Origin of the sequence: Microbispora amethystogenes, from assembly GCF_016863015.1 — a bacterium.
GTDB classification, from domain to species: domain Bacteria; phylum Actinomycetota; class Actinomycetes; order Streptosporangiales; family Streptosporangiaceae; genus Microbispora; species Microbispora amethystogenes.
Map to the genome: position 1 here is coordinate 55002 of NZ_BOOB01000026.1, position 92673 is coordinate 147674.

Annotated in this window: 87 protein-coding genes and 1 pseudogene; 44 read left to right on the forward strand and 44 right to left on the reverse strand. The window is 71.8% G+C overall.

The features are described from left to right. Nucleotides 1-23: 23 nt before the first annotated feature. On the reverse strand, nucleotides 24-887 hold the full coding sequence (locus Mam01_RS18235; protein ID WP_204286497.1) for an SURF1 family cytochrome oxidase biogenesis protein: 864 nt from the start codon (nucleotides 885-887) through the stop codon (nucleotides 24-26). Nucleotides 888-965: 78 nt separating this feature from the next. Beyond that, complete coding sequence (locus tag Mam01_RS18240; RefSeq protein ID WP_204286498.1) at nucleotides 966-1433, reverse strand: winged helix-turn-helix transcriptional regulator; 468 nt, start codon at nucleotides 1431-1433, stop codon at nucleotides 966-968. 102 nt (nucleotides 1434-1535) lie between these two features. On the opposite strand from Mam01_RS18240, the gene Mam01_RS18245 reads away from it, so the two are divergent. Next, a complete protein-coding gene (locus Mam01_RS18245; protein ID WP_204286499.1) occupies nucleotides 1536-2126 on the forward strand; it encodes a TetR/AcrR family transcriptional regulator in 591 nt (196 codons plus the stop codon). Here the strand turns inward: Mam01_RS18245 and Mam01_RS18250 are convergent. Next, nucleotides 2113-2436, reverse strand: a complete 324-nt coding sequence (locus Mam01_RS18250; protein ID WP_150933470.1) for a hypothetical protein — start codon at nucleotides 2434-2436, stop codon at nucleotides 2113-2115. The two genes, Mam01_RS18245 and Mam01_RS18250, sit on opposite strands and share 14 nt — an antisense overlap. Nucleotides 2437-2546: 110 nt before the next feature. On the opposite strand from Mam01_RS18250, the gene Mam01_RS18255 reads away from it, so the two are divergent. Beyond that, nucleotides 2547-4019 (forward strand): DUF7059 domain-containing protein, encoded by a 1473-nt coding sequence (locus Mam01_RS18255; protein ID WP_373868703.1) that lies wholly within the window; start codon nucleotides 2547-2549, stop codon nucleotides 4017-4019. A 299-nt stretch (nucleotides 4020-4318) separates the two neighbouring features. Here the strand turns inward: Mam01_RS18255 and Mam01_RS18260 are convergent, their stop codons facing one another. Beyond that, nucleotides 4319-7339, reverse strand: coding sequence for an AfsR/SARP family transcriptional regulator (locus Mam01_RS18260; protein WP_204286500.1), 3021 nt, complete (start codon nucleotides 7337-7339; stop codon nucleotides 4319-4321). A 236-nt stretch (nucleotides 7340-7575) separates the two neighbouring features. Between Mam01_RS18260 and Mam01_RS18265 the strand changes: the two genes are divergently transcribed. Continuing rightward, nucleotides 7576-8109 carry a hypothetical protein gene (locus tag Mam01_RS18265; RefSeq protein WP_204286501.1) on the forward strand — a complete coding sequence of 178 codons (534 nt, stop codon included), beginning with the start codon at nucleotides 7576-7578 and terminating at the stop codon, nucleotides 8107-8109. 77 nt (nucleotides 8110-8186) lie between these two features. Here the strand turns inward: Mam01_RS18265 and Mam01_RS18270 are convergent, their stop codons facing one another. Beyond that, nucleotides 8187-8843, reverse strand: a complete 657-nt coding sequence (locus Mam01_RS18270; RefSeq protein ID WP_204286502.1) for a GNAT family N-acetyltransferase — start codon at nucleotides 8841-8843, stop codon at nucleotides 8187-8189. A 1241-nt stretch (nucleotides 8844-10084) separates the two neighbouring features. On the opposite strand from Mam01_RS18270, the gene Mam01_RS18275 reads away from it, so the two are divergent. Then, a complete protein-coding gene (locus tag Mam01_RS18275) occupies nucleotides 10085-11656 on the forward strand; it encodes an HNH endonuclease signature motif containing protein (protein ID WP_204286503.1) in 1572 nt (523 codons plus the stop codon). A gap of 159 nt (nucleotides 11657-11815) precedes the next feature. Here the strand turns inward: Mam01_RS18275 and Mam01_RS18280 are convergent, their stop codons facing one another. Continuing rightward, on the reverse strand, nucleotides 11816-13201 hold the full coding sequence (locus Mam01_RS18280; RefSeq protein WP_204286504.1) for a hypothetical protein: 1386 nt from the start codon (nucleotides 13199-13201) through the stop codon (nucleotides 11816-11818). A gap of 23 nt (nucleotides 13202-13224) precedes the next feature. Further along, complete coding sequence (locus Mam01_RS18285) at nucleotides 13225-13431, reverse strand: hypothetical protein (protein WP_204286505.1); 207 nt, start codon at nucleotides 13429-13431, stop codon at nucleotides 13225-13227. Nucleotides 13432-13758: 327 nt separating this feature from the next. On the opposite strand from Mam01_RS18285, the gene Mam01_RS18290 reads away from it, so the two are divergent. After that, the gene (locus Mam01_RS18290; protein WP_204286506.1) at nucleotides 13759-14517 is read left to right on the forward strand and encodes a beta-ketoacyl-ACP reductase; all 759 of its coding nucleotides are present in this window, start codon (nucleotides 13759-13761) and stop codon (nucleotides 14515-14517) included. A 7-nt stretch (nucleotides 14518-14524) separates the two neighbouring features. Here Mam01_RS18290 and Mam01_RS18295 read toward each other — a convergent pair whose 3' ends face one another. From Mam01_RS18295 to Mam01_RS18330, 8 genes are all read right to left on the reverse strand, one after another. Next, nucleotides 14525-14911, reverse strand: a complete 387-nt coding sequence (locus Mam01_RS18295; protein ID WP_204286507.1) for an SCO5389 family protein — start codon at nucleotides 14909-14911, stop codon at nucleotides 14525-14527. Between the two features lie 31 nt (nucleotides 14912-14942). Then, a complete protein-coding gene (locus tag Mam01_RS18300) occupies nucleotides 14943-15875 on the reverse strand; it encodes an ATP-binding protein (RefSeq protein WP_204286508.1) in 933 nt (310 codons plus the stop codon). Between the two features lie 98 nt (nucleotides 15876-15973). Then, nucleotides 15974-17524 (reverse strand): serine/threonine-protein kinase, encoded by a 1551-nt coding sequence (locus Mam01_RS18305; protein WP_204286509.1) that lies wholly within the window; start codon nucleotides 17522-17524, stop codon nucleotides 15974-15976. Nucleotides 17525-17612: 88 nt separating this feature from the next. Then, entirely contained in the window at nucleotides 17613-18005 is a 393-nt protein-coding gene (locus Mam01_RS18310; RefSeq protein ID WP_150933460.1) for an RrF2 family transcriptional regulator, read from the reverse strand. Nucleotides 18006-18008: 3 nt separating this feature from the next. After that, nucleotides 18009-18974, reverse strand: a complete 966-nt coding sequence (locus Mam01_RS18315) for a sulfate/molybdate ABC transporter ATP-binding protein (RefSeq protein ID WP_150933459.1) — start codon at nucleotides 18972-18974, stop codon at nucleotides 18009-18011. Beyond that, nucleotides 18964-19761, reverse strand: a complete 798-nt coding sequence (locus Mam01_RS18320) for a sulfate ABC transporter permease (protein ID WP_204286510.1) — start codon at nucleotides 19759-19761, stop codon at nucleotides 18964-18966. The genes Mam01_RS18315 and Mam01_RS18320 overlap by 11 nt, the downstream gene beginning before the upstream one ends. Further along, nucleotides 19754-20575 carry a sulfate ABC transporter permease subunit CysT gene (gene cysT / locus Mam01_RS18325; RefSeq protein WP_204286511.1) on the reverse strand — a complete coding sequence of 274 codons (822 nt, stop codon included), beginning with the start codon at nucleotides 20573-20575 and terminating at the stop codon, nucleotides 19754-19756. Before cysT ends, Mam01_RS18320 begins: the two co-directional genes overlap by 8 nt. 10 nt (nucleotides 20576-20585) lie before the next feature. Continuing rightward, the gene (locus Mam01_RS18330; protein ID WP_150933456.1) at nucleotides 20586-21620 is read right to left on the reverse strand and encodes a sulfate ABC transporter substrate-binding protein; all 1035 of its coding nucleotides are present in this window, start codon (nucleotides 21618-21620) and stop codon (nucleotides 20586-20588) included. Between the two features lie 267 nt (nucleotides 21621-21887). On the opposite strand from Mam01_RS18330, the gene Mam01_RS18335 reads away from it, so the two are divergent. Continuing rightward, on the forward strand, nucleotides 21888-22793 hold the full coding sequence (locus Mam01_RS18335; protein ID WP_204286512.1) for a hypothetical protein: 906 nt from the start codon (nucleotides 21888-21890) through the stop codon (nucleotides 22791-22793). A 33-nt stretch (nucleotides 22794-22826) separates the two neighbouring features. Here Mam01_RS18335 and Mam01_RS18340 read toward each other — a convergent pair whose 3' ends face one another. Together Mam01_RS18340 and Mam01_RS18345 are read right to left on the reverse strand one after the other, a co-directional pair. Then, nucleotides 22827-24242: an LCP family protein gene (locus Mam01_RS18340; protein ID WP_239101410.1), complete on the reverse strand. Its 1416-nt coding sequence runs from the start codon at nucleotides 24240-24242 to the stop codon at nucleotides 22827-22829. 162 nt (nucleotides 24243-24404) lie between these two features. Then, a complete protein-coding gene (locus Mam01_RS18345) occupies nucleotides 24405-25418 on the reverse strand; it encodes a LacI family DNA-binding transcriptional regulator (RefSeq protein ID WP_150933454.1) in 1014 nt (337 codons plus the stop codon). 198 nt (nucleotides 25419-25616) lie between these two features. Here Mam01_RS18345 and Mam01_RS18350 point away from each other — a divergent pair, with 198 nt between their 5' ends. The 9 genes from Mam01_RS18350 (at nucleotide 25617) to Mam01_RS18390 (ending at nucleotide 36844) form a co-directional block, all read left to right on the forward strand. Further along, nucleotides 25617-27386, forward strand: coding sequence for an ABC transporter substrate-binding protein (locus tag Mam01_RS18350; RefSeq protein ID WP_204286513.1), 1770 nt, complete (start codon nucleotides 25617-25619; stop codon nucleotides 27384-27386). Between the two features lie 60 nt (nucleotides 27387-27446). Beyond that, entirely contained in the window at nucleotides 27447-28439 is a 993-nt protein-coding gene (locus tag Mam01_RS18355; protein ID WP_204286514.1) for an ABC transporter permease, read from the forward strand. Beyond that, nucleotides 28436-29278 carry an ABC transporter permease gene (locus tag Mam01_RS18360; RefSeq protein ID WP_204286515.1) on the forward strand — a complete coding sequence of 281 codons (843 nt, stop codon included), beginning with the start codon at nucleotides 28436-28438 and terminating at the stop codon, nucleotides 29276-29278. Before Mam01_RS18355 ends, Mam01_RS18360 begins: the two co-directional genes overlap by 4 nt. 1 nt (nucleotide 29279) lies before the next feature. Then, entirely contained in the window at nucleotides 29280-30224 is a 945-nt protein-coding gene (locus Mam01_RS18365) for an ABC transporter ATP-binding protein (RefSeq protein ID WP_150933450.1), read from the forward strand. Beyond that, nucleotides 30225-31202 (forward strand): ABC transporter ATP-binding protein, encoded by a 978-nt coding sequence (locus Mam01_RS18370; protein ID WP_204286516.1) that lies wholly within the window; start codon nucleotides 30225-30227, stop codon nucleotides 31200-31202. After that, nucleotides 31199-33631, forward strand: a complete 2433-nt coding sequence (locus Mam01_RS18375; protein WP_204286517.1) for a glycoside hydrolase family 2 protein — start codon at nucleotides 31199-31201, stop codon at nucleotides 33629-33631. Before Mam01_RS18370 ends, Mam01_RS18375 begins: the two co-directional genes overlap by 4 nt. Nucleotides 33632-33678: 47 nt before the next feature. Beyond that, nucleotides 33679-34806, forward strand: a complete 1128-nt coding sequence (manA, locus tag Mam01_RS18380; RefSeq protein ID WP_204286518.1) for a mannose-6-phosphate isomerase, class I — start codon at nucleotides 33679-33681, stop codon at nucleotides 34804-34806. A gap of 88 nt (nucleotides 34807-34894) precedes the next feature. After that, on the forward strand, nucleotides 34895-35965 hold the full coding sequence (locus Mam01_RS18385) for a polysaccharide deacetylase family protein (RefSeq protein WP_204286519.1): 1071 nt from the start codon (nucleotides 34895-34897) through the stop codon (nucleotides 35963-35965). A gap of 60 nt (nucleotides 35966-36025) precedes the next feature. Then, nucleotides 36026-36844, forward strand: coding sequence for a CPBP family intramembrane glutamic endopeptidase (locus tag Mam01_RS18390; RefSeq protein ID WP_204286520.1), 819 nt, complete (start codon nucleotides 36026-36028; stop codon nucleotides 36842-36844). 624 nt (nucleotides 36845-37468) lie between these two features. On the opposite strand, the gene Mam01_RS18395 is transcribed toward Mam01_RS18390, so the two are convergent. The 3 genes from Mam01_RS18395 to Mam01_RS18405 are packed head-to-tail and all read right to left on the reverse strand — an operon-like array spanning nucleotide 37469 to nucleotide 39934. Further along, nucleotides 37469-38185, reverse strand: a complete 717-nt coding sequence (locus tag Mam01_RS18395; protein WP_204286521.1) for a maleylpyruvate isomerase family mycothiol-dependent enzyme — start codon at nucleotides 38183-38185, stop codon at nucleotides 37469-37471. A gap of 43 nt (nucleotides 38186-38228) precedes the next feature. After that, the gene (locus Mam01_RS18400) at nucleotides 38229-39011 is read right to left on the reverse strand and encodes an ABC transporter permease (RefSeq protein ID WP_204286522.1); all 783 of its coding nucleotides are present in this window, start codon (nucleotides 39009-39011) and stop codon (nucleotides 38229-38231) included. Further along, entirely contained in the window at nucleotides 39008-39934 is a 927-nt protein-coding gene (locus tag Mam01_RS18405; protein ID WP_204286523.1) for an ABC transporter ATP-binding protein, read from the reverse strand. The genes Mam01_RS18400 and Mam01_RS18405 overlap by 4 nt, the downstream gene beginning before the upstream one ends. A gap of 132 nt (nucleotides 39935-40066) precedes the next feature. Between Mam01_RS18405 and Mam01_RS18410 the strand changes: the two genes are divergently transcribed. The 5 genes from Mam01_RS18410 (at nucleotide 40067) to Mam01_RS18430 (ending at nucleotide 45078) form a co-directional block, all read left to right on the forward strand. Then, the gene (locus tag Mam01_RS18410; protein ID WP_204286524.1) at nucleotides 40067-41251 is read left to right on the forward strand and encodes a sensor histidine kinase; all 1185 of its coding nucleotides are present in this window, start codon (nucleotides 40067-40069) and stop codon (nucleotides 41249-41251) included. Next, a complete protein-coding gene (locus Mam01_RS18415; RefSeq protein ID WP_239101411.1) occupies nucleotides 41248-41964 on the forward strand; it encodes a response regulator in 717 nt (238 codons plus the stop codon). The genes Mam01_RS18410 and Mam01_RS18415 overlap by 4 nt, the downstream gene beginning before the upstream one ends. Before the next feature lie 34 nt (nucleotides 41965-41998). Further along, the gene (locus Mam01_RS18420) at nucleotides 41999-43414 is read left to right on the forward strand and encodes a dihydrolipoyl dehydrogenase family protein (protein ID WP_204286525.1); all 1416 of its coding nucleotides are present in this window, start codon (nucleotides 41999-42001) and stop codon (nucleotides 43412-43414) included. 301 nt (nucleotides 43415-43715) lie between these two features. After that, nucleotides 43716-44057 (forward strand): hypothetical protein, encoded by a 342-nt coding sequence (locus Mam01_RS18425; RefSeq protein WP_204286526.1) that lies wholly within the window; start codon nucleotides 43716-43718, stop codon nucleotides 44055-44057. A gap of 220 nt (nucleotides 44058-44277) precedes the next feature. Then, nucleotides 44278-45078: a hypothetical protein gene (locus Mam01_RS18430; RefSeq protein WP_204286527.1), complete on the forward strand. Its 801-nt coding sequence runs from the start codon at nucleotides 44278-44280 to the stop codon at nucleotides 45076-45078. A gap of 52 nt (nucleotides 45079-45130) precedes the next feature. Here Mam01_RS18430 and Mam01_RS18435 read toward each other — a convergent pair whose 3' ends face one another. The 5 genes and pseudogenes from Mam01_RS18435 to mads6 all read right to left on the reverse strand — a co-directional run bounded on the left by Mam01_RS18435 (nucleotide 45131) and on the right by mads6 (nucleotide 48284). Further along, nucleotides 45131-45763 (reverse strand): nucleoside/nucleotide kinase family protein, encoded by a 633-nt coding sequence (locus tag Mam01_RS18435; RefSeq protein ID WP_204286528.1) that lies wholly within the window; start codon nucleotides 45761-45763, stop codon nucleotides 45131-45133. A gap of 7 nt (nucleotides 45764-45770) precedes the next feature. Next, nucleotides 45771-45902, reverse strand: a complete 132-nt coding sequence (locus Mam01_RS37370; protein WP_275409033.1) for a hypothetical protein — start codon at nucleotides 45900-45902, stop codon at nucleotides 45771-45773. A gap of 1 nt (nucleotide 45903) precedes the next feature. After that, nucleotides 45904-46266 (reverse strand): annotated as a pseudogene (locus tag Mam01_RS36760) (helix-turn-helix transcriptional regulator); the annotation flags it as partial. A gap of 100 nt (nucleotides 46267-46366) precedes the next feature. After that, the gene (locus tag Mam01_RS18445; RefSeq protein ID WP_204286530.1) at nucleotides 46367-46774 is read right to left on the reverse strand and encodes a pyridoxamine 5'-phosphate oxidase family protein; all 408 of its coding nucleotides are present in this window, start codon (nucleotides 46772-46774) and stop codon (nucleotides 46367-46369) included. A gap of 103 nt (nucleotides 46775-46877) precedes the next feature. Beyond that, nucleotides 46878-48284: a methylation-associated defense system protein kinase MAD6 gene (gene mads6 / locus Mam01_RS18450; protein ID WP_204286531.1), complete on the reverse strand. Its 1407-nt coding sequence runs from the start codon at nucleotides 48282-48284 to the stop codon at nucleotides 46878-46880. A 218-nt stretch (nucleotides 48285-48502) separates the two neighbouring features. Here mads6 and Mam01_RS18455 point away from each other — a divergent pair, with 218 nt between their 5' ends. The 3 genes from Mam01_RS18455 to Mam01_RS18465 all read left to right on the forward strand — a co-directional run bounded on the left by Mam01_RS18455 (nucleotide 48503) and on the right by Mam01_RS18465 (nucleotide 50425). After that, a complete protein-coding gene (locus Mam01_RS18455; protein ID WP_204286532.1) occupies nucleotides 48503-49549 on the forward strand; it encodes an NAD-dependent epimerase/dehydratase family protein in 1047 nt (348 codons plus the stop codon). Nucleotides 49550-49572: 23 nt separating this feature from the next. Continuing rightward, complete coding sequence (locus tag Mam01_RS18460; protein WP_150933432.1) at nucleotides 49573-49821, forward strand: hypothetical protein; 249 nt, start codon at nucleotides 49573-49575, stop codon at nucleotides 49819-49821. 415 nt (nucleotides 49822-50236) lie between these two features. Next, the gene (locus Mam01_RS18465) at nucleotides 50237-50425 is read left to right on the forward strand and encodes a hypothetical protein (RefSeq protein WP_150933431.1); all 189 of its coding nucleotides are present in this window, start codon (nucleotides 50237-50239) and stop codon (nucleotides 50423-50425) included. A gap of 133 nt (nucleotides 50426-50558) precedes the next feature. On the opposite strand, the gene Mam01_RS18470 is transcribed toward Mam01_RS18465, so the two are convergent. After that, nucleotides 50559-51017 carry an ATP-binding protein gene (locus tag Mam01_RS18470; RefSeq protein ID WP_204286533.1) on the reverse strand — a complete coding sequence of 153 codons (459 nt, stop codon included), beginning with the start codon at nucleotides 51015-51017 and terminating at the stop codon, nucleotides 50559-50561. Nucleotides 51018-51128: 111 nt separating this feature from the next. Continuing rightward, nucleotides 51129-51503 (reverse strand): STAS domain-containing protein, encoded by a 375-nt coding sequence (locus Mam01_RS18475; RefSeq protein ID WP_239101412.1) that lies wholly within the window; start codon nucleotides 51501-51503, stop codon nucleotides 51129-51131. Between the two features lie 257 nt (nucleotides 51504-51760). On the opposite strand from Mam01_RS18475, the gene Mam01_RS18480 reads away from it, so the two are divergent. Then, entirely contained in the window at nucleotides 51761-52942 is a 1182-nt protein-coding gene (locus Mam01_RS18480; protein WP_204286535.1) for a carboxylate-amine ligase, read from the forward strand. A gap of 15 nt (nucleotides 52943-52957) precedes the next feature. Here Mam01_RS18480 and Mam01_RS18485 read toward each other — a convergent pair whose 3' ends face one another. Together Mam01_RS18485 and Mam01_RS18490 are read right to left on the reverse strand one after the other, a co-directional pair. Further along, entirely contained in the window at nucleotides 52958-54406 is a 1449-nt protein-coding gene (locus tag Mam01_RS18485) for an aminotransferase class I/II-fold pyridoxal phosphate-dependent enzyme (RefSeq protein WP_204286536.1), read from the reverse strand. A 178-nt stretch (nucleotides 54407-54584) separates the two neighbouring features. Beyond that, nucleotides 54585-54965, reverse strand: a complete 381-nt coding sequence (locus tag Mam01_RS18490) for an STAS domain-containing protein (RefSeq protein ID WP_204286537.1) — start codon at nucleotides 54963-54965, stop codon at nucleotides 54585-54587. Nucleotides 54966-55521: 556 nt separating this feature from the next. Here Mam01_RS18490 and Mam01_RS18495 point away from each other — a divergent pair. From Mam01_RS18495 to Mam01_RS18540, 10 genes are all read left to right on the forward strand, one after another. Continuing rightward, entirely contained in the window at nucleotides 55522-55905 is a 384-nt protein-coding gene (locus Mam01_RS18495; RefSeq protein WP_204286538.1) for a hypothetical protein, read from the forward strand. Nucleotides 55906-56057: 152 nt separating this feature from the next. Further along, complete coding sequence (locus Mam01_RS18500) at nucleotides 56058-56903, forward strand: hypothetical protein (RefSeq protein WP_204286539.1); 846 nt, start codon at nucleotides 56058-56060, stop codon at nucleotides 56901-56903. Nucleotides 56904-57276: 373 nt separating this feature from the next. Further along, nucleotides 57277-57987 (forward strand): hypothetical protein, encoded by a 711-nt coding sequence (locus Mam01_RS18505; protein WP_239101413.1) that lies wholly within the window; start codon nucleotides 57277-57279, stop codon nucleotides 57985-57987. A gap of 51 nt (nucleotides 57988-58038) precedes the next feature. Further along, complete coding sequence (locus Mam01_RS18510; protein ID WP_239101414.1) at nucleotides 58039-58809, forward strand: glycosyltransferase family 2 protein; 771 nt, start codon at nucleotides 58039-58041, stop codon at nucleotides 58807-58809. Then, complete coding sequence (locus Mam01_RS18515) at nucleotides 58806-60020, forward strand: 2-phospho-L-lactate transferase CofD family protein (protein ID WP_204286540.1); 1215 nt, start codon at nucleotides 58806-58808, stop codon at nucleotides 60018-60020. Before Mam01_RS18510 ends, Mam01_RS18515 begins: the two co-directional genes overlap by 4 nt. After that, on the forward strand, nucleotides 60017-60709 hold the full coding sequence (locus tag Mam01_RS18520) for an HAD family hydrolase (RefSeq protein WP_239101415.1): 693 nt from the start codon (nucleotides 60017-60019) through the stop codon (nucleotides 60707-60709). The genes Mam01_RS18515 and Mam01_RS18520 overlap by 4 nt, the downstream gene beginning before the upstream one ends. Next, nucleotides 60699-61466, forward strand: a complete 768-nt coding sequence (locus tag Mam01_RS18525) for an NTP transferase domain-containing protein (protein ID WP_239101416.1) — start codon at nucleotides 60699-60701, stop codon at nucleotides 61464-61466. Before Mam01_RS18520 ends, Mam01_RS18525 begins: the two co-directional genes overlap by 11 nt. Continuing rightward, complete coding sequence (locus tag Mam01_RS18530; protein WP_204286541.1) at nucleotides 61454-62743, forward strand: lipopolysaccharide biosynthesis protein; 1290 nt, start codon at nucleotides 61454-61456, stop codon at nucleotides 62741-62743. The genes Mam01_RS18525 and Mam01_RS18530 overlap by 13 nt, the downstream gene beginning before the upstream one ends. Next, on the forward strand, nucleotides 62740-64005 hold the full coding sequence (locus Mam01_RS18535) for a glycosyltransferase family 4 protein (RefSeq protein ID WP_204286542.1): 1266 nt from the start codon (nucleotides 62740-62742) through the stop codon (nucleotides 64003-64005). Before Mam01_RS18530 ends, Mam01_RS18535 begins: the two co-directional genes overlap by 4 nt. Then, complete coding sequence (locus Mam01_RS18540) at nucleotides 64002-65045, forward strand: glycosyltransferase family 2 protein (RefSeq protein ID WP_239101417.1); 1044 nt, start codon at nucleotides 64002-64004, stop codon at nucleotides 65043-65045. The genes Mam01_RS18535 and Mam01_RS18540 overlap by 4 nt, the downstream gene beginning before the upstream one ends. Here Mam01_RS18540 and Mam01_RS18545 read toward each other — a convergent pair. Further along, nucleotides 65011-65811, reverse strand: coding sequence for a hypothetical protein (locus Mam01_RS18545; RefSeq protein WP_204286543.1), 801 nt, complete (start codon nucleotides 65809-65811; stop codon nucleotides 65011-65013). The genes Mam01_RS18540 and Mam01_RS18545 overlap by 35 nt on opposite strands. Before the next feature lie 115 nt (nucleotides 65812-65926). Here Mam01_RS18545 and Mam01_RS18550 point away from each other — a divergent pair, with 115 nt between their 5' ends. Then, the gene (locus Mam01_RS18550; RefSeq protein WP_204286544.1) at nucleotides 65927-68182 is read left to right on the forward strand and encodes a polysaccharide lyase 8 family protein; all 2256 of its coding nucleotides are present in this window, start codon (nucleotides 65927-65929) and stop codon (nucleotides 68180-68182) included. Nucleotides 68183-68219: 37 nt separating this feature from the next. Continuing rightward, nucleotides 68220-69227 carry a small ribosomal subunit Rsm22 family protein gene (locus Mam01_RS18555; RefSeq protein ID WP_204286545.1) on the forward strand — a complete coding sequence of 336 codons (1008 nt, stop codon included), beginning with the start codon at nucleotides 68220-68222 and terminating at the stop codon, nucleotides 69225-69227. On the opposite strand, the gene Mam01_RS18560 is transcribed toward Mam01_RS18555, so the two are convergent. Together Mam01_RS18560 and Mam01_RS18565 are read right to left on the reverse strand one after the other, a co-directional pair. Then, entirely contained in the window at nucleotides 69224-69538 is a 315-nt protein-coding gene (locus tag Mam01_RS18560) for an STAS domain-containing protein (RefSeq protein WP_204286546.1), read from the reverse strand. The genes Mam01_RS18555 and Mam01_RS18560 overlap by 4 nt on opposite strands. Continuing rightward, the gene (locus Mam01_RS18565; RefSeq protein ID WP_239101418.1) at nucleotides 69535-73791 is read right to left on the reverse strand and encodes a SpoIIE family protein phosphatase; all 4257 of its coding nucleotides are present in this window, start codon (nucleotides 73789-73791) and stop codon (nucleotides 69535-69537) included. Before Mam01_RS18565 ends, Mam01_RS18560 begins: the two co-directional genes overlap by 4 nt. Before the next feature lie 157 nt (nucleotides 73792-73948). Between Mam01_RS18565 and Mam01_RS18570 the strand changes: the two genes are divergently transcribed. Both Mam01_RS18570 and Mam01_RS18575 read left to right on the forward strand, forming a co-directional pair. Next, the gene (locus Mam01_RS18570; RefSeq protein ID WP_204286547.1) at nucleotides 73949-75361 is read left to right on the forward strand and encodes a PP2C family protein-serine/threonine phosphatase; all 1413 of its coding nucleotides are present in this window, start codon (nucleotides 73949-73951) and stop codon (nucleotides 75359-75361) included. A gap of 7 nt (nucleotides 75362-75368) precedes the next feature. Beyond that, nucleotides 75369-75728, forward strand: a complete 360-nt coding sequence (locus Mam01_RS18575; protein ID WP_239101419.1) for an STAS domain-containing protein — start codon at nucleotides 75369-75371, stop codon at nucleotides 75726-75728. A gap of 6 nt (nucleotides 75729-75734) precedes the next feature. Here the strand turns inward: Mam01_RS18575 and Mam01_RS18580 are convergent, their stop codons facing one another. From Mam01_RS18580 to Mam01_RS18595, 4 genes are all read right to left on the reverse strand, one after another. Beyond that, complete coding sequence (locus tag Mam01_RS18580; protein WP_204286548.1) at nucleotides 75735-76085, reverse strand: hypothetical protein; 351 nt, start codon at nucleotides 76083-76085, stop codon at nucleotides 75735-75737. A 175-nt stretch (nucleotides 76086-76260) separates the two neighbouring features. Then, a complete protein-coding gene (locus Mam01_RS18585) occupies nucleotides 76261-76653 on the reverse strand; it encodes a hypothetical protein (protein WP_204286549.1) in 393 nt (130 codons plus the stop codon). 92 nt (nucleotides 76654-76745) lie between these two features. Next, nucleotides 76746-77156 carry a hypothetical protein gene (locus Mam01_RS18590; protein WP_204286550.1) on the reverse strand — a complete coding sequence of 137 codons (411 nt, stop codon included), beginning with the start codon at nucleotides 77154-77156 and terminating at the stop codon, nucleotides 76746-76748. Beyond that, nucleotides 77149-77601, reverse strand: coding sequence for a hypothetical protein (locus tag Mam01_RS18595; protein WP_204286551.1), 453 nt, complete (start codon nucleotides 77599-77601; stop codon nucleotides 77149-77151). Before Mam01_RS18595 ends, Mam01_RS18590 begins: the two co-directional genes overlap by 8 nt. Nucleotides 77602-77674: 73 nt before the next feature. Here Mam01_RS18595 and Mam01_RS18600 point away from each other — a divergent pair, with 73 nt between their 5' ends. Then, the gene (locus Mam01_RS18600) at nucleotides 77675-77977 is read left to right on the forward strand and encodes a hypothetical protein (protein WP_204286552.1); all 303 of its coding nucleotides are present in this window, start codon (nucleotides 77675-77677) and stop codon (nucleotides 77975-77977) included. Between the two features lie 37 nt (nucleotides 77978-78014). Here Mam01_RS18600 and Mam01_RS18605 read toward each other — a convergent pair whose 3' ends face one another. From Mam01_RS18605 to Mam01_RS18615, 3 genes are read right to left on the reverse strand one after another with little or no spacing between them, the layout of a single operon-like run. Beyond that, nucleotides 78015-78917 (reverse strand): carbohydrate ABC transporter permease, encoded by a 903-nt coding sequence (locus Mam01_RS18605; protein ID WP_150933410.1) that lies wholly within the window; start codon nucleotides 78915-78917, stop codon nucleotides 78015-78017. A gap of 2 nt (nucleotides 78918-78919) precedes the next feature. Next, nucleotides 78920-79840: a carbohydrate ABC transporter permease gene (locus Mam01_RS18610; RefSeq protein ID WP_150933905.1), complete on the reverse strand. Its 921-nt coding sequence runs from the start codon at nucleotides 79838-79840 to the stop codon at nucleotides 78920-78922. A 2-nt stretch (nucleotides 79841-79842) separates the two neighbouring features. Then, complete coding sequence (locus tag Mam01_RS18615; protein WP_204286553.1) at nucleotides 79843-81159, reverse strand: extracellular solute-binding protein; 1317 nt, start codon at nucleotides 81157-81159, stop codon at nucleotides 79843-79845. Nucleotides 81160-81554: 395 nt separating this feature from the next. Here Mam01_RS18615 and Mam01_RS18620 point away from each other — a divergent pair, with 395 nt between their 5' ends. From Mam01_RS18620 to Mam01_RS18630, 3 genes are all read left to right on the forward strand, one after another. Continuing rightward, nucleotides 81555-84038: a glycoside hydrolase family 3 N-terminal domain-containing protein gene (locus tag Mam01_RS18620; RefSeq protein WP_204286554.1), complete on the forward strand. Its 2484-nt coding sequence runs from the start codon at nucleotides 81555-81557 to the stop codon at nucleotides 84036-84038. Next, nucleotides 84022-85110 carry a LacI family DNA-binding transcriptional regulator gene (locus Mam01_RS18625; protein WP_204286555.1) on the forward strand — a complete coding sequence of 363 codons (1089 nt, stop codon included), beginning with the start codon at nucleotides 84022-84024 and terminating at the stop codon, nucleotides 85108-85110. Before Mam01_RS18620 ends, Mam01_RS18625 begins: the two co-directional genes overlap by 17 nt. 106 nt (nucleotides 85111-85216) lie before the next feature. After that, nucleotides 85217-86197: an AraC family transcriptional regulator gene (locus Mam01_RS18630; RefSeq protein WP_204286556.1), complete on the forward strand. Its 981-nt coding sequence runs from the start codon at nucleotides 85217-85219 to the stop codon at nucleotides 86195-86197. 32 nt (nucleotides 86198-86229) lie between these two features. Here Mam01_RS18630 and Mam01_RS18635 read toward each other — a convergent pair whose 3' ends face one another. Next, nucleotides 86230-86634, reverse strand: a complete 405-nt coding sequence (locus tag Mam01_RS18635; protein WP_204286557.1) for an ATP-binding protein — start codon at nucleotides 86632-86634, stop codon at nucleotides 86230-86232. 305 nt (nucleotides 86635-86939) lie between these two features. Between Mam01_RS18635 and Mam01_RS18640 the strand changes: the two genes are divergently transcribed. Beyond that, nucleotides 86940-87977 carry an AraC family transcriptional regulator gene (locus Mam01_RS18640; protein ID WP_204286558.1) on the forward strand — a complete coding sequence of 346 codons (1038 nt, stop codon included), beginning with the start codon at nucleotides 86940-86942 and terminating at the stop codon, nucleotides 87975-87977. On the opposite strand, the gene Mam01_RS18645 is transcribed toward Mam01_RS18640, so the two are convergent. Next, nucleotides 87935-88438 (reverse strand): ATP-binding protein, encoded by a 504-nt coding sequence (locus tag Mam01_RS18645; protein ID WP_204286559.1) that lies wholly within the window; start codon nucleotides 88436-88438, stop codon nucleotides 87935-87937. The genes Mam01_RS18640 and Mam01_RS18645 overlap by 43 nt on opposite strands. 400 nt (nucleotides 88439-88838) lie before the next feature. On the opposite strand from Mam01_RS18645, the gene Mam01_RS18650 reads away from it, so the two are divergent. Next, nucleotides 88839-89477: a response regulator gene (locus Mam01_RS18650; RefSeq protein ID WP_150933404.1), complete on the forward strand. Its 639-nt coding sequence runs from the start codon at nucleotides 88839-88841 to the stop codon at nucleotides 89475-89477. Nucleotides 89478-89505: 28 nt separating this feature from the next. On the opposite strand, the gene Mam01_RS18655 is transcribed toward Mam01_RS18650, so the two are convergent. From Mam01_RS18655 to Mam01_RS18665, 3 genes are all read right to left on the reverse strand, one after another. Then, entirely contained in the window at nucleotides 89506-91272 is a 1767-nt protein-coding gene (locus Mam01_RS18655; protein WP_204286560.1) for a sensor histidine kinase, read from the reverse strand. A 77-nt stretch (nucleotides 91273-91349) separates the two neighbouring features. Continuing rightward, entirely contained in the window at nucleotides 91350-91868 is a 519-nt protein-coding gene (locus Mam01_RS18660) for a hypothetical protein (RefSeq protein ID WP_204286575.1), read from the reverse strand. A gap of 342 nt (nucleotides 91869-92210) precedes the next feature. Continuing rightward, nucleotides 92211-92673 (reverse strand): RICIN domain-containing protein (locus Mam01_RS18665; protein WP_204286561.1); only part of this gene is annotated, 463 nt, incomplete at its 5' end.

The following is a 92673-nucleotide window of genomic DNA, read 5'->3' on the forward strand; positions in this document are numbered from 1 at the left end:
GTCTCCGGTTGGTATCCGTTCGCTCACCTTGCGGTGTCCCGGTCACTGGGTGTGATCACTGGGCTGATCACGCTGCGTGGCGCGTCCTCGGGGACGGCGTCCTCCCCGGTGTCGTCCCCGGTGTCCTCCCCCGTGTCCCCGGCCTCCCGCAGATCGCGGGCCTCTCGCCGGACGAGCAGGACCCAGCCGCCCACCGCGATCCCGATGAACAACCACCACTGCACGGCGTACGCGAGGTTGAGCCCGCCGCCGGCGCCCACGTCCGGCGCCGGCAGGAGCTCGGGGGAGGCGCCGGCCGGCGGGCGCTGGTCGGTCAGCTCGACGAAGCCGCCGTAGACCGGGTACGGCAGGCCCTTGGCCACCGCGGACGTGTCGATCAGCAGGATCTGGCCGGCGGGCAGCCCGGCCCGGACCCTGATCCCGCTGTTCTCCCGCGTCTCGGCCGGGCGCAGCCGCCCGGTCACCGTCACCTCTCCGGCGGGCGGCGCGGGCACTCGCGGCGGCGCGTCCGCGGTCGCGCCGGCCGGGACCCAGCCCCGGTTCACCAGTACGGCGCCGCCGGGGGTGACGAGCGGGGTGACCACGTAGAACCCGACCCGGGCGTTGAGGGTGCGGCGGCGCACCACGAGCTCGTGCGCGGGGTCGTACCGCCCGGTCGCGGTGACGAGACGGTGCCCGTCCTTCTCCGGTACGGCCCCGCCGGGCCGGTCGAGCCGGTCGATCGGCACGGGCGCGGCGGCGAGGTTGGCGGTGATCCTGGTGCTTCTGGCCGAATTCTCCTCGAACCGCCCCCACTGCCACTTCCCCAGGAAGAAGAAGGCGGGGATCAGCGCGAGCACGAGCAGGTGCAGCCCGACCCAGCGGCGTGTGAGGAGGAACCGGTACACGTGACCAGCCTAGGCAGCCCCACGGGTGGTCCGTATGTCAGGCGTCGGTAAGTCAGGCTGCGTGGTCAGGCTGCGTGGCTAGGCTGAGGCGCCGAGCCGGGCGCCGGGACCGGGGCGGGGGGTCGCCTCCCGGGGCCCGCCGACCTCGTGGCCGTCCGCGCACAGCAGCCGCAGCGCGACCGGTGCGCCGCAGTCGCGGTGGGTCACCACGACCGGCGGCCCCGCGGAGTCGGCGAGGTAGCGGTCGCCCCAGTGCATCAGGGCGATCAGGATCGGGTAGAGGTCGAGCCCCTTCTGGGTGAGCCGGTACTCGTCGCGCTGGCGCTGGCCGGGCTCCTGGTAGGGCACCTTGCGCAGCAGTCCCTCGTCCACGAGGCGGGACAGCCGGGCGCTGAGCACCTGCCGGGGCGCCCCCGTACGCGCCTGGAGATCGGCGAACCGCCGGACGCCGTTGAACGCCTCGCGCAGCACCAGGAGCGTCCACTTCTCGCCGAGCACGGCGAGGGTTCGCTCGATGGAGCAGTTGTCCACCCGATAACGCCGCATGTCACGCATCGTATGCACAAACCCCTTCCGCTCTGCCACAATCGAATCCGAAGCCACTCCCGCATTTGCAGAACAAGGTTCTGTTGGTTCACCATTGACTTTGTGAACAATGTGAGAAGCGGGCGGGACGGCAGGGCGAGGATCATCGAGGGCGCCCTGCGCAGGTTCAGCCAGAGCGGGGTGTCCGCCACCACGCTCGCCAGCCTCCGCCAGGAGAGCGGCGTCAGCGTCGGGAGCTTCTATCACCACTTCACCAGCAAGGAGCACGTCTACGGGGTGCTCTACGCCGAGATCCTGGAGGCGTACCAGGACGCGTTCGTCGACGAGCTCCTCCGCCACGAGGACGCGTGCGGCGGGATCGAGGCCATCGTCGCCCTGCACATGGCGTGGTGCGGGGAGCACCCCGAACGCGCCCGTCTGCTCATCAGCGAGCGCCCGCCCCGCCGCAACGAGCCCGGCGGTCCGGAGGTCGCCGAGTCGCGGCGCGACTTCTTCCGCCAGGTCGCCGACTGGTGGCGGCCGCACGTGAAGAACGGCGAGCTCCGGCCGGTCCCCCCCACCATGTGCTACGTGCTGTGGCTCGGCCCGGCGCAGGAGATGTGCCGCCTGTGGTTCAGCGGCGCCCACCAGCCCACCGCGGAGGAGATCCGCGAGCTGGGGGAGGCCGCCTGGCACAGCCTCAAGACGCCGTAGCGCCCACGCCGGGGCCCGGCAGCTCCCGGCTCAGCACCCGCCACACCCGGCCGTCGAGACAGATCTCCAGCCGCAGTTCGTAGCGGTGGCGCCGCAGCCCCGGCACCGGCACGCGGTCCTGTACGTCGAACCGCCTGCCGCGGGCGTACCCGAAGCCCAGCTCTCCCGGGAAGACGCGGATCTCGTCCCGGTTGCCGCAACGGGGACAGGTCCACATGACGACGTCCCTGGCCCGGTTGTAGTCGTGGCAGGCGTCGAAATACTCGTCGGAGCGCAGGCGGCAGTCGCACGCCAGACAGGGCAGCAGCATCGAGGTCCTCGGTCGGGGGGTTCCCCATATGAATACGGCCTGCTGCTTGAGTTTCACTTATCAACGGCTTACCGCCGAAGTCCGCGTGCCGTCCGGCGGCGCCGCGATACATTCGATCCGTGGACGCCCCTTCTGACCTGGTCCGACGGCTTCGCGACAGATTCGTGGAGACCGGCTACTCGATCGACGGCGTACGTGAGCGACTGGGCGACATGGCGGCCTCGGCCCTGGCCCGCGAGGAGATCGTGCCCGCGCTGCGCGCCACCAGGGACGCCGACCCCCTCGCCGCGCTGATCCGCCTGTGGTGGCTCGGCGTCCCGGTCAGCATGGCCGCCGCCGACCTGCCCCTCCAGGACCTCATCGAGGCCGGCCTGCTGGTGCGGCTGGGCGACACCGTCCAGTCCACCGTGCATCTCCAGCCCTGGGACGCGGGGACGGCCGGTCCGGCGTACGTCGTCTCCGACCGCAAGGTGCGGCCCGGCGACCCCTCCCTGCGCCCCGACCACGTCGTCGGGGCGGGCGGGGCGTCGGCGAACCTCGCCCAGCTCGGCTGGGCCGCCCCGGTCGGCCGGGCGCTCGACCTCGGCACCGGCTGCGGGGTGCAGGTGCTGCACCTGGCTCCCCGGGCCGGCGAGGTCGTCGCGACCGACGTGAACCGCCGCGCGCTGCGGCTCGCCCGCCTCAGCTGGGAGCTGTCCGGCGTGCACGGCGTCGAGGCGCGCGAGGGGTCGATGTACGACCCGGTGGACGGCGAGAGGTTCGACCTCGTGGTGTCCAACCCGCCGTTCGTCATCGCGCCGGAGGCGAGGTACACCTACCGGGAGACCGGGCGGCACGGCGACGACTTCTGCCGCGAGCTCGTCCGGCGCACGCCCCGCCATCTCACCCAGGGCGGGCAGGCCCGCTTCCTCGCCAACTGGCTGCACGTCAAGGGCGAGGACTGGCAGGACAGGGTGGGCGGCTGGCTCACCGAGACCGGCTGCGACGGCTGGGCCGTGCAACGCGACGTGCAGGACCCCGCCGAGTACGTCGAACTGTGGCTGCGCGACTCCGCCGAGCACGGCACCTCGGCCTACCGGGAGCGCTACGACGAGTGGCTCGCGTGGTTCGAGTCGATGGACGTGACCGGCGTCGGCTTCGGCTGGATCGCCCTGCACGACTCCGGCTCGCTCAGCCCGCTGGTGCGGGTGGAGGAGCTGACGCACCCGGTGGAGCCGCCGGCCGGCGCGCTGGTCGAGGAGGTCCTGCGGGCGGCGCGCACGGCGTACGACCTCTCCGACGAGGACCTGCTCGACGCGCGCCTCCGGGTGGCCGAGGGCGTCGTGGAGGAGCGCGTGGGCCCGCCCGGCGCCGACGACCCCTCCCGCATCGTGCTCCGGCAGACCCGGGGCGCCCGCCGTACGGCCGCCGTGGGGACGGTGGAGGCGGCTCTGGCAGGAGTGTGCGACGGCGACCTGCCCACGCGGCCGCTGCTCGCCGCGATCGCGGAACTCACCGGGGAGGACCCGGACGCCGTGCTCGGCCGGGCGCCCGCGGCGCTCCGCCCACTGGTCGCCGAGGGCTTCCTCTCGATTGCCGGCTAGCTCGCGAGCACGGTTGCAACCCCGTGTTGATCGGAAGTTGAACGCCCCGGGCGACTCTGGTCATGTGCGGGCTCCGGGGGGGTTCGGGGCCCGCACCGAAGCCTGGCCGGTCGTTCATGTGAGGCGGCGAGCCGCCACGGGGCGCACCGGTAAGGACCGGGCCCCCTGCGCGCCCCAAGGCGGCGGGCGGCCGGCCGGGCCGATCTCTCCGGGGTACGGGTCCCCGGGACACGAGAAGGGGCGAGCGCGTGATCAACCACGTCCGGATGAGCCGGTTGGACGACGACCTGCGATACGACCTACGTGTCGGCCTGGGTCTGGGCCTGGCCGGCCAGGAGCGCGGTGATGTCGGCGGCCTCGGGCGAGCCGAGCCGGGTGAAGATCTCCAGGGCCTTCTCCAGGGCGTCCCCGGCCCGCGCGGCCTCTCCGACGCCCATGAGGGCCTTGCCGAGCGCGGCCAGTGACTGCGCCTCGCCGTACGGGTGGGTGATCTCGCGGCTGACCGTGAGGGCCTCCTCGGCGTGCCGGGCGGCCTCGGCGTACCGGCCGGCGGCGATGAAGGTCGCGGCGAGCCGGTAGCAGACCCGCTGCTCCCAGACCCGCTGGTTGCTCGCGCGGAAGAAGGCCAGGCACTCGGCGTGGTGGACGACGGCCTCGTTGAGCCGTCCGACGTGTGACAGCACGTTGCCGAGGTGATAGCGGGCCCGGGCCGTCCCGGCGCCGCTGCCGATCTCGGAGAAGACCGCGAGACCCCGCTCGGCGGCGGCGATGGCGTCGCCGGGACGGCCGAGGCCGAGGTGGTCGCGGGCCGAGTAGCACGACGCCAGCGCCTCGCCCGCGGTGTTGCCGACCTCGCGGAAGATCGTCGCCGCCCGGCCGAACCAGTCGAGCGCCTCGGTGTGGCGGCGCTGCCGCCCCGCGACCACCGCCAGCGCGTTGCACGTCTCGCCGAGCACGACGTGGTCGCCGGTCTCCTCACCCAGGGCCCGGGCGGAGAGGAAGTGCGACTCGGCCTCGGCCAGCCGGTTCGCGCCGAACAGCACCCGGCCGAGCACGTACCGGCAGCGCATCTCCGCGCGCCGCTCGCCCGCGTTCCGCGCGGCCGTAAGCAGCGCCGACACGCGCTGCTCGAACTCGCGCTGGTTGGTGCCCGACTCCAGCAGCGGCTCCAGCGCCAGCAGCAGGTCGGCCGCGGGGACCAGGTCCTCTCCCGACCCGTACGCCCGGGCCACCGCCGCGAACAGGTTCTCGGCCTCGGCCGAGAGCCACGCCACCGCCTCGTCGGCGGAGCCGAAGGAGTGGCCGCGCATGCCCAGGTCGACCAGGTTGTCGGCGATCGCGCTGCCCTCGTACGCGAGCCGGTGCGCCGCGCCCGCCGACGCCAGCGAGAAGCCCAGCAGGCGGCGCAGCGCGAGCGCCCGGGCCTCGGGCTCCTCGTCCGTCTCCGCCTGCCGCCGGGCGAACAGCTTGAGCAGGTCGTGGAAGCGGTAGCGGCCCTGCGCGGGCGCCTCCAGCAGGCTGGCGTCCACCAGAGACTCCAGCACGTCCTCGGTCTCCGTGAGGGTGAGGTCGAGCAGGGCCGCCGCGGCGGAGAGCGAGATGTCCGAGCCCTCCGGCAGCGACAGCAGCCGGAACGCCCGGGCCTGCCGGGCGTCCAGCTGGCCGTACCCGAGGGCGAACGTGGCCGAGACCGCCAGGTTCCCGATCTTCATGTCGTCCAGGCGGCGGCGTTCGTCGGCGAGCCGGGGGACGAGCGAGGCCACCGTCCACGACGGGCGGGAGGCGAGCCTGGCGGCGACGATCCGCACGGCCAGCGGCAGGAAGCCGCAGGCGGCCACCACGTCCATCGCGGCCGCCCGCTCGGCCGCCACCCGCTCCGGTCCCGCGACCGCGGCCAGCAGCGACAGCGCCTCGTCGGGCTCCAGCACGTCGAGGTCGACGAGCCGCGCCGCGGGCAGGTCGGCCAGCTTGCCCCGGCTGGTGATGATCGCGGCGCAGCCGGCCGAGCCGGGCAGCAGGTGCTCCACCTGGTCGGCGTCGCGGGCGTTGTCGAGCAGCACCAGCATCCTGCGGTCCGCGAGCAGCGACCGGAACAACGCCGAACGCTCGGCGAGGCCGTCGGGGATCACGTCCATCGGGATGCCGAGCGCCCGCAGGAACGCGACCAGCGCGGTCTCCGGCGCGGTGGGCTCGACTCCGTACCCGCGCAGGTCGGCGTAGAGCTGGCCGTCGGGGAACAGGTCCTCCGCGAGATGGGCCACGTGGACGGCCAGGGTCGTCTTGCCCACGCCGCCGATGCCCGACATCGCCGCGATCGGCACTCCCTCTCCCGTGCCGCCGGCCGGGCCCTCGCCGCGCAGCAGCGCGAGCAGCCGGTGCACCAGGCGGGTGCGGCCGGTGAAGTCGGTGATCGCCGCCGGAAGCTGCGCCGGTCGCGGCATCTCGACCATCGGGCCGTGACCCGGGGTGGTCTCTCCGTCGTCGCCGTAGTCGGGATCGTCGTGCTGCGACAGCCGTACGGGAGGGGACGCGGGGGCGAGCGAGGGGTCGGCGGCGAGGATGCGCCGGTGCATCTCGCTCAGCTCGGCGCCCGGCTCGATGCCGAGTTCGTCCACCAGCGCCTGCCGGGTCTCGGTGAACACCGACAACGCCTCGGCCTGCCTGCCGCACCGGTAGTAGGCCAGCATGAGCTGGACGCGGATCCGCTCGCGCAGCGGGTGCTCGGCGGCGAGCGCGACCAGCTCCGAGATGATCTCCGCGTGCCGGCCGAGCTCGAGGTCGACCTCCATGAGGGCCTCGACGGCGCCGATGCGGCGCTCGGCCAGCCGGTCGCGCTGGTGCTCGGCGTACGGCCCGACCGCGCCGGCGAGCGGCTCGCCCGACCACAGCCCCAGGGCGCCGCGGAGCCGCCGGGCGGCCTGCTCCACCCGGCCCGTACGGCGGTCCGACTCGGCGGCGGAGCACTCCCGGTCGAAGACGGCGAGGTCGAACCGGGCGGGGCCGAGCCGCAGCGCGTACCCCCGGCCCACCGAGGTCAGCAGTTGCGGCGGCGTCCTGGGGGAGCGGCCGGGTTCGAGGACGGTGCGCAGGCGGGAGACGTAGGTGCGCAGCGCGCCCAGCGCACGCGGCGGCGCGTCCTCCCCCCACACGCCGTCGATCATCTCGGTCGGCGAGACCGCGTGCCCCTCCCGCAGCAGCAACATCGCGAGAATGGAGCGTTGCAGGGGCGTGCCGAGGTCGAGTTCGACGCCGTCGCGCCACGCCAGGACGGGTCCCAGTACGGCGAAGCGCAGGTCGTCCGAGGTGGCGTGGTCAGGCATGTGGACCTGTCTCCTGAACGGCAAGATTCGTGAGCAAATGATAGATCGTGCGGAGAGGCGCACGTATAACGCTCCCGCTGATTTACCAGGGTTCAGCGTGTGTTCAGGTGCTTGAAAGCGGCCTGCAAACCACCATCTGGGCGGTGAAAGCGATTTGCAGGCGGAGGGGCCTATCACTGAGACGCAACCCCGACAGCACCCGCCTCGGGGGATCGTCCTCGAACAGGAGAACCGAAATGCGTCGCTCCATCACCCTCGGCCTCGCCGCCGCGACCGCCGTCGCCGCCCTCGGGCTGCCGGCCCTCACGACCGCCGCCAGCGCCGCCCCGGCGTCCGCGGCCTCCGCCTCCCACCACGACGACTGGGACTACTCGGAGTGGTGGGGCACCTACTGGTCCTCCAACCACCTCGCCAAGGCCAAGGGCCACATCGACGTGAACTACGACGACGAGGAGTCGAACCGGGTCCACGTCACCGGCAAGCTGTACGACCTGGACAACCGCACCTACCGGCACGGCGGCAAGTGCGCCTACATCCGGTTCCGCGTCCAGGACTGGGACGACAGCGAGGACGACTGGTCCTCCAGCTTCAAGTCGTACAAGTACTGCGGCGCCGGCGGCTACAAGCAGATCAACTTCTGGCGCTACGACGTCGCGCAGGTCCAGGCGCAGGTCTGCCAGATCGGTCTGTACAGCCAGTTCCCGGTCAAGTGCGGCGGTTGGCACGAGATCTACAACGCCTACGATGACGAGTACGGCTACGACGCCTGATCGTCCACCGGCGTCACGCGGCCCGTCCCTTCCCGGGGACGGGCCGCTTTTCTTTGGGCTCTGTCTACAGGGGCTGGTCAGGCTGCTTCCGACGCCGGTTCCAGAAGGCCCAGCCTCGCGCGCAGACGCTCGCGTACGGCGGGCCACTCGGGACTCAGGATCGAGTAGTACGCGGTATCTCGGACCGTGTCGTCGGCGCCTCGGCTGTCCGCTCGCCGCACACCGTCCAGGTGCGCGCCGAGGGCCTCGATGGCGGCCCGGGATCGGGTGTTGCGTACGTCTGCCTTGAGGGTGATCCGGTGAACCTGCCAGGTCTCGAAGGCGAGGGAGAGCACCAGGTACTTGCTCTCCCGGTTGACACCGGTGCCCTGGGCCGACGCGGCGAGCCAGGTGTACCCGATGTCCGCGACGGACGGGACCTCGCCCACCGCGCCCTTGGTACCCGGCGGCCAGGGCATCGGGCCCTGCCAGTACTCCAGGTTCATCAGACGGGTGGCACCGACCACGCGGTCGGTGTGCAGCCACCGGATGGCGAAGGGCATCGTGCGGCCCTCCGCCTGCTCAGCCAAGGCGGCCTCCACGTAGGAGGCCATCTCGTTCCGTCCAGCGGGAACGCGAGTGAAGGCGTACGTAGAACGGTCTTCACTCGCCGCGGCGACAAGATCGTCGAGCACCGCGAAGCTGAGCGGTTCCAGGCGCACGGAGCGCCCGGACAGGGTGACAAAAGCGGGCATGAGCACATGATGGGGGCTGCCGGGCACGCCTGATGCCAAATGGCACAAGACATCTTGGCGGGGTGCGGGTTAAGGACCGTGCCTGGTCGAGAATGCCCAGGTCAGATGGGTGATCGTCGCTCCCGGCCACAGGCGCTCAGGGTAAAGATTCAGTCAATGATCCGCAGGCGCGCTGAGGACCGTTCAGCACGATCAGGCGGACGCCTTCGACGGTGCGTCGAACCACCTGGCGACGGCACTCGCGACGCCCTTTCCCGGCCCCCGCCACCCCGTCCCCACCCACCCGATTCCCGCCACCCGGTTCCCGTATCTACGAGTCCCGCCCCCGGGGCTCGCCAGTCCGGCCCCAGCGCCCGGACCGCCCGCCCGGCTCAACGTTCCGGGTCCTGCCGGTGGCGCGGAGGACCTGCCGGTCGTATCGGTCGTAGGGGGGAGTCCGTCCTCAGCCTTCCCTGGGTCAGCCTCCTACGTGCGCCTCCTACGCGCATGCTCCGGCGTGCTTCGGCCAATCGGTTTCCCAGTCGATGTCCCTCACCGATCCAATTGCGTTGCTCGACCTGTCTGTCCGGAAGCGCTCGACGTCCTCGCGGCCTTCTGAGGATTGCTTTTCCGCTGAGCCGCGGTGGCGACAGGGCACGGTGCCTAAACGCGTCTGATGAGTTTGACATCCGAGTTGTGTTGATATCGCCAGACTGATCCGTAGCTCCAACTATCGCATTCGCCTGGTTGCTGTCAGTGATGGGAGGTGAAATAATGCACACAGGAATTCGAATTGACTTGGGGGTGCGATGGACCTGTTCGATGATGCTGGGTCTGACCACCTCCGTCGTTCGATTGGCGAGGAGTCCGACTGGTGGGAACGGCTGACGGCCGGCTCGCCGCTGTGGTCTTCCGAGGGTTCGGCCGCCCGTGAAAATGTCCCGATCGTCGGCCCCAGGCCGCGAGAGCGCGCGAGCCGTAGCGACCGCCAGGCGAAGGAGGCCGCTTTCGGTGGCGCTCCGGGTAGCGCTTGTGGCGATGTATTCGGTGACGCTCCCGACAGTGCGTCTGGTGGTGCTCCTGGTGGCGCCTCTGGCGCTGGCCTTGGTGAAGAGGGCCGGAATCGGCACACAGGCCGTGATCGGGATGCCGACAGCCCGTCCGGTGGTGCATCTTCTGGTGCTTCCGATGCTGCTTCTGGGGCTGCCTCTGGGGCTGCCTCTGGTGGTGCTTCCGAGGCGGGGTCGTCGTCGTGGGTGGCGGTGGCGGCGGTTGCTGAGGCGGCGCGGGCGGTGGCGCTGGTACCGGTGCCGGAGGACTCGGGCGTGTGCCTGGCTGAGGCCGAGGAGTTGCTTGCGGCTCGCGACCGGATTACCAGCGCGTTGGCTGCCCGGGTGGGCCGGGTGCATCGGGCCGGGGAGGCGAGGATCCATGGGCATGCGTCCACCAAGTTGTGGCTGCGTTCCGCCGGAGGGATGACCCCTGCGGGAGCCGGCCGGTTGGTGACGATGAGCATGGAGCTGGTCCGCCTGCAGGACGTGCGCCGCCTGTTCGCCGAGGGTGGCCTGGCCGAGGGGATCGTGGAGGCGATCTGCACGGCCACCTCCGGGCTGACCGACGACCAGGCGAAGACGGCTGAGGGGATCCTGCTGGAGCTGGCTAAATCGGTGGGCGCGGCAGAGGTGGCCAAGGCCGGGCGATATCTGCGGGCGGTGCTGGACCCCGACGGCCACGAGAAGGACGAACAAGCCGACTTCGACCGCCGGTTCTTCCGGGTGCGTCGGCGCAGGAACGGCGGTGTGGAGGGGGAGTTCTACCTGCCGGTGGAGGCCGCCGCGCGGTTGCAGCACCTGTTCGACGCCTACGCCAAGCCCAGGGCCGAGGGCGATGACCGCACGCTGAGCATGCGGAACGCCGATGCGTTGATCGCGTTCCTGGAAAACAAGATCGCCACCGAGCTTCTGGTACTGGTCAACGCCGAATCCCTCCCCGACGACCCCCCAGACACCGACGACACCGACGCCAAAACCGGTCGCGCAGCAACCGGTGGCTCGCCCATCGGCGACCCGGCTTCCGCTCCGCCGCTTTTGGATCCGACCGGTGGCGACGAGCACGGCGACCTGCGCGCGTGCGATGACGTCCAGCAGAGCCACGCCGACGACCCCGGCGCACACGACCAGGAGAGCGAGCGGGGACACCGCAGCAATCGAGCGTGGCGGCCACAGCAGGCACGTCAGCAGCAGGCGCATGCCCCTGATCCCCCGGCCGAGCATGGCGCTCCGCCGGGTGAGGAACACGGCGGTCCGTCGTGGGCGAGCGGCGGCGCCTGGCCGGGAGGTACGACCTGGCCGGGAGGTGACGGCTGGCTGGGGGGTGGCCGGGCGGGGGTTGGAGGCAGTGTGCCGCCGGGGGTGTGGTTGCGGGGGTTGCCGGGGCTGATTCTGGCGACCGGGCATCTGCTGCCCGTTGTCAGCGTGCACCGGCTGGCGCGCACCAGCACTCTGGTGAGGATCGTCATGGATGCCGCGGGGCAGGTGCTGGACATGGGCCGTAAGGTCCGCTTGGCCACCCCGGCGCAGCGGCGGGCGGTCTTCGCCCGGTATGCCGCCTGCTGGGTGGACGGCTGCCCGCTGCCCGCCACTCTGTGCCAGATCGACCACGCCGAGGACTGGTGCAGCGGCGGGCTGACCGATCTCAAGCTGCTGGGACCGGCGTGCCAGTTCCACAACCGCGACCGCTACCGCCACCCGAGCCGGTACACCTGCCGCAAGGTGGGCGACGACCGTTGGGCCTTCACTTACCAGAACCCCCGCACCACCCGGCGGCGCACGTAGAGGCGGGCGGCGGACATGTGCCGGGGCTCCGAACACGGTCGGAGCATGCACGGAGCGCGGTTGAAGTGCGGACCGGGTACGGAGGCAATGGTGGACAACCGAGAGTGCACGACCGTCGGTGACGGCGATCCGGGTCGCCGTCACCCGCTCGTCGGGATGTTACGCGGACGGCTGGAGGACCGTGACCACGTGGGTGGTGTTCGCCGGTGCGACGATCGAATTCCCGACCAGCCTGACGGTGTACGTGTGTTCGCCGGCCGTGGTCGGCGTATCGGCGAAGCCGAACGAACCGTCGACGGCGGGGGCCACCTTTGCCAGGGCCTTCGAGGTGACGGTGCCATCCGGGCTGACGACTCTGCGTGTGACGGTGATCGTCGTTCGGGGGAAGGAGACGCCGTCGGCGCCGAAGGTTCCGCTGAATTCAAGTCGCTCGCCTACGACCCCTGTCGCCGGTCCGGTCACGGTGAGCGTCGGCTGATACGGGGTCACCGTGACGGTCGCCGAGGCGCTGCGACCCCCGAACCACGAGTTGCCCGGCCAGTACACGAGGTAGTTGAACGTCCCGGTGGACGGGGGAGTGTCGGTGAATTGATAGGTCCCGTCCGCCGCCGTGGTGATCTCTTGGAAGGGCCGGGAGGTGCCGTCGGGGAGCCAGCGGTACAGTTCGAGCGTTTGTACGCCGGGCAGCGATCCGTTGCTCAGCGTGAGCCGTCCGCCGAGGGTGAACTGCTTGAGCGCGGTCGCCTCAGGGGGAGCTGTCAGGGTCAGTGTGGAGGAGTGGAAGGGCGAAGGCGGCAGCCGCCAGAGGTGCATCCGCCCGGTCTCCGGCTCCTTCAGCACTCCCCAGGTGAGTGTGCCGTAGAAGGCGATGCTGCCTGCCACCAACGCCTTGCCCTGGTAGTCGGCCTCGTAGATCACCTCCGCCGTGGCCGGGTCGTACACCACGAGCTCCGCCGTGTCGCCCTGAGAGGAGTTCCAGCCGCCGACGACGTAGTCGCCGTCCGGACTGGCCGCGACAGCGGCGGGGAGACCGTGCTCGCTCAATGCGCTGCTGTCGTAGGCGCGGGCCCGGGCCAGGGTTGTCGTGTCCCAGGCGTCGAACTGGCGGGTATCGGCCAGGGCCGACAGCGCCGCCGACCCGTCCGCGGTGAGAGCGAGGTCCCGCAGGGGCGGCAGCCCGTTCGCGTCTCCGCGGATCTCGCCGCGCGGAGTCGCCGGGGTGGTGCTGACGTCGTACACCCTGACTACGGCGGGGCTGACTCCCGGCTCCCCGGCCACCAGCGTGTTCCCGGTGACGGCGACCAGCGGAGGCTGGGTCGTAGCCGGCCCGACCCGGACGGGCGTGGGTGTCGTCTCCGACAGAACGAGACCGACGACGCCTCCCTCTCCCGCCTCGCCGCACCCGTATCCGATCCACAGCCGGGTATGGGACTGTGCCAGATTCGACGGGCACGGGTACGAGGTGAGGTCGATACGCCTGGTGATGGTGACCGTGGCGGTGTCGATCTCGATCACCTCATGCGAGTCGCGGAGCGCCGCGTACACCCTCCTGCCGCCGTCTGGCGCGGTCAGGGCGACGGCCCCGGACAGGCCGCTCTGATCGTGTCGATGACTTGACCGTCGAGGGACGCGACCACGATCCGATCGTCGGCGGCGACGAAGACCTTGCTGCCGCGCGCCACCACGTCTCCGCCCCTCCCGACGGCGACACCGAGGTCGGTGACGATCCCGGCGGCCGCGGCGGCGGGCGCCTGAGCGACGAGCAGGCCCATCATCAGGAGCAGGGGACCGGCAAGGGCGACTAATCGGCGAGACAGCGGACCACGGTCAGAGGTTGATGGACGCACACGCACTCCAGTCCGGATGAGAAGGGGAGAAGCGAGCATCCTGATGTAACCAGGGGATCCGTTCCCACTTATGATCTCTGTTCATCGAACGTATGTTCGCATGGCGGGTCACTGTCGTCCAGGGCACATTCGTGATGCGCAGGAGGGCCGGTCCTTCGCCCACGCGGGTGTGGGGGGCGTCTCTGTGGGGAGCGCCGAGTAAGTTGCTGTGATCGGGCACGGGTACGGGCGCGGGCTTGGGTGTGGAGGTTGGCGATGGAGCGGTTCGTCGGGAAGTTCGCCGTGGTCACCGGTGCGGCGCGGGGGATCGGTGCGGCGACGGCCCGCCGGCTCGCGGCGGAGGGTGCGGTGGTGGCGTGCGTGGACCTCACCGCGGATCGCTGCGCCACGATCGTGGACGAGATCACGGTCACCGGAGGCAGGGCGGTCGCCTTCGGCGGCGACGTCTCCGACAGTGCCCAGGTGGAGACTCTCGTGTCGGGGGTGGTGGCCGAGTTCGGGCGTATCGATGTGCTGGTGAACAATGCCGGGCTGACGCGGGACAACCTGGTCTTCCGGATGTCGGAGGACGACTGGGACAAGGTGCTCGACGTGAATCTGAAGGGCGCGTTCCTGATGAGCCGGGCGGTGCAGAAGCACATGGTGGACCAGAGGTCGGGGACCATCGTCAACCTGTCGAGCCGGTCGGCGCTGGGCAACCGCGGGCAGGCCAACTATTCGGCGGCCAAGGCGGGGATCCAGGGGCTGACCGCGACTTTGGCGATCGAGCTCGGCCAGTTCGGGGTCCGCGTCAACGCGGTCGCGCCCGGATATGTGGCGACGCCGATGACGGAGGCGACGGCGGTGCGCCTCGGCATGTCGCCCGAGGAGCACCAGGCCGTCGCCTCGCAGTTCGTGCCGTTGCGGCGGGTCGCCCAGCCGACCGAGATCGCGTCGGTGGTGGCGTTCTTCGCCTCCGACGACGCGTCGTACGTCACGGGACAGACCCTCTACGTCAACGGCGGCTCGCAGTAGCGGGTGGTCAGCAGTCGACCAGGTCGGGGCTCTGGTTCAGGATTTGCGCGCGGGGGGTGACGAACTCCCCGTAGGCCTCGGTCGCGGCCGGGTCGAAGACCGCGACCCGGTGGCAGTTCTGGAAGGCGAGCCGTACGCCGAAGTGCCTTTCGAGGGCACCGCGCATCGCGTCGCTGGCCAGGCAGCGCAGCAGTTGGCCGCGGGAGGCCTCGTCGGGCGGCGGCACCTGGTTGTCGGCGAAGTCGGCCCCCGATCGGTCGCGCCGTTCGATCAGCGCGGTGATCGTCGTCCAGGCGTACGGCAGCGAGTCGCGGACGCAGGCGACGAAGGCCGCGTCGTCCACCTCACCGGTACGGGCCTGGGCGAGCAGGTTGTCGGGCACGGACAGCGACATGGCTGTTCTCCTCTCTGTGTCTTTCGGCAAATCAGGGGGTGGTGACGGCGGGGCCGTACACGAATTCGGGGTCGATCTGCGCGACCAGGTCGTCGCCGGTGGCGCGGTTCGCCCATGCGCGGGCGTTGCGGGTGTGGAACTCGGCCGCCTGCCTGCCGAACTTCGCCCAGTCCTTGGGCTGCGTGTCGAGCCGGTCGAGCATGGTGGCGAGGGCCTGGTGGGCAGTGGGCTCCAGGTCGCCGAGGGTGAACGGCCGGCCCTGCTCCATCGCGCGGACGGCGGGGGAGTGGCCGAACCAGGTCAGCAGGTCGTCGCCCACGTGCTCGCGGAGGAAGTCGGCGTCGTCCGGAGAGTGGATCTTGTTGCCGACGACGGCCAGCGGGACGTCGAATCCGGCGGCGTGGTCGCGGTACTGCCGGTAGACGCCGACGCCCTGCCGGGTGGGCTCGGCGACGAGGAAGGTGAGGTCGAACCGGGTGAAGAGCCCGGAGGCGAAGGAGTCGGCTCCGGCGGTCATGTCCACCACGACGTACTCGCCGGGACCGTCGACCAGATGGTTGAGGTAGAGCTCGACCGCTCCGACCTTGGAGTGGTAGCAGGCGACCCCGAGGTCGTCCTCGCCGAACGGGCCGGTGACCATGAGCGAGACACCGTCGATGTGGCTGGACGGGAAGAACGGGTCGTCCAGCTGGACCAGCCGGGAGCCGCGGCCGGGGGGAGTCGTCTTGACCATGGACGCCGTGTCGCGGATGCGGGGGTTGTCGCCCCGCAGGTAGTCCTTGATCTCGGTCAACATCCCGCCCAGCGGCCGAGGTTGCCCGGTCGCGCCGAGGGCCAGGCCGAGATGCTGGTTGATGTCCGCGTCGATCGCGACGACCGGTCCCCGCCGTGTCGCGTACCTCGCGAACAGCGACGACAGGGTCGTCTTTCCGCTTCCGCCCTTGCCGACGAACGCCACCCGCATGGCGAGCCCCCCAGCTGTATGACCATCGGAAAATGAAAACCGTTGTCACTTTCGGTCGTGGCTCATCATGGCACATCCGCGAGGGCGGGGAGAGGGTTTCAGCTCGTGGCGGGCGGCTGGAAGAGCGAGAACACCTTGACCAGGGTGGGCCGCAGGGCGTCCCAGTCGGAGGCCCGGGCGGTCCAGGTCAGCACGCTGGTCGTCGTTCCCGTCGAGATCACCCGCCGGTACTGGTGATATCCGACCCCCTTGACCAGGTGGTCCCCTTCCGACGCCTTCCGCGGCTTCCAGGTGAACTCCCAGTCGGCGGAGGGTCCGTACGGGCTGGTCACGGGCTTGAGCCGGAGCTTGCGATAGCTCTTGGCGGTCGGCAGGAAGATGGCCTCGGCCTCGCCGAGCGCCGCGAGGGGATCGGTGCCGCTCTGCGCGGTCACCTCGACGACGAGTGCCGCCGCGTCGTCGGGGGCGCGCCAGGCGATGGTGTACGGCTGGTCCTCGCGGGTCCAGTCGCGGGGCACACCGGCCCGCCAGCCGGCGTCCGACCGGTACCACTTCAACTTCAGCCGCGGCGCGGGAGCGGCCGAGCCGGTGACGGGCACGGCGGCCGGCCCCGAGGGAGAAACAGCGGGAGACACAGGAGCAGACGCAGGGGCAGACGGGGACGCCATGGGCGTTGCGACCGGGGAGGCGGCCCGGCTTTCGGCGCCGGGGCGCAGCACCGCCCAGCCGCCTACGGCGCAGGCGACCACTACGGCCGCCGCGACGCCCGCGACCAGCCGGGTGCGGCCGAGGCTCCGCCGTACGGGGGGAGCGGGAGCGGGTGGTTCGGCCTCGGCGAGGAGCCGGTCGGCGGTCTCCGCGTCGATCCGCCGCCTCGGGTCCCGGGCGAGGAGCCCGGTCAGTACGGCGCGAAGCTCCTCGGGGACCTCTCCGAGCGGCTGCGACGGCGGCCGGCAGGTGACCGCCAGATGAAGGGTGGCGCCCAGCGACCACAGGTCGGCGGCGATGGTGCGGGGGTCGTCCGCGGAACGTTCCGGAGCGAGGAAGTCCTCCGGGTCCCGCCGGACAGGAACAGCTGTGGGGGAAGCAGCTGTGGAGGAAGCAGCGGGGGGAACGGCGGCGGGGTCGCGGCGGGTGGGGGCGAAGGCCGGGTCGGCGGCGAGCACGGAGACGCCGAAGTCGGCGAGCAGCACCCGGCCGTCGTGCCCGACGAGGACGTTGGCCGGCCGGACGTCGCCGTGCCGTACGCCGGCGGCGTGGGCGTGGGCCAGCGCGGACAGGACCTTCCGGGCGATCGGCGCGGCCTGCGCGGGCGTGAGCGGGCCGTCGCCCGCGACCATCCCGTCCAGGGAGCGGGAACGGACCAGCTCCATCACGATGTACGGAGTGCCGTCCTCCTCGGCCACGTCGTGGACGGCGGCGATGTGCGGGTGACGCAGGGCCTCCGCCTGCCGGGCCTCCCGGGCGATCCTGTGGACGAGCCGCAGCCGCGCGGTCTCGCCCAGGCCGGGGGGCAGCAGCACCTCCCGGACCGCCACGGGCCGGTCGAGCAGGGTGTCGTGCCCTTCCCAGACGACCCCGGTGCGGCCACGGCCGAGAGCGCGGACCAACCGGTATCGCTTGACGATGAGCCGCCCAGCAGCACCCATCTCGCCCGCCCTCTACGCCTGGCACGTTTCGCCGTGAAATCACCTTGAATGCGGAGTCTTGCACAACCAACCGGGCGAATAGCGGTGATTAGAGGGGCGGAAGTGAACCGGCCGCGATGTGGGCGAGGGTGACCTCCGTGAGCGTCGCCTGCTCGTGGTCGCGTAGTGCCGTCCAGACCTCGGCGAGCGGCCCGGCGACGCCGTGGAAATCCTCGTTGTCCTGCGGCGCTCCCTCGACGATGAGCACGACGTCGGCGAGGGTGATCTCCGTGGCGGGCCGGGCGAGCCAGTAACCGCCCTCCGGGCCCCGCTGGCTGTGGATGAGACCGGCCCGCCGCATCTGCAACAGGATGTTGTCGAGGAAACGCCGGGGAATGCCCTGGGCCGACGCTATCCGCTCGGCCGGGACGGGCCCCGGCGCCGCCGCGGCCAGTTCGGCGGCGGCGCGCAGGGCGTATTGGGTCCTGACGGAGAGCCGCATCTCTCACACGGCACTGAGAACCAGGGACCGGGCCCCGGGGGAGGGCCTGAGGTGCACCGTGTCGCCGGGCTCCAGCGCGAGCCGGTCGGCCTGCTCACGTGTCACCTGGACCCATGCCTCCTCCGTGCCGATCTTCACCTCCACGCGGACCTCGAAGCCGAGCCGTACGACGCGGGAGACCACGGCGGGGGAGCCGCCCTCGACCGGGCCGGAGCTGATCTCGATGTCGTGCGGCCGGACCAGGCTGCCCCCGATCTCGGTGACCGGGCCGAGGAAGCGCATCACGAACGGGTTGGCGGGGTTGTCGTACACCTCGCCCGGGCTGCCGGCCTGCACGACCTCTCCGTTGGCCAGGACCACGATCGTGTCGGCGACCTCGATGGCCTCCTCCTGGTCGTGGGTGACGAAGACGGTGGTGACGTGCACCTCGTCGTGCAGCCGGCGCAGCCAGGCCCGCAACTCCTTGCGCACCTGCGCGTCGAGCGCGCCGAACGGCTCGTCGAGCAGCAGCACCTCCGGTTCCACCGCGAGCGCCCGGGCCAGGGCCATGCGCTGGCGCTGGCCGCCGGAGAGCTGCGACGGGTAACGGTCGGCCAGCTTCTCCAGGTGGACCAGCTCCAGCAGTTCCATGACCCGCTTGCGGATCTCGTCCTTGGGCCGCTTGCGGATCTCCAGGCCGAAGGCCACGTTGCGGAAGACCGACAGGTGCTTGAAGGCGGCGTAGTGCTGGAACACGAAGCCGACGTTGCGGCGCTGGGGCGACAGGCGGGTGGCGTCGACGCCGGAGATCCGGACGGTGCCGGTGTCGGGCCGTTCGAGCCCGGCGATCACCCGCAGCAGCGTCGACTTGCCCCCGCCGCTCGGGCCGAGCAGGGCGGTGAGCGACCCCGACTCGACGTCCACGGACACGTCGCGCAGGACCGGCGTGGCCCCGAACGACTTGTTGACGTCGCGTACCTCAATTGCCATCGGACAGATCCTTCGGGCGCAGGAGCTTGGTGAGCAGCAGGGTGACCACGGCGATCAGCGCGAGGGCCGTGGCGGCCGCGAACGCGGCCGGCTGGTCGAAGTTCTGGAACCGCTCCTCGACGAACAGCGTGAGCGTCTGGGTCTGGTCCACGAGCCGTCCCGACACCACCGCGACCGCGCCGTACTCGCCGAGCGAGCGGGCCAGGCAGAGCACGACGCCGTAGCCGAGCGCCCAGCGGATGCCGGGCAGCGTGATGCGGGCGAACGTCTGGAGACGGTTCGCGCCCAGGGTGTGCGCGGCCTGCTCCTGCTCGTCGCCGAGCTCCTCCAGCACCGGCACGATGGCCCGTACGACCAGGGGCAGCGCGACGAACACCGTGGCCAGCACCATGCCGGGAGTGGAGAAGATCACCTGGACTCCCCAGCTCTCCAGCAGGCCGCCCACGGGGGAGAAACGGCCGTACACGAGGATGAGCGCGAGCCCGACGACGACCGGCGAGACGGCCATCGGCAGGTCGATGAACGCCCCGAGCAGCCGTTTGCCGGGGAACTCGTGCCGGACGAGCAGCAGTGCGGCGCCGACCCCGAAGACCGTGTTGGCCACGACCGCCCAGGCGGCGACCGTGATCGTCACCTTGAAGGCGTGTACGGCAGACGGCGAGGTCAGCGCCTCGACGAACGGGCCGAGCCCGTCTCCGAAGGTCCGCCAGATGATCAGCCCGACCGGCAGGACCAGCAGGAACAGGATGTAGGCGACGGCGGTCAGGCGCAGGACGTGCTTAGCCACGGCGGCTCCCCCATCGCTGCAGGACGTCGAGTGCGATCAGCGCGACCAGGGCCACCACGAGCAGGACCGTCGCGATCGCGGCCGCTCCCGTCATGTTGTCGCCCTCGATCTGGCTGAAGAGGTTCACCGCCGCGACCTGCGTCTTGAACGGCAGGTTGCCGGAGATCAGCACGGTCGAGCCGAACTCCGCGATCGCCCGGGTGAAGGCGAGCGCGGTGCCCGACAGCATCGCGGGAAGCAGGTTCGGCAGGATGATCCGGCGGAAGGTCTGGAACGGCCGGGCGCCGAGGGACGCCGCGGCCTGTTCCATCTCCGCGTCCAGTTCCAGCAGGACCGGCTGCACCGTACGGACGACGAACGGCAGCGTGACGAACATCAGCGCCAGCACGACGCCGGCCCTGCTGTAGGCCAGGTTGATCCCGAGCGGGGACTGCGGGCCGTACAACGCGAGCAGGACGAGACCGGCCACGATCGTCGGCAGCGCGAACGGCAGGTCGATGATCGTGTCGAGGACCGCCCTGCCCGGGAAGCGGTCGCGGACCAGCACCCAGGCGATCAGCGTGCCCATGACCAGGTTGACCAGGGCCACCAGGGCGGACGCGCCGATCGTCAGGGTGAGCGCCGACCAGGCGTCGGGGGTGGTGACCGAGCGCCAGAAGTATCCGGGGCCCTCGTCTGCCGACCGCCAGACCACGGCGGCCAGCGGGATCAGCACGATCAGGCTCAGGTAGAGCACCGCGGTCCCGAGGCCGGCGGCGGTGCCGCCGGCCAGGCGCCGGGACGGCCGCACTCCCACTGCGGCGTCCACGCTCATTTGACGACTCTCACTTCTCGGTGGCCACGCCGAGCTTGCGCTCGATGTCCGCGACCTTGCCGGTCTTGGAGTCGAAGAACTCGGTGGTGATCTTGTCCCAGCCGCCGAGGTCCTGGATGGTGAACAGCTGCGGCGGGGCGGGCCAGTCGAAGCCGGTCACCCCGTCGGCGACCGGGCGGTAGCCGTTCTTCGCGAAGATCGTCTGCGCCTCGACCGAGTAGAGGTACTTGAGGAAGGCCGCGGCCTCCGCCGGGTGCGCGCTGTTCTTCGTCACGGCCACCGGGTTCTCGATGAGAAGCGTGGCGTCCGGAACCGTGTAGTCGAGCTCCTGGCCGTTCTGCCGGGCGAAGATCGCCTCGTTCTCGTACGTGAGGATCGCGTCGCCCTTGCCGCCGGTGAAGGTCTGCAGCGACTTGCGGCCGCTGTCGTCCTGGACCGGCACGTTCTTGAGCAGCGAGTCGAGATAGGTGAGCCCGGCGGCCTGGTCGGCGCCCTTGTCCGACTTCGCGCCGTAGCCCGCGAGCAGGTTCCAGCGGGCGCCGCCGGAGGTGAAGGGGTTCGGGGTGATGACCTCGACTCCCGGCTTGATCAGGTCGTCCCAGGTCTTGATGCCCTTCGGGTTGCCCTTGCGGGTGCCGATGACGACGACGGACCTGGTCAGAATCCCCTTGCTGGGCCCGGCGCCCGGGCCGGAGTTCCAGTCCGGCGCGACGATGCCGGCCTTCACGAGTCGGGTGATGTCGGTCTCCAGGGAGAACTCGACGATGTCCGCCTTGAGGCCGTTGGCCACCGCGCGGCTCTGGTCGCCGGACGCGCCGAACGACTGGGTGAAGGTGATGTTCTTGCCCTCGGGCGTCTTCTGGAACGCCGCGATGATGTCCTTGAACGCCGCCTGGGGGGTGGAGTAGGCGACCAGCGCCAACTGGACCTTGCCGCCGCCCCCGCTGTCGCCCCCGCCGGCGCTGTCGCCTCCCCCGCAGGCGGTGACCAGGGTGGACGTCGCCACGACGGCGGCTGCGATGGCCCCGAGCCTGCGCACTCTCATGCCTTGCCCTCTATTCCTACCATGTCAGTCGGTTTAGTCGATATTAAAGACCGTTCCAGAGATTCCGTCAACTCCGATGGGTTTGCTGGGTTTGGGGCTGGAGTGGCGCACGGAGTGACATCTCAGTGACAGGATGGATTCCAGTGATTGCTGTGAAATTTCCGGACAAAGACTGTCGAGAGGTGCTAGGAACGTTCGGCGGGGGCGGGAGACGACCCCCGCTCAGCTCACCTGTGAAGTTCACCTAGGAAGTACGGAAGGACCCTCATGCACGACCCGGCCGAGGGCGAGGAGGCCCACGAGCAGACCGGCCCGCTGGTACGGCCGTACATCGCGGGCGAGGCCCGGAACGACGCCGAGGGAGACCGGTTCTGGTCGGAGGAGCACGACGAGGCGGCCCTCGCCGCGACCCCGGGACAGCAGATTCAGGGGCAGGCACAGGACCGGACACAGGGCGAACAGGCCGATCACGGCGACGTGCTGGCGGAGGACTGGCGTCCTGATACCGAAAAGCCCGCGACCGTCGTCCTGGAGTCCTCCGGCGACAGCGAGCCCCGGGGCTTCCTGGGGTCGGGCTGGCGCAGCGCTCCCGATCCCGAGGACGACGAGGTGGACGCCTACGGAGACGAGGAGGACTCGCGGCGCGGCGGCATGCTGCTGCGGGCCGGCCTGATCGGTGTCGGCCTCGTCGCCGCGATCTGGGCCCTGGCCCTGTGGGTGGGCAGCCCCGCCGAACCGGCGTGCGGTCCGGGCAGTGCGAGTGGCGCGAGCGGCTGCGCGGCCGGCGCCCCGGCGACGTCCCTGACGCCGACTCCGGAGGCTGTGCCCAGCGACGACTCCGGTGACGACGCCGCGCTCGCCGATCCCGGGACGGGCGACGACGACCCCTCGCCCGCCGCGCCGACCCCTGGGACAACCACCCGGGCGCCATCCCGTGACACGTCGGCCCGTACGCAGGACACCGGGCCGCGGGCCGGCGCGTCTCCGCGTCCGACCCGGTCGCGCGGCCCGGTGCGGTCACAGCCTCCGGTGACGGTGGACGAGCCGTCCGAGGCGCCGACGACCGTCGCACCGACGAACGAGCCGACGTCCGAGCCCACCACGGCTCCCGCGCCCGCCCCCACCCAGGAGGCGCCGCGGCGCGGCGGAGGCATACTGGACCTGCTCTTCTAGATCAGGAGCCGCCAGATCAGGAAGCAGTGCAGCTCAGGAGGCCGTGCAGCTGTCCTGGGTCGCGTCGAAGCCCTCCACGTCGTCGAGCGTCTTGGGGGGCTTCATCCCCTGCCAGTCGGCGCCGATCCCCAGCACGAGGGCCTGGGTGGTGGCCGTGCGGACCAGGTGGGACCGCGTCTTCCTGAGCTCGCGGTACAGCCGCGACGCCCGGCCCTCGCCGTTGGCGGAGTAGGCCACGGTGGTCTTCGCGTACGGCCTGGGCGCCTGCTCGACCTTCACGATGTGGTAGCCGCGCTGCTCCAGCTCGGCGGCCACCTCGGTGCCGAGGCCCTGCCTGCCGCTGCCGTTGCGCACCAGGATGTGGATCTGCGACTTGGGGATCTTCTGCTCACCGCTTCGCACGTTCTTGGCGATCTGGTCGGCGGCGACCATGGTGAACAGGCGCTTGGCCTGGGGCTGCACCCACTCGACGCGCCCGGGGTTGGTGACCGAGTAGCGCCAGGGGGTGGTGACGAAGCGGATCTGCCCGGCAGTCAGCCCCTTCGCGCTCATCGCGAGGTCCTTCATCACGCCGATCGTGAGGTCGGGGTCGGTGGTGATCGCCTTGGTCACCGCGTCGAGGAACCCGAACAGCGTCGCGGGGTCGGTCAGCGTCTCGCCGCTCATCGCCTTCTTCGCCATCGAGGCCAGGAACATCTGCTGCCGCTGGATCCGGCCGATGTCGGAGCCGTCGCCGAGCGAGTAGCGGGCGCGGACGTACCCGAGCGCCTGCTCGCCCTTGAGCACCTGCCTGCCGGCGGGCAGGGTGAGCAGAGCCTTCTTGTCGTTGACGGCCTGCGGCAGGCAGACCGGCACGCCGTCCAGCGCGTTCACCATCGCCTTGAAGCCGGTGAAGTCGACCTTCACGAAGTGGTCGATGTGGATCTGGGTCAGTCGTTCGATCGTCCTCCAGGTGCAGCCGATGCCGCCGGAGTTGAACGACTCGTTGATCATCCCGACGTGTGGCCGCTGGCCCGGCAACCGGTCGCCCTTGGCGGAACACGCCGGTAACTGGACGAGCGAGTCGCGGGGGAAGCTGATCAGGACCGCGCCGTCCCGGTTCGGCGAGATGTGCGCCAGGATGATCGTGTCCGTGCGCTCGCCCGGGAACTTGCCGTATTTGGCGTTCGCGCCGTCACGCTGGTCGGAGCCGACGATCAGCACGTTGAGCGCTTTGCTGATCTTCTGGGGCCGCGCGTCGCCGAGGTCCTGCTTCGTCACCGCCTCGTGCCGGACGTTGCCGGTCAGCTTGACGTACTGACCGGCGGTGACCGTGACGGCGCCCGTCAGCACGCCCAGCATGCCCGACAGGCCCACCCACAGCCAGGCCCGCCACTTCGGCGGTGTCCGGGGAGGTGGCGCCGGGAGGTCCTCCGCCGGAGGGGCGGGACGCACGTCGACGTGACCCACTGTCGTGCTCCTGAGGGTCGGACCAGGGCTTCCCGCCTGGTCGAGAGCCGGCTACGGCAAACGGGGTCAAGTGTAGCGATCTTCCCTGAACGTCACCTTCCAAACGCGTGAACCGTCAGGCGGGAGAGACGGTCAGGCGGGAGAGGCGGTCAGGAGAGACGGTCAGGCGGGCGGGGCCGTGCTGCCGCGGGTGGTGAGGCGCGGAGGCACGTCCTCCAGCGGCCTGGTGTCCGCGCCGTCGATCAGCGACAGCAGCCGCTGCGCCGCGTGCCCGCCGTACGCCGGGATGTCGCGGGCGACCACGGTCAGCGGCGGCCGGACGACCTGGCAGAGCGGGGAGTCGTCCCAGGCGACGATGGACAGGTCGGCCGGCACGTCGAGCCGCATCTCCTGGGCGACGGACAGACCGGCCACGGCCATGATGTCGTTGTCGTACACGACCGCGGTGGGGCGGTCGGGCGAGCTGAGCAGCCGGCGGGTCGCCCGGGCTCCCTCCTCGCCGGTGTAGTCGGTGTGCACCGTGGGGCAGACGTCCAGGCCGAGGCCGGCGCAGACGTCGGTGAACGCGCGGTCGCGGATGACCGTGTGGACGAGCCGTGGCAGTCCGGCGACGCGGGCGATGCGCCGGTGCCCGAGCGCGGCGAGATACTCCACCGTCTCCCGTACGGCCGCGCCGTCGTCGGCCCAGACCGGCAGGAGCGATCCGGCGGCCGAGGGGTGCCCGATCACGACGACGGGCATGCCCATCTCCTCGATCTCCGGCACCCGGGGGTCGTCGAGGTGGAGGTCGACGAGGATCGCGCCGTCCACCCGGCCCTCTCCCCACCAGCGGCGGTAGACGCCCATCTCCGCCTCGTGGTCGCCGACCACCTGGAGGAGCAACGCGTACGAGCGGGCCGACAGTTCGGCCTCGATGCCGCTGATCAGCTCCATGAAGAACGGCTCGACGCCGAGGAAGCGGGCGGGCCGGCACAGGGCGAGGCCCACGGCGTGCGCGCGGGCGCCGTTGAGCGCGCGGGCGGCGATGTTCGGGCGCCAGCCGATCTCGTCGGCGATGGCCAGGATGCGCGCCCTGGTGGCCTCCGACACCCCCGGCTGGCCGTTCAGGGCGTACGAGACCGCCCCCTTGGAGACCCCCGCCTGGCGTGCGATGTCCGCGATGGTCGGTCTTCTCACGTGTCCCCTCGGGCTGAACCGGTCCAGTGGCTGTCAGCTTACTACCGTTACTTTGCCTCCATCTTCTTCCTATTGACACCACCGACATTCGGATTTTACGGTTTCGGCACTTATCCGGTTCAGCAGTAGCGAGCCGAGCAACATCGGGGCCTGGAGTGCAGACCCCGCGCGGCGTCGCGTGGGGAAAGAGGAGACACCATGCGAAACCGAGCGCGGTTTCTTGTACCGGTGCTGGTGACCGGCTTGTTAAGCGCGGCCTGCTCGGGCGGCGGCACGCCGGCCCCGGGCGGCGCGGCGGGAGGGGCCGCGGGAGGAGCGGCGGCCCCGGCGGCGGCCGGCAGCGGCGGAGCCTTCCCCCGCAACGAGACCCTCTACACCAGCGGCACCCAGTGGGGACCCCCGGCGAACTGGAACCCCCTGCGCGAGTGGGACTTCTCCACCGGCACCAAGGGCCTGGTCTACGAGACGCTGTTCATGTACGACCCGAACACCGACAAGTTCTCGCCCTGGCTGGCCGAGAGCGGCGACTGGACCGGCGACCTGGAGTACACGCTCAAGCTGCGCAAGGGTGTCACCTGGTCGGACGGCAAGCCCTTCACCGCCGACGACGTCATCTTCACCTTCGAACTCGGCAAGTTCGAGACCGTCCCCTACCACCCGCTGTGGTCCTGGATGAAGTCCGCCGCCAAGGTCGACGACTACACGGTGAAGTTCACCTTCACCACGGCCAACCACCAGGAGTGGGCCAACCACCTCTACAGCCGGGCCATCGTCCCCAAGCACCTGTGGGAGAGCAGGTCGGAGGACGAGGTGATGAACGGGATCAACGAGAAGCCGGTCGGCACCGGCCCGTACGCGTACCAGTCGCACGACCAGGACCGCATGGTCTGGGTCAAGCGCGACGGATGGTGGGCGACCAAGGCCCTGAACAAGGACGTCAAGCCGAAGTACATCGTCGACATCGTCAACTCCAGCAACGAGGTCGCGATGGGCCTGCTGCTGCAGAAGGGCCTCGACCTCAGCGTCAACTTCCTGCCGGGCATCGCGAACCTGGTCAAGGGCAACTTCGGCATCAAGACCTTCTACGACCAGCCGCCGTACATGCTGTCGGCGAACACGGCGTGGCTGTGGTTCAACACCACCAAGAAGCCGATGGACGACAAGGAGTTCCGCAGGGCGGTCGCCTACTCGATCGACACCAAGAAGATCGTCGAGGGCGTCTACGGCAACCTGGTCAAGGCCTCCGACCCGACCGGCCTGCTGCCGCAGTGGGACAAGTACATCGACAAGAACGTCACCTCCCAGGCGGGCTTCTCCTACGACCCCGACAAGGCCAAGCAGTTGCTCGCCGACGCCGGCTACAAGGACCGCAACGGCGACGGGCTGGTCGAGGCGCCGAACGGCGCCAAGGTCTCGCTGAAACTCATCGTGCCCGCCGGATGGACCGACTGGATGGAGGCCGCCCGGGTCATCAGCTCCAGCGCCAAGGCGGCCGGCATCGACATCGAGGCCGACTTCCCCGACTACAACGCGCTCGTCGACATTCGCAACACCGGCAAGTTCGACATGGTCATCAACAACGACAAGCAGCTCGCGAACACCCCCTGGCTGTACTACGACTACCTGTTCCGTCTGCCGGTGCAGAAGCTGCAGACCACGACGAACTACGGCCGGTACGAGAACAAGCGGGCGTGGGACCTCACCCAGCAGCTCGACCAGGTCAAGCCCGAGGACCTGGAGGGCATGAAGAAGATCACCTCGGAGCTGCAGAAGATCCAGCTGGACGACATGCCCGTCATCCCCCTCTGGTACAACGGCCTGTGGTCCCAGACCACCAACTCGGTCTGGAAGAACTGGCCGTCGAGTGCGCAGGGCACGCCGAAGTATCCGCCGACGGTGTGGCGCAACTGGCTGGAGATGGGCGGCACGCTCATGCTCACCGAACTCCAGCCGGCCTCCGGGGGCTGATCTTTTCGCGCCCCCTTCCCCGCGGGGAGGGGGGCGCCGTTCCGCGACCGGGAGGTCGACGTGCGCCGCTACTTCGGCAGAAAGCTTCTCGTCTACGGCCTGACGTTCTTCGTGGCCGTGACCGTCAACTGGATGATCCCCCGGTTCATGCCGGGCGACCCCGTGCAGAGCATGCTCTCGCGGGCCAACGTCGCGCAGCCGGCGGCCGTCGAGGCCATGCGCGTCCACTACACCGCGATGTTCGGCTTCGACCTGCCGCTGTGGCGGCAGTACCTCAACTTCTGGGGCTCGCTGCTGCGGGGCGACCTCGGCATCAGCATCTGGCTGTTCCCGACGCCGGTAACCGATGTGATCGTCCGGGCCGTGCCGTACACGCTGGGCCTGCTGATCCCGTCCATCCTGCTGAGCTGGGTCGCCGGCAACCGGTTCGGCGCGTTCGCGGCGCGGCGCAAGTGGCTGGACAACACCGTGCTCCCGCTCGGCTACGTCCTGACCGCGACGCCGTACATGTGGCTCGCGATCCTGCTGGCCTGGGCGCTGGGCATCATCGCGGGGATCTTCCCGGTCGCCGGGGCCTACGGCTTCGACCTCCAGCCGTCCTGGTCGTGGGAGTTCGTCGGCAGCCTCGCCCAGCACTGGTTCCTCCCGTTCGCCTCGCTGTTCCTGGTCGCGTTCGGCGGCTGGGCGATCGGCATGCGCAACATGATCATCTATGAGCTGGAGGCGGACTACGTCAACTACCTGCGGGCGCTCGGCGCGCCGACGCGGCTGGTGCGGCGCTACGCCTTCAGGAACGCGATCCTGCCCCAGGTGACCGGTCTCGCCCTGCAACTCGGCGTGCTCGTGGCCGGCGCGCTGGTGACGGAGATCGTCTTCAGCTATCCCGGGCTCGGGCACCTGATCCTCCAGGCGATCCAGAACCAGGACTTCTTCCTGCTGCAGGGGACCTTCCTGTTCATCGTGATCGGCGTGCTGATCGCCAACTTCGTCATCGACATCGCGTACGTCCTGGTCGATCCGCGCACCCGCACGGGGATGGGAGAAGCGGCGTGAGAAGCGAGGCGCTGCACTTCGCGCTGCGCAACCGCAAGCTGGTCGTCGGCACGGTCGTCATCACCGTCTTCCTCGTGGCCGGAGTGGTCGGGCCCATGACGATCGGCCACAAGCCGGCCGACTACGTCGGGCCGGCCATGGCGCCGCCGTCGGGGGAGTTCTGGTTCGGGACCACGACGTTCGGCCAGGACGTCTTCGCCCAGTTCCTGTACGGCCTGCGGTCGACGTTCCTGGTGGGCGTGCTCGGCGGCGTGCTGGCGTCGGTCGTCGGCATGGTCGTGGGTTTCGTCGCGGGCTACCGCGGCGGGTGGGTCGACGAGCTGCTCACCATGGTCACCAACATCGTGCTCGTGCTGCCCGCGCTGGTGGTGCTGCTGATCGTCAACGCATACCTCGGGGTGCGCAGCGTCGGCGTGCAGGCGCTGTTCATCGGGCTGACCTCCTGGCCGTGGGCGGCGCGGGCGATCAGGGCGCAGACGTTCTCGCTGCGCTCGCGCGACTTCGTGGACCTGGCCCGGCTGAGCGGGGTGCGCACACCGAAGATCATCCTCCGGGAGATCGCGCCGAACATGAGCTCGTACCTGTTCCTGACGTTCATCCTGCTGTTCGGCAGCGCGATCCTGATCGCGGCCTCGCTCGACTTCATCGGGCTCGGCCCGACCGACTCGGTCTCCCTCGGGCTGATGCTCAACAACGCGGCCCGGTGGAGCGCCCTCCAGCTCGGCATGTGGTGGTGGTTCGTCCCGCCGGGGGCCGGCATCACGGCGATCGTCGGCGCGCTCTACGTCATGAACGTCGGGCTGGACGAGGTGTTCAACCCGAAGCTGAGGGAGATGTGACGTGGCGCTGAAGGTCACCGACCTCCGGGTCTACTACCGGACGCTGCGCGGCGAGGTGAAGGCGCTCGACGGCGTCACGTTCTCCGTCGCGGACGGCGAGATCATGGGCCTCGCCGGGGAGTCGGGCTCGGGCAAGTCCACGCTCGCCAAGAGCCTGATCCGGCTGGACGGGCGCATGCGCCACGCCGGCGGCACGGTCGAGCTGGACGGCAGGGAGCTGCCGATCGCCGACGACCGGGCGATGGACGAGTTCCGCTTCCGCGAGGTGTCGCTCATCCCGCAGTACTCGATGAGCGCGCTCAACCCGACCAGGAAGATCGGGAAGATGGTCGGCGAGCTGCTGGCCGCGCGGGGCGTGCCCGACGGCACCGCCGAGCTGGAGCGCCGCCTGGAGCTGGTCGGCCTGTCGAAGGACGTGCTCGGACGCTACCCGATCGAGCTGTCCGGCGGCATGAAGCAGCGGGTGGTCATGGTGGTCTCCACGCTGCTGGACCCCTCGCTGCTGATCGCCGACGAGGTCACCTCGGCGCTCGACGTGTCGAGCCAGAAGGCCGTGGCCACGACGCTGCTCGGGTTCCGCGACCACGGGCTGGTGACCAGCATGATGGTCGTCACCCACGACATCTCGCTCGTGTACCAGATCGCCGACACGATCCTCGTGATGTACGCCGGGCGGCTGGCCGAGAAGGCCCCGGCCGAGGTGCTCGTCACCGCGCCGAGGCATCCGTACACCAGGCAGCTCGTGGCGGCGCTGCCGGAGGTGGGGGTGCGCTACGAGGACCGGCGGCTGACCGGGATCCCCGGCAACCCGCCGTCCCTGCTGGACCCGCCCGGTGGATGCCGGTTCCGGGACCGCTGCCCGCTGGCGTTCGAGCAGTGCGCCGAGCAGCCGCCGTTCGCGGAGGTGGCCCCCGGCCACCTCGTCGCCTGCTGGAAGGCCGAGTGAATGCTGAAACTCGATGGCGTCTCCAAGGTCTACCGCGTCGGCGCGTTCGGCGGACGCGCGCTGACGGCCGTCTCCGGCGTCGGCTTCGAGGTCGGGGAGGGGGAGGTGGTCTCCCTCATCGGCGAGAGCGGCAGCGGCAAGAGCACGATCGGCCGGATGGTCCTGCGCCTCACCCGGGTCAGCGGCGGCACGATCACCCTGGACGGCAAGGACATCTCCTCGATCAGGGACCGCAAGGAGTACTACCGGCAGGTGCAGGGCGTCTTCCAGGACCCCTTCAGCTGCTTCAACCCGGTCTTCCGGGCCGACCGGGTCTTCGCCATGATCAAGGAGCAGTACTTCCCCGGGGCGGGCGCCCGCGAGTGGCGTAAGCGCGTGGAGGACGCGCTGGAGAGCGTGCGGCTCGACCCCGGCAACGTCCTCGGCAAGTATCCCCACCAGCTCAGCGGCGGCCAGCTCCAGCGCATGCTGATCGCCCGGGCCGTGCTGCTCGACATCCGGCTGCTGGTCGCCGACGAGATCATCAGCATGCTCGACGCGTCCACCCGGATCGACGTGCTCAACCTGCTCGCCGACCTGCGGGCGCGCGGCCTCGGCATCCTGTTCGTCACGCACGACCTGTCGCTCGGCAACTACGTCAGCGACCGGACCGTGGTGCTGCGGGACGGGAAGATCGCCGAGATGGGCCCGACCCCTCTCGTCTTCGGCGACCCGAGGCATCCGTACACGCGCTCGCTGCTGGCCGCGGTCCCGCGCCTGCACACCAAGTGGACGGACCTCCCAGCAGATGGCACGGCGGCGGATGCGGCGGAGGACCTGCCGTGCGCGTATCACGAGGCGGCGCAGGAGAGCCGGACCCGTCCCGGGCTGGCCGAGGTGGCGGACGGGCACTTCGTGGCCTGCTCCGGCGGGGGTAAGGCTGCGGGAGCCGCGCTCGCGAAGAAGACGCTCGCGAAGAACACCAAGGAGACAGCGTGAGCTCGTACCGTCCCCTGCACGACGGGTGGACCGTCACCGCCGTGTCGTCGACCGGGCAGCTCCGGCCGGTGGTCGCGGGGCTGCCCGCGTCCGTTCCCGGCTGCGTGCACACCGACCTCCTCGCCGCCGGGCTGATCGAGGATCCGTACCTGGACGACAACGAGGAGGGGCTCACCTGGATCGGCCGTACGGCGTGGGCCTACGAGACCACCTTCACCTGGGAGCCAGGAGGGGAGTCAGGGGGAGACGGCGCCGGCGACGACCGGGCCGACCTGGTCTGCGCCGGGCTCGACACGGTCGCCACGCTCGTGCTCAACGGCGTCGAGATCGGCCGGACGGCCAACATGCACCGGTCGTACCGCTTCCCGGTGCGGCACCTGCTGCAGGCGGGCGACAACACGCTGCGGATCCTGTTCGACCCGCCGTACGGGTACGCGGAGGCGCAGAAGGCGGCCCTCGGCGACCGGCCCGGCGCGTACGACGAGCCGTACCAGTTCATCCGGAAGATGGCCTGCAACTTCGGCTGGGACTGGGGGCCGACGCTCGTCACCGCCGGGATCTGGCGGCCCATCGGCATCGAGACCTGGAGCGCCGCCCGCCTGGCCGAGGTGCGTCCCCTGGTGTCCGGGGACGGGACCGTCGAGGTGCACGTGACGGTCGAGCGTGCCGCCGAGCGGCCGCTCACGCTAACGGCCGCGGCGGGAGGGGCCAGCGAGACCGTGACCGTCGCGGCCGGGGCGCGCCGGGCCGTCGTCACGCTGACCGTGCCGGACCCCGACCTGTGGTGGCCGCGCGGGTACGGCGAGCAGCCGTTGTACGACCTCACCGTCCGCCTCGAAGACGGCGAACGGGACGGTGGACGGGAGCAGGAGTGGAGCGGCAGGATCGGGTTCCGCTCGGTCGAGCTGGACCGGACCGGCGACGCCTTCACGATCGTGGTCAACGGCCGGCCGGTCTTCATGAAGGGCTTCAACTGGATCCCCGACGACTGCTTCCCCAGCCGGATGACCCGTGAGCGCCTGGCCGAGCGGTTCGCCCAGGCGGCCGGAGCGGGCGCCAACTGCCTGCGGGTGTGGGGCGGCGGGATGTACGAGAGCGACGACTTCTACGACCTCGCCGACGAGATGGGCCTGCTGGTCTGGCAGGACTTCCCGTTCGCCTGCGCGGCCTACCCCGAGGAGGGCCCGTTCGCGGCGGAGGTCGAGGCCGAGGCCCGCGAGAACGTCGCCCGTCTGACCCGCCATCCGAGCCTCGTGCTGTGGTGCGGCAACAACGAGAACATCGAGGGCCACGCCGACTGGGGCTGGCAGGAGAAGCTGGAGGGCCGCGGCTGGGGTGGCGGTTTCTACTACGACCTGCTGCCACGGATCGTCGCGGAGCTCGACCCGGCCCGGCCGTACTGGCCGGGCAGCCCCTACTCCGGCTCGCCCGACCTGCCGCCGAACGACCCGTCCCGGGGCACCGTCCACATCTGGACCGTCTGGAACTCCCACGACTACCGCCACTACGCGACCTACACGCCGAGGTTCGTGGCGGAGTTCGGCTTCCAGGGCCCGCCGACGTACGCCACGCTGCGCGCCGCGGTCTCCGACGACCCGCTGACGCCGTCGTCCCCGGGGGTCGTCCACCACCAGAAGGCCGTGGACGGCGACCTCAAGCTGCTGCGCGGCCTCGGCGATCACCTGCCCCGGCCGGACGGCTTCGACGACTGGCACTACTTCACCCAGCTCAACCAGGCCAGGGCGATGGCGTTCGGGATCGAGCGGTTCCGGGCGCTCGCGCCGTACTGCATGGGCACGATCGTCTGGCAGCTCAACGACTGCTGGCCGGTCACCTCCTGGGCCGCCGTGGACGGCGGCGGGCGGCGCAAGCCGTTGTGGCACGCGCTGCGCCGGGCCTTCGCCGCCCGGCTGCTCACCTTCCAGGGCGACGCGCTGGCGATGGTGAACGACACCGACGAGGCGTGGGCGGGCGAGCTCGCCGTCGAACGGCTCAGCCTGGCGGGCGAGATCCTGGCCAAGGAGCGCTTCGACGTGTCGGTCGCGGTGCGCGGCACGGCGTCCGCAGACCTGCCCGAGGCGGTGGCGCGGTCAGGGAACCCGGCGGGGGAGGTGCTGGTGGCGACCCTCGGCGACGCCCGCGCGCTGTGGTTCCCGCGCGAGGACCCGGCGATGGACTATCCCCCGGCCGAGATGGACACGGTGGTCGAGGAGATTGAGGACGGCCAGCGGGTGACCGTGACCGCGCGGACGCTGGTGCGCGAGCTCGCGATCTTCCCCGACCGGCTCGATCCCCGGGCGACGGTGGACGACCAGCTCGTCACGCTGCTGCCCGGCGAGACGGCGGTCTTCCACGTCAGCGGTGGCAGTCCCGACCCCGGCGCGCTGGTCCGACACCCGGTGCTCCGGTGTGTTAACGAATCCCGTTAGTCTCGGACCGCGCTCGCTCTTCCCCCGCCGCATGCGAGAGGACGCACGTGGACCTGCTCACCAACCCCGTCAAGGACTACCCCTGGGGTTCCCGGACGGCCATCGCCGCCCTCACCGGCCGGACCGCCTCCGGACCCGAGGCCGAGCTGTGGCTCGGCGCCCACCCCGCCGCTCCCTCCCTGCTGACCAGGGACGGAGTCGAGACGACGCTCACCGACGTGATCGCCGCCGACCCGGCCGGCACGCTCGGCGAGGCGGTCGCGGAGCGGTTCGGCGGGCGGCTGCCGTACCTGATGAAGCTGATCGCGGTGGAGCGGCCGCTGTCGCTGCAGGTGCATCCGGACGCCGAGCAGGCCGCCGCGGGTCACGCGCGGGGCGACGCGAACTACACCGACCCGTGGCACAAGCCCGAGCTGGTCTGCGCGCTCACGCCGTTCACCGGGCTGGCCGGGTTCCGGCCCGCCGAGCAGTCGGCGATGCTGGTCGACCGCCTGCGGGTGGAGCCGCTGCGGCCGGTGGTGCAGGCGCTGGGCGACGGCGACGTGCTCGGCGCGCTGCGGACGCTGCTGGAGTGGCCCGGATCCCGGCGGACGCTGGTCGAGTCGGTGGTGTGGGCGGCCTCGGCGGTCCACGCGCCCGACTACGCGCTGGTGACGCGGCTGGCCCGGCGCTATCCGGAGGACCCGGCCGTGCTGGCGCCGCTGCTGATGCGGCGTCACACGCTGGCCCCCGGGGAGGCGTTGTTCCTCGGGGCCGGGGTGCCGCACTGCTATCTCGACGGCTTCGCCGTGGAGATCATGGCGTGCTCCGACAACGTGCTGCGGGCGGGTCTCACCGGCAAGCACATCGACGTGGAGGAGCTGCTGCGGATCACCGACCCGGTGGCGCAGCCCGTGGTGGTGGAGCCGGACGACGGCTCGTATGTGCCGCCGGTGCCGGAGTTCCTGCTCCGCAGGATCGCGCCCGGCGCGGCCGGGGTGCTCGTCGAGGCGGCGCCCAGGATCGTGCTGTGCGTCGAAGGCGTCGTGAACGTGGGGACGAGTGGAGGTGCTGGGGGTTCCGAGGTCAAGCTGCGTCCCGGGGAGTCCGTCTTCGTCCCCGCCTCCGAGGGACGGGCGCACATCGGCGGGGACGGCGTGGCCTTCTGCGCCGAGCCGCACATGTCTCTCACTTAGCGTGATGTTTGTCCTACGCGCCGTGAAGTGATCGCATCCGGCGGGTAGGAGCCCCTCATCGTCAAGCGCGGCCCGATGAGGGGGATCCATGGGGCGCTTCAGGATTGCCGGCGTCGTCGCGGCGCTGGTGGGTGTGGCCGGGGCCTCCGCCACGCTCTCCGGCTGCGCGGCCGGCGGCGGCAAACACGCCACGCAGGCGGGCCAGGCCGGTCACCAGCGGAACAAGGTGGCCAACGAGGCGGCGTTGCGCAAGTCGGAGATGGCCGCCGCCGCCCAGGTGAAGGCCAACGAGCTGGGACAGATCCCGGTGATCATGTATCACCGGATCGTCCAGAACCCGCCGCCGGGCGACGACCGCAGCCCGAAGGACTTCCGGGACGAACTGGAGCGGCTGGCCGCCGAGGACTACGTGCCGATCACCGCGGCCGAGTACGTCACGGGCAAGATCGACATTCCGGCGGGCAAGCACCCGGTGGTGCTGACCTTCGACGACTCCTCGCCCGCCCAGCTCACGCTCGACGGTATGGGCAATCCGACGCCGGACTGCGCGATCGGCATCCTCATGGACGTCGCGAAGAAGCACCCGGGCTTCCGGCCGGTGGCGACCATGTATGTGATCAAGGACCTGTTCGGCAAGGCCCGCCAGGAGGAGCAGATCCAGGTCCTGCAGTGGCTCAAGGACCACAACTTCGACATCGGCAACCACACCCGCGATCACCTCAACCTGCTCGGCAAGCCGAAGGACGAGGTGGAGAAGCAGATCGTGGCGGGGCAGACGCTGATCACCTCGCTCATCAAGACGCCGCCGGTCACGCTCGCCCTGCCGTACGGCAACCAGCCGCACGAGAAGAAGTGGGCGCTGCAGGGGGCGTCGGGCGGGGTGCGCTACGACTACAAGGGCGTGTTCCTGGCCGGGTACACCCCCGCGCCGTCGCCGTTCACCAAGGACTTCGACCCCCTCAGCATCCCGCGGATCAGGTCGAAGGAGAACAAGGTCGGCGACTGCAAGAAGTTCTGCTCGATGGCCTGGCTCGACTGGCTGAAGGCCAACCCCACCGACCGGTACACCTCGGACGGCAACGCGAAGACCGTGGCCTTCCCGAAGTTCAAGGCGGCGTTCGTGGCACCGGCGTTCAAGACCAGTGTGCTGCCGTACTGAGCGGGCTGAACGGGCTGTGCGGGCGGACGGCCGTGTCCCGGGGGCGGCTACCCTGCCACCATGGAGGACGTTCCCGGACGGCCGGTCGCCGCCGTGTCCGATGAGCCAGACGAACCGGACGGCCTGCGGGGGCTCACCCCGCGGCTGATCGGCCCGGAGATCGTCGCGGTCTTCGCGGTCTCGCTCGGCGCCAGCGCGCTGCTGTCGCTCATCCGCCTGGTCGGCGCGCTGACCGCCCCGAAGGAACTGGGCGACCAGCACGCCGTGCTCGTCGGCTCGCTGGCCCCCGGCCGCCCGTGGCTGGACCTCACGCTGCACCTCGCGGGGATCGCGGTGAACGTGGCCCCGGTGGGGCTCGTCGCGTACCTGCTGGCGCGGTCGGGTGAGTCGATGCGGACGATCGGGGCCGACTGGCGGGAGCCGGGACGCGACACGCTGCGCGGCGCCGCGCTGGCGGCCGTGATCGGCGGCACCGGGCTGGTGTTCTACCTGTTCGCCTTCAGGTCCGGGATCAACCTCAACGTCGTGCCGGACAGCCTGCCGGACGCCTGGTGGCGGGTGCCCGTCCTGGTCGCGGAGGCCGCCCAGAACGGCGTGCTGGAGGAGGTGCTGGTCAGCGGATATCTGCTGCACCGGCTGCGGCAGCGCGGCTGGTCGCCGTGGCGGTCGGTGGGCGCGTCGGCCATCCTGCGCGGCTCCTACCACCTCTATCAGGGCTTCGGCGGCTTCGTCGGCAACATCGCGATGGGCGTGGTCTTCGGCCGGCTGTACCAGCGCTGGGGACGCACGATGCCGCTGATCGTCGCGCACACGGTGATCGACGTGGTCGCCTTCGTGGGATACGGCCTGCTGCGCGGCCGCGTCTCGTGGCTTCCCTGATCTGCTGCCCTGACCTGCTCTCCTGTCCGCTGCCTGATCGGGCGCTAATCGGGCGCTAATCGGGCCGAATGCGTTCTGTATGGCGCGCCTGATTGCTTTGGGTTCGATCCCGGTGCATCGTTGACGCGCCGCCGCACGTCTGGATCCCCCCGGGCAAACCGGCCTGTCCTGGCCGCATCTTCTTTCGGGGACATTCGGGGATTTCGCAGTGAGACGTTCAACGGCTGACATCACATATCCGACATATACGGCGGCGCGGTCATGTCGCGCTACGCGTCGGCCGGGCGGCCTGCCCCGGCCGCCCGGCCGCGCACGTCCCGTCCACCCGCCGCGGCGGCCCCGGTTCCGCGCCCACGCCGGTACGCCCGGCAGCGCAACCGGCAGGGTGCCCGACAGCGGGAGCGGCAGCCCAACCAGGCCCGCACCGGGCAGCGCCGGGTTTCCCGCCGCACGTCCTGCCCTTCGCCCCGCCGGCCACACAGCTGGCCGGCCTGCCGGGCGTCCGTGCCGGGAGACCCGGCGTACGGGACCGCGACCCGCGCGGACGCCGGCGCGGCGGACCACGCGGGTCTTATTACCACCGGTGCCGCGGGCGCGGTCGGACCCGTTACTCAGGCAGCACCGTCAGGCAAGACAACGCAGTGCGCCGCGGATGCGGGAGTCGAGAAGGTGGTCGGCCGGCAGGCGGCCGACCGTCGCCTCCACGAACTCCTCGGGGCCGAGATCGGCGGTGAGGCCGTCCACCTGCACCTCGATCCGGCCGCAGACGGGGACGACCTGCGCCTTCGACCCGCGCTCCGCCAGCACGAAGAGGCCGACGGGGACCCGCCAGCCGAGGCGGTCCCCGGCCTCGTCCGGCGTCACCGGCGCCCCCACGTCGTCGGCGTGGGTGGCGTACTCCGAGTCGTAGTGGAAGGTCTGCAGGCCCACCGGGTAGGGCCCGGCCGACGTGTGCAGGGTGCCGTCGCGGCCCAGGGCCCGCATCCGCCGGCGCGTCTCCGCGTTCTTCGTCCGCCACTCGTCGAGCACCTGCTCCACCGGCAGCCCGCGGCGTCTGCGCACGCACCATTCGTTGAAACCGTCGAAGCCGCCGCGCACGCCCTCGTGTTCGAGCATCTCGAAGAACCCGTCGATGTCGTCGTCGAGACACGCGTGGTTGTACAGCTCCTCACCCGCCAGGTGGGCGAGCACGTCGCGGGTCGTCCAGCCCTCGCATCGGGACGGGTGGTTCCAGCCGTCGTCGTCGAGCGAGGAGAAGTAGCGGTCGAGCCGGGCGGCCTCGGTGTCGAAGATGTCGAAGGGGTCGAGCCCCGTCAGTTCGTCCCGTGCTGAGGTCGTCATGGGGGAGCCGTACCCGGCACCCGCCCGCCCTCACCTGCCCGCCTCACGCGTCCCTGCGGGTCAGCAGGACGGCGGCCACGCCGTACGGCACGGCCACCCAGGCGACCATGACCGCGAGCGCGGCGGCGGGAGAGAGCAGCGAGCCGCCGACCGAGCCGGGGTTGCCGGTGCCGGCCAGCTCGCCCGCCAGGGCGCCGGGGAGCACGGAGCCGAGGCGGTCGCCCCACGGAGCCGGGAGGTTGAAGGCCACGAGGGGGATGACGTACCAGAGGGCCACCAGCACGGCGATCGCGGCGACGGCGGACCGCGTGATCGCGGCCAGGCCCAGCCCGATCAGCGCGAACATCACGATGGCGAGGCTCATCGCCAGGAAGAGCGGGAACTGCCGGGCGAGCGGCTCGGCCGACTGCCCCCGGATGGCACGGTCACCGATGATCAGCCGCCCCAGCGCGTACGTCGCGAGGATGGCCGCGAGCCCGGCGCAGAACGCCACGACCGCGAGGACGGCCGCCTTGGCGGCCAGCACCCGCCCGCGCGACGGCATGACGGTGAACGTGCTCCTGATCATGCCGGTGGCGTACTCGCCGGAGACCGCGAGCACGCCCAGCACGGCCAGGCACAGCGAGCCGAGCATGCCGGTCAGCTCCGGCAGCGACGACACGGCGAGGTGGTCCCGCTGGTCGGGTGGCAGGCCGTCCCAGAGGCCCGCGGCGTACCACGCCAGCAGGGCCATGAGGCCGACGACGACGACCACCACCCCGAGGACGACGGAGGTGGACCGGAGGGTGCGGAGCTTGAGCCATTCGGCGGCCAGCGCGTCGATCATCGGTCCGCCCTCCTGCTCGCGTGGTCCGTCACGTCCTCGGTGAGCCGCAGGTAGGTCTCTTCCAGCGAGGCGGCGCGCGGCGTGATCTCGTGCACCGGGATCGCGTGCCGGGCCGCGAGGTCGCCGATCTCGACCGGGTCGAGCCCGCGCACCGACAGGCCCTCACCCTCCGGGGTGACCGTCCCGCCCACGGCGGACAGCCCGGTAGACAGCGCGGTCGACAGCGCGGCGGCGAGATCCGCGGCGCGCGTGCTGCGGACGAACACGTCCCGTACGCCGGTCAGGTCGCGCATGGCGGTGTCGGCGAGGAGCCGCCCACGGCCGATGATCACCAGGTGGTCGGCGGTGAGCTCCATCTCGCTCATCAGGTGGCTCGACAGCAGCACCGTGCGCCCCTCGGCGGCGAGGCCGCGCATCAGCTCACGGATCCAGCGCACGCCGTCCGGGTCGAGGCCGTTGACCGGCTCGTCGAACAGCAGCACGCCGGGGTCGCCGAGCAGCGCGGCGGCGATGCCGAGGCGCTGCCGCATGCCGAGGGAGAAGCCGGCGATCCGCCTGCGCGCCACCCCCGCGAGGCCCACCTGCTCGATCACGGACACCACCCGATCCCGGCCGACGCGGTTGCTGCGGGCGATCCAGCTCAGGTGGCCGAGCGGCGTGCGACCCCCCTGGACCGCCCCGGCGTCCAGGAGGGCGCCCACCTCCCGCATGGGGTGGCGGATGCGGTCATAGCGGCGACCTCCGACGAGCGCCTCACCGCTCGCCGGGTGGTCCAGGCCGAGGATCGCCCGCATGGTCGTCGACTTGCCGGCGCCGTTCGGCCCGAGGAACCCGGTGACCCGGCCTGGTTTCACGTGGAACGTCAGCCCGTCCACGGCGACCGTACGGCCGAACCGTTTGGTCAGCTCTCTGACTTCGATCATGCCTCGACGGTCCCGCGCGGCGGGCCGTCCCGGCGTCGGGCCGGGGGGCGATCTTCTCGCCGTCCCTCCGACCACGGGATGACAGACCCCGGCGGGAGGCGGCCGGGGCTCCGCGCGGTCTACCGTGGGCGGGTGGACGATCCGGACGTACGGCCGCTCTTCCCCCGGCCGCTGCGCCGCGGTGAGCTGGTCGCGCTGGACTCCCTGGCCGGGCTGGGATACGCGTTCGTGCTGTCCCTCCAGGCGGGCGTCCCGGCCACGTGGACCGCGCACGCCCTGATCGCGGCGATGACGCTGCCGGTCGCGGTCAGGCGGCGGTGGCCGCTGCCGGTCTTCGGCGTCGTGCTCGCCGCGTCCCTGGCCGCGGCGGTGCCCGGCGTCGTCCGCGAGCCGCTGGCCGCCGCGGCGTACGCGCTCTATCCGGTCGCGCTGACGACGCCGCGGCGCAGGTGGGAGCCGACGACGGCGATCGGGGTGCTGAGCCTGGGGGCGCTGCTTTTCGCCGCGGTCGGCGGGGTGTCGGCGGACCCGGCGTCCAGACGGGCCGTGACGAGCCTGGTGCTCGGCGCGCTCGCGCTGGGCGGCGCCTGGACGATCGGCCGGGCGGTGCGGGAGCGGCGGGCGTACGCCGCGCGCGGCGCCGAACTGGGGGCCGAACGGGCGGCCGAGCGCGCGGTCGCCGAGGAACGGCTGCGCATCGCCCGCGAGTTGCACGACGTGGTCTCCCACACGCTGAGCCTCATCGGGGTGAAGGCCGGGGTGGCGGCGCACGTGGCCGATCAGCGTCCGGAGGAGGCGAGGGAGGCGCTGCGGGTCATCGAGGACACCAGCAGACGCGCCCTCGCGGAGATGCGGCAGGCGCTTGGCGTGTTGCGGGACGACTCTCCCGGCCGGTCCCCGGTGCCCGGTCTCGCGGCGCTGCCGGAACTGGCGGAGCGGGCGGCCGCCGCGGGCGTGGAGGTCGACCTGGACGTGCGCGTGACGGGCGCCCTGCCGGAGACGCTGGAGCTCGCCGTGCACCGCATCGCGCGGGAGGCCCTCACGAACGTCGTACGGCACGCGGCACCCGCCCGGTGCCGGGTCCTCGTCGAACGGGACGCGGCCGAGGTGCGGATCGAGGTGACCGACGACGGCCCCGGCCGCCGGACGCTGCCCCCGGGCCCGCCTGGGCACGGCCTGATCGGCATGCGGGAGCGCGCCCTGCTGTTCGGCGGCGAGTTCACGGCCGGGCCACGCCCCGAGGGCGGCTTCCGGGTGCTCGCCCGCCTGCCCGTCCCCGACCCCGGGAACTCCGCCGGCGACGGGGAGGACCGGTGACCGCGCCCGAACTGCCCGAGCCGCCCCAGACGCCTGGGCCGATCCGCGTCCTGCTCGCCGACGACCAGGACCTGCTGCGCGGCAGCCTGCGCCTGCTGGTCGACAGCACGCCCGGGCTGGTCGCGGTCGGCGAGGCAGGGACCGGGACGGAGGCCGTCGAGCTGGCCCGGCGGAGGTGCCCCGACGTCGTGCTGATGGACGTGCGCATGCCCGGCCTGGACGGCATCGAGGCGACCCGGCGGATCTGCGCCGAGTCCGCCGCCGTGAAGGTGCTGATCCTCACCACCTTCGACCTGGACGAGTACGTCTACGCGGGGCTGCGCGCGGGGGCCGGCGGCTTCCTGCTGAAGAACACCCCGCCCGCCGACCTGCTGGCGGCGATCCGCGTCATCGCGGCGGGGGAGGGGCTGCTGGCGCCGAGCGTCACCCGGCGGCTGATCGCCGAGTTCGCCCGGACCACCCCGGCCACCCTCGCCGGCCCGCGACGGGACGCGTCGCTGGACGGCCTCACCGGGCGGGAACGCGAGGTGCTCACCCTCGTCGCGCGCGGCCTGTCCAACCAGGAGATCGCCGCCGCGCTGCACGTGAGCACGGCCACCGTGAAGACCCACATCGGCCACCTGATCGCCAAGCTGGGCGCCCGGGATCGGGCCCAGCTCGTCATCGCGGCCTACGAGGGCGGGCTCGTCTCCGTGACCTCGCGGCGCCCGTGACAGGGTGGACCACGGTACGAGAGGAAGGGTGACCATGCCGGAAGTCTTCGATGTGATCGTGGTGGGTGCGGGACCGGCGGGGGAGGTCGTCGCGGGGCGGGTGGCGGCGGCCGGGCTGAGCACCGTCATCGTCGAGCGTGAACTGGCCGGTGGGGAGTGCTCCTACTGGGCCTGCATGCCGAGCAAGGCGCTGCTGCGGCCGGTCGACCTCGCGGGCGAGGTGAGCCGGGTCCCGGGGATGCGGCTCGACGGCCCGATCGACGCCGTCGCCGTGCTGGCCCACCGTGACACCGTGGTCTCGAACTACGACGACAGCGGGCAGGCGAGGTGGCTCGACTCCGCGAAGGTGACGCTCGTACGCGGCACCGGGCGGCTGACCGGCGCCCGGAGCGTCGAGGTCGCGACGGCCGACGGTGGCACGCGCACGCTCACGGCGAACCACGCCGTCGTGCTGGCCACCGGCAGCGGCGCGGTCATCCCCCCGGTCGCCGGGCTGGCCGCCGCGCGGCCGTGGACGAACCGTGAGGTGACCGCCGCGCGCGCCGTACCGGACCGGCTCGTGGTGATCGGCGGCGGCGTGGTCGCGTGCGAGATGGCGCAGGCCATGCGCGGGCTCGGGTCGCGGGAGGTGACCATGCTGGTCCGGGGTGACGGGCTGCTCGACCGGGTCGAGCCCTTCGCCGGGGAGGCGGTGGCGCGGTCGCTGACCGAGCAGGGCGTCGACGTCCGCCTGCGCGAGAGCGCCGAGAAGGTCGAGCGGCCGGAGCCGGGAGGCGTGGTGACGGTGCGGTTGAAGGGCGGAGACACGATCACGGCCGACGAGATCCTGGTCGCGACCGGGCGCCGCCCCGCCACCGGCGATCTCGGCCTGGCGTCGGTGGGCCTGCCGGAGTCGGGTCCGGTGAGCGTGGACGACAGCATGCGGGCGACGGGCGTGGCCGACGGCTGGCTCTACGCGGTGGGAGACGTCAACGGGCAGGCCCTGCTCACGCACATGGGCAAGTATCAGGCGCGGATCGCCTCGGATGTGATCGTCGCCCGGGTCCGGGGCGAGGCGGACGACCGGCCCTCGATGCGCGACCGCGCGGACGGGTTCGGCGCCCCCCAGGTGATCTTCACCGATCCCCAGGTGTGCGCGGTGGGCCGCACGGAGGCGCAGGCCCGGGCCGAGGGCTTCGACGTACGGGTCGTCGAGTACGAGATGGGTCAGGTGGCCGGCGGTTACCTGCTCGGCGACGGTTACGGAGGCAGGGCCAAGGCGGTGGTCGACGAGCGCCGCCGGGTGCTGCTCGGCGTGACCTTCGTGGCTCCCGGCGCGGCCGAGTTGCTGCACGCCGCGACGATCGCGGTCACCGCCGGGGTCACCTTGGACGACCTGTGGCACGCCGTGCCCTCCTACCCGACCGTGAGCGAGGTGTGGCTGCGCCTCCTGGAGGAGTACGGCCTGTGAGAGAGGCGGGTTGAGTGGCCGGGGCGTGTCCCCGGCCTTTTTCATGTCGGCCCGCCGGTGATTGATTTGGGTTTTATGTCGGGTATCGAATAAGCGGCCTGATGTGACAGCGGCGACTAATTCGGACTCCCTCATTCTGAGAGCGGCAAACACCTGGGAAAACATGGGGGCAGTCGTTTGTGTCGGCAGAACCGGGGAGATTTACGGGCTGGCAGGATGTCACCCGGTGACACCGGGGAGGAGCGTCCTCGCCGAGCTGCAATCTCGATTTATCGAGCATCGCTGTTTGAAAGGTACGGAAATGCGTAAGCGCACGAATCTCGTCAAGGGACTGCTGGCCGGCGCGGTGCTGGCCGGAGGCGCGGCCATGGCCGCGCCGGCGACGGCCGCGGTGGCCGCTCCGCAGGCTCAGCCGGCGTGTAACACGATCACAATCACGATCACGGCCACCGTCTGCCCGCCGAGCGCGACGCCGACGCCGACAGTGACGACCTTGGAGGCGCCGGCGCCGACGTCGCCCAGCCCGGACCCGACCTGCACGCCGACCTGCGCCACCTGCGGCGACCCGTCGACCGGAATCCGCTGGAGAAGGCACCTCCTCGACCTGGGACTCCTCATCGGCCTGGGTGTCCGCGTCGGCTGAGTGAGAAACCGGGATCGGCGTTTGCGCGGCATGGCCCGTCGCGGCGTCGGTCCCGGTATCGGCCGCCGGAAAAACCCGGCCGGCCACGCCGCCATTCCGGCCACGCGTATCGGAGAAGCGGCGAGTGCGTGCGGTTGACCAGATCGCACCCGATGTCACCTGACCGGCCAGGAAATGGCTCGGACATCGTCACTGCGAGGAAGAAGAGTTGAAGAACTGCATGGGCATACGTGTGGCGGTCAGAGTGGGCGCCGTATTCACCGGAGGGTTCGTGGTTCTGGGCGCCGTTGTCGCCGCTCCGGCACAGGCGGTGCCGGGAGACGGGGTGCCCATCACGGTGCGGCGACCCGCCGTCAGCGCCCACCCGGCCGCCCGTCACCCCCGCCACCCCCGGCACGCCAAGCGTGTGCACAAGCAGCGGCCGCCGGAGCGGCAGCGCCCCCACCAGCGGGAGTCGCAGCCCCAGCGGCCGCGACCGAACCTTCCCCCGGCCGTCACGCCGGGCGCTCCCGGCACGACGGGGCCGAACGCTCCGGCAACTCCGCCCTACAACCAGTCGGGCCCCGGCGGACCGGGCTACGGCCCCGGGTGGACCCTGCCGCCCGTGCAGAACCTGCCGGAGGCCGAGGAGACACCGATCTTCACGACGCCGGAGCTGCTTCCGGCGCCCGACGTCCCGGAGATCGTCGTGCCCCCGGAGAAGAACGTCGTGGACGTTCCCCGCAACCCGAACGGCTCGGTGACACCGCACGAGACACCGCACGAGACGCCGCCGGGGACACCGCACAAGACACCGCCGGGCACGCCGCACAAGACACCGCCCGGCACTCCGGTCGACCCGCCGCCGGGCACGCTGGTCGGCGCGCCGCCCGGCCACTCCTGCACCTGCACCACCTGCTGCGTCGCGGACTCCGAGGACGACACGCCCTTGCTGGGGATCTCGCTCGGCCTGGACGCCGAACTGGATGCCGGGCTGGGCGCCGGGCTGGGACTCCCCCTGAGCCTGGGCGGCCTGCTGTAACGAGGCAGGCGTCCATCTCAGGGCACGACCTCACCCGGCCGCGGCCACCGGTTCAGCCCGGCCGGGTGACCACGGCGGGCCGGCGCGGGTCCTCGACGCGGACCACCACGTCGGCGGCCCGCGCCGGGCCCGTCTCGCGTTCGTACCGTTCGTAGGCGGGCAGCGTCCAGTGCTCCTCGGGCGGCGTGCGGCGCGCCAGCGCGGCCGGCGACAGGGACAGGTGGACGGCCAGGTCGAACGGCAGGCCGCGGCCGAGCAGCAGCGCGCCGTCCACCAGCGCCACCCCGCCCGGCGGCAGCGTCACGTAGCCGGCCCGGGTGGCCCGGTCCCGCGCGCTGTCCCACAACGAGGGCAGCACCCGGCCCGTGCCGCCCGGCTCCAGCGGTCCCAGCACCTCGCGGACGAGGCCGGCCACGTCCAGCCACTCGTCGTAGAACACGTCGGGGTCGGTCCGGCCGAACTCCAGCCGCAGCGACGCGGGGCGCAGGAAGCCCGACGCGGGCGCCCGCAGCACCTCCCGGCCGCGCAGGCGCAGCGGGCCGGCCAGGGCGTCGGCCAGCCGTCCCGGCCCGGCGGCCGGGGCGCCGTCCACCGCGACGCGCACCCACGCGTCGCGCGGGCGCGCGGCGATCAGGTCGGCCAGTTCCTCCACGAGCAGGGACGGGGACACAGGACGGGCACGCACCCGTCCATCATCCGCCACCTCCGTCACCTCCGGCGGCGCGCAGGTAACGGCGGCCCAGCGCCGCCACCGCCTCCGACAGCTCGGGCGGGTCCAGCACCTCGAAGTCCACGCCGAGCAGGCCCAGGTGCAGGGCGAGCATCTCGCCGCCGCAGGTGCACGACGCGGTGCGGCTCGACGAGACGCCGCGACCGCTCGCCCGCGTGGTCGAGATAGTCGAAACGGAGCCGTTCGGCGTCCCGGCAGGCTCCGGCGAGCAGGGCGAGGACCTCGGCGTCGACCGTCGGGCCGGAGCCGCCGACGTCGAGGGTGAAGGACTGGATGGCGTTGACCCGCCGGCGCAGCCGCGCGGGCAGGAGCCGTCCGAGTTTGGCGAACGCGCGCAGGGCGCTCTCCTCGATGCCGGTGACGCCGCCTCCGGCGGCGGTCCGCAGGCCGACCGCGACGGCCACCGCCTCCTCGTCGTCGAGCAGCAGCGGCGGCAGGGCGGCGCCGACCCCGAGCCGTCGCAGTTCGACGAGGGCGGTCACTTCCCGGCGATGGAGACGCCCGGGCTGCTCGTCGCGGACCTGCGCGCCTTCTACCGCGGCCTGCGCGGTGCGACGGTCAGCGGTTGAGCCTGCGGCCGGAGATCTGCTCGGGGGCCATCACGATGAAGTGGTCGCGGGTCCCGGGCACCCACGGCGACAGCGGCAGCGTGGACAGGCGGTCGATCTCCTCGGGTTCCGACACCGCGCGGGCGTGCCCCACCGCGGTCACCGACCAGCCCGTACGGAACGTCGCGTCGAACTCGTCGGCCTCGAAGGCGACGACGGCGTTCCGCGCCGCCGCGGCGAGCTTGGAGCCCGCGGCGGTGCGGATGACGATGTTCCCGTCGAGCAGGCAGAAGTTGACGGGCTGGACGGCGGGGAGGGCCCGGTCGGTGAAGACGATCCTGCCGATGGGGGTGGAGGCCAGCAGGTCCAGACATTCCCCTCCGGTGAGAATCTCAAGGCCGGCCGAGTCGAGCTTCATGTCTGCAAGCCTGCGTGATCGGCCCGCCGGCGGGTTAGGGACGAAGGTCCCGTAATCGCCGTCGATCGGCCTCCCGCCCCGCTCCCGTGGAGCCCGGGGGTTGTCAGCCCCGGGGGTGCAGGCGGCGGAGGGCGTCGCGGATCCTGCCGCCGAGCGGCGCTCGCCGCCGGGGCTGCGCCTCCCGGGCGTCACGCAGTTCGGCGAGGGCCGTCACCGCGTCCGGACGCTTGGCGGGCGTGGGGTCGCGCATCCGCCGTACGAGGTCCATGACCTCGGGGGCGACGCCCGCGGCGGCCGGCTCGGCGTCCATGCCGGGCATGGGGAGCTCGCCGGTCAGCAGCTGGAAGGCGATGACCCCCGCCGAGTAGACGTCCGAGGCGGGGGTCATCCGTTCGGGCCGCGCCCGGCATTCGGGGGCGACGTAGTGGACGTCGAGGATGTTGGGGAGCTCGTTGGCGACGGTGTGCTTGCGCGGGCCGGGCTTGGCGTAGTCGAAGCCGGTCAGCATGGCGTTTCCGTCGTCCGCCACGAGCACGCAGGCGGGGGTGAGCGCCCGGTGGATGACCTTGTTGGCGTGGACGTGGGCGAGGCCGTCCAGCATGTCCTCCAGCACGGCGAGCTTGGCGCCGACGTCCAGCCCGCGCCCGGTCAGATGCAGGTGCAGGGCCTGCCCGTGGACGTCGTCGAGCACGAGCACGAACCGGCTCTCGTCGTCGATGGCGAAGAAGTCCCGCGAGCGTACGACGCAGGGATGCGGCGGGATCTTGGCGAGCGCCTGGTAGGCGTTGGCGATGCGGCGCTGTTCGGCGACCCGCCGCTGCTGCTCGGCCATCGGGTCGGCGCGGTAGACGCGCAGCAGCACGGTCCCGCTGGTCGGCGCGGTCGCGTTGACGGCGCGATACTCGGTGACGCGGCTGTCGCCGCCGAGCTGCTCCTCGACCTCCCAGTTGCCGAACCGCGGCGGGGCGGTGGGCCGGCGCACGGTCCCGTTCAGCGCCTCGATGATCGCGGTCCGGTACGGCGCGGCGTCCCGGCTGCACCCGTGCCTGACCCGGCCCACGTCGCTGAGCATGGGGACGAGCCCGGCGATCGTCGTGACGTGCCGGGCGTCGCGCCCGCTGGGGTCGACGAGGACGGCTCCCGGGGCGGTCAGCACCACGACGTTGTCGACGTACAACCGTTCGAGCTCGCGGTGCTCGTCGATCAGCAGGCCCTTCAGCGCCCGCGCGGTGCCGCGCAGCTTGGCCACCGGCGAGCCGAACGCCTCGCGGTGCTGGGGGAACCACCGGTTGCCCGACACCTCGAACCGGCCCCGGGCGCCCTTCACGTCGATCACGACGAGCGAGTGGCCGGTCAGCACGACCACGTCCACCTCGAACAGGTCGGCGCCGCGCGGCACCTCGATGTTGTGCAGCAGCAGCCAGTCGTCAGGGGCGTTGTCCCGCAGGTGGGCGATGACCCGTCGCTCGGCGTCATTGACGGGGCGTCCGCCACCGACGATCTGAGCCATCTCCGCTGTTCCGCCTCTCTGACCACTATGAGAACTTAATCCTCCTAGGTAGCGGTATTCCCGCGCCACCACTGATTCCCCCGCATTGTCCCAGGGGAAATCTGGAGCTCCCACATCCCCGAGGTGGACGCGCGCATGATCGCGACCCTGCCGGGGATGGGGCTATCGCGACCTTTGGGGCGGTTTGTCGCGAAGGGTGTCAGGAAACGGAGAGCCTCATGCGAGTTGTCGTGGTTGGCGCGAGCGGGAACGTCGGGACCAGCGTGCTCACCGCCCTGGAGTCCGAGCCGAGCGTGACCTCGATCGTCGGAGTGGCCCGGCGGATGCCGGACTGGCGCCCGGCGAAGACCGAGTGGCGCACGGCCGACGTCTTCCGGGACGACCTCGGCCCGATCTTCACCGGGGCCGATGCCGTGGTCCACCTCGCCTGGCTGTTCCAGCCCACCCACGATCCCGTCACCACCTGGAACTCCAATGTGATCGGCAGCATGCGCGTCTTCGCCGCGGCGGCCCGGGCCGGGGTGTCGGTCCTCGTCCACTCGTCGTCCGTGGGGGCGTACTCGCCGGGGCCGAAGGACCCGCCCGTCGACGAGTCGTGGCCGACCCACGGCTGGCCGAACGCCGCCTACGCCCGCGAGAAGGCGTACGTCGAGCGGATCCTCGACATCTTCGAGCGCGACCATCCGGACATCCGGGTGGTGCGGATGCGCCCCGGCTTCATCTTCAAGGAGGAGGCGGCGACCGAGCAGCGGCGGCTGTTCGCCGGGCCGTTCCTGCCGCAGCGGCTGGTGCGGCCGGGGACGATCCCGTTCGTGCCGGACATGCCCCGCCTGCGGTTCCAGGCGCTGCACTCGCTGGACGCCGGCGAGGCGTTCCGCCTGGCGCTCACCCGCGACGTGCGGGGCGCGTTCAACCTCGCCGCCGACCCGGTCGTCGACCCCGCCGTTCTCGCGGACCTCCTCGGCGCGCGGCGGGTGCCGGTGCCGGCCACGCTCGTGCGTACGGCGGTGGCGGCGGGCTGGCACCTGCGGCTGATCCCGGCCTCGCCCGGCCTGGTGGAGATGGCCCTGCAGATCCCGATCATGGACATCACCCGCGCTCGCGAGGAGCTGGGCTGGCAGCCGCGCCACAGCGCGGTGGACGCGCTGCGCGCCGTGCTGGAGGGCATGCGGCGCGGCGCGGGCATGGGCACCCCGCCGCTCGCGCCCGACTCGGGCCGGGAACGGATCAAGGAAGTGACGACGGGCGTGGGCATCCGGCCCTGAACCCGTGTCCGGGAGGAGTCGCGATGGCGCTGCTCGACCCCGACTGCGTACGACGGCTGCTGGAGTCGGCCGACCCGGACGTCGCGCTGGTCTTCGTCCGGGGCGAGTGCCTGGTGCTGCCGCTCGACCAGATCGACGAGCGGCACCGGCCGCTGGTGATCGCGCGCCGCGCGGACCTGCCCGAGGCCGCCGGCGACCGGCCCGTCACCGAGGAGCGGGTCGAGACGCTGACCCGGTGCCTGGAGAACGTCGCCCGCGACCTCGGCGGGTGAGGTGTGGCGGCTGACGGCCGTACTCGGCCCGCCAGGGGCGCCGGGGTGTGCGTGACCACCCCGTCACATTCGGTAACATCGTCTCTGGAGCCTCCGTGCGCTTCCGGGGAGAACTCCGCGGCCGCTGTGTGCCGCCCCGGACTGCCGCCTGCCGCCGTCCTCGGAGACAAATGACGGCGTGTCGCGAGCTGGTCCAAATTTCCGGAAAGAGCCGCGGACAAATCAGACAGCGAAGCACGCTTTCCGGGACTTATCGGCGCGAATACACCTCGCAAACTGTGACACGATCGTCACCCTTCGTATGGAACCCCAATTGCCCTGCGTGAGCATTGCGTGCACGCTGGGTCACCTGTGACCATCGGGGAAAGGTCCGGGGGTCGCTTCCCGGACAGCGCATATGGGGGAGGGTGCCCCGATGAGTGCTATTAGACCCCGCGAGAGCGGGGAAAGCCGTCAGGAAGTCCGGTTCCACGACCCGGAGATCGGCTCGTGGGTCGGCGAGGTGGCCAGAGCGGTCCGGGACGTCGTCGACAGCACGCCCCGGACCATCCGCCTCTGCGTCCTGATCGCGGTCGCCGCCGCGTCATGGGCGTTCCTCAGGTAGCCGTCCAGCGTCCCTGGAGGAGGTGGTGGCGGGACCCAGGTTATGGCGCTCGGTCCGTAGCGTCGGCCCGGTTTACGGGATCGAGAGGATAACCAGGGTCAACGCGGGACCGGCCGAAGGCCCGGCCGCCGGTTCAGATCGGGCGGACGTTCCCTCGTACGGGAGCGACCCCCGCTCCGGCGGCCGGGCCGCCGGTGCCGAGATGCCCGGTGTCGAGATACATGGACAGCCGGATCGTCGACCGGCCGGGCACCTGCTCGATCGTCACCGAGTCGCACAACTCGCCCATGAGCCACAGGCCGAAGCCCCGGACGCTCCGGCCGGTGGGCCGCCGTCCGGGCACGGCCGCGGGGGACAGGGTGCCCACCTCGTCGGCCACCTCGACGGCGAGCACGGCGCCGTCGGTGGACATCGCCAGCGTGCCCGCTCCGCCGCCGTGTTCGAGCACGTTGATCGCGGCCTCGTTGGCGGCGATGACGAGATCGTCCAGCCGGGCGCCGGTGAGTCCCGCCTGACCGGCGAACCGCTGGATGTCGTCGCGTAACGTCGCGAGGTCATCCGTTATCGGCCACTGCCGATGGTGGTCCACCACCTGTCCTCCTCGACGCCGCCCTGCCACGCCCTCAACGGGCTCTGCCGCTCGGTCTCACCTCGGCGTCACCGAGGCTACCTCTTTGTGACCCCTTCGATGCCCCTACCTGCCCTACTCGGACCCCGGCCGGGAGTTCAGCGCGCCGACGGCCTCCGCGAGATCCGGCTCGACGGTGAACGCGTGGATCAGCCCGGTCGTCCGGAAGATGCGCGCCAGCCGGGAGTTCAGGCCCGCCAGCGTCACGCCGCCGTCCCGCTCCTGCAGAAGCCTGCGTACGGACAGCAGGATCCGGATCCCGGTGGAGTCGCAGAAGTCCAGCGGGCTGAGGTCGAGGAGCAACTCGCGGTGGCCCTCGCCGACGGCCGCCGTGAGCTCCTCACGCAGCCGGTCGGCGTTGGTGTAGTCCAACGCGCCGTGGAGCGCCATGACCAGGACGTGGTCGGGGACGTGCGCGGGCACGGGGGTCACTACGACGGCGGCGGTCACTGGCACACCTCGGCGGGCTGCTGGCCTCAAACGTGGGCATCGGTTGCGGGCGTTGGACGTGAGCATCGGGTACGGATACGGGTACGGCCGGGCGGCCTCGGTCAGGCGGTCAGTCTAGTGGCGCGGCACGCTCGGGCAGGGCCGTACGCACACGCGTCAAGAAACGGCATTTGTGGTTTTTCGCGGCATCGTCGGGGGGAATGGGGGACTGATTCACTGGACCCTCCTCCGAGAAAGACCACCGAGAAAGACCACTGATGCCAGACGTGACAAGGGAGGGCCAGTTCGACACCGTTCACGGCTCTTCCCCCGTCACCCGGGCACCCGTGGACCCGGCGGCGCTCACACTCGGCGTCGAGGAGGAGTTCCTTCTCCTGGACCCCGGCACCGGACGGGTCGTCCCGGCGGCCGAGGAGGTGCACGCACGGCTGGCCGGGCCCGCGGCGGACCGGCTGGTGTTCGAACTGACGCGGTTCCAACTGGAGAGCAACAGCGCCGTGCACACCGAACTGCGTGCTCTGCACGGCGACCTGGTGGAGTCGCGACGCGCCGCCGCCCGCGCCGCCACGGACGCGGGCCTGGGGCTGGCCGCGTGCGGCACGGCCCTGGACGGCAACCTCGGCGTGCCGCCCCTTTCGTCGTGCCCCCGCTACCATGCGATGCTCCGCGAGTTCGGGGCCGTGATGGAGGGCCAGGGGGTCTGCGGCTGCCACGTCCACGTCGGGCTCGCCGACCGCGAGGAGGCGCTCCGGGTCAGCAACCACCTGCGGCCCTGGCTTCCCGTCCTGCAGGCCCTGACGGCCAACTCGCCGATCGCGGACGGCAGGGACACCGGCCACGCGAGCTGGCGGGCGATGGTCATGGGCCGGTGGCCGAGCGCGGAGCCGCCGCCGTACTTCCGCTCGCGCCGGCACTACGAGAGCCTCGTCGCCGGGATGCTCACCGGGGGCACCATCCTCGACCGGGGGATGATCTACTGGCTGGCCCGCCTCTCCGACCATGTGCCGACGCTGGAGATCCGCGCGGCGGACGTGTGCCCGACCGCCGCCGAGACCGCGATGCTGGCCGGGCTCGTGCGGGGCCTCGTCGCCACCGCGCTCCGCGACGTACGGGCCGGTGTGCCCGCCCCCGATGTGGAGGACACCCTCCTGCGCGCGGCCTTCTGGCGCGCGGCGCACGACGGAGTGGAGGGCGAGGCGTACGACCTGCTCGCCGGTGCCCGCGTGCCCGGCTGGCACCTGGTGGACCGCATGCTGGAGCACGTGCGGCCGATGCTGGAGGAGAACGGCGACTGGGCGCCGCTCACCGTCCAGCTCGACCACCTGCGGCGGTACGGATCGGGGGCCGCGCGCCAGCGGGCCGCCTTCGGGCGTGGCGGCCGTCCGCGCGAGGTCGCCGAGATGCTCCTGGCGGAGACCGTCAGCTCCCGCTGGGCCTAGCTTTGGTCAGGGTCGTCACTCCGCGACCACCCGGAGCGTCTTCAGGGTGGGGTCGCTCGCGTCCGGGATGTCCATGCCGCCGTCGAGCCCGGTGGTCAGGTAGCTCAGCACCGGCTCGGTGATGATCTCGCCGGGGCACAGGGCGGGCGCTCCCGGCGGGTACGGCGTGACCAGTTCGGCCGCGATCCGCCCTGCCGCCTGACCGGTGGGCACGATCTCGACCCGGCCGAAGAACGCGTCCCTGGGCAGCATCGCGACCTCAAGCTCGAGCTCACCCGGCTCGGGCACGTCGATCCTGGCGGCGGGCCGCAGGTCGCGGGCCGACGACAGGGCGCGCAGCGCGTCGAGCAGCGCGCCGACCGTCTCGTCGCCGTCGGCGACGGTGATCTCGGCGCTGACCCTGCGGTGGTCGCTCAGCGAGAAGTTGACGTGGCAGTGCTCGCGCAGCCAGTCGGAGGCGTGGTAGCCGTCGACGCCGAGGCCCGACACGTCGATCACGAGCTTCAGCGGGTCGACGTCGAACGCGCCGGTGTTCTCCTTGTCGAGTACCCAGAGCCCGTGCGTCTTGCCGATCTCGGCGCGGGCCGACGCCGCGAGCTCCAGCGCGCGGTCGAGCAGGTCCTTGCCGTGTTCCACCATCTGCCGGCGCCAGCCGTCGAGCGCCGCGTAGATCAGGGTGGAGGGGCTGGTCGTGCCGAGCAGGTCCTCGCGGGCCTTGAGAACGGCCGGGTCCACACGGTCGCCCTGCAGGTGGAACACCGAGCTCTGCTCCAGCCCGTTGCCCATCTTGTGGACGCTCGTCACGCACAGGTCCGCCCCGATGTTCACCCCCCACTCGGGCAGATCGTCATGGAACGGCAGGTGGGCGCCCCAGGCCTCGTCCACGATGAACGTGCGGCCGAACCTGCGGCACACCTCGTTGATCCCGGCCAGGTCGGCGCAGGTGCCGTAGTCGACCGGGCTGGCGACGAGCAGGCCCTTGGCGTCGGGGGCGGCCCGGAACGCCTCCTCCACCGCCTCGGGGGTGGGCGGGTACGACATGTGGAGGTCGCCGTCCCAGTCTCCGTGGACCCACACCGGCTCGACGCCGCTCAGGATGAGCGCCGAGATGACCGACTTGTGGGCGTTGCGCGCGACCAGCAGGCGCTCGCCCGGACCGGCCACGGAGAGCATGGCGCTCTTGATCGACAGGGAGCTTCCGCAGGTGGAGAAGAACGCCTGCTCGGCGCCGACCGCCTCCGCCATGAGCTGCTGGGCCTCTTCGAGCACCCCGTTGGACTGCAGCCGGTCGTCCAGGCCGTTCATGACCATCACGTCGTCGCGGAAGACGTCGCCGCCCATGATCTCCAGGACCCGCGGATCCACCCCACGGCCCTGCTTGTGACCCGGAGGAGTGAAGCTGAGGTCTCCTCGCCTGCGGTAGGCGGCCAACGCCTCCAGCACGGGCACACGGGACTGGTCCATGGTGCCTCCCCCTGCACGGTCCGGTCGTTCCCTCGTCCGCGCGTACCCGGGCCCGACCGGCGCAAACGGCCGGCGGCGCGCGGTGGCAGGGGGCTTGCGTACGAGAGCCCCCGCCCTCGGCGTGAGGGCGGGGGCCAGGCGATCAGTCAACAGACTCCGGTGATCAGGGCTCGGTTGGTCAGACCATGGACACGTCGTGCGAGTCCGTCACCACCATGGCGGCGACGGCCTCGACGGGCGTGCCGTCGATCGAGAACGTGCCGCGCAGCCGGGTCGCCTCAAGGACGATCCTCAAGACGCCGTGAACTCCGGTGAGCCGCAGGCAACCGGCGGCCTTCTCGATGTCGTCCCGGGCGTCCAGCAGCGCTTCCAGGCCGCAGGAGTCGCAGAACCGCAGATCGGACGCGTCCACCACGATCTTCGCGCGACCCTGGTGGACGAGCTTCCTGATCACGCTCCGGAGGCTGTCTCCGGTGGCGATGTCGAGTTCACCCCGCAGCACGACCACGACGGCCGGCTGGTGATCGCTCACAGTGATCTCAAGCTGCTGCGTTGTCATATACGCGCCTTCATCCATATTTTTCGGGCGTACTGTCTTGAACGACGCTACCCGGAGGAGTGTCAGGTCCCAGTAATGTCCGGCAGTCGATGGCCTGCGAGTCCGTCTGGCAACCCCACTTGTGTGCCATATAGGGGCAAATAAGTAAAGAACAGGGGACTTATCCTGGTTGCCTCGGGGGGTCTCCCGTGCTTCGGGGATCATGCAAAACCCCTGTTCCGTAAGGGTTTCCGTGACGTGAGCCGGTCGTCCGAGCCGGTGGCGCGGCGCAGCTTGGGGTCGGCGGGCCGATGCCTCGCCGCCGCCCGCTCCTACCGGGGACTTGAGTCATTCAACATACCAGCTAGCTGGATAAGCGGGCTATCCCTTATATCCCCCCTTAACGGATATTACGTTCAGGAGCTGCCCTTGGTGTGACCATTACCGAATGACTACCGGGAGCCGTGTTCCCGGCGTCACACCTCGCACGATCGTGCTTGGCTCGCGCGTAGCCGGGTAGAGGGGCGGTTCCCGGAGACGGGGGGCACCCGGAGACACGGCGAGCGGGAGGATCGGCATGACGAACGAGATGACCGCGGGCAGGGGCGCGGCGCGGACCCTGGCGGCGAAGACGCCCGGCTGGATGGTCTGGTACGGCGAGCGCACCGGCAGCTTCTGGGCCGTCCCCCGGGTGACGACGCGGGTCGTGGCCCGTCTGCTGGAGGCGCCCACGGCGGGCGACCTCGAAGAGGAGATCAGGAAGGCCGAGGGCCGGTCGCCCCGTCAGGCCACCACCCCCGAACAGCCGGCACGCGAGCAGCCGGCACGTGAACAGGCCGGGTCCGAGCAGCCGGCGCCGGGCGGCCGGGTGCCGGATGACCGAGGCTCCAGTGATGACGCGCCGCGCCACCGGAGGCCCGCCGCCGATCCCCAGGCTCCCCGAGTCCCCGTCACCCACTGACCCGCGCCGGGTACACGCGACCGGGGCGCCATGTCTCTGCTGTGCGGCCCCCGTCCGCAGCAGGTCCAGGGCGTCCATCACCGGCCGGTACGCGTTCTGATGAACGGGCTTCGCCATACCGGATGGGGGACCTGGATGAACCCTCCAGGCCGGTGACGCGTCCCCTGGATGTGAAGAGATCGCGTCTGGCCGTCATCGCGCTGCTCGCGTCGTTGTGCGCCTGCGGCCAGTCTGATGCCGGTCAGGTATCCACTGTGGCCGGGACCGAGACGATCGTGTTGCCGCGGGCCGATCAGCCCACAGCGCACCGGCCCACCCTGGAGCGGCTCAAGCGAGAGGCGGCGTCGTCGGGTCGGCCCTTGGAGGAGGTCGTCAAGCGGTACGCGAGCCGGGTGGCGGCCACCTCGTCGCCCAAGCCGACGGACTTCGAGGGTTACGACCCCGCGGTGACCGACCCGGACGTGGTGATCGACGACATTCCCTACGCCGAGCTGGTCGACCTCGGGACCATCGCCAAATCGGAGGGCATCTCCTACGAGGAGGCCATCGACCGCTTCGGCTCACAGTCGTCCAACAGCCGGGTGATCGACCAACTGAATGCGGAGTTCCCCGACGAGATCTCCGGCGTCAGCTACGTCGACGACCACCGGGGGCTGCGTGTCGGCTTCAAGGGTCCCATCCCGGCTCGCGCGATCGAGCTGGCTCGGACCCTCCCCATGGAGGTCACCCTGATCGGCGGCAAGGGATTCTCGGCCGCGGAGCTCCGGCGGGCCCAGGACGCGGTCGTCTCCTGGCTCCGATCCCGTCCTGAGGTGGCCACGATGACGGCGCACCCAGATGACGAGACCGGCCAGGTCAAAGTCATACTGCAGCCGAAGGTGATGCCGGGCGACGCGGAGGAGTTCACGCGTGGGCTTCGGCTCCCCCAGCTGGACAATCCGTACATCACCGTTGAGGTCACACTCTCCGCCGAATCGGTCGCCGTTCGCCCGCTGTGAGGGCCACCGGCGCCACGCGGCGCGCCGCGGAATTGTGTCCGGGCGGATGGCCGTCCCAGGGGATTAGGACCGGTCCAAAATTGACATGCGTCCGCAAACACGGTTGACATTGTCCGTAATGCTAGGGAATGGCGGCCGGTGGCGCAACATTCAACTACTCGCCGGTACCACTTCTTCATCATGGCCCCGTCTGACCTGCGGAGATGCTGAAAATATCTAGATCTGCCGCCCAATACGCACCATTGTGGACGCATTTCCGGATGAGAATGACATAATGCGTGGGAGCGCTCCCGCGCTCGCGGCTGCATTCTTCGCAGCGCCCATACGGCACGCCTGCCCCAGGGGCATGGTGGAAGGAAGGTGCCGCGTCTCCATGACGGCATTCGGCGAAAGTCCTCCGTCCCGGCCGCGTCTCGACGGAAATCTTCCGGCGGACGTCGTCCGCGCCGGCTCCCGCCCCTGGGCGCCCCACGTGTGGTGGATGGCCCTGGTCGTCGGTGCCGCCGGCACCGGTTTCGTGTGGCTGGCCACGCCGCACACCAGGGAGATCCAGTCGCCCTGGCAGATGGTGGCCAAGCTCCTCGCGTTCGCCTGCCTGTGTGTGGCGATAGCGGTCTTCCCCTGGGTGTCGCCACGGTTGAACTGGCTGCTCTACGTCCCGTTCGTTCTCTTCACGGGTTATCTGATCCCGAGGATCAGCTGGTTCTACTACGGAGACGGCGCGCGGGCCCAGGGCGACAGCTTCTACACGCATCTGTATCTGCTGCTCTATCCGGGCATCGTGCTCACGGTCGCCGCCGCGTACCGGATCGGCGGGGGCACGCCGGGCCGCTGCCTGAAGATCATGGCGACCGGTGTCCTCATCGTGTTCTCCGGCTTCCTCGACATCATGTGGTTCGTCGCCAATCCCGTCGAGATTCCCGAGGTCATCGACGCGCCGCACATCAACCTGTTCACCGGGGGGCCGATCTCGTTCGGCGCGACGATCGTGTTCGCGCTCGTGCACGTCCCGGTCATCGTCGGGATCAACCTGCTTCCCCTGGACCGCTGGATCGGCCGTCTGCTCGGCGCGGACGACCGCTGATCCGCTCCCTCGTCTCCCCGCAATCCGATATATCCCGAGGAGGCCAGTGCTGTGGACATCTCCGTGGCCGCGCCCGCGTACAACGAGGCGGAGACCATCGCGGCCTCGGTCGGCGAGTGGCAGGAGTATCTGGAGAACAACCCCGCCGTCGGCGACTGGGAGATCGTCGTCTGCGACGACGGCAGCGGTGACGCGACCGGCGAGATCCTCGCCGGTCTGCGGGCCCGGTGCCCGCGCCTCGTCGTCGTCACGCATCGGCCCAACCAGGGCGCGGGCGCGGCGATCGCCACCGCCATCGCCCACACCCGGCTCGACTGGGTCGTGCTGCTCGACTCCGACGGCCAGTTCCCGATCGCCAACCTCGACCGGGTCATCCCGCGGATCGAGGCCGGGGAGGCCCTGGCGTTCTCCGGCGCCCGGATCAGGAAGGCCGACGGCGCGGCGTACCGCTGGGGGTCGGCGGCCAGCGGCGCGGTCAGCAACCTGCTGCACGGCACCCGTTACCGCGACTTCAACTCGATCTTCAAGGTGGTGTACGGCCCGCTGTTCCGGGCCCTGCCCCTGGAGTCGGGCGGCATGAACTGCTCGACCGAGATCACCGCCCGGGTCGCCGAGATCGGCCACGAGTGGGTGGAGGTCCCCATCGAGCACCGCGAGCGCGGCGGGGGACGGCGCGGCTGGCGGTTCTGGCGCGGTGCGCGCGACCGTGCCCTGTTCGTCGCCTATCTCGGGTTCCGCCACTGGCTGCTGCGCCGGGGGGTCCTGCGGCCGCCTGCGACCGGAGCCGTCGCGCCCGCGCCGGTCGCCGAGGAGGCCCGATGAGCGTCGCGGTCACCATGTTCAACGGCGGACGCGGAGCGGCCAGCATCGCGAGGGGCATGCTGAGCACTCCCGGCGTCGGTCTGTCGCTGGTGGTGAACGGCTACGACAACGGCCAGTCCACCGGCGCGCTGCGGCGCTACCTGCCCGGGATGCTCGGGCCGTCGGACTTCCGCAAGAACCTGCTGCTCCACCTCGATCCCGCCGATCCGGCGCAGGCCGCGCTGACGACGGTGCTCGAACACCGCCTGCCGGCCGGGACCACGCCCGCCGGGCTGACCGAGGTCATCGACGCCGTCGCGGCGCGGCGCGGCCGGTTCGCCGCGCTGCCGGAGGAGGCGTCCGCGCTCGTCGCGGGGCACCTGCGCGCCTTCGCCCGGCGGCTCGCCGCCGCCCCGCACGGGTTCGACCTCGCCGACTGCGCGCTCGGCAACCTCGTGTTCGCCGGGGCGTACCTGCGGCTCGGCCGCGACTTCAACGCCGCCGTCGACGCCTGCGCCCGGGCGTTCGGCTCGCCCGTACGGCTGCTCAACGTGACCAACGGGGAGAACGCGTTCCTCGTCGCGCTGCGGCGGGACGGCACGCTGCTGGCCGACGAGGCCGACATCGTCGCGCCCCGGGACCAGCGGCGGCCGCAGGCGGCGATCACCGACCTGTTCCTGCTGCCCGAGCCGGTCGGCGGGCGGCGGCGGGCCCAACTGGAGGCGTCACCTCCCGAATGGGCGAGGGACGATCTGCTCCGGGAGCGCGCCGAGGTCACGCCGAACCCGCGGGCGCTGGAGGCGATCATGACCGCCGACCTCATCGTGTACGGCCCGGGAACGCCGCACTCCTCGCTGCTGCCCAGCTATCTCACCCCCGGCGTGGCGGACGCCGTGGCGCGGAGCCGGGCCGCGGCGAAGGTCTTCGTCGTCAACACCCGCGACGACCACGACAGCCGGGGGCTGAGCGCGCCCGACCTCGTGGACCGCACGCTGACGTACCTCGGCGACCCCGGCAACCGGCGGCGCCTGGTGACCCACGTCCTCAGCCACCACGGTCCGGACGTTCCGGCGGTGCCCCGCGGGGTGCTCGGGCGGGGCGAGTGGGCGGGGGCCCGCTGGCTCACCGCCGACCTGGAGGACCCCGGCCGCCCCGGCGCGCACCACGCGAGGCGTACGGCCGGCGCGCTGCTCGCCATCAGGGACGAGGCGGCGCTGGCGAGGGCCCGGTGACCGATCTCCTGGCGGACGCCTGTGCCCGCCGCGTGTGGCTCTTCGACCTCGACGGCACTCTCGTCGACTCCTGCCCGGCCCACGAGGCGGCCTTCCGGCAGGCCATCGCCGAGGTCGCGCCCGGCCTGCTCGGCTCCTTCCGGTACGCCGACCACACCGGCGCGAGCACCCGTGAGGTGGCGCTGCGCCTGCTGGGCGACACCGAGGAGGCGGCCCGGCTGGCCCGGCTCAAGCAGCGGCTCTACCGCGAGAACCTCGACACGGTGGCCGTGTTCCCCGGCGCGCGGCGGCTGCTCGCCCGCCTGACCGCCGCCGGCCGGGCGACGTACGTGGTCACCGGCGGCAGCCGGGCCTCGGTCGAGCGGACGCTCGCGGCGCGGTCCCTCGACGCGTACTTCATCGACGTGCTCACTGGCGACGACCTCCCGGCGAGCAAGCCCGACCCGGCCTGCTACGCGTACGCCTGCGAGCACTGGGGGCTCGACCCCGGCGCGGTGGTGGTGCTGGAGGACTCGGCGCACGGCGTCGCGTCGGCGGTCGGCGCGGGCCTCGCGACCCTTCACGTCCACGTCGCCGAGCCGGCCCCCGGGGCGGTCGCGGCCCGAGACCTGGAGGAGATCGCCGCCCGGCTGGAGCGGGACGCGGAGAGGGACAGCGACACGGACCTGGAGGTGAGCGGTGCGGGCTGAGCGGATCTGCGCGGTGATCCCGGCCGCCGGGCGGGGCACCCGCCTGGGGCTCGGCATCCCGAAGATCATGGTGGAGGTCGCCGAAGGCGTCACCGTGTGGCACGTGCTCCACCAGCGGCTCCGGCCGCACGTGGAGCACGTCCACGTCGTGATGTCCCCCGAGGGGGAGGGGCCGTTCCGCGCGCTCGCGGCGGCGGAGATCGCCGCCGGCGCGGTCTCGGTGAGCGTGCAGGAGGAGCCCACCGGCATGGGCGGGGCGATCTTCGGCGCGGCCCCGCACTGGAGCGGCCACGACGTGGTCCTCGTGGTCTGGGGCGACCAGGCGAACCTGTCGCCGTCGACGGTCCGCCGGGTCGCCGAGACCCACGAGAAGGGCCTCACGCTGCCGCTCGTGCCGATGCCGGACCCGTACGTGGAGTACGAGCTGGACGATCAGGGCGTGCTGACGCGGGTGCGGCAGTCCAGGGAGGGCGACGAGTGCCGTCCCGGCGGGCTCGGTGACGTGGGCGTGTTCTGCCTCGACGTCGCCGGGCTGCACGAGGAGTGGACGCGCCACCTGGGACAGGCGGCAGTGGGGGCGACGCTGGGGGCGCGCACCGGGGAGGTCAACTTCCTGCCGTTCCTGCCGCACCTGTCGCGGGAGCGGGGCTGGCCGCTGACCGTGGTGCCGGTCGCCGATCCCGGCGAGGCGCGTGGTGTCAACACGGCCGACGACCTCGAGTTCGCCCGGAGGGCCTACCTGCGGTGGGCGCGCTGACGGAGCGGGCGGCCGCGCTGCTGGCCGCCCACCGCTGGGCCGCCGGGCCCACGCTGGTCAGCACCGTGGCCAGCGGCACGGCCGCCGCGACCACGCTCGTCATCGCCCGGGGCGCCGGCGCCGCGGCGTTCGGCCACTTCACCGTCGTCCTGTCGATCGCGCTGATCGTCACGGTCGGCATGCTGATGAGCGTCAACCTCGTCATGTTCCAGGAGCTGCCGCGGGCCGAGCCCGGCGAGCGGCCGGCCCTGGTGACCACGGCGCTGCTGTCGACGCTCGTGCTGGGCGCGGCCGTGTTCGCCGCCGGGCTGCTGGCCGCCGCGCCGCTGACCGCCGCGCTCGGCGTGGACGCCCGCACGCTGGCCTTCGCGCTCGCGCTGGCGTTGTCGATGACGCTCAACCAGCTCACCGAGAGCTTCCTGCGGGGGTTGAAGCGGTTCCGCCTCGTCGCGTGGCTCAAGCTCGCCGTGGCGGTCGCCTACCTGGGCACCGCCGTGTTCTGCCTGCTCGTCCTGGACGTGCGCGACGCGGAGCCGTACCTCGTCGCGCTGATCGGCACGAACCTCGTGTTCGCCGCGCTCTCCTTCGCCGGGTTCGAGGTCAGGCCGAGGCTCTGGTCGCGGGCGCTGGCCCGCTCGATGTACCGGCACGGCGCGTACGTCACCGCCATCGGCGCGCTCACCGCCGTGGCGTTCGGGGTCGACGTGATCTTCCTGAACCACTGGGCGCCCCGGGCCGACGTGGGCGTCTACTCCGTCTACAACGGCTTCCCCAAGCGGCTGCTGGGCGTGGTCTTCACCGACGGCGTCGGCCTGGTGCTGCTGCCCACGCTGGCGACCCTGGACAAGCCCGCGGTGATGCGGCGGATCGCCCGGCTCGGCCCGGCCGTCTTCGGGGCCACCGCGGTGTTCTCGTTCGCGGCGAGCACGGTCTTCTTCCTGCTGATGGGCGGGGAGTATCCGTACTCGCTCGGCCTGATGGCCCTGTCGGCGCTGGGGATCGGCGCGCACACGGTCTTCAACCTCTACCAGGTCGCGTTGACGATGGACGGGGTGCGGGGGGCCCGGGTGCTCATCGGCTGCCTGCTGGCCGGCACGCCGCTCGCGCTCGGCTGCCAGGCGGCGTTCATCGCCTGGCAGGGCCTGACCGGCGGGCTGGTGGCCTTCGCCCTGACCAATCTCATCCTCGTGGCCGTCGTGGTGGCCGCCTGCGCCCGGTTGTACCGGCCCGGCGGCACACCGGCGGCCGTGACCGGCGCACGGGAGGCACGGCGATGAGGATCGCCTTCGTCATCAACCAGTTTCCGCCCAACATCACGGCGGGGCTCGGCCGGTACGCCGAGATGATCGCGCCGCACCTGTCGGGCGGCCACGACCTCGCCGTCCTCACCCTGAACGACGGCGGGCTGCCGGTGTGGGACCGGGCGGACGGCGTCACGGTGTACCGCCCGCGCGGGCGGGTGCTCGCGTGGGTGCTCGGCGCGGTCGCCCGTGGGCGGCGGCTCAACCGCACCCGCGGCGCGGAGTTCCTCCTGCTCGCCCTGAGCGTCGTGGTGAGCAACTGGCGTTACTTCCTGCTGCTGCGGCGGCTGCCGCCCGCCCGGCGGCCGGACGTCGTCGCCGTCCACGACTCGACGAACTTCCTGTGCGGCCTGCTGAGCCACTATGTGCTGCGGCTCCCGGTGGTGTTCCACGTCCACACGACCGAGTACGGCGTGGCGCGGCAGCGCAGCATCACCGACCCGCTCGGCCTGTTCGCCGCGCTGGAGCGGTGGCTGGCGCGGATCTCCCGCCGGGTCGTGGTGGCCACCCCCGAGGTCCGCGAGCAACTGCTCGCGGCGGGATGGGACCGGACGCCGATCGACGTCGTCCGGCTGGGCGGCACGTACGAACGGGTGGTCGCCGCCCCCGGCTTCGACCGGGAGAGGCTGCGGCTGGGGGCGGCGGATCTCCGCGCCCGGCTCGGCATCGGCGCGCAGGACCCGGTGCTGCTGTTCGTCGGCCGGATCGAACGGCAGAAGGGCGTCTACGAACTGCTGGAGGCGATGCCCGCGATCGCCGCGGCCGTGCCCGGCCTGCGCCTGGTGATCGTGGGGGAGGGCGACGAGGACGGCGTGCGGCGCATCGCCGCCGGGTTGGGGCTCGGCGACCGGGTGCTGACCAGCGGCGGTTTCGTGGACGGCGAGGCCCTGCTGGAGCACTACGCGATGGCCGACGCCTGCGTCTTCCCCTCGCTGTTCGAGCCGTTCGGGCTGGTGGCGACCGAGGCGATGGCCCTCGCCCGCCCGGTGATCCTGGGCGACGGCTTCTCCCGGATCTTCCTCGGCGACCCCGCCGAGCCCGCCGTGCGGTTCGTACGGGCCGACGACCCCGGTGACATCGCCGAGGGGGTCGCCGAGGTCATGGGCGACGCGGACCTGCGCCGGACGCTCGCCGAGCGGGGGGAGCGGCTGGTGCGCGAGACGCTGAGCTGGCGCCGCGCCGCCGACGAGACGCTCGCGGTGTACGCCGAATCGGCGGGGAAGGACGGCGGCCGGTGATCTCCCTGGTGGTGCCCTGCTACAACGGCGCCAAGACCCTGCGGCTGTGCCTGGAGTCGGTGCTCGCGCAGACGCGGCGGCCCGGCGAGGTCGTCGTGGTGGACGACGCCTCCACCGACGGCTCGGCGGAGATCGCCGAGGAGCTCGGCTGCCGGGTCGTGCGCCTGCCGGAGAACCGGGGCGTCTCGGCCGCCCGGAACGCCGGGATCGACGCCACAACCGGCGATGTGATCTTCTTCCTCGACGCGGACGTGGCGCTGCGGCCCGACGCCGTCGCGGGCGCGATGGAGATCCTGGAGCGCGACCCGGAGGTCGGCTGTGTGCACGGCGTCTACGACGTCGAGCCGCTGATCGACGACGGCCCGGCCGAGTGGTACCGCATCCTGCACGCGGTCCACTGGCGGCGCCGCCACCTCGGAGAGGTCAACAGCGTCGTCTTCGCCCTCGCCGCGATCCGCCGCGACGTGCTGCTCGCCGCCGGCCGGTTCGACGAGCGGCTGCGCGACTGCGAGGACGTCGAATACAGCAGCAGGCTCGCCGTACGCAGCCGCATCGTGCTGACCGACACGGTCGTGGGCCGGCACGACGACGGCAGCCGCCTGCTGCCGATCCTCACCGAGCAGTGGCGGCGGGCCCTGCCGCTGATCCCGCTCGCCCTGGCCACCGCCCGGCGCGGCGCGGCCAAGCCCGAGCACGCCAACAGCCCGGCCGGCATCCTCTCCTGCGCGCTCGCGCTCGCGTGCCTCGCGCTGGTGCTGCTGAGCGTGCCGTTCGGGCTGTTCCACCCGCTCGCGTCCGCGCTGCCCGTGGCGTTCGTCGCCGGGTTCGCGATCGCCGATCCCGTGCTGGTCGGGTTCGTCCGCCGGCAGCGCGGGGTGGCGTTCACGGCCTACTTCATGGCCGTCCACCTCGCCGTACACGTCGTGCTGGTGACCGGCCTCGCGGCCGGCTCCCTGCGCCTGCTGTGCTGGCCGCGCGGGAGCCGGACCGAGGCAGCGTGGCAGATCAGGCGCAGCCGACGCGGCCGGTGCTCAGCGTGATGTCGTCCATCCAGAGGTCGTACGCCGAGGGGGTGGGGTTCGGCTGGTAGAGCTGCCAGCCGAGCTTCACCGTGTCGAACCTGGGGAAGACGAAGTCGACGTCGTTGCCGCCGTGCGAGCGGGTGGAGACGGTCAGGTCGGGCTGGGGGACGCCGTCGAACCAGACCGAGATCTTGTTGTCGGAGGGGTCCATCCGCCACTCGACGCACTGCCAGACCCCCGCCCGGGAGGGCGCGGACTCGCGCCAGTTGGTCCAGTCGCCGGTGGGCCCGCCGTCCGCGCCGACGCCCCACAGCTGCTTGCGCAGCGTGGGGACGTACTGCCCGCCGAGCGGCCGGACGATCTCCGGCCCGGCGCCGGTGGTCTCGATCAGCGTGTAGTGCGCCCAGTCGGGCGCGGTGGGGAACGCCTTCACCCGCAGCCGGACCCGGCCGTAGAAGCCGTTGCCGGGCGGGGCGAAGTCGTCCACCCTGAGGAAGGCCCGGCCGTTGCCCTCGGTGTGGACGTGCAGCACCTTCTGGCCGCCGCCGGCGGGTTCGACGGTCAGCGTGCCGTGCTTGGTGTCGACGCCCCACTTGAGGCTGGCCGCGCCGCCGACGGGCAGCGACTGGAAGTCCTCGCAGAACAGCGCGGCCTTCTTCGCGCAGGTCCCCGGTCCGTGCCCACCCGGTCCACCCCCGTCGTGTCCACCTGAGGCGGAGGCGACCGAGGTCGCCGTCAGCGGCAGCAGCAGGGCCAGACCGGCGGCGGATAACAGACGTCTCACAACACGCTCCCTTTCCCGGTGACAACGGCAGAAGTAAGGTACGTCACTTGGGAGCGCTCCCATAGGTGTCTGCCGAAGATCGAGGAAAGCGGCGGATCGCGCGGATAATCTACGTGTGAAGGGACCTTCCCGGCGATTATTTCTCCAGTTCAGCGGGCTCGCCGTTCTCCTCACGGCCTGCGCTCCCCGCACCGGGACCGGAGCCGGTGTCGAGGAACTGACCGCGCTGGGCCGCCGCTGGCGGGAGGTCACCCTCGGCGCGGGGCTGTTCGATCCGGCGCGGGAGCCGTACCGGGCCCGGCTGGCCCGGCTGGGTGCGGCGGCCCGCCTGCACCGCGACGCCATGACCCTCACCGGCCGGTCGCTCTGGCCGGACCTGCCCTTCCCGTCCCTCGGCGCCACCCCGTCGCGGCTGCGGGCCATGGCCCGCGCGTACGCGCTGCCCGGCACCGGGCTGACGGCCGAGCCGGGCCTCGGCTCGGCCGTGGCCACCGGGATCGAGCACTACGTGCGGCACGTGTACGCCGCGGACGCCCGCCAGACCGGCAACTGGTGGGACTGGCAGATCGGCGCGCCGAGGGCGCTCCTCGACGCGGCCGTGCTGGCCGGTCCGCACCTCACGGGCGGTCGGAACGCGGCGCTGTGCGAGGCTGTGGACAACTTCGTCCCCCCGGACCGCCTCGACGACTACGCGGGCAACAGCACCGGGGCCAACCGGGTGGACCTGTGCACGGTCACGCTGCTGCGGGCGATCGCCGGAGCGGACCCCGGCCGGGCCGCGCTCGCCGTCTCCGCGCTCTCGCCGGTCTTCCGGTACGTCACCGAGGGCGACGGGTTCTACCGCGATGGCTCGTTCATCCAGCACGGCTCGGTCCCCTACCAGGGCGGGTACGGCGCGGTGGCGCTGACCGGCCTCGCGACGCTGGCCGCGGTGCTGCGCGGCACGCCGTGGGAGATCGCCGACCCGGCCTTCCACAACGTTCTCGACGCGGTCGACAGGTCGTTCGCGCCGTTCGTCCACGACGGCGCGTGCCTGGACCTCGTACGGGGACGCGGAGTCGCCAGACGGCCGTACGGCGACCACGCGCGCGGCAGGGAGATCGCCGCCGCGATCCTGCTGCTGGCGGAGACGGCCCCGGCCGCCGACCGGGCCCGCTGGCGGGGCATGGTCAAGGGCTGGGCGGCGCGCGACACCGCGAAGCCCATGCTCCGGGCCGCCGAGGGCGATCCGGCGTTCCACGCGCGGCTCGCGGCCGTGCTGCGCGACGAGACGACACCGGCGGCGCCCGAGCCCTCCGGGCACCGCCTGTTCCCCATGAGCGCCCGCGCCGTACACCGCCGGCCGGGCTGGTGCGCGGCGCTCAGCATGGCCTCCTCGCGGGTGGCGCGCTACGAGCACGGCAACGGCGAGAACCCGCGCGGCTGGCACACGGGCGCCGGGATGCTCTACTGGTGGGGCGGGGGCGACCAGTACTCCGACTCCTTCTGGCCCACCGTGGACCCCTACCGGCTGCCGGGCACCACCGTCTCCACCCTGCGCCTGCCGGACGGGGCGGGCGGCGCGTGGGGCGACACCCGCCCGCCGGCCGACTGGGTGGGCGGCGTCACCGACGGCGCGTACGCGGCCGTGGGCCAGCACCTGTACGGCCTGGAAAGCGCCCTCGAGGCCTTCAAGTCGTGGTTCTTCCTCGACGACGCGGTCGTCTGCCTCGGCGCCGGGATCACGAGCCGGGACGGCGTGCCGGTCGAGACCGTGGTGGACAACCGCAGGACCGGCGCCGCCCTTACGGTGGACGCCGTGGCGGGGCGGGCCCATCTGGACGGCCACGGCGGCTACGTCCTGCCCCCGGGCCAGCCGCTGCGGACGCTGCGCGAGACCCGTACGGCGGGCGGGGCGAGCCGGTCGTACGCCACGATCTGGCTGGACCACGGCGTGGACCCGGACGCGGCCGGCTACGTCTACCACCTCATGCCGGGGGCGAACCTGGCCGCGACGCGGGCCCGCGCCGCCGACCCCGGCTGGGCCCGCGTGCTCGCCAACACCTCCGCCCAGCAGGGGATCGCGGTGACGTCGCTCGGGATCACCGCGGCCTGCTTCTGGGCCGGGGGACGGGCGGGCGACCTGGCCGCCTCCGATCCGTGCGCGGTCCTCGTACGGGACCTGGGTGACGGCACGGCGACGGTGACGGTGGCCGATCCCCGGTGTGTCCTTGACGGGCTGACCGTGACGTGGGACCACCCGGTGGCCGGGATCGTGAACCCGCATCCGCTCCTGGCCAGTGCCCGGACGGGGGCGCGGCTCACGCTCGTCTTCGGCCGACTGGCGGATCGGGCCGGCGCCTCCCACACGGTCACCGTACGGCTCGCGTGAGGCGCCGTTTCGACAGGCTGAGCAGGGGCGGGGCATCATGAGCGGTGTGTCCGTCCTCCCCGATGCCCTCGAAGACGCGCTGGAAGAGTCGCTCGGGCGCTTTCCCGTGCCGGAGCTGACGCGGAACGTCCAGACGCTCATCCGGCAGTACCGGGAGGGCTTCGACCGGAGCGTCCCCGCGCTGGGCTCCGAGGCCGCCGTCGCCGCGTACGCCGGCTACCGCATGCCGGCGACCTACAGCGCCGTGGCCGCGGCGCTGCGCCAGGTCGCCCTGCTCGCGCCCGGCTTCGCGCCGATGACGCACGCCGACGTGGGGGGCGGGACGGGCAGCGCGGTGTGGGCCGCGAACGCGGTCTGGCCCGGCCTGACGGACGTCACCGTCCTCGAACAGTCCGCCTCCGCGATCGCCTTCGGCCGGCGGCTGGCCGCCCGCGCGTCCGCGGCGGCCGTACGGGAGGCCCGCTGGCGGCAGACGGTGCTCGACCGGGGGACGGCCGCGCCCGCGGCCGACCTGGTCACCATGTCGTACGTGCTCGGGGAGCTGTCACCCGGGGTCCGGGACGACGTGGTGCGGTCGCTGGCGCTGGAGTCGGCGCGGCACGCGGGCATGCTGGTGATCATCGAACCCGGCACGCCCGCCGGCTACGCCGGGATCGCCGCGGCCCGGCGGCTGCTGGCGGAGGCGGGCCTGCACATCGTCGCGCCCTGCCCGCACGACGGCGAGTGCCCGATCGTGGAGGGCCGGGACTGGTGCCACTTCGCGGTCCGGCTCAACCGCAGCGCCCTGCACCGCCGCGTCAAGGACGGCACGCTGAGCTTCGAGGACGAGAAGTTCTCCTACGTCGCGGCGTCGGCCCGGCCGTGGCCGCGCGCCGAGAGCCGGGTCGTGCGCCACCCGCTGAAGCGCAAGGGGCTGGTGACGCTGCGCCTGTGCACGAACGGCGACGGGCTCGCCGACCACCCCGTCTCGAAGCGGCAGGGGGAGGCCTACCGCGAGGCGCGTGACGTCGCCTGGGGCGACGCCTGGCCCCCGCCCGCCGTCTAGGACCCCATTCCGTGGACGGTGGTGACCTGCACGAGGCCGGAGATGGTGAGCACCGGGGCGAGCAGGTCGTTGGCGACGAGCTCGATGCGGGGGGCGTGCGCGAACAGCACGGTCAGCCCGGCGCTGTCGAGGTACTCGACCGCGCTGAGGTCGACCAGCAGGGCGTGGCCGTCCACGGAGGCGCCGGACAGCGCACCGGACAGCGCGGCGTCGAGCTCGCCCGCGTTGCTCATGTCGATCTCGCCGCTGACGGTGAGGACCGGGGTGCCGTCGGAACGGCGAGACGGAGCCATGGTCAGGGGAGTCGTCATCGGGGGATCCTCGCGTGCATGTCGACGGTGGTGCCGGCGGCACCGGGATGGATGGTGACGCGCTGCATCAGGGCGCGCATCAGGGCGACCCCGCGGCCGCGGTGCGTGTTGGCCTCCGGTCTCGGCGATTTCCAGTTGCCGCTGTCGGCCACGGTCAGGTAGAGATCGCCCGCGGTGGCGACCGCCCGTAGTCGCACGGTGCGCCCGGGGGCGTCGCGGTGGCCGTGCTCGATCGCGTTGGCGCAGGCCTCGCCCGCCGCGACCAGGATGTTCTGGATCATCGCGGGGTTCAGCTCGCACCGGTTCAGCCAGTCGCGCAGGGCCGTACGGACCGGGGCGAGCTGGCTCGACTCGGCGGGGAAGGCAACCTCCAGCGGCGCGGGCTGGCGGTACAGCAACAGCGCGACGTCGTCGCTGTATCCGGTGTCCGGCGCCATCCGGCGCATGACCTGTGTCGCGAGGTCCTCGATCGGGGCCGAGCGGCCGTCCTGCACGGCGGCGCTCGCCTGGTCGATGCCGGTGGTCAGCGCCCTCCGGCGGCGTTCGACGAGGCCGTCGGTGTAGAGCAGCAGCGTCGACCGCGCCGGCATCGTGCGCACGTCCTCGGGCCGGGGACGGCCGGGCCAGACCGCGAGCGGCGTGGAGCGCCCGCCCTCCAGCAGTTCGGTCCTGCCGTCGGGATGGGCCAGGATGCCCGGCAGGTGACCGGCGCTGGAATAGACGAGACGGCCGGTCGTGGTGTCGAGGACGCCGCAGAAGACGGTCGTGCACCGGGCGCCGGGCACCAGGGCGGCGAACTTGTCGAGGGCGGTCAGCACCTGGGCCGGCCCCGCCTCCTGCAGCAGCAGGGCCCGGCAGGCGCTGCGGAGCTGGCCCATGACGGCGGCGGCCTCCAGGCCGCGCCCCACGCAGTCGCCCACCACGATGCCGATGCGCTCGTCCGGCAGCGGCACGATGTCGTACCAGTCGCCGCCCACCTCCAGCGGGCGGGTGGCCGGCTCGTACCGTACGGCGAAGCCGGCGGGCAGGTGGGAGGGGCCGAGGATGGCCCGCTGCAGGGCGACCGCGGCCTCACGCTGCTGGTCGAGCTGGTGCACCCGGTGCAGGCCCTGGCCCAGATGACCGGTCAGCAGCGCGAGCAGCGTCTGGTCCTCGGCCGTGAAGGGCCGGTTCTGGCCGAGATCTATCCACAGGGTGAGGATTCCGGCGGGATGCTCCAGGCTGACGCCCGCGCCGTCCGCCTCGCTCGCGAGCGGGCGCAACGGCGGGTAGCCGCGCAGCTCGGCGAGCCGGTCCCGCAGCTCCGCGGGCAGGTCGAGCCAGCCGGTCCCCTTCCCGGTCCCAGTCGCGTGCCCGGCCTCGGTCCCTGTCTCGGTCCCGGCCTCGCTTACGGGACCGGCGCGGAAGAGCGTGGGCTCCACCTCGTCGTGCCACAGCGCGGCCGTCACGTGCCGGGCCCGCCAGACCTCGCGCAGCTCCGCGAGCGCCCCCGTCAGCGCGTCGGACACGCTGCCCGCCTCGGAGACGCGCACGCTGAGCGCGGCGAGGGCGGTCTCCCGCTGGACGAGATAGTGCTCGGCGGTGACGTCGCGCAGGGTGCCGACGATCCGGCGCTCGCCGGTGCCGGGGTCGGCGACGGCGACGAAGGTGGCCGCCACCCAGACCTGGTGCCCGTCGCCGTGACGGAGCGGCACCACGCAGCTTCCGCTGCCGTGGCTCGTCACGCGCTGGTACGCCTCGGCGAGCCTCCGGTACGTCACCGGGTCGTCGGTCTCGGCCGGCAGCCAGGGATGACGCGGAAGATAGGGGAGCCCCTCGGGGCCGTACCCGACGATGTCGGCGAAGGCCGCGTTGACCTCGATGACCGCGCCGTTCTCGTCGGCGACGAAGAACGCCTCCTGCAACGACTCGATCATGGCGGCGTGCCACCGGAGATGGTGGGCGCGCAGGCGCGCCCGCTCCACGGTGGCCCGCACCCGCGCGAGCAGTTCGTCGGCGGAGAACGGCTTGACCAGGTAGTCGTCCGCGCCCGCGTCCAGCCCCTCGATGCCGGCCTCCTGTCCCGCGCGGGCCGACAGCAGCAGGACCGGGACCGCGGCGGTGCGGGGGTCGGCCCGCAGCGCCGCCACCAGCCGCAGGCCGTCCAGGCGGGGCATCATCACGTCGCTGACGACGAGGTCGGGAGCGTCGGCGCGGACGGCCTCCAGCGCGGCCTGGCCGTCGGTGACCACGTCGACCTCGTACGCCGGCCGCAGCAGGCGCCGCAGATAGTCCCGCATGTCGGCGTTGTCGTCGGCGACCAGGATCCGCGGACGCGGCCCGTCCGCACGTGCCGCAAGGGCCTCGGTCTCGTCCTCCGGCGACTCCGGTCCCTCGGGAAGCCAGCGCAGGGCCTCCTCCACGTACGGAGCGGCGGACCGGGCGGCGCTTGCGGCAGTGTCCGTCGACGCAGTGTCCGTCGAGGCGGTGTCCGGGGGTGGCGGCGCGACCAGGCCGTCGGGCGGCAGATGCGCGGAGCCGAAGGGCAGGCGGATGGTGAACGCGGTGCCCTCGCCCTCGGCGCTCTCGGCGTCGATCGTGCCGCCGTGGAGGCCCACCAGCTCCTTGACCAGCGCCAGCCCGATGCCGCTGCCCTCGTTCGACCGCGACCGCGCGCTGTCGACGCGGTGGAAGCGCTCGAACAACCGGGGCAGCTCGTGCCGGGGGATCCCGATCCCGGTGTCGGCGACGGTGACGACCGCGTGGCCGTCCTTCGCGCGCAGCGTGACCCGTACGGAGCCGTCGAAGGTGAACTTCAGGGCGTTGCTCAGCAGGTTGAGCACGACCTTCTCCCACATGCCCCGGTCGACGTACACCGGTTCGTCCAGGGGAGGGCAGTCCACCTCGAAGGCGAGCCCGGCCTTCTCGACGGCCGAGCGGAAGACGCCGGCGAGGTCGGTGGTGACGGCGGCGAGGTCCACCGGTTCGTAGCGGGCCCGCATGCGACCGGCCTCGATGCGGGAGAAGTCCAGCAGGGTGTTGACGAGCTTGCCCAGCCGCAGGCCGTTGCGGTGGACGACGTCGAGCTCCGCGCGCAGCCGGTCCGCGGGCACCCGCTCGCCGTCCCCGGCCAGCGCGGTGCGCAGCTCCTCCACCGGTCCCATGATCAGGGTCAGCGGGGTGCGGAACTCGTGGCTGACGTTGGAGAAGAACGCCGTCTTGGCCCGGTCGAGCTCGGTCAGCTCCTCGGCGCGGCGCTGCTGGAGCTGGTAGGCCACGGCCGCGTTGACGAGGGCGGCGGTCTGCCGGGCCACCAGGCCGAGGAACGACTCGTACGCCTCGTCGAGGGCCCGGCCCGCGCTGGCCGCGAGCACCATCACCCCGATCATCCCGCCGCCGGTCTCACCGGCCAGCGGCAGCACCACGGCCTGCGTGGGAGGGGTCTGCCAGCCGCCCGAGGGCAGCGCCCCGAACCGCTCCGCCACGTCCGTCAGCACGACGGACTCCCCGGTGCGCAGCACCTGGTCGACCGGCCAGCCGCCGGGGCCGCCGGGCAGCGGGGAGACGTTCGCGTCGCGCGGGCTCGTCGCGGCCGGCGTCAGCTCGTCCGTGCCGGGGCGGCGCAGGTAGATCGCCGAGAAGGGCACGTCGGCGCCCGACCGCTCCAGCGCCTCCGCGACGAGCCGGCACGCCTCGGCGACGCTGCGGGCGTGCCCGGCCTGGGCCCCGAGGTCCTGCAGCACCGCCAGGCGCCGCTCCCCGATGAACCGCTCGGTGGTGTCGCTGACCGCGGTGAAGACTCCGCGTACGACGCCGTCGTCGTCGTGCAGCGGGCTGTAGGAGTACGTCCAGTACGTCTCCTCCCAGTAGCCGTGCCGGTTCATCGGCAGCAGCAGGTCCTCCGACCAGGTCGCCTCGCCGGAGTCCATCACCGAGCGCAGCATCGGGCCGATCGTGTGCCAGATCTCCGTCCAGACCTCGTCGCCCGGCTTGGCCAGGGCGGGGTGCTTGGACCCGAGCAGCGGCAGGTAGGCGTCGTTGTAGAGGAAGCGCAGCTCCTCGCCCCACCACACGATCATGGGGAAACGGGAGGTGAGGCAGATCCGGCAGGCGGTGCGCAGGCTCGCGGGCCAGGTGCCCGGGTCTCCCATGGAGATCCCGGACCACGGATAGCCGCGCATCCGCCGCGCCATCTCGCCGCCGCCGGGGAACAGGAGCTCCACCGGCTGACCGTCCTCGGCAGACATCGGTCCCGCCGCTTGCTCGTCGCCCACGCGTCTTCTCCCTCGACGGCCGGGCCGCCGCGGGCCGGCCCGGGTCGTGCCGCCCTGTCGGGCGAGTCCGGCAGGTCAGGGAAGGAACAGTTCAATGGTTTCGTAGGATAGGGCAAACGTTTGACGGGTGACGCGGGCCCCCTGGGGGCGCGCCCCGGTGACAGGTGAGGAGCCCGAGGTCAGCACGGTCGAGGAAGCACCCGGCAGGCCCGCGGTGGCGGACTCCGATGAGGAGGCGCCCCGGCTGGAGGCCGTGCGCCGATACGCGGCCCTGGAGACCGCGTCCGGCGGGGCGTTCGACCGGGTGGCCGCCCTGGCCGCGCGAATCTTCCAGGCGCCCTTCGCCACGGTGACGATCGTCGGGGACGACCTCGTCCGCGTGATCGCCGCGCACGGCCCGCCCGCGCGCCGCGCGATCGCCGAGGTCTCGATCATGGAGCCCGTGATCGTCGAATCTCCGACCGTCGAGGCCCCGATCGTCGGGACCCTGTGCGCCGCGGCCGTACGGCACGACGGCCCGCACGCCGTCTCCGACGCCCGGTTGCACCCGGGAGCGGCCGGCGACCCGGCGGTGCGCGGCGAGCCGGGGATCAGGTTCCACGCGGCGGCGCCGATCGTGACGCCCGACGGCGAGCCGCTGGGCAGCGTCAACGTCATGGACACCCGCCCGCGCGAGGCCGGCGAGGAGGAGCTCGCCTGCCTGCGGGACCTGGCCGACCTCGTGATGGACGAGCTTCAGGTGCGGCTGGTCACGCAGCGCACGGTGGAGATCGAACGGCAACTCCGCGCGGGCGCGGAACGGCTGGCCCGCACGTTGCAGCGGACCCTGCTGCCGCCCGCGCTGCCCCGGGTGCCGGGCCTGCGCGCGGCCGCCGCCTATCACCCCGTCTCCGCCGACGAGGTCGGCGGAGACTTCTACGACCTGTTCCCCCTCGACGGCGACCGGTGGGGGTTCTTCCTTGGCGACGTCTGCGGCAAGGGCGCCGGGGCCGCCTCCCTCACCTCGCTGGTCCGCTACACCCTGCGCGCCGCGGCGGTGTACGACGCCGATCCGCACGCCGTGCTGGCCAATCTCGACGCGGTGCTGCAGCAGGAGCACGCGGGCGGCGACATTCCGGCGCCGTACTGCACCGCGGTCTTCGGGGTCCTGCAACCCGACGGCGACGGTTTCGGTGTCACGCTCGCCACCGGGGGTCACCCACCGGCGCTCGCGGTGCGGGCGGACGGGGTGGTCGAACCCATCCACCCGGCCGGCGGGCAGTTGATCGGCATCCTCAGGAACCCGCACTTCGCCCAGGTCGGCGCCCGCCTGAACGCGGGGGACGCGTTGTTGCTCTACACTGACGGCCTCACCGAAGCCCGCACCGAGACCGGCTCGATGCTCGACGAGGACGGCCTGACGGCCTGCCTCGCCGCGGCCGGGCCGACGAGCGCCGACGCCCTGTTGGACACGGTGCACGACCTGATCACGGCCCTGGGCGAGGGAGTGTCCGACGACACCGCGGTCCTCGCCCTGTCCGTCCCGCCCGCCACCCGATCATCGTCCTCCGGGAGCCAAGGTGCAGCATGATCACGGCTTGACCGTCACCCTTCAACCGGACGCCGCAGGGCCACGCGTGCTGGTGGTGACCGGCGATCTGGATCACCACACCACTCCCCGGCTGCGCGCTGCCCTGGAGGAGGTGCCCTTCGCTCCCGGCGTCGACCTGGTGATCGACCTGTCCGGCCTGACCTTCTGCGACTCGACGGGCATCGCCACGCTGGTGGCCGCACACCAGCGCGCGCACGACGCCGGTGGCGCCCTGCTCCTGGCGGGCCTGGAGCAGGACATCGCCCGGGTCTTCCACATCATGGGCCTGGACCAGCTGCTCGCCTTCTACGACTCCCCCGAGGAGGCCGTACGCGCGGTGAAGGACCGGCGCGAGTCGACGGCGTGACGTGACTCAGGAGGCCGCGGCGCCGATGACGACCGTGAGGTTCTGCCTGATGTCACAGTTCGTGACCCGGCGGCAGAAGCCGTCCTCCACGTTGCTCGCGCCACCGGCGGTGCTGGCTCTGGTGTGCTGGTGACCACGGCTGTGGGTGGGGCTGTCCAGGAACACGACGTTCCGGTCGCGGGTGCCGTTCCCGATCGAGGCCGGGCCCCTTCCCGCCGGCGGATCCTCCGCCCGCCGGCCGGCCGCCGCCGCGGGGAGGGCGAGGAGGGCCTGCGTGATGACCGCGCCGGAGAGCAGCCCCGCGAGGAGCGGGACGCGGCGGCGCCCGCCGCGCGCTCCGCGGTATGACTGAGCCATTCGCCACCGTCCTGTGCACGCAATCCCGATCCGGGTCGGGCACAGCGTAATATCGGCGGTCGTCGAGCGGATTCCCCGGCGCGCGTCTTGTCATATTCTTGCCCATCGCGAATAGGCGACCGCGAACAAGCGGCCGATATCCGCCGGAGGACGGGCCGGATGCCGCAGGACCCGATCAGTGTCCTCCCAGCGTCACGTTTCCCCGGGTGGTGGGGAAACTCGTGTTGCTGCCCCAGATGTGCTGCGGGACGCCGCAGCCGGGCCGGTGCCTGCAGTTGGCGGCCTGCGTGTTCACCGCCGCGTCCACGCCCGCGACGACCTGCTGGACGCCGAAGGCGTTCCGCTGGCTGCCGGTCAGCAGGTAGGCGCGGTTGTTCAGGCCGTTGTTGATCACCCATCGCGTGCCCGATGCGTTGGCGTCGCCGCCACCGCCGCCCCAGCCCCGGCCCGCCGCTGCGGCGCTGCCCGGCGAGAGCGCGACGCCCGCGCTCGTGACCGCCAGCGCGCCCAGCGCCAGCAGGCGTGCCGCCGAGTCGATGAGCGCGTTTCGCGCCGTGTGACGAGCCATTGTCCTTTACGCCCTCTCGGTTCAGCATCCGGGTGGAATACACCGGGCATCTACCCCGTGGGGCCGCGCACGTCACCGCCGCATGGAAATGATTACCGCCGCACTGACCTCATGGCGGTCTTTTTGGCGTCACGTCGGCTTTTGGGGGATATACCCCCCGAAAATTCCTGCTCCGACGCCCATATTCTCTGGGTCGCCTCACAGCGGCGGAACCACCGCCGGCAGGCCGTGCTCTGGGCGTTGGAGACGCCGCCGACGCCGATCGTCTGCTGCTGGATGCCGCCGTTCCTCGCGCTGCCCACCGCCAGGTGGCTGGTGTTGTCGATGCCGTTGCCCACGCGGACCAGGGCGCGGTTGCCGTTGCGGTCGCCGCCGTCGGCCCGGAGCGCCACCGCGTCCGCGGCGGGCGGCGCGACGGACCAGGCGATCGCGATCGCCAGGACCGTCACGATCGCCAGGGCCAGGGGGACGAGAACCCGTACGGCGGCCGGCCGGTCACGCACGCCGTTCACCCGTCCGGGTGCGATCGCGACGACCGGCACGCGCCGACGCGGAGGCGGACGCCTGCACCTTCTGCGTCAGCACGCAGTGGCGGACGTGCGGCTTGCACTGGCCGCCCTGCACGCTGCTCACCCCGCCGATCCCCGCGGAGAACTGGTACAGGACCCCGCTGATGCGGCTGCTGCCGATCGTCACCATGTTCCGGTTGTCGGAGCCGTTGCCCACGCGCACGGCCGAGTCGTTCCCGTTGCCGTCACCGGTCCCCGTGTGTTGACCGGCGGGCGTGCGGGACCGGGCGGAGGCGGCGGCCGTGCCCGCGCCGGTCACCAGGGTCGTCACCAGGGCCATCATCAGGGCCGGCGCGAGTGCGATCGCCACCGCGGCGGGCCGTGCGACGGCACGGCGCGAGCGCACGCGAAGGGTGTCGGAGGTGGGAGTGATCGGCATCGCTGTGCCTCTACCCCGCCGACCGGCCCCCGTCTCCACTCTCGCCGAACCCGGGCCCGATGATTGCCACCCCTTGGCAGAACCTCCAAGGCCGAACATAGGGGCGCCCGCGCTGCTTTCAGTAGGCGCTCAGCCCGTTGAGCCGCGCCAAGCAGCACACCCGGACCCGGATAAGAGCACCGAGGCGCCGGTCGACGTCCCCGAGCTGGAACGCCTGGAGCACCTGCGCGGGCTGCTGCCCGCCGGCAAGGTCGGCGCTCTCCCGAAGCTGCTCCTGTTCGCCCGGTCCGGGTTCTCGGCGGCGCTGGTGCGGCTCGCCGGCAGACGGCCCGACGTGGAGCTCGTCCACCTGGACCGTCTGTACGGCGGAGACTGAGGGGCCGGGGCCCGCCGGGGGCGGCCCCCGGCGGGTTCTACTTGCCGAAACCGGCGGTCAGGCCGCTGAGCAGCTGACGACGGCCGACGGTGTAGAGGACCAGGATCGGCACGATGGTCAGCACCACGGAGGCGAGCACGGCGGGCACGTTCACGCCGTACGGCCCGCCCTGGAAGGCTGCCAGCCCCAGCGGCAGGGTGCGCTTGTCGGGGCTCTGGGTGAGGATCAGCGGCAGCAGGAACCCGTTCCAGACGTTCAGCGCGTTGTAGATCGACACCGTCACCACGGCCGGCCGGGTCAGCGGGAAGGCCAGGCGCCACAGTGTCATCCACTCGGTCGCGCCGTCCATCCGCATCGACTCGAAGAGCTCCTTGGGCACGTCCCGGATGAAGTTGGACAGCACCAGCACCGACAGCGGGATCGCGAAGGCGATCGACGGCAGGACCAGCGCCGTCAGCGAGTCGTAGAGGCTCAGCTTGATGATCAGTAGGTAGATCGGGATGACGGTCGCCTGCAGCGGGATGGCCAGGCCCATGAGGAAGAGCGAGTTCACCCCGCGGAGGAACCGGCTGGCTCTGCCGCTCCGGACGATCGCGTACGCCGCCATGAACGAGAACAGGACCGACGGGATCACCGTGCCGACGGCGACGAGGAGGCTGTTCAGGAAGTACAGCGGGAAGTCCATCTCGATGACGAGCCGGTAGTTGTCCAGCGTCGGATCGGAGGGCGGCAGCAGCGGGTTGGTCACGTAGTAGTTGCTCTGCGTCTTGAAACTGGTGATCACGATCCAGTAGATCGGGACGATCACCACGGCGAGCCAGAGCCAGCCGATGAGCCCGCCCAGCCAGTTGGGGCGCTGGCTGGGCGTTGCGGGGCGGCGTCCGCGCGAGTGGGCCGCGGTGGGGCGCTTCGCCGCCGCCGGCGTGTGGGTCGCGGTCACGGTCAGGCCCCTTCGAGCTGGCTGGCGTTGGGGTCGCGGCCGCCGAGCCGGCGCAGCAGCAGCGCCAGGGCGAGGCCGACGAGAACGAGGATGACGCCGATCACGCAGGCCGCTCCCATGAGGTTGGCCTGGAAGCCGCGCTTGTACATGTCCAGGGCGAGCGCGCGGGTGGCGTCGGAGGGGCCGCCCTCGGTCAGCACGAAGATCAGGTCGAAGAAGGTCAGGGAGCCGACGATCATCAGCGTGGACGACGTGATGATCGTGTACTTGAGCTGCGGCAGGGTGATGTTGAAGAACATGCGGACCCGTCCCGCGCCGTCCAGCTCCGCGGCCTCGTACAGCGAGCGCGGGATCTGCCGTACACCACCCTGGTAGAGCAGCGAGTGGAACGGGATGAACTGCCACGACACCACGAAGATCACGACGCCGAGGGCGAGGCCGGGCTCGCCGAGCCAGTCCTGGGTGAGCAGGTCGATGTGCAGCCCCGCGCCGAGCCCGAAGTTGGGGTCGAGCAGCGCCTTGTAGGTGATCGCGATGGCCGCCGAGCTGAGCAGCAGCGGGATGAAGTACAGGACCGCGAGCAGCTCGCGGTAGCGCTGGTGTCCCGCGAGGAACACCCCGATCAGGATGCTGGCCGGGGTCTGGACCGCCCAGGAGAGCGCCGTGATCAGGAACGTCACCCACAGCGCGTGCGGCAGGCCGGGGTCGGACAGCACGGACTGCCAGCTCTCCAGCCCGGTCAGCTGGATCGTGCCGAGCGTGTCCCAGGACGTGAAGCTGAGCAGCAGCACCCCGATCAGCGGAATCACCGCGAAGGCCACGAAGGCCAGCAGGGCCGGAAGTGCCAGCCACGGCAGGACGCCGCCGCCGCGCGCCTTGGGCGCGGCGGCGGACGACGTCCGTCCGGTGGCGGTCGCGGACATGGTCACTTGCCGATGACCGCGTTCATGTTCGTGGCGAACTGCTGCGGCGAGATCGACAGCTGGAACAGCTTGGCGATGTTGTCCAGCAGCACCTCGGCCGCGGTCGGGCTGAGCGCCTGGTCCCAGGACTGGGCGAACACCTTGGCCTTGCTCGCGACGCCGTAGACGAAGTTCAGGAACTCGGCGTCCTTGGAACCGGTGAACAGCTTGTCGGAGCCGTTGACGATCGGCACGCCGCCGGTGCCGACCCATTCCTTCTGCTCGGCCTCGTCGAGGACGCCGGAGGCGAAGAACTTCTTCGCGATCTCCTTCTGCTCGGGCGTCGCCTTGGAGGAGATCGACAGGTACTGGCCCGGGTTGCCGACGGTGTCGCTCGGGTCGCCCTTGCCGCCGTCGATCGGCGGGAAGTTCATGAAGCCGAGGCCTCCGCTGGAGACGAAGTCGCCGCCCTGCGCCTGCTGGATGCCGTACGACCAGCTGCCGTGCAGCATCATCGCGGCCTTGCCGGTGTAGAGCAGCGCCTGGTCGGCGTTCGAGTCGGCGGTGATCGAGGAGAAGCCCTTGATGAACCCGTTGGCCTTGATGAGCTCCTGCATCTTGGTCAGGGCCTCGATGGACGCGGGGTTGTTCCAGGCGTCCTTCTCGCCGTCGAAGACGGCCTGGAACACCTCGGAGCCGCCGGTGCGGTCGAAGAGGAACTCCAGCCACATCATGTTCGTCCAGCGGGACTGGCCGCCCAGCGAGAACGGCGCGATGCCCTGGGCGTTGAACTTCTTCACCAGGTCCAGGATGTCGCCGTACGACTGCGGCGGCTGCACCCCGACCTTCTCGAAGACCTTCTTGTTGTAGAACAGGACGATCGGCTGCACCGTCTCGCACGGCATCGCGTAGATCTTGCCGTCGATAGTCGCGGCGCCGAAGGCGCCGGGGAACAGCCGGTCCTTCACCGCGGCGTTCTCACCGAACCACGAGGTGAGGTCCTCGACCTGGCCGGCCTGCACGTAGCTGCGCAGACCGCCGCCGCCCCAGCCCCAGATGATGGTGGGCGCCTGGCCCGCGCCGATCGCGGTCTTGATCTTCGTCTTGTACGCGTCGTTCTGGATGACGTTGAAATCGATCTGGCCATTGGGGTTGGCCTGGTTGAACCGCTTCACGGCCGCGGTCCGCGGCGCCTCACCGGGCGGGCCCGAGAGGAACCAGTAGCTGGCCTTGGCCCCGCCCCCGTTTCCGCCCGCGGCGGCGCCGCTCGCGGCACCGCCGCTCGGGGCCGGGCCGGACGTGCCACAGGCCGCCAGCGCGGCGCCCAGGGGAAGGCCCATCGAAAGGGAAAGGAAAGCACGGCGAGATGTAGACCTGGACTCCACGCTGTTCTCCGTACGTCGCATGCCGAGGCTGAGCGCGGCTCGCCGAACATCGGATGCGGTGGCCGGCGAACTGGATCAACACCGTGATCAGCACCGTGGGCGCCTCCGCCCCACTCCTCCTTGAAGTCAGGCCGTCGAAACATTTCGACACAAGCCGCGTGGCACGCCAATTTAGATAGGCGTTACCAACGTGTCAAGGCTCCTCTCACACCCTCGGCACAGGCGGGTTAGCCGTGTGTAGAGTACTTTCGCATGGGCGTCTAGCTGGTGATCTCGTGAAACATCCGTGTTTCAACAGATTCCGCGGCCAGGCCTCGAAATGTTTCGAAACTCTTTCTTGAGGAGAGCAGATGACGGCGCTCGACCGGACCCCCGCGACGGACCGGATCCTCCGGCCGTGGCAGGACCCCGCGCTTCCCGTGGCCGACCGGGTGGAGGCCCTCCTCGAGGAGATGACCCTTGAGGAGAAGATCGGGCAGCTCGGCAGCCGGTGGATCGGCAACGACATGCAGGACGAGCAGGTCGCCCAGCCGGAGGAGGACACCGGCACGCACAACGTGGCGCCCATGCAGGACGTGTTCGCGGCCGCGGGGACGGTGCCGTTCGAGGAGTCGGTGCGCCACGGGCTCGGCCATCTGACGCGGGTGTTCGGCAGCACCCCGGTGACGGCGGCGGAGGGCGCCGCGGAGGTGGTGCGACTGCAGCACGAGGTGGTGAAGCACTCCCGGCTGGGCATTCCGGCGCTGGTGCACGAGGAGTGCCTGACCGGTTTCACCACCTACGGCGCGACGGTCTACCCGACCGCCATCGCCTGGGGCGCGACGTTCGACCCCGGCCTGGTGGAGCGGATGGCCTCGGCGATCGGGCGGGACATGCGCGCCGTGGGCGTCCACCAGGGCCTGTCGCCCGTGCTCGACGTGGTGCGCGACTACCGCTGGGGGCGGGTCGAGGAGACCCTGGGCGAGGACCCGTACCTCGTCGCGATGCTCGGCTCGGCGTACGTGCGCGGCCTGGAGAAGGCGGGGGTCATCGCCACGCTCAAGCACTTCGCCGGATACTCCGCGTCCCGGGCGGCCCGCAACCACGGCCCCGTGCCGATGGGCCGGCGCGAGCTGATGGACACGATTTTGCCGACGTTCGAGACCGCGATCGCGGAGGGCGGCGCGCGCTCGGTCATGAACTCCTACTGCGACCTGGACGGCGTTCCCTCCGTCGCCGACCCGTGGCTGCTGACCGAGGTGCTGCGCGAGGAGTGGGGCTTCACCGGGACCGTCGTGTCGGACTACTGGGCGGTGGCGTTCCTGGCCACGATGCACCAGGTCGCGGCGGACGCCGAGGACGCGGGCGTGCAGGCGCTGAGCGCCGGGATCGACGTCGAGCTGCCCGACACGCTCGGCTTCGGCCAGCACCTGGCCGACCGGGTGCGGCGGGGCGAGCTGCCCGAGGCCCTGATCGACCGGGCCGCGCGCCGGCTGCTCACCCAGAAGATCGAGCTCGGCCTGCTCGACCCCGACTGGACTCCGGAGAAGTCGGTGGCCGAGTCGGAGACGGTGGACCTGGACTCGGCCGGCAACCGGGAGCTGGCCAGGGAGCTGGCCGAGCGGTCCGTCGTCCTGCTCGACGCGGGCGCCGCGCTGCCGCTGCTCGGCGAGGGGCGCCCGGAGCTGCGCCGGGTGGCGGTGGTCGGGCCCTGCGCGGAGGACCCGCGCACGTTCATGGGCTGCTACTCCTTCCCCAACCACGTGCTGCCCCGCTATCCCGGGCTCGGGCTCGGCGTGGAGGCACCCGGCCTGCTCGACGCGCTGCGGGCCGAGCTGCCGGACGTCGAGATCGTGCACGAGCGGGGCTGCGACTGGCGGGACGCGGACCGCTCCGGCTTCGCGGACGCGCTGCGGGCGGCCCGCGAGTCGGACCTGTGCGTGGCCGTCGTCGGCGACCTCGCCGGGATGTTCGGGCAGGGCACCTCGGGCGAGGGGTGCGACGCCGAGGACCTGCGGCTGCCCGGGGTCCAGGAGGACCTGCTGACCGAGCTGGCCGCCACCGGCACGCCGGTCGTCGTGGTGGTCGTCTCGGGCCGGCCGTACGCGCTGGGGGACGTGCACGACAACGCCGCCGCACTCGTGCAGGCGTTCATGCCCGGGCAGGAGGGCGGGGCGGCGATCGCGGGCGTCCTGTCCGGCCGGGTGCAGCCGTGCGGGAAGCTGCCGGTGCAGATCCCCCGCAGCCACGGCGGCCAGCCCGGGACCTACCTCCAGCCGCCGCTCGGCGCCGACAGCCACGGCATCAGCAACCTCGACCCGAGCCCGCTGTTCCCGTTCGGCTACGGCGCCTCCTACACCACCTTCGAGATCGGCGAGCTGGAGATCAGCGCGACCGAGGTGCCCACGGACGGCGAGTTCACCGTGTCGGTGCGCGTGCGCAACACCGGCCCGCGCGCGGGCGAGGAGGTCGTCCAGCTCTACCTGCACGACGTGCTCGCCCAGGTCACCCGGCCGGTGCGGCAGCTCACCGGCTTCGCCAGGGTCCGGCTGGAGCCCGGCGAGAGCGCGCGGGCGACCTTCACCGTCCACACCGACCGCACCGCCTTCACCGGACGCGACCTGCGGCGGGTGGTCGAGCCCGGGGACCTCGACGTCCTCGTCGGCACGTCGGCGTCGGACCTGCCCTGCCGGGGCCGTGTACGGCTGACCGGCCCGCTCCGCCACGTCGGCCGTGGCCGCCGGCTCGTCACCCCCGTGGAAGTGATCCCCGAAGCGGCGACCCCTGTGGGAGTGACCCCGGCGCCGGGGGCCGGCGCCACGCGACAGGGAGGATCAGATGGCGGCCAGTCGTAGACGGGCCACGCTGGCGACGGTCGCGGCCTCGGCGGGGGTCTCGGTCGCGACCGTGTCGAAGGTGCTGAACGGCCGCAGCGACGTCGCCCCGGCGACGCGTTCCCTGGTGCTGTCGCTGCTCGCGCAGCACGACTACGTCGCGCCGCCGCAGCGCCGGGGCGAGCCGGCCGCCTCCGACACGGTCGAGGTGGAGTTCGACGACGACCTCAACCCGTACTCGACCGAGATCGTCCAGGGCGCGGTGGAGGCCGGGGCCGAGCTCGACGCGTCGATCGTGGTGAGCATCCGGCGCTCCGCCGACCGCACGGGGGGATGGGCCCGCGGGCTGGTCGCGGCCGGGCGGCGGGCGCTGGTCGCCGTCACCGGCGAGCTGACCGGGGGGCAGCTCGGCGCCCTGTCCCGGGCGCGGCTGCCCCTTGTGGTGATCGATCCGCTGAACCTGCCGAGGACCCGGGTGACCAGCGTCGGCTCCACGAACTTCGCCGGAGGCCTGGCCGCCACGCAGCACCTGCTCGGGCTGGGCCACCGGCGCGTCGCCCACCTCGGCGGCCCGGCCACCGCGGCCTGCACCCAGGCCAGGCTGCACGGTTACCGGGCCGCGATGGAGGCGGCGGGCGTCTCCGTACCCGCCGGGTATGTGCGGACGGCGCACTTCCACTACCAGGACGGGATCGAGGGCGGCGCGGCCCTGTTCGATCTCCCCGAGCCACCCACGGCGATCTTCGCCGGGTGCGACGAGATCGCGTTCGGGGTGCTGGAGGCCGCCAGGGCGCGCGGGCTGCGGGTGCCGGAGGACGTCAGCGTCGTGGGGTTCGACGACACCCAGATCGCCCGGATGGCCTCGCCGCCCCTCACGACCGTACGCCAGCCCCTGCGGGAGATGGGCGCCGTCGCGGTGCGCACGGCGCTGCGCCTGGCGGCGGGGGAACGGATCGAGTCGCACCACGTCGAGCTCGCCACCGAACTCGTGGTGCGCGGGTCGACCGCGCCCGTCGCGACCATGGACACTCCGGCGGCCGCCCCGGAAGACACCCCGGCGGACGCCCGCCGGGGTCGGGCGTACACAGCCTGACCAGGCCGAACGTAGGCTGGGCCACGTAGGCTGGGATGGACTGTCCGTCCGGGGGGACGGCCACGTCCGCGCGCTTCGGGTCGCGCGACCGCTGGGGGAGGCGGAGATGTCCGATCGGTCATTACCATTCGCCGCGCATCCGCGGGTGTGCACCCAGGACGTCGACGAGGCCCAGGCCAGAGTCGGCGAGGTCCTCGGCCGCTACGAGCTGCGTCCCGTGGAGCCCGGCGCTCACATCGACGCCTGCATGACGGGCATCGAGTTCGACGGCATCGGTCTGTACTGTCTCGGCTACGGTGCGGCGGTGTCGATCATTCCTCAGATGATCGACAGGCACCTCCTCGTCTCGTTGCCGCTCGCCGGTGTCGCCGAGGTGTCCCACGGGTCCGAGCGGATCACGTCGACCCCCGAGCTCGCCTCCGTGCTGTCGCTGACCAGGCCCATGTCGGTGCGGTGGTCGGCCGGGCACTGCGGGCTGTTCACCCGGTTCGACCGCGGAGCGCTCGAAAACCAGCTCGGCAGGCTGCTCGGGCGGCGCCCGGACCGGCCGCTCGCGTTCTCACTGGGCATGGACCTGACGCGGCCCCCCGCCCGTTCCTGGCGGTCGGTCGCCGAACTCCTCCGCAACGAGGCCGAGACCGGCGGCGGCATGCTGGAGCAGCCGCTCGTCGTCAGGCAGCTGGAGGGGCTGCTGATGACGCAGCTTCTCATCGCACAGCCCAGCAACTACAGCGACGCGTTGTGCGGCGGGCAGCGGAGGGTGGCGCCGCCCACGGTGAGGCGGGCCGTGAGCCTGATCGAGGAGCACGCGGACGAACCGCTCACCGTGGAGGACATCGCCGAGGCCGTGGGGGTGAGCGCGCGGGCGTTGCAGGAGGGGTTCCGGCGTCACCTGGAGAAGACGCCCATGGGATACCTGCGTGAGGTGCGCCTCGACCGGGCGCGGGCCGAGCTCGCGGTCACCGATCCGGTCGCCGCGACCGTCACCGACGTCGCCTACCGGTGGGGGTTCGCCCATCTCGGCCGGTTCTCGCTGGCCTATCGGCAGCGGTTCGGGGAGTCGCCCTCCGACACCCTGCGTCGCTGATCACGGCCCGGGCTGATGAGGGCCCGAGCCGGTCAGCAGGCGGGCAGTTCCGCCCAGTAGGTCGCGGAGTCGGAGCGGACGTCGGCGCCGTGACTGAGCGCCAGCGCCTCGACGACGTCGCCGCCGCGTCCCCGCTCGTCCGACGCGGGCGCGCTGCCCGGCCACATGGGCGCCGCTCCCGAGTCGCCGACCTCGACGCGTACGACGTCTCCGTGGAGGGACAGCCGCAGCTCGGCCGGCGGCAGGGCGTGGAGCACGGCGTTCGTGACCAGTTCCGAGATCACGAGTACGGCGTCCTCGGCGGTGTCCCGGGACAGGCCCCACTCCGCCAGCACGTCGCGCGCCCGGCGGCGCGCCCCGCCGACCGCCTGGAAGGAGTGGGACACCGGATATGTGTAGACGGCCGTCGCGGCCGTGGAGATATCGGCACGATCCATGATCTGTACGTTCATCGTCTTGTGCTCCCTGATCACCAGCGCGGGACCCGTCCGGAGAGCCCCGCCGTGACCCTCCCGGCGAGGAGGCGTCCAGCTGGTGAGAGCGTGCATATCCCCACGTTATGTGGGTCGCTCAATTCGTGCTATCCCGAAGACGAGGCATGACGTCCACATTACGAACCCCCCGTTCCCTCCCGGACTCCACCAAGGCCGATCTCCCGCGTCCCGGCCTCGGCCCGTACCGCCGCAGGTGGCCGCCGGAGCGTGAATTGTCCCTTCTACCAGGGGGAACGTAGGCTGAGTTCGTGTCGGTCCACACAGAACGCGCCTCGCCCGGATCGTGTGACCGCAGAGGGGCTGGGGGCACGCCCGGTCAGCCGCCGGCGCTCGCCGCGCGTCCGCGGCTGCGCACCCATGACCTGGAGGAGGCCCAGGTCAGGATCGGAGAGGTGCTTGGCGCACACCAGGTGCGCGTCGCGAGCACCGGCGCCCATGTCGACGCCTGGCTGTACGGGTTCCAGCTGGAGAGCGTCGGCCTCTTCAGCTTCGGCTACGGGCCGGAGGTGCTGGTCACACCCGAGGTGCAGGACAGCCATCTCCTTGTCGGGATGCCGCTTGCCGGCCACGTGGAGGTGTCCCAGGGCCGGGAGCTGATCGAATGTACCCCCGAAGTCGCTTCCGTGCAGTCGCTGACGCGGCCCACGTCCATACGATGGGCCGAGGGCAGGCAGTTGATCGCCAGGTTCGGCCGTCCGGCGATGGAGGCCCACCTGGGCAGGCTGCTCGGGCGGCGGCCGGATCGGCCGCTCACGTTCTCCCTGGGGATGGATCTGACGCGGCCCCCGGCCCGTTCCTGGCGATCGCTGGTCGAGCTCCTCCGCAACGAGGCCGAGGCCGGCGGCGGCATGCTGGAGCAGCCTCTCGCCGTCAGGCAGCTGGAGGGACTGCTGATGACGCAGCTGCTGCTGACCCAGCCGAGCAACTACAGCGACGCGTTGTCCGGCGGGTGGCGGAAGGTCGCGCCGCCCACGGTGAGGCGGGCCGTACGGCTGATCGAGGAGCACGCGGACGAACCGCTCACCGTGGAGGACATCGCCGAGGCCGTGGGGGTGAGCGCGCGGGCGTTGCAGGAGGGGTTCCGGCGTCATCTGGAGAAGACGCCCATGGGCTACCTGCGAGAGGTCCGCCTCGAACGGGCCCATGCCGAACTCGCGGTTCGCGGTCCGGAGACCGCCACGGTCACCGATGTCGCGTACCGTTGGGGATTCACCCATCTCGGCCGGTTCTCCCTGGCCTATCGTCAGCGATTCGGGGAGTCTCCCTCGCGGACCCTGCGGCACTGAAGCCGGCAAGAGGGCTGTGCCCGCAGCTCCACCCAGTGAATGACGGACTTCGGCCGGATGTCGGCGCCGTACCTGACCGCGAGCGCTCCGACGACGGCGTCGCCGCGTCCGCAGTACACCGGCGCGAAAGTGCCGCCGGGCCGCACGGGTGCCGTCCCCGAGTCCGCGACCTCGATCCGTACGAGGTCCTCCAGCAGGAAGAGTCGCAGTTCGGTCGGGGGAAGAGCGTGGAGCACGGCATTCGTGACCAGCTCGGAGACCACGAGCAGGGCCTCCTCCACGGCATCCTCCGACAGTCCCCATGTCGTGAGCGGGCCGCGCGCCCGGTGCCGTACGGCGGCGACCGCCTGCGGCGTGTGGGGCACCGGACTGGTGTACACAGCCGTGGGCGCCGCGGCCCCGGCGACGTAGGCAGGGTTCATGAGTTGTGCGTCCATCGTGGCGTCCTGCTCCTCGGCCACCGGCCGGCGGACTCCTCACGGAGCCGACCCGCGGCCGGAGTGTCTGGGCGTCGTCACTGGTCGGTGTGCGCGAGGAGCTTCCCCTCGCCCACCTTCGCGGCCACCCCGCCGGGACCCTCCCGACGGGAAGTCACCCGGCTGGTGGAAGCGGCCGTATCTGCACGTTATGTGTGCTCGGCAGGGCCGACTATCCCGGAGGCGAGGCTTCGGTGTCCACGGTACGAACCGCCGCCTTCCGTCAAGCCGCAGATCAGGGCCGTGCCGTGCCCCGGCGGCCGGCGGCGCGCATGGTGTGCGCCCTCCACAGCAGGCATGCGGACGGGCGGCTGGCACCGCTCAGGGCCTCACCGGCCGGGTCCCTGCTCGGCCGATCGGGCTGTGAGGGCTTAGCGTATGAGTCATGATTCGCGTGTTCCTGGTGGACGACCACGAAGTCGTACGGCGAGGCGTGGCCGCGCTGCTGGATGCCGAGGACGACATCGAGGTGATCGGCGAGGCGGGGACGGCGGAGTCGGCCGTGGCCCGCATCCCGGCCCTGCGGCCCGACGTCGCGGTGCTTGACGTGCGCCTGCCCGACGGCAACGGCGTTGACGTCTGCCGGGAGGTCCGCTCGAAGGTGCCCGGCCTGGCCTGCCTGATGCTGACCTCCTTCGCCGACGACGAGGCGCTGTTCAACGCGGTGATGGCCGGCGCGGCCGGCTACGTGCTCAAGCAGATCCACGGCTCCGACCTGGTCGGCGCGGTGCGGACGGTGGCCGCCGGGCAGTCGCTGCTCGACCCGCAGACCACCGCCGCGATGCTGCACCGGCTGCGCGACCAGGCCACCAGGAAGGATCCGCTGGCCGCCCTGTCCGACCAGGAGCGCCAGATCCTGGAACTGATCGGCGAGGGCCTGACCAACCGGCAGATTGGCGAGCGGATGTTCCTGGCCGAGAAGACGGTCAAGAACTACGTGTCGAACCTGCTCGGCAAGCTCGACATGCAGCGCCGCACCCAGGCCGCCGCCCTGGCCGCCCGCCTCAAGGCCGAACACGACTAGCCGCGTGTGAGCCGCCGCGCGGCGGCGGTCATTCGCGGAGGGGGATGGTCCACTCCAGGCGGGTGCCGCCGCCGGGGGGCGAGGTGAGGGCGAAGGCCCCGCCGAGCCGCTCGGCGCGGTCGGCGAGGTTGCGCAGGCCGCTGCGGCGGCCCTCGGCGGGGACGCCGACGCCGTTGTCCTCGACCACGAGCGTCAGCCGGTCGCGGGCGGCGTCGAGGGTGACGTCGGCCCGCGAGGCCCTGGCGTGGCGGACGATGTTCGACAGGGCCTCGCGCAGCACGGCGAGCAGGTGCTCGGCCGCCTGCGGGGGCACCCGGCTGTCCAGATGGCCCTCCAGGCTCAGGCCCGGCATGAAGCCCAGGTGTCCCCGGGCGCTCTCGACCAGGTCCACCACCTGGGCGCGCAGGCTGGGAGAGCTGTCCTCGCGCGGCGTCTGCAGGGCGAAGATGGTCGAGCGGATCTGCCGGATGGTGGTGTCCAGCTCGTCGATCGCGGTCTGGAGGCGGGAGGACGCCTCGGGGCGTTCGACCAGCCGCACCGTGCTCATCAGGGTCATCGCGACGGCGAACAGCCGCTGGATGACCACGTCGTGCAGGTCCTTGGCGATGCGGTCGCGGTCTTCGAGCAGGCCGAGCCGCTCGGCGTCCCTGCGGGTGTCGGCGAGTTCCAGCGCCACCGCCGCCTGCCCGGCGAAGGCGTGCAGCATGCGCAGTTCCGACCGGCTGAAGGGCATCCGCCCGGCACGCTTCACCAGGGCGAGCACGCCGCGGACCGCGCCGGGCGCGCCGAGCGGCACCGCCGCCACCGGCCCCGCGGGAGCGCTGATCGCCCAGGCGAACGTCTCCTCGTCATCGCCGTCGTCGTCGAGCATCAGCGGCTCACCGCTGAGGAAGGCCCGCCCGGCCAGCGAGCCCTGGATCGGCACCTGCCCGTCGTACGCGGAGCCGTCCGGGCCCGTCCGCTCCTGATCCTCGGGGTCGTACGAGTCGCCGGGATCGGCCGGGTCCGCTGAGCCGGTGCGCTCCAGCGCCAGGTGCAGCGCGTCGCTGCCGGCGCGCGGCAGCAGGATCGCGACGCCGTCGGCGGCGCTCATCTGGTGGGCCCGGTGCGCGATGAGGGTGAGCACCTCCTGCGGCTCGGCGCCGGAGAGCAGGCGGGTGGTGATCTCGGCGGACGCCTGCAGCCAGGTCTCCCGGCGGCGGCTCTCCTCGTACAGGCGGGCGTTCTCGATGGCCACTCCGGCGGCGGTGGCCAGGGCGACCACGATCGCCTCGTCGTCCTCGTCGAACTGCCCGCCGCCGCGCTTCTCGGTCAGGTAGAGGTTGCCGAACACCTCGTCGCGGACCCGGATCGGCACCCCGAGGAACCCGCCCATCGGCGGATGGCCGGGTGGGAAGCCGTACGACTCGGGGTGCTGGGAGATGTCGGCGAGGCGCAGCGTCCGCGGCTGCTTGATCAGCAGGCCGAGCAGGCCGAGGCCGTGCGGCCAGTGCTCGATCCGGGCGATCTCCTCCTCGCTCAGCCCGACGGGGACGAACTGCACCAGCGTGTTGTCCTCGCCGATCACGCCCATCGCACCGTAGGTCGCGTCCACCAGGGTGGCGGCGGTCGCCACGATGCGGCGCAGCACGACTTCCAGATCCAGGTCGCTGCCGATGGAGACCACCGCCTCCAGCAGCGCGTGGACGCGGTCGCGGGTGGCCAGCACCGCTTCGAGGCGTGCCTGCAACTCGGCCAGCAGGTCGTCCAGTCGCATGCTCGGAATCAGCGACCGGGACAGCTCGTGGTCGGTCATAGGGGGCAGTGTCGCATCGCGGACAGGCCAATGCCCACTCCCAGGGGGCGGGGAGTGGGCACTGGAGCCGGAGAGTCTCACCTGAGGATCGGGAAGCGGCGCACGAGCGGGGTGGCGGCCCACCATCCGCCGAGGCCGAACGTCTCGCCGGCCCGGGTCAGCGCCAGGCCCGCGAGGACGAGGGCGTAGACGATGTGCTCGTCCATGAAGGGGTTGGTGGTCAGCGGCAGCTCGGCGGCCCACATCAGGACCAGCAGCAGCCCGCCGGCGACGGCGGCGATCCGCATGCCCACGCCGAGGACGAGGGCGGCGCCGACGCCGAGCAGGCCGGTCATGAACAGCCAGTCGACCCAGCCCTGGCCGGCCAGGGCGCCGAACAGGCCGCCGAAGGTGTGGTCGGCGGTGCCCTTCAGGAAGCCGGTGGTCGGGCTGCCGCCGTTGACCCAGGCCTTGGCGGCGGGGGTGGCGAAGCCCCAGCCGAACAGCTTGTCGAGGAAGGCCCACAGGAACACCCAGCCGACGGCGATGCGGGCGGCGGCCCAGACATATCTCGCCGGGTCCGTGCCGGTCGCAGGGCCGGTCGCCGGGCCGGTCATCTGGGGAGCGGGAGGAGTGGCGGGAAAGAGGGGGGTCCTCTGGTGCCGCCCTTCGGTGATGGCCATGACCGGCCCCTTTCGCTGCGGTGGTCGCTTCTTTGTGCACTCCAAGCACACCGCGACACCACCTGCGCGGAGCAGAGCCGTACGGCACCCTCCGATCACTCCGAAGTCCCGTGATCGTGGGACCTTCGGCCCCTCGGTAAACCCCTGCGAAACCCATGCGCGGGGCCGCACGAGATCGGGGGGTGACCAACCACCCCGGTCTCGCACGACCCCGCAGCGCACTCTCGACGTGCGTCTACCCAACGGGTCCGACGTCATGCACGAGAGCGTTCTTCGTCATCTGCTCCAGGTCCACTTCTGGTTGGTGCCGCCGTGGCAGCTGTAGAGCTGGAGCTTGGTGCCGTTGCCGGTGCCGGCTCCGGTGGCGTCGATGCAGAGGCCGGACTGGACGCCGGTGATGGTGCCGTCGGAGTTGACCCGCCACTTCTGGTTGGTGCCGCCGTGGCAGGAGTAGATCTGGATCTTGGCGCCGTTGCCGCTGCCGCCGGCGTCGAGGCACTTGCCGCCGTAGACCCGGATCTCACCGGCCGAGGTGGACGTCCAGGTCTGGTTGGCCTGGCCGTTGCAGTCCCACAGCTGCACCTGGGTGCCGTCGTTCTGGCTGGCGCCGGTCACGTCGACGCAGCGGCCGGAGGCCACGCCCTTGATCGGCCCGCTGCCACCGGAGGTCGGGGTCGACGACGGCGTCACGGTAGGCGTGACGGTCGGCGTCACAGTCGGGGTCGCGGTCGGAGTGGCC

Bases quoted from the DNA above. Each gene is read 5' to 3' on its own strand.
- Mam01_RS18240 (WP_204286498.1), bottom strand. From the start codon at position 1,433: ATGCGGCGTTATCGGGTGGACAACTGCTCCATCGAGCGAACCCTCGCC.
- Mam01_RS18250 (WP_150933470.1), bottom strand. From the start codon at position 2,436: ATGCTGCTGCCCTGTCTGGCGTGCGACTGCCGCCTGCGCTCCGACGAG.
- Mam01_RS18260 (WP_204286500.1), bottom strand. From the start codon at position 7,339: ATGCCTGACCACGCCACCTCGGACGACCTGCGCTTCGCCGTACTGGGA.
- Mam01_RS18265 (WP_204286501.1), top strand. From the start codon at position 7,576: ATGCGTCGCTCCATCACCCTCGGCCTCGCCGCCGCGACCGCCGTCGCC.
- Mam01_RS18270 (WP_204286502.1), bottom strand. From the start codon at position 8,843: ATGCCCGCTTTTGTCACCCTGTCCGGGCGCTCCGTGCGCCTGGAACCG.
- Mam01_RS18285 (WP_204286505.1), bottom strand. From the start codon at position 13,431: ATGATGGGCCTGCTCGTCGCTCAGGCGCCCGCCGCCGCGGCCGCCGGG.
- Mam01_RS18290 (WP_204286506.1), top strand. From the start codon at position 13,759: ATGGAGCGGTTCGTCGGGAAGTTCGCCGTGGTCACCGGTGCGGCGCGG.
- Mam01_RS18295 (WP_204286507.1), bottom strand. From the start codon at position 14,911: ATGTCGCTGTCCGTGCCCGACAACCTGCTCGCCCAGGCCCGTACCGGT.
- Mam01_RS18300 (WP_204286508.1), bottom strand. From the start codon at position 15,875: ATGCGGGTGGCGTTCGTCGGCAAGGGCGGAAGCGGAAAGACGACCCTG.
- Mam01_RS18305 (WP_204286509.1), bottom strand. From the start codon at position 17,524: ATGGGTGCTGCTGGGCGGCTCATCGTCAAGCGATACCGGTTGGTCCGC.
- Mam01_RS18310 (WP_150933460.1), bottom strand. From the start codon at position 18,005: ATGCGGCTCTCCGTCAGGACCCAATACGCCCTGCGCGCCGCCGCCGAA.
- Mam01_RS18315 (WP_150933459.1), bottom strand. From the start codon at position 18,974: ATGGCAATTGAGGTACGCGACGTCAACAAGTCGTTCGGGGCCACGCCG.
- cysT (WP_204286511.1), bottom strand. From the start codon at position 20,575: ATGAGCGTGGACGCCGCAGTGGGAGTGCGGCCGTCCCGGCGCCTGGCC.
- Mam01_RS18330 (WP_150933456.1), bottom strand. From the start codon at position 21,620: ATGAGAGTGCGCAGGCTCGGGGCCATCGCAGCCGCCGTCGTGGCGACG.
- Mam01_RS18335 (WP_204286512.1), top strand. From the start codon at position 21,888: ATGCACGACCCGGCCGAGGGCGAGGAGGCCCACGAGCAGACCGGCCCG.
- Mam01_RS18350 (WP_204286513.1), top strand. From the start codon at position 25,617: ATGCGAAACCGAGCGCGGTTTCTTGTACCGGTGCTGGTGACCGGCTTG.
- Mam01_RS18370 (WP_204286516.1), top strand. From the start codon at position 30,225: ATGCTGAAACTCGATGGCGTCTCCAAGGTCTACCGCGTCGGCGCGTTC.
- Mam01_RS18385 (WP_204286519.1), top strand. From the start codon at position 34,895: ATGGGGCGCTTCAGGATTGCCGGCGTCGTCGCGGCGCTGGTGGGTGTG.
- Mam01_RS18390 (WP_204286520.1), top strand. From the start codon at position 36,026: ATGGAGGACGTTCCCGGACGGCCGGTCGCCGCCGTGTCCGATGAGCCA.
- Mam01_RS18395 (WP_204286521.1), bottom strand. From the start codon at position 38,185: ATGACGACCTCAGCACGGGACGAACTGACGGGGCTCGACCCCTTCGAC.
- Mam01_RS18400 (WP_204286522.1), bottom strand. From the start codon at position 39,011: ATGATCGACGCGCTGGCCGCCGAATGGCTCAAGCTCCGCACCCTCCGG.
- Mam01_RS18405 (WP_204286523.1), bottom strand. From the start codon at position 39,934: ATGATCGAAGTCAGAGAGCTGACCAAACGGTTCGGCCGTACGGTCGCC.
- Mam01_RS18420 (WP_204286525.1), top strand. From the start codon at position 41,999: ATGCCGGAAGTCTTCGATGTGATCGTGGTGGGTGCGGGACCGGCGGGG.
- Mam01_RS18425 (WP_204286526.1), top strand. From the start codon at position 43,716: ATGCGTAAGCGCACGAATCTCGTCAAGGGACTGCTGGCCGGCGCGGTG.
- Mam01_RS18430 (WP_204286527.1), top strand. From the start codon at position 44,278: ATGGGCATACGTGTGGCGGTCAGAGTGGGCGCCGTATTCACCGGAGGG.
- Mam01_RS37370 (WP_275409033.1), bottom strand. From the start codon at position 45,902: ATGCTCGCCCTGCACCTGGGCCTGCTCGGCGTGGACTTCGAGGTGCTG.
- Mam01_RS18445 (WP_204286530.1), bottom strand. From the start codon at position 46,774: ATGAAGCTCGACTCGGCCGGCCTTGAGATTCTCACCGGAGGGGAATGT.
- mads6 (WP_204286531.1), bottom strand. From the start codon at position 48,284: ATGGCTCAGATCGTCGGTGGCGGACGCCCCGTCAATGACGCCGAGCGA.
- Mam01_RS18455 (WP_204286532.1), top strand. From the start codon at position 48,503: ATGCGAGTTGTCGTGGTTGGCGCGAGCGGGAACGTCGGGACCAGCGTG.
- Mam01_RS18460 (WP_150933432.1), top strand. From the start codon at position 49,573: ATGGCGCTGCTCGACCCCGACTGCGTACGACGGCTGCTGGAGTCGGCC.
- Mam01_RS18465 (WP_150933431.1), top strand. From the start codon at position 50,237: ATGAGTGCTATTAGACCCCGCGAGAGCGGGGAAAGCCGTCAGGAAGTC.
- Mam01_RS18480 (WP_204286535.1), top strand. From the start codon at position 51,761: ATGCCAGACGTGACAAGGGAGGGCCAGTTCGACACCGTTCACGGCTCT.
- Mam01_RS18485 (WP_204286536.1), bottom strand. From the start codon at position 54,406: ATGGACCAGTCCCGTGTGCCCGTGCTGGAGGCGTTGGCCGCCTACCGC.
- Mam01_RS18490 (WP_204286537.1), bottom strand. From the start codon at position 54,965: ATGACAACGCAGCAGCTTGAGATCACTGTGAGCGATCACCAGCCGGCC.
- Mam01_RS18495 (WP_204286538.1), top strand. From the start codon at position 55,522: ATGACGAACGAGATGACCGCGGGCAGGGGCGCGGCGCGGACCCTGGCG.
- Mam01_RS18505 (WP_239101413.1), top strand. From the start codon at position 57,277: ATGACGGCATTCGGCGAAAGTCCTCCGTCCCGGCCGCGTCTCGACGGA.
- Mam01_RS18515 (WP_204286540.1), top strand. From the start codon at position 58,806: ATGAGCGTCGCGGTCACCATGTTCAACGGCGGACGCGGAGCGGCCAGC.
- Mam01_RS18535 (WP_204286542.1), top strand. From the start codon at position 62,740: ATGAGGATCGCCTTCGTCATCAACCAGTTTCCGCCCAACATCACGGCG.
- Mam01_RS18555 (WP_204286545.1), top strand. From the start codon at position 68,220: ATGAGCGGTGTGTCCGTCCTCCCCGATGCCCTCGAAGACGCGCTGGAA.
- Mam01_RS18560 (WP_204286546.1), bottom strand. From the start codon at position 69,538: ATGACGACTCCCCTGACCATGGCTCCGTCTCGCCGTTCCGACGGCACC.
- Mam01_RS18580 (WP_204286548.1), bottom strand. From the start codon at position 76,085: ATGGCTCAGTCATACCGCGGAGCGCGCGGCGGGCGCCGCCGCGTCCCG.
- Mam01_RS18585 (WP_204286549.1), bottom strand. From the start codon at position 76,653: ATGGCTCGTCACACGGCGCGAAACGCGCTCATCGACTCGGCGGCACGC.
- Mam01_RS18595 (WP_204286551.1), bottom strand. From the start codon at position 77,601: ATGCCGATCACTCCCACCTCCGACACCCTTCGCGTGCGCTCGCGCCGT.
- Mam01_RS18610 (WP_150933905.1), bottom strand. From the start codon at position 79,840: ATGTCCGCGACCGCCACCGGACGGACGTCGTCCGCCGCCGCGCCCAAG.
- Mam01_RS18615 (WP_204286553.1), bottom strand. From the start codon at position 81,159: ATGGGCCTTCCCCTGGGCGCCGCGCTGGCGGCCTGTGGCACGTCCGGC.
- Mam01_RS18620 (WP_204286554.1), top strand. From the start codon at position 81,555: ATGACGGCGCTCGACCGGACCCCCGCGACGGACCGGATCCTCCGGCCG.
- Mam01_RS18625 (WP_204286555.1), top strand. From the start codon at position 84,022: ATGGCGGCCAGTCGTAGACGGGCCACGCTGGCGACGGTCGCGGCCTCG.
- Mam01_RS18630 (WP_204286556.1), top strand. From the start codon at position 85,217: ATGTCCGATCGGTCATTACCATTCGCCGCGCATCCGCGGGTGTGCACC.
- Mam01_RS18635 (WP_204286557.1), bottom strand. From the start codon at position 86,634: ATGGATCGTGCCGATATCTCCACGGCCGCGACGGCCGTCTACACATAT.
- Mam01_RS18650 (WP_150933404.1), top strand. From the start codon at position 88,839: ATGATTCGCGTGTTCCTGGTGGACGACCACGAAGTCGTACGGCGAGGC.
- Mam01_RS18655 (WP_204286560.1), bottom strand. From the start codon at position 91,272: ATGACCGACCACGAGCTGTCCCGGTCGCTGATTCCGAGCATGCGACTG.
- Mam01_RS18660 (WP_204286575.1), bottom strand. From the start codon at position 91,868: ATGACCGGCCCGGCGACCGGCCCTGCGACCGGCACGGACCCGGCGAGA.